Origin of the sequence: Bifidobacterium sp. B4079, from assembly GCF_026537385.1 — a bacterium.
Taxonomy (GTDB): domain Bacteria; phylum Actinomycetota; class Actinomycetes; order Actinomycetales; family Bifidobacteriaceae; genus Bombiscardovia; species Bombiscardovia asteroides_I.
The window spans coordinates 1-115,343 of the sequence record NZ_JAFNMH010000004.1 but is presented as its reverse complement, the minus strand read 5'-3'; the positions used below and the strand labels follow the sequence as shown (position 1 = coordinate 115,343).

82 protein-coding genes, 4 tRNA genes and 1 rRNA gene (1 of these 87 running past the window's edge) are annotated in these 115,343 nt (G+C 60.9%); 40 read left to right on the top strand and 47 right to left on the bottom strand.

What is annotated here, in order from left to right; genetic code table 11:
• A protein-coding gene (locus J3T95_RS08420; protein WP_267451110.1) for an alpha-galactosidase crosses the window boundary here: on the bottom strand, positions 1–1,330 show its 5' portion. The gene continues 896 nt to the left of window position 1, outside the view; only the first 1,330 of its 2,226 coding nucleotides appear in the window; its start codon is at positions 1,328–1,330; its stop codon lies beyond the left edge, outside the window.
• Between the two features lie 176 nt (positions 1,331–1,506).
• Positions 1,507–2,481 carry a ketopantoate reductase family protein gene (locus J3T95_RS08415; RefSeq protein ID WP_267400946.1) on the bottom strand — a complete coding sequence of 325 codons (975 nt, stop codon included), beginning with the start codon at positions 2,479–2,481 and terminating at the stop codon, positions 1,507–1,509.
• Between the two features lie 274 nt (positions 2,482–2,755).
• Here J3T95_RS08415 and J3T95_RS08410 point away from each other — a divergent pair, with 274 nt between their 5' ends.
• Complete coding sequence (locus J3T95_RS08410; RefSeq protein WP_324123867.1) at positions 2,756–3,553, top strand: sulfite exporter TauE/SafE family protein; 798 nt, start codon at positions 2,756–2,758, stop codon at positions 3,551–3,553.
• A gap of 8 nt (positions 3,554–3,561) precedes the next feature.
• On the opposite strand, the gene J3T95_RS08405 is transcribed toward J3T95_RS08410, so the two are convergent.
• Positions 3,562–4,014: a nucleoside deaminase gene (locus J3T95_RS08405; RefSeq protein WP_258561511.1), complete on the bottom strand. Its 453-nt coding sequence runs from the start codon at positions 4,012–4,014 to the stop codon at positions 3,562–3,564.
• Positions 4,015–4,049: 35 nt separating this feature from the next.
• Positions 4,050–6,836: a cation-translocating P-type ATPase gene (locus J3T95_RS08400; RefSeq protein WP_297301788.1), complete on the bottom strand. Its 2,787-nt coding sequence runs from the start codon at positions 6,834–6,836 to the stop codon at positions 4,050–4,052.
• A 521-nt stretch (positions 6,837–7,357) separates the two neighbouring features.
• On the opposite strand from J3T95_RS08400, the gene J3T95_RS08395 reads away from it, so the two are divergent.
• Entirely contained in the window at positions 7,358–9,589 is a 2,232-nt protein-coding gene (locus J3T95_RS08395; protein WP_267451099.1) for a cation:proton antiporter domain-containing protein, read from the top strand.
• A gap of 6 nt (positions 9,590–9,595) precedes the next feature.
• Here J3T95_RS08395 and J3T95_RS08390 read toward each other — a convergent pair whose 3' ends face one another.
• From J3T95_RS08390 to J3T95_RS08375, 4 genes are all read right to left on the bottom strand, one after another.
• Positions 9,596–10,351, bottom strand: a complete 756-nt coding sequence (locus J3T95_RS08390) for an alpha/beta hydrolase (RefSeq protein ID WP_220236654.1) — start codon at positions 10,349–10,351, stop codon at positions 9,596–9,598.
• A gap of 31 nt (positions 10,352–10,382) precedes the next feature.
• Complete coding sequence (locus J3T95_RS08385) at positions 10,383–11,192, bottom strand: hypothetical protein (protein WP_267451098.1); 810 nt, start codon at positions 11,190–11,192, stop codon at positions 10,383–10,385.
• A gap of 211 nt (positions 11,193–11,403) precedes the next feature.
• Positions 11,404–11,637 carry a DUF2188 domain-containing protein gene (locus tag J3T95_RS08380; protein ID WP_220236652.1) on the bottom strand — a complete coding sequence of 78 codons (234 nt, stop codon included), beginning with the start codon at positions 11,635–11,637 and terminating at the stop codon, positions 11,404–11,406.
• A 444-nt stretch (positions 11,638–12,081) separates the two neighbouring features.
• Positions 12,082–12,606 carry a hypothetical protein gene (locus J3T95_RS08375; RefSeq protein ID WP_267451097.1) on the bottom strand — a complete coding sequence of 175 codons (525 nt, stop codon included), beginning with the start codon at positions 12,604–12,606 and terminating at the stop codon, positions 12,082–12,084.
• A 233-nt stretch (positions 12,607–12,839) separates the two neighbouring features.
• On the opposite strand from J3T95_RS08375, the gene J3T95_RS08370 reads away from it, so the two are divergent.
• The gene (locus tag J3T95_RS08370; protein WP_267451096.1) at positions 12,840–13,010 is read left to right on the top strand and encodes a hypothetical protein; all 171 of its coding nucleotides are present in this window, start codon (positions 12,840–12,842) and stop codon (positions 13,008–13,010) included.
• Between the two features lie 172 nt (positions 13,011–13,182).
• On the opposite strand, the gene J3T95_RS08365 is transcribed toward J3T95_RS08370, so the two are convergent.
• Positions 13,183–13,253 (bottom strand) — tRNA-Gly (locus tag J3T95_RS08365).
• Positions 13,254–13,375: 122 nt separating this feature from the next.
• Positions 13,376–14,494, bottom strand: a complete 1,119-nt coding sequence (locus tag J3T95_RS08360) for an ROK family transcriptional regulator (protein WP_267444821.1) — start codon at positions 14,492–14,494, stop codon at positions 13,376–13,378.
• A 296-nt stretch (positions 14,495–14,790) separates the two neighbouring features.
• Between J3T95_RS08360 and J3T95_RS08355 the strand changes: the two genes are divergently transcribed.
• Genes J3T95_RS08355 through nagA form a run of 4 tightly spaced genes read left to right on the top strand, consistent with a single transcriptional unit; the run spans position 14,791 to position 19,338 of the window.
• Positions 14,791–16,095, top strand: coding sequence for an AGE family epimerase/isomerase (locus J3T95_RS08355; protein ID WP_416378755.1), 1,305 nt, complete (start codon positions 14,791–14,793; stop codon positions 16,093–16,095).
• A gap of 6 nt (positions 16,096–16,101) precedes the next feature.
• Entirely contained in the window at positions 16,102–17,208 is a 1,107-nt protein-coding gene (locus J3T95_RS08350; protein WP_267451095.1) for an ROK family protein, read from the top strand.
• Positions 17,205–17,993, top strand: a complete 789-nt coding sequence (gene nagB / locus J3T95_RS08345) for a glucosamine-6-phosphate deaminase (protein WP_267400982.1) — start codon at positions 17,205–17,207, stop codon at positions 17,991–17,993. The genes J3T95_RS08350 and nagB overlap by 4 nt, the downstream gene beginning before the upstream one ends.
• 37 nt (positions 17,994–18,030) lie before the next feature.
• A complete protein-coding gene (gene nagA / locus J3T95_RS08340) occupies positions 18,031–19,338 on the top strand; it encodes an N-acetylglucosamine-6-phosphate deacetylase (protein WP_267451094.1) in 1,308 nt (435 codons plus the stop codon).
• Between the two features lie 186 nt (positions 19,339–19,524).
• On the opposite strand, the gene htpX is transcribed toward nagA, so the two are convergent.
• The 5 genes from htpX to J3T95_RS08315 form a co-directional block, all read right to left on the bottom strand.
• Positions 19,525–20,460, bottom strand: coding sequence for a zinc metalloprotease HtpX (htpX, locus tag J3T95_RS08335; protein WP_267451093.1), 936 nt, complete (start codon positions 20,458–20,460; stop codon positions 19,525–19,527).
• 137 nt (positions 20,461–20,597) lie between these two features.
• Positions 20,598–21,608: a D-alanine--D-alanine ligase family protein gene (locus J3T95_RS08330; protein ID WP_267451092.1), complete on the bottom strand. Its 1,011-nt coding sequence runs from the start codon at positions 21,606–21,608 to the stop codon at positions 20,598–20,600.
• 250 nt (positions 21,609–21,858) lie between these two features.
• On the bottom strand, positions 21,859–23,325 hold the full coding sequence (locus J3T95_RS08325; protein ID WP_267451107.1) for an FAD-dependent oxidoreductase: 1,467 nt from the start codon (positions 23,323–23,325) through the stop codon (positions 21,859–21,861).
• A gap of 118 nt (positions 23,326–23,443) precedes the next feature.
• A complete protein-coding gene (locus J3T95_RS08320; protein WP_267451091.1) occupies positions 23,444–25,411 on the bottom strand; it encodes a heavy metal translocating P-type ATPase in 1,968 nt (655 codons plus the stop codon).
• 172 nt (positions 25,412–25,583) lie between these two features.
• Positions 25,584–27,437, bottom strand: a complete 1,854-nt coding sequence (locus J3T95_RS08315; RefSeq protein WP_267451090.1) for a S1C family serine protease — start codon at positions 27,435–27,437, stop codon at positions 25,584–25,586.
• 231 nt (positions 27,438–27,668) lie between these two features.
• Here J3T95_RS08315 and tgt point away from each other — a divergent pair, with 231 nt between their 5' ends.
• Together tgt and J3T95_RS08305 are read left to right on the top strand one after the other, a co-directional pair.
• Positions 27,669–28,967: a tRNA guanosine(34) transglycosylase Tgt gene (tgt, locus tag J3T95_RS08310; RefSeq protein ID WP_267451089.1), complete on the top strand. Its 1,299-nt coding sequence runs from the start codon at positions 27,669–27,671 to the stop codon at positions 28,965–28,967.
• Between the two features lie 56 nt (positions 28,968–29,023).
• Positions 29,024–29,106: transfer RNA gene (locus J3T95_RS08305), tRNA-Leu, on the top strand.
• Positions 29,107–29,180: 74 nt separating this feature from the next.
• On the opposite strand, the gene J3T95_RS08300 is transcribed toward J3T95_RS08305, so the two are convergent.
• Together J3T95_RS08300 and J3T95_RS08295 are read right to left on the bottom strand one after the other, a co-directional pair.
• Positions 29,181–29,816 carry an RpiB/LacA/LacB family sugar-phosphate isomerase gene (locus J3T95_RS08300; protein ID WP_267451088.1) on the bottom strand — a complete coding sequence of 212 codons (636 nt, stop codon included), beginning with the start codon at positions 29,814–29,816 and terminating at the stop codon, positions 29,181–29,183.
• A 98-nt stretch (positions 29,817–29,914) separates the two neighbouring features.
• Positions 29,915–30,724, bottom strand: coding sequence for a gluconate 5-dehydrogenase (locus tag J3T95_RS08295; RefSeq protein ID WP_258561509.1), 810 nt, complete (start codon positions 30,722–30,724; stop codon positions 29,915–29,917).
• A gap of 253 nt (positions 30,725–30,977) precedes the next feature.
• Between J3T95_RS08295 and J3T95_RS08290 the strand changes: the two genes are divergently transcribed.
• Entirely contained in the window at positions 30,978–32,069 is a 1,092-nt protein-coding gene (locus J3T95_RS08290; protein WP_267451087.1) for a glycoside hydrolase family 88/105 protein, read from the top strand.
• On the opposite strand, the gene J3T95_RS08285 is transcribed toward J3T95_RS08290, so the two are convergent.
• Together J3T95_RS08285 and J3T95_RS08280 are read right to left on the bottom strand one after the other, a co-directional pair.
• Positions 32,066–33,430: a dicarboxylate/amino acid:cation symporter gene (locus J3T95_RS08285; RefSeq protein ID WP_267451086.1), complete on the bottom strand. Its 1,365-nt coding sequence runs from the start codon at positions 33,428–33,430 to the stop codon at positions 32,066–32,068. The genes J3T95_RS08290 and J3T95_RS08285 overlap by 4 nt on opposite strands.
• Before the next feature lie 165 nt (positions 33,431–33,595).
• Positions 33,596–33,877, bottom strand: coding sequence for a metal-sensitive transcriptional regulator (locus tag J3T95_RS08280; RefSeq protein WP_267451085.1), 282 nt, complete (start codon positions 33,875–33,877; stop codon positions 33,596–33,598).
• Between the two features lie 119 nt (positions 33,878–33,996).
• On the opposite strand from J3T95_RS08280, the gene J3T95_RS08275 reads away from it, so the two are divergent.
• A complete protein-coding gene (locus J3T95_RS08275) occupies positions 33,997–36,849 on the top strand; it encodes a heavy metal translocating P-type ATPase (protein ID WP_267451084.1) in 2,853 nt (950 codons plus the stop codon).
• A gap of 21 nt (positions 36,850–36,870) precedes the next feature.
• On the opposite strand, the gene J3T95_RS08270 is transcribed toward J3T95_RS08275, so the two are convergent.
• From J3T95_RS08270 to J3T95_RS08250, 5 genes are all read right to left on the bottom strand, one after another.
• On the bottom strand, positions 36,871–37,962 hold the full coding sequence (locus J3T95_RS08270) for an alpha/beta fold hydrolase (RefSeq protein WP_220236632.1): 1,092 nt from the start codon (positions 37,960–37,962) through the stop codon (positions 36,871–36,873).
• A gap of 35 nt (positions 37,963–37,997) precedes the next feature.
• Complete coding sequence (locus J3T95_RS08265) at positions 37,998–40,328, bottom strand: YhgE/Pip domain-containing protein (RefSeq protein WP_267451083.1); 2,331 nt, start codon at positions 40,326–40,328, stop codon at positions 37,998–38,000.
• Complete coding sequence (locus tag J3T95_RS08260; RefSeq protein WP_267451082.1) at positions 40,325–42,961, bottom strand: YhgE/Pip domain-containing protein; 2,637 nt, start codon at positions 42,959–42,961, stop codon at positions 40,325–40,327. The genes J3T95_RS08265 and J3T95_RS08260 overlap by 4 nt, the downstream gene beginning before the upstream one ends.
• Positions 42,962–43,156: 195 nt before the next feature.
• Complete coding sequence (locus J3T95_RS08255) at positions 43,157–44,464, bottom strand: chloride channel protein (RefSeq protein ID WP_220236629.1); 1,308 nt, start codon at positions 44,462–44,464, stop codon at positions 43,157–43,159.
• Between the two features lie 57 nt (positions 44,465–44,521).
• Complete coding sequence (locus tag J3T95_RS08250) at positions 44,522–46,951, bottom strand: S9 family peptidase (RefSeq protein WP_267451081.1); 2,430 nt, start codon at positions 46,949–46,951, stop codon at positions 44,522–44,524.
• Between the two features lie 345 nt (positions 46,952–47,296).
• Here J3T95_RS08250 and J3T95_RS08245 point away from each other — a divergent pair, with 345 nt between their 5' ends.
• The 8 genes from J3T95_RS08245 to pknB all read left to right on the top strand — a co-directional run bounded on the left by J3T95_RS08245 (position 47,297) and on the right by pknB (position 57,359).
• On the top strand, positions 47,297–48,178 hold the full coding sequence (locus J3T95_RS08245; protein WP_267451080.1) for an LPXTG cell wall anchor domain-containing protein: 882 nt from the start codon (positions 47,297–47,299) through the stop codon (positions 48,176–48,178).
• A 197-nt stretch (positions 48,179–48,375) separates the two neighbouring features.
• Complete coding sequence (locus tag J3T95_RS08240; RefSeq protein WP_015021121.1) at positions 48,376–49,080, top strand: FhaA domain-containing protein; 705 nt, start codon at positions 48,376–48,378, stop codon at positions 49,078–49,080.
• Between the two features lie 36 nt (positions 49,081–49,116).
• Entirely contained in the window at positions 49,117–49,632 is a 516-nt protein-coding gene (locus J3T95_RS08235) for an FHA domain-containing protein FhaB/FipA (protein ID WP_396020000.1), read from the top strand.
• A gap of 6 nt (positions 49,633–49,638) precedes the next feature.
• Positions 49,639–51,207 carry a BofC C-terminal domain-containing protein gene (locus tag J3T95_RS08230; protein ID WP_267451079.1) on the top strand — a complete coding sequence of 523 codons (1,569 nt, stop codon included), beginning with the start codon at positions 49,639–49,641 and terminating at the stop codon, positions 51,205–51,207.
• Positions 51,208–51,209: 2 nt separating this feature from the next.
• Entirely contained in the window at positions 51,210–52,751 is a 1,542-nt protein-coding gene (locus J3T95_RS08225; RefSeq protein WP_267451078.1) for an FtsW/RodA/SpoVE family cell cycle protein, read from the top strand.
• A complete protein-coding gene (locus tag J3T95_RS08220) occupies positions 52,748–54,211 on the top strand; it encodes a peptidoglycan D,D-transpeptidase FtsI family protein (RefSeq protein ID WP_220236623.1) in 1,464 nt (487 codons plus the stop codon). Before J3T95_RS08225 ends, J3T95_RS08220 begins: the two co-directional genes overlap by 4 nt.
• On the top strand, positions 54,208–55,200 hold the full coding sequence (locus J3T95_RS08215; protein ID WP_220236622.1) for a serine/threonine-protein kinase: 993 nt from the start codon (positions 54,208–54,210) through the stop codon (positions 55,198–55,200). The genes J3T95_RS08220 and J3T95_RS08215 overlap by 4 nt, the downstream gene beginning before the upstream one ends.
• Entirely contained in the window at positions 55,197–57,359 is a 2,163-nt protein-coding gene (pknB, locus tag J3T95_RS08210) for a Stk1 family PASTA domain-containing Ser/Thr kinase (RefSeq protein ID WP_267451077.1), read from the top strand. The genes J3T95_RS08215 and pknB overlap by 4 nt, the downstream gene beginning before the upstream one ends.
• Before the next feature lie 291 nt (positions 57,360–57,650).
• On the opposite strand, the gene J3T95_RS08205 is transcribed toward pknB, so the two are convergent.
• The gene (locus J3T95_RS08205; RefSeq protein ID WP_267451076.1) at positions 57,651–58,766 is read right to left on the bottom strand and encodes a class E sortase; all 1,116 of its coding nucleotides are present in this window, start codon (positions 58,764–58,766) and stop codon (positions 57,651–57,653) included.
• Positions 58,767–59,522, bottom strand: a complete 756-nt coding sequence (locus J3T95_RS08200; protein WP_220237323.1) for a DUF881 domain-containing protein — start codon at positions 59,520–59,522, stop codon at positions 58,767–58,769.
• 90 nt (positions 59,523–59,612) lie between these two features.
• Between J3T95_RS08200 and crgA the strand changes: the two genes are divergently transcribed.
• Positions 59,613–60,032, top strand: coding sequence for a cell division protein CrgA (gene crgA, locus J3T95_RS08195; RefSeq protein ID WP_220236619.1), 420 nt, complete (start codon positions 59,613–59,615; stop codon positions 60,030–60,032).
• Between the two features lie 361 nt (positions 60,033–60,393).
• Here crgA and J3T95_RS08190 read toward each other — a convergent pair whose 3' ends face one another.
• Complete coding sequence (locus J3T95_RS08190) at positions 60,394–61,155, bottom strand: rhomboid family intramembrane serine protease (protein ID WP_267451075.1); 762 nt, start codon at positions 61,153–61,155, stop codon at positions 60,394–60,396.
• Between the two features lie 153 nt (positions 61,156–61,308).
• Here J3T95_RS08190 and J3T95_RS08185 point away from each other — a divergent pair, with 153 nt between their 5' ends.
• On the top strand, positions 61,309–61,539 hold the full coding sequence (locus J3T95_RS08185; RefSeq protein ID WP_220236618.1) for a hypothetical protein: 231 nt from the start codon (positions 61,309–61,311) through the stop codon (positions 61,537–61,539).
• Positions 61,540–61,672: 133 nt separating this feature from the next.
• Positions 61,673–62,092, top strand: coding sequence for a sterol carrier family protein (locus tag J3T95_RS08180; protein ID WP_220236617.1), 420 nt, complete (start codon positions 61,673–61,675; stop codon positions 62,090–62,092).
• A gap of 38 nt (positions 62,093–62,130) precedes the next feature.
• On the opposite strand, the gene J3T95_RS08175 is transcribed toward J3T95_RS08180, so the two are convergent.
• On the bottom strand, positions 62,131–62,514 hold the full coding sequence (locus J3T95_RS08175; RefSeq protein WP_267401022.1) for a DUF3073 domain-containing protein: 384 nt from the start codon (positions 62,512–62,514) through the stop codon (positions 62,131–62,133).
• Positions 62,515–62,667: 153 nt separating this feature from the next.
• Between J3T95_RS08175 and trpS the strand changes: the two genes are divergently transcribed.
• Positions 62,668–63,753, top strand: a complete 1,086-nt coding sequence (gene trpS / locus J3T95_RS08170; RefSeq protein WP_267451074.1) for a tryptophan--tRNA ligase — start codon at positions 62,668–62,670, stop codon at positions 63,751–63,753.
• On the opposite strand, the gene J3T95_RS08165 is transcribed toward trpS, so the two are convergent.
• Positions 63,750–65,642, bottom strand: a complete 1,893-nt coding sequence (locus tag J3T95_RS08165) for a threonine/serine ThrE exporter family protein (protein ID WP_267451106.1) — start codon at positions 65,640–65,642, stop codon at positions 63,750–63,752. The two genes, trpS and J3T95_RS08165, sit on opposite strands and share 4 nt — an antisense overlap.
• A gap of 306 nt (positions 65,643–65,948) precedes the next feature.
• Between J3T95_RS08165 and J3T95_RS08160 the strand changes: the two genes are divergently transcribed.
• On the top strand, positions 65,949–68,708 hold the full coding sequence (locus tag J3T95_RS08160) for a phosphoenolpyruvate carboxylase (protein WP_267451073.1): 2,760 nt from the start codon (positions 65,949–65,951) through the stop codon (positions 68,706–68,708).
• Between the two features lie 668 nt (positions 68,709–69,376).
• On the opposite strand, the gene J3T95_RS08155 is transcribed toward J3T95_RS08160, so the two are convergent.
• The 5 genes from J3T95_RS08155 to J3T95_RS08135 form a co-directional block, all read right to left on the bottom strand.
• Complete coding sequence (locus tag J3T95_RS08155) at positions 69,377–71,014, bottom strand: glycoside hydrolase family 36 protein (RefSeq protein WP_267451072.1); 1,638 nt, start codon at positions 71,012–71,014, stop codon at positions 69,377–69,379.
• Between the two features lie 45 nt (positions 71,015–71,059).
• The gene (locus tag J3T95_RS08150; protein ID WP_267430907.1) at positions 71,060–73,180 is read right to left on the bottom strand and encodes an alpha-galactosidase; all 2,121 of its coding nucleotides are present in this window, start codon (positions 73,178–73,180) and stop codon (positions 71,060–71,062) included.
• Between the two features lie 105 nt (positions 73,181–73,285).
• On the bottom strand, positions 73,286–74,146 hold the full coding sequence (locus J3T95_RS08145; RefSeq protein ID WP_267430908.1) for a carbohydrate ABC transporter permease: 861 nt from the start codon (positions 74,144–74,146) through the stop codon (positions 73,286–73,288).
• Position 74,147: 1 nt separating this feature from the next.
• The gene (locus J3T95_RS08140) at positions 74,148–75,134 is read right to left on the bottom strand and encodes a carbohydrate ABC transporter permease (RefSeq protein ID WP_267451071.1); all 987 of its coding nucleotides are present in this window, start codon (positions 75,132–75,134) and stop codon (positions 74,148–74,150) included.
• Between the two features lie 25 nt (positions 75,135–75,159).
• Complete coding sequence (locus tag J3T95_RS08135) at positions 75,160–76,422, bottom strand: ABC transporter substrate-binding protein (protein WP_220236608.1); 1,263 nt, start codon at positions 76,420–76,422, stop codon at positions 75,160–75,162.
• Between the two features lie 325 nt (positions 76,423–76,747).
• On the opposite strand from J3T95_RS08135, the gene J3T95_RS08130 reads away from it, so the two are divergent.
• Positions 76,748–77,761: a LacI family DNA-binding transcriptional regulator gene (locus J3T95_RS08130; protein ID WP_220236607.1), complete on the top strand. Its 1,014-nt coding sequence runs from the start codon at positions 76,748–76,750 to the stop codon at positions 77,759–77,761.
• Positions 77,762–77,909: 148 nt separating this feature from the next.
• On the opposite strand, the gene J3T95_RS08125 is transcribed toward J3T95_RS08130, so the two are convergent.
• Together J3T95_RS08125 and J3T95_RS08120 are read right to left on the bottom strand one after the other, a co-directional pair.
• Positions 77,910–79,661: an FAD-dependent oxidoreductase gene (locus J3T95_RS08125; RefSeq protein WP_267451070.1), complete on the bottom strand. Its 1,752-nt coding sequence runs from the start codon at positions 79,659–79,661 to the stop codon at positions 77,910–77,912.
• A gap of 121 nt (positions 79,662–79,782) precedes the next feature.
• Entirely contained in the window at positions 79,783–80,346 is a 564-nt protein-coding gene (locus J3T95_RS08120) for a peroxiredoxin (RefSeq protein WP_015021096.1), read from the bottom strand.
• A 157-nt stretch (positions 80,347–80,503) separates the two neighbouring features.
• Between J3T95_RS08120 and J3T95_RS08115 the strand changes: the two genes are divergently transcribed.
• The 3 genes from J3T95_RS08115 to J3T95_RS08105 all read left to right on the top strand — a co-directional run bounded on the left by J3T95_RS08115 (position 80,504) and on the right by J3T95_RS08105 (position 84,285).
• The gene (locus J3T95_RS08115) at positions 80,504–81,889 is read left to right on the top strand and encodes a hemolysin family protein (protein ID WP_267451069.1); all 1,386 of its coding nucleotides are present in this window, start codon (positions 80,504–80,506) and stop codon (positions 81,887–81,889) included.
• 233 nt (positions 81,890–82,122) lie between these two features.
• On the top strand, positions 82,123–82,602 hold the full coding sequence (locus tag J3T95_RS08110; RefSeq protein WP_220236604.1) for a Dps family protein: 480 nt from the start codon (positions 82,123–82,125) through the stop codon (positions 82,600–82,602).
• A 423-nt stretch (positions 82,603–83,025) separates the two neighbouring features.
• The gene (locus J3T95_RS08105) at positions 83,026–84,285 is read left to right on the top strand and encodes a Na+/H+ antiporter NhaA (RefSeq protein WP_267451068.1); all 1,260 of its coding nucleotides are present in this window, start codon (positions 83,026–83,028) and stop codon (positions 84,283–84,285) included.
• 110 nt (positions 84,286–84,395) lie between these two features.
• Here J3T95_RS08105 and J3T95_RS08100 read toward each other — a convergent pair whose 3' ends face one another.
• Together J3T95_RS08100 and J3T95_RS08095 are read right to left on the bottom strand one after the other, a co-directional pair.
• Complete coding sequence (locus J3T95_RS08100) at positions 84,396–85,163, bottom strand: SDR family oxidoreductase (RefSeq protein ID WP_267401042.1); 768 nt, start codon at positions 85,161–85,163, stop codon at positions 84,396–84,398.
• 478 nt (positions 85,164–85,641) lie between these two features.
• A complete protein-coding gene (locus J3T95_RS08095) occupies positions 85,642–86,250 on the bottom strand; it encodes a M48 family metallopeptidase (RefSeq protein ID WP_267401044.1) in 609 nt (202 codons plus the stop codon).
• Between the two features lie 104 nt (positions 86,251–86,354).
• On the opposite strand from J3T95_RS08095, the gene J3T95_RS08090 reads away from it, so the two are divergent.
• Together J3T95_RS08090 and J3T95_RS08085 are read left to right on the top strand one after the other, a co-directional pair.
• Positions 86,355–86,428 (top strand) — tRNA-Ile (locus J3T95_RS08090).
• A 38-nt stretch (positions 86,429–86,466) separates the two neighbouring features.
• Positions 86,467–86,539 (top strand) — tRNA-Ala (locus J3T95_RS08085).
• A 340-nt stretch (positions 86,540–86,879) separates the two neighbouring features.
• Here J3T95_RS08085 and J3T95_RS08080 read toward each other — a convergent pair.
• From J3T95_RS08080 to J3T95_RS08055, 6 genes are all read right to left on the bottom strand, one after another.
• Complete coding sequence (locus J3T95_RS08080; protein ID WP_267451067.1) at positions 86,880–87,944, bottom strand: Abi family protein; 1,065 nt, start codon at positions 87,942–87,944, stop codon at positions 86,880–86,882.
• A gap of 621 nt (positions 87,945–88,565) precedes the next feature.
• Positions 88,566–90,047, bottom strand: a complete 1,482-nt coding sequence (gene nhaC / locus J3T95_RS08075; protein ID WP_267451066.1) for a Na+/H+ antiporter NhaC — start codon at positions 90,045–90,047, stop codon at positions 88,566–88,568.
• A complete protein-coding gene (locus J3T95_RS08070) occupies positions 90,044–91,306 on the bottom strand; it encodes a MalY/PatB family protein (RefSeq protein WP_267451065.1) in 1,263 nt (420 codons plus the stop codon). Before J3T95_RS08070 ends, nhaC begins: the two co-directional genes overlap by 4 nt.
• Positions 91,307–91,328: 22 nt before the next feature.
• Complete coding sequence (locus tag J3T95_RS08065; RefSeq protein ID WP_267401051.1) at positions 91,329–92,153, bottom strand: helix-turn-helix transcriptional regulator; 825 nt, start codon at positions 92,151–92,153, stop codon at positions 91,329–91,331.
• 2,269 nt (positions 92,154–94,422) lie between these two features.
• The gene (locus J3T95_RS08060) at positions 94,423–96,198 is read right to left on the bottom strand and encodes an amino acid ABC transporter ATP-binding/permease protein (RefSeq protein ID WP_267451064.1); all 1,776 of its coding nucleotides are present in this window, start codon (positions 96,196–96,198) and stop codon (positions 94,423–94,425) included.
• The gene (locus J3T95_RS08055; protein WP_267451063.1) at positions 96,182–97,969 is read right to left on the bottom strand and encodes an ABC transporter ATP-binding protein/permease; all 1,788 of its coding nucleotides are present in this window, start codon (positions 97,967–97,969) and stop codon (positions 96,182–96,184) included. The genes J3T95_RS08060 and J3T95_RS08055 overlap by 17 nt, the downstream gene beginning before the upstream one ends.
• A 219-nt stretch (positions 97,970–98,188) precedes the next feature.
• On the opposite strand from J3T95_RS08055, the gene J3T95_RS08050 reads away from it, so the two are divergent.
• The 8 genes from J3T95_RS08050 to J3T95_RS08015 all read left to right on the top strand — a co-directional run bounded on the left by J3T95_RS08050 (position 98,189) and on the right by J3T95_RS08015 (position 109,620).
• On the top strand, positions 98,189–98,797 hold the full coding sequence (locus J3T95_RS08050; protein WP_267451062.1) for an MptD family putative ECF transporter S component: 609 nt from the start codon (positions 98,189–98,191) through the stop codon (positions 98,795–98,797).
• On the top strand, positions 98,794–99,492 hold the full coding sequence (locus tag J3T95_RS08045; RefSeq protein ID WP_267451061.1) for an energy-coupling factor transporter transmembrane component T: 699 nt from the start codon (positions 98,794–98,796) through the stop codon (positions 99,490–99,492). Before J3T95_RS08050 ends, J3T95_RS08045 begins: the two co-directional genes overlap by 4 nt.
• Positions 99,422–100,921, top strand: coding sequence for an ABC transporter ATP-binding protein (locus J3T95_RS08040; RefSeq protein ID WP_324123901.1), 1,500 nt, complete (start codon positions 99,422–99,424; stop codon positions 100,919–100,921). Before J3T95_RS08045 ends, J3T95_RS08040 begins: the two co-directional genes overlap by 71 nt.
• A 142-nt stretch (positions 100,922–101,063) precedes the next feature.
• Positions 101,064–101,765 carry an ABC transporter ATP-binding protein gene (locus J3T95_RS08035; RefSeq protein ID WP_267451105.1) on the top strand — a complete coding sequence of 234 codons (702 nt, stop codon included), beginning with the start codon at positions 101,064–101,066 and terminating at the stop codon, positions 101,763–101,765.
• A 2-nt stretch (positions 101,766–101,767) separates the two neighbouring features.
• Positions 101,768–105,226 (top strand): FtsX-like permease family protein, encoded by a 3,459-nt coding sequence (locus J3T95_RS08030; RefSeq protein ID WP_267451059.1) that lies wholly within the window; start codon positions 101,768–101,770, stop codon positions 105,224–105,226.
• Positions 105,227–105,329: 103 nt separating this feature from the next.
• On the top strand, positions 105,330–108,155 hold the full coding sequence (locus J3T95_RS08025) for an ABC transporter ATP-binding protein/permease (protein ID WP_267451058.1): 2,826 nt from the start codon (positions 105,330–105,332) through the stop codon (positions 108,153–108,155).
• A gap of 81 nt (positions 108,156–108,236) precedes the next feature.
• Positions 108,237–109,109 carry a formate/nitrite transporter family protein gene (locus J3T95_RS08020; protein ID WP_220236590.1) on the top strand — a complete coding sequence of 291 codons (873 nt, stop codon included), beginning with the start codon at positions 108,237–108,239 and terminating at the stop codon, positions 109,107–109,109.
• Between the two features lie 124 nt (positions 109,110–109,233).
• Positions 109,234–109,620 (top strand): nuclear transport factor 2 family protein, encoded by a 387-nt coding sequence (locus tag J3T95_RS08015; protein WP_267451057.1) that lies wholly within the window; start codon positions 109,234–109,236, stop codon positions 109,618–109,620.
• A gap of 117 nt (positions 109,621–109,737) precedes the next feature.
• Here the strand turns inward: J3T95_RS08015 and J3T95_RS08010 are convergent, their stop codons facing one another.
• Positions 109,738–110,439: a TetR/AcrR family transcriptional regulator gene (locus tag J3T95_RS08010; protein ID WP_267444867.1), complete on the bottom strand. Its 702-nt coding sequence runs from the start codon at positions 110,437–110,439 to the stop codon at positions 109,738–109,740.
• Positions 110,440–110,648: 209 nt separating this feature from the next.
• On the opposite strand from J3T95_RS08010, the gene J3T95_RS08005 reads away from it, so the two are divergent.
• Both J3T95_RS08005 and J3T95_RS08000 read left to right on the top strand, forming a co-directional pair.
• Complete coding sequence (locus tag J3T95_RS08005; protein WP_267451056.1) at positions 110,649–111,965, top strand: ABC transporter permease; 1,317 nt, start codon at positions 110,649–110,651, stop codon at positions 111,963–111,965.
• Entirely contained in the window at positions 111,962–113,833 is a 1,872-nt protein-coding gene (locus tag J3T95_RS08000) for an ATP-binding cassette domain-containing protein (protein ID WP_267451055.1), read from the top strand. The genes J3T95_RS08005 and J3T95_RS08000 overlap by 4 nt, the downstream gene beginning before the upstream one ends.
• A 302-nt stretch (positions 113,834–114,135) precedes the next feature.
• On the opposite strand, the gene J3T95_RS07995 is transcribed toward J3T95_RS08000, so the two are convergent.
• Together J3T95_RS07995 and rrf are read right to left on the bottom strand one after the other, a co-directional pair.
• The gene (locus J3T95_RS07995; RefSeq protein ID WP_267451054.1) at positions 114,136–114,951 is read right to left on the bottom strand and encodes a LysR family transcriptional regulator; all 816 of its coding nucleotides are present in this window, start codon (positions 114,949–114,951) and stop codon (positions 114,136–114,138) included.
• A gap of 307 nt (positions 114,952–115,258) precedes the next feature.
• Positions 115,259–115,343, bottom strand: a 5S ribosomal RNA gene (gene rrf / locus J3T95_RS09280); the annotation flags it as partial.

Here is a 115,343-nt window from a genome sequence, read left to right as displayed (position 1 = left end):
CCTGCTGGTTGCGGCCTTCGACAGGCAGCCGGGAAGGCCCCGGGGACATGACCCAGTCAGGATGTGCGCGAAAGACGTTTGAGTCTGGACTGATCATTTCGGGTTCGAACCAGAGGCCGAATTCCATTCCCAGCTGATGCACCTTGGCAGCCAGAGCCTCCAGGCTCTTAGGCCCTTCGGGCCATACCTGCCGATCGATGGACCAGTCCCCCAGTCCGGCCTCATCCGAACGCCTGCCCTGGAACCAGCCATCATCAACGACAAAACGCTCCACACCTATACGGGCGGCCTGTTCGGCCAGGGCAGCCAGCTTGTCATAGGACTGGTCGAAGTAGACCGCCTCCCAGGTGTTCAGAGTGACAGGCCTGGGATGTGAGGCCAACCCGGGATGCAGGGATCGCAGGAAAGCATGATACCTATTGGCCGCCTGGTCCAACCCTTTGCCCCGGGAACCATAGAGCCAGGGCGTGGAATACGCTGGCTGGCCGGAATGGCCATCAGCAGGAGGAAGCGCGATTTCTCCCGCCATCAGAATCTCGCCGCCGCCCAGCAATGCGGGAGCTGAAGGAATCCGCTCGGCGCTGAGCAGACCATTGCCGCTCCAACCCAAGTGGACCATGCATACCTCATCATGCTCGAATCCGAACCCGGGTCGACCCGCGCACATGACCAGGGAGGAATCAAAATCCGGCCGGCCCACCAAGCTTGAACGCTCCAGACGGCCTACGGTCAATGGCTGGCGTTGCGGGCTGCGCTCGCGCAGGTGGTGACCGGTGGTGGTCAGAATCTCGCTTGCCTCGGCCGGCAAGGGGAAAGCCAGCTCCAAGCCGTTGACATCCAGCTCTCTGACCTTATCCAGGTTGAACAGGTCCGCACGCTGCCTGACTAGACCGGACGAAAGCACTTGGCACTGCCAAGTCAGCCCCACGCCCTGGCCCCGGTCGCATACCTGAACTTTCAGCGTCGGAACGGCGGAGCCGTCAGGGCGGACCTGGGCTGTGCCCAAATCGACTGACTCCACCTGGAAGCGGCAAAAGACCTCAACACCGCTGCGGCAGATGCGCAGTCGGCGCTGTCCGGTCCAAGCCTCGGACTGGGTCGGAAGGATGCTGGGCCAGGCCGTCAGATCCAGTCCTCCTGAGACCCGCTGCGGGGCCAGAGCGTCATAGGTTCCCAGAAGGGCCTGCGGATCGGCCACTGGATCGCCCCAGTGAACTATTCGCGGCAGACCCCTCCCCGGGAAAAGGGCAGCAAGGGACAGCTCGGACTGCTCCATGTAAACCAACCTGAGGGGAACCCCCAGATTCGATTTGCTCTGATAAGACCCCATCCTCGGGCCGCCGCGATGAACCTCCATGACACCTCCGCCATAAGCCCGGCGATGCCGGTCGCCGAGGCTGATAAATCAGGCTCCATGCTAAGAACCCGCGGCTAACTTGTCTGGAAGGGCGTATTTTTCTTACTTAGGAAAGTAATTCATGGAAATCCGCTCAGCAGCTGTTTACATCAGCTCTGGCCGACCTGCTCTTCGTGGTGAACACGGAAGGCCAGCTCGGCCAGGTGGACACCGTGGGTCAGGAACTCCTGAGTCCGGCAGACATAGTCATGCTCACGGCCCAGGCGCGCCAGGTAGCCGTTGATGTAGTCCACCTCGGTCGGGCGGCCCTTGGACATGTCCTGATACATGGAGGGGTAGTGAAGCGGGTTGCTCACCCGACTGACATAGTCCACCTCGTCCAGTGTCTCCTGACGGGTCTGGATCAGCTGCTTGCCAGCCCTCTCGCAGGCGTCATAGGCCTCGTCAATCAGCTGGCGGGACATATCCTTGGCGCCCGGGTAGGAGACGAACTGGCCCATGGTGATCTGATACATGGTGCAGATGGTGTTGACCACCGAGTTGAAGATGATCTTGGCCAGGCAGGTGCCCTCGAAGTTTTCCGTCAGGATGGGGTTGAGGTTGGCGGCCTTGAAGTCCTCGGCCATCCTGCGCTCCAGGTCGGTGGTCTGCTCGGTCATGGCGCACAGGTGCAGGGAGCCGGCCCCGGACTTGCCTATGAAATCCACGTCGCCGGGCCCATTGAGGACCGTGCCGATCATGGCCGTGCCACCATAGATCCGCTCCTGGGGGAAGTACTTGAGCAGCTTGTCGAAGTGACCCCAGCCGTTCATGGCCGAGACGACCACCTGATGGTCGCGGAAGAGCGGTGCGCAGCGTTCCAGGACGGCCTCCAGCTGCATCTGCTTGAGCATGACGATCCAGACGTCGGGGTCGCCCTTGTAGTCCTCAGGGGTGTAAATATTAACGGACACCAAATGCCGATTCTCATGATCGCGGGAGACATAGACGCCTCCTTGGTCGTGAACCTTGTCAATATTGGGCATCCAGGTATCCACGAAATCCACCTGCAGGCCGGCCTGCTCCTGCAGCAGCACACCCAGACGATAGCCCATGGCTCCGGCACCGATGACCGTATATCGCATCGAAATACACCCTCTTCTTTTCCTGACTAGGCGACGCACCTTCGGGGACCGGCCCGAGGGATACCAAGCAGTATGCCGGGACGGCAGAAGGGGACCAGGACAACGTTCGCATAGTGGACATAAGGACTGGAGCATGCGTGGATTCCTGCAGCGTGGAAAGCCTCGCCACGCCTAATCGACGCCGATCGGAGCATAAGCGGACATCCAGCCATCCCGGCAAAAACACCGGCATAGGCTAGAACCCATGCAAAGAGAGCAGAGAGGAGCCGGAGGGATGGACCGGCGGACCCTGGCCATCCTGGTCCTGGTGGGCGTGATCAGCGGATTCCTGTCGGGGATGTTCGGCATCGGCGGCGGATCGATCATAGTGCCTGCCCTGGTATGGACCGGACTGCAGCAACGGCAGGCCTCTGCCACGTCGCTGGCCTCCATGATCCCCATGTCGCTGGCCGGGGTGGCCTCTTACGCCCTGAGCGGGCATGTGGACTGGCTGGCGGCTCTGTTGCTGGCCGTGGGCACGGTCATTGGGGCGCAGGTCGGCACCTGGCTGCTGGACCGGCTTCCTGAGGTGATCCTCAGATGGCTCTACGTGGGCTTCCTCATGGCAGTCATTGCCCAGCAGCTGCTGTCCACGCCCTCAAGGGAGAGCAGCATCCAGCTGAGCCCAGTGGTGGCCTTGATCATTCTGCTGGTCGGCGTCCTGATCGGAACCCTGTCAGGGTTGCTGGGTGTCGGCGGCGGAGCCATCGCGGTGCCCGCCCTGGCTCTGCTGGGCGCCAGCGACCTGATCGCCAGGGGAACCTCCCTGCTGGCCATCCTGCCCAGTTCATTGTCGGGAACGTTCACCAACCTGCGGCACCACCTGGTCCACGCCGGTCAGGGGCTGCTTCTGGGAATCGTGGCCGCTCTGACCACACCTGTGGGCACCTGGGCGGCCTCGGGGGTCAGCGCGCGAGTGGGCGCCAATCTGTTCGCCGCCTACCTCTGCCTGATCGTCCTGCGCTGCATCTGGGCGGCCCTCCAGGTTACCCCGGTCTTCCAGCAGTACATGGCCAATCACAACCACCGCTAAAAACAGGCTCAGCCCTGGCGGTGCCGTGCAAAGAAATCGGCAAGAATCCTGGCACACGCCTGTTCGCACACACCACCCAGCACCTCGGCCTTTGTTCCGGTGTGCGGGTCACGGGGCAGATCCCAGACCGACCCGCAGGCTCCCATCTTGGGATCCCAGGCTCCGAAAACCACCCTGCTGAAATGACAAGCCATCAGCGCCCCTGCACACATGGGGCAGGGCTCCAGGGTCACGATCATGGTGCACCCGGCCAGATCCCAGCCCACGTCGGATTTCCCGATGGCCTCCATCTCGGCATGAGCCAGGGGACGGCCCAGGGCCTGCCGCTGGTTGAAGCCCCGGCCGATGACGCGGTCCGAGGCATCCAAGACCAGAGCGCCCACGGGCACGTCCCCACGGTCTCCAGCCAAGCCGGCCAGCCGCAGGGCCTCCTCCATGGGCGCCTTCCACTGTTCTTGCACGGGTTCAGTCTGGCAGTCCAGCCCGACAGGTCAGTTCAGTTGATCATGCCTGCGATACGGCGACGCACATGGTGCAGATGGGCCTTGGGCCGCCCGGACGTGTCGATGCCTCGCTTGGCTAGGAAGGCACGAACCATCTTGTCCCCCTCGCTGAAGATCAGAACCGTCAGTCCAATCCCCAGGCAGATGAGCCACTGGCTTGCACTCAGTGGAGCCATGCCCAGAACGCTTGCAACCGGAGCCAGATACATGGCCCCCGCGTGGATGCCCAGGGCCACGAACGAAGCCACCAGGAGGAAGGTGTTGTCCAAGGGGTTGAGCTGGACGATCAGCCTGTTCTCAGACCTGGCCGACATGGCGACGAAGAAGTTGAAGAGGACCAATAAGGTCAGGGCCATGGTCCGGGCGTGGGCCAGATCCATCCCTGCATTGATGTTGAGGCGGAACAGGACCAGGATGCAAGTGGCCATCCAGAGCCCGCAGACGGCAAGCCGTGCCCAAAGCACTCGCGAGAGCAAGCCCTCTCCGGACGAACGCGGGGGCGACTCCAGCTCGTCCCCGTTGCCCGGCTCGAATCCCAGGGCTATGTCCTGGACGCCGTTGGTCACGAAGTTGATCCAGAGCATCTGCAGGGGCAGGAAGAGCAGGGGCTCCTCGGCAATCACATTGACCCCCACGGCGATCATGGCGGCCGCGGCCGTGGACAGGAGGAAGTAGGCGGACCCGCGGATGGCCTTGAAGATGACCCTCCCCTGACGCACAGCCTGGGTGATGGTGACGAAGTTGTCGTCGGTCAGAACCACATCGCTGGCCTCCCGGGCCACGTCGGTGCCGGAGCGGCCCATGGCGATGCCCACCGAGGCAGCCTTCAACGCTGGGGCGTCATTGACGCCGTCGCCGGTCACAGCCACCACATGGCCCTCATCCTGCAGGGCTTCCACAATGCGCAGCTTGTCCTGGGGGGAGACGCGGGCGGCGATGGAGGTCTCACGCAGACGGGCCCGGAGGACCTCGTCGCTCATCTCCAGCATCTCGCTGCCGGTCAACGCCTGGTCGGTATGCTCCAGACCCAGGCGACGACCTATGGCGGCTGCGGTCACCGGGTGGTCGCCGGTAATCATGACCACGCGGATGCCGGCCCCGGCGCATTCGGCGATGGCCTCGCGCACGCCGGGTCGGGGCGGATCGAGCATGCCTTCAAGCCCCAGGAAGGTCAGGTCGTCAGGTCGACGGCGGGAGGCGGGATCCTGGTCAGAGGAGAGGACCCTGCTGGCCACGCCGATCACCCGCAACCCCTGGGAACCCATTGCTTCGTAGGACTTGTGGACAGCCTGGGTGTCCAAGGGAACGACCTGGCCATCCGGGTCCAGCATGGTTCGGCTCATGGCCATGATCGCATCGGGGGCACCCTTGACGTATTGGGTCAGGGTGCCGTCCGGGCTGCGGCGGATGGTCATGGAGTGGAGCAGCTCCGGCTCGTAGGGGGTCTCCATGACGATAGGAGCGTCCAGGTCTTCGGTAGTCACAGCCCCGGTCTGGTCGGCCAGGCGGGCCATGGCCATATCGACCGCGTCGCCACTGTATTCGATGCCGCCTTGTTCATTCGACTGCCGGTGGGCCTCGTTGGTCAGAGCCCCAGCCCGAGCAAGGGCGGACAGACCACGCATACGGTCGTCGTCGGATACGGCCGCTGCGCCCAGGTCCATGCCCTCTACGGGGATCGGCTGGCCGCCGCCCAGGGTGAACTGTTCCACGGTCATGCGGTTCTGGGTCAGCGTGCCGGTCTTGTCCGAGCCGATGACGGTGATGGAGCCCAGGGTTTCAACGGCCGGCAATGAGCGGACGATGGCATGGTATTCGGCCATCCTAGAAACTCCCAAGGCCATGGCCACGGTCAGCACGATGGGCAGGGCCTCAGGCATGGAGGCCACCACCAGGGAGACTGCGGAAAGGAAGGCCCCAGTAGCGTCGCCATTGAGAATGGCTCCGCCGATGAAGACGAAGATAGCCACCAGAATGACGGCGACAGCGATGCCCACCTCGGTGCGGTGGATGATTCGCTGCAGGGGCGTGCGGCCCTTGGACACATGGACCAGATCGTTGATTTCGCCCAGCTCGGTGTCGGAACCGGTGGCCACCACCAGCCCTCGGCCTCGGCCGCTGGTGACCATGGTGCCCGAGAAAGCCATGCAGCGCCTGTCCCCCAGGGCTGCGTCGCGATCCACGGGGTCCGTATTCTTCTTGGCATCCTCGCTCTCGCCAGTCAGCATGGCCTCGTCGATGCGCAGGTGGAGGGCCTCAATCAACCGCAGGTCAGCGGGGATGCGGTCGCCGCTCTCCAGGAGGACCAGGTCGCCCGGGACCAGCTGGTCGGCATCAATCTGCTCCATCCGGCCCTGGCGCACGACCCGTGTAGTGGGGGTGGACAGGGTGGTCAAGGCCTCCACGGCCTTGTCGGCCTTGGACTCCTGCACATAGCCGATGATGGCGTTGAGAAAAAGAACCAGGAAAATGGCCCCGGCATCCACATAATGCTGCAGGAAAATGGTGATGATGCCGCAGACCATCAAGACGGCAATCAGGGGGCCGGCAAACTGCTCCAGGAAGAGCTTCCAACGGGGTTTGGCCTGGGCCTCGGCCAGGCTGTTGGGCCCGAAGAGCTCCAGTCGGCGTGCGCTCTCCTGCGTATCCAAACCCTGGTCCCCGGTGTGCAGGGTCTCCAGCACAGCCGAGGTCTCCAAGCTGTGCCAGTCGGTGTCGTCGAAACGCATGTCAGCCCCTGCTGCCGCAGCGTTCTGATTCTTGATATTTGTAGATGTCACGGATGATGTCATCGGTCAACCTGGCCTTTCCAAACCGGATCGGTCATTTGTCCCCGCATGCGACCCTCTGCAGTCTTTCTTGCAATCTTCCTTCTGGACCGGGGGATGTCCGGAAGCATCGGGGAAACAATAGCGTGCGCGTAAATCCCCGGGGTCAAGAGATGGGGCTCCATGGTCAGCCGCCGCAAGCAGTGCCCGCTGGGAGGTTCGGAGCCTTCCCGGTCCTTATGAGTATACCGATTGAGTCGGCCTTTCATGCGCTTAAGAGGGGTGCCCGGGCCGGATTTTCACAAATGTTCGCCTATCGCGAGCGCAGTCTGTCCACCATTCCGGCTTGAGGTGTCAACTTGGCGCACATTGTCCATTAATGCTGTTCCTGGATACCGTGATTCCGTACAATGGATTATGCGACGTCAATCCTCATGCAACCCTGTACTCGGAGATTCCTTCATTGGTCGAATGAACCCTGCTAGTCGGGCCTGCGGTAGCCCGCCCGGGATTGCGTGGCGGAAAGGAAGCCCGTGGAAACATTCATTCTCATTCTGTGCATACTTGCTGCCGTCCTCGTCTCTTCCTTTATTTCCAGATTCATTCCCCGGATCTCTACCCCTCTCGTCCAGATCGTCCTGGGCGCAGTAATGGCCCTGCTGCCCATTTTCCCGCGAATGCGGCTGGATCCTGAGCTGTTCATGGTCCTCTTCATCGCTCCCCTGCTCTATTACGAGGCCCACACCATCAACAAGATGGAACTGCTCAAGGGACTGCGATCATCCCTTTCCCTGGCAATCGGACTGGCTGCTCTGACCATGATCATGGTGGGCGTCATCCTGCATGCCGCCTGGCCCATGTTCCCCCTGGCCGCAGCCATGGCCCTGGGCGCCGCCCTGGGACCGACCGATGCCGTGGCCGTCTCCTCTTTGGGCGAGAGCGCCGACCTCACACCAGACGAACACTCGATCCTTGCCGGCGAATCGCTCTTCAACGACGCCACCGGCGTCATCGGCTTCCAGTTCGCCATCCTGGCTACCGTGACCGGCTCCTTCTCCCTGCCTCAGGCCCTGGGCGAGTTCTTTGTCGAGTTCGTGGGTGGCATCGGCTTCGGCCTGATCACAGGGTTTGTGGTCAACTGGCTCTTTGAGTCGGCCCGTCGCCTGGGCTGGGAAACCACCACCACCAGGATCCTGTTGGAGCTCTTCCTGCCCTTCCTGATATACATGGTCGGGCAGAACATCCTGCATGTGTCCGGAATCCTGGCCGTGGTATCTACCGGACTGCTGATCCGCTTCGACCACACCGGGGTGGGACCCAATACGTCCAAGGCCAACATCGTCTCATCCAGCGTCTGGAAGGTGCTCTCCTTCAGCCTCAACGGTGCGGTCTTCGTCCTTCTGGGCATGCTGCTGCCGGCAGCCATGGGCACCAGCTGGCGAGACCGGCGGGTCAGCAACTGGATGCTGGTAGCCACCATCATCCTGGTCTGCCTGATCGTTATAATGCTGCGCTTCCTCTGGACGGCCAGCGTTCTGATCTTCGCCAAGGACCATGAAACCGGCAGCAGACCACGGATCACATCCAAGCTCCTGAGGTCGGCAGCTGTCATGACCTTCGGCGGCCCCAAGGGGACCATCACCCTCTCCCTGGCCCTGACCATCCCCTATATGACCGATGACGGGTCCGCCTTCCCCATGCGCAGCGAGCTGATATTCGTGGCCGCCGGAGTCATCATCGTCACCCTGGTGCTGGCCAACTTCGCCCTGCCGCTGCTGGCTCCCTCCCAGGGCAACGAGGTGCCGGCCCAACAGGTCGAAAAATTCATCAAGGTGCTCAGGGGCACTGTCCGGGAGCTCTCCAGCAGGATCACTGATGAGAATCGGCTGGCCATCCAGCAGGTGATCAAGCAGTACAATCACCGCATCGCCAAGCTCAAGTCGCGAATCGGCCAGTATTCCCCCAAGGACTTCCAGGACCTGCAGGTGCAGACCATGGAGTGGGAGCAGGACTACATGGAGGAGCGGCTGAGCCGAATCGAGGAGGCCCAGGATCAGCTGGAGGAGCGGCTCAGAAACGAAGACGCGGGCATAGAACAGGCACCTGCATCAACGCAGCCTGCCTCCGAGAACGGGACCGAGACCGAACCCAGTACTGAGGCCGAAACCGTAGCCGACAGGGATGCCGACGCCCAGCTGATCGACCGTCGCGACGAGCGCGGCGATGACCAGGAGGAACTGCTGAATTTGCGCAGCCAGGAACAGGCCGCCCGCAGGATCCTGTCCACCATATCCGGATCCCTCTTCCACTTGGACAGGGGCGGGGAACTGCGCTGGAGGGCCTACACGGCTCGCAGACGACTCAGGGGCCTGCTGCACAGCCAGTTCCACCGCCTAAAGCACCTGACTCAGCCGATCGACAAGGACCAAGTCTTCGTGGCCGGACGCCACCTGCAGGCAGAGATGAACCACTTCCTGATCGAAAAGCTCTACTCCGAGCTGGGCAAGGGCCGCTTCAAGACCGAGGACCTGCTGAACACCATCATCAACCATCAGATGATCGAATCTTCCGCGGAGGGAAAGACCGAATACGCGGGCATGCCTGCCATCAGGGATCAGGTGGAGGAGGCCAAGCGCGAGGGATACGCCATCGAGCTGGGCCAGATCCAGGACATGGTCGAATCGGGGGAGATCTCGCGCACGACGGCCAGGAAGATGCGCCGCAACGTCTACGTCATGCAGGTCGACGCCGACTCAGCCCTTTGAGCCGATCTACATGAGGCCCGAGGTCACGTCGATCTCACCCAGCCACTGGCGAAGGTCGTTCATCTCGCGCATGTCGACGGCATGTTCCAGGTGGTCGTACTCGGTGGTGTGCAGCCATACGTGCTCGTCCAGCCAGGCGGCCAGAGCCCGGAATTCGTACTTGGGCACCGTGGTGTCATCCGAACCGAATCCCAGGAAGACCGGCTTATTCAAGCCAGCCAGGCGCTCATCGGCCGGAGCAGTGCCGGGCACCAGGCCTGGGGCCAGGAACCCAGACAGGCATATGGATGCTCGATAACGCTCAGGATTGACCCGAAGCAGATGAACAGCCAGCATGGCTCCCTGGGAGAAGCCCATGGCCACTACAGGTCGGTCTTCGGGGATATTGGCTGAAACCCAGGCGTCCACGGCCCGGGCCGCTGCATAGCCATCCCGATCCAGATCTTCCTGCTCGGGGCGCATGTCGTGAAACCAGGTATAACCCGGGCCGAACATGCCGCGCTCGCTGCCTGGCACCATCATGGGCGCCCGCAGGGATGCATAGTCGTTGTAGGGGGCCACATAACGCATCAGATCAGCCATGTCCTCCTCGTTGGAGCCCCAGCCGTGCATGAGTACAAAAATGGGCCGCGAGGGGTTGCCTGTGCCCTGCTTGCGGGACCAACGGACCTGCTCGACCTTGAGCTCCTGCCCAAAACGTCCGGGCACCACCGTGGAGGGCCGACCCACCAATCCCCCGTCATCCTTTTGTGCTTGATCCATACCTGCCACGATAGTCGACCGGTCCTGTCATTCAATGCTGACTCATGAGCGGCTCGGCCTGACCACCCCACTGGCCCTGCAGTCCGGTCACCTGGGCCTTGCTGCCCACCACCATCCAACGCTTGCCGGTCAGCAGCCATAAATCCTGGGGCTGCAACCCGCCTCCGTAGCGGGAGAGCAGGTCGGGCACGCGGGCGCGGATAGGCCCTTTAGCCAGGGATGCCGCAGAGTCGTTATCGAAGACCACGTAGGCCATGGCCGTATCCGTGCAATACCGAGCTTGGGAGATGCCCACATAACCACCCAAGCCGATGTCATGCCAACCCGAAGCGCACTGGCCGGCAGCCTTGTCGATACCGCCGGTCATGGCCTGAGGCGAGCTGATGGGCGCGTCGTCACGCGCGGGGGCCTTGATGATGCCCTTGGGATAAGAGTTGGCAATAAGCAGGCCTGCCGCCGTCAAGAGCATTCCGCAAATCAAAAGAATAATGCCCGCCGAGCCTACCGATGGCCGATTCAGGACTGGTCCGGAGTGGCGGGCTATGACGACCAGGATTATGGTCAACAGGGCAAAGGCCACAGAGACGCCCACCCAAGCCGAGATGCCCACCTGGCCTATGACCCCCAGCCTGGAGGGTGCTATGGCATGGGCCAGCAAGGCCGCGCCCGCAAGAGCTGAGACCAGTCCTGTGACTGCTGCAAACCGACTCCAGATGTTGGCATGGGCTATCTGAATAGGACGCTCATCAATATCCGGGCGAGGAGGATAGGAGACTGGCAGACCCTCGTCATACCCGCTGTCCGCCAGCCGCTGATCCAGCTGGTTGAATCCATCGGCCATCGACCTCGCCACCTTTCACGGTTGGTTTCAGTCTATGGGGGCGGACACATGCAGACCAGCGACAGCGGCCAATGCTTCACCATCCCGACATCCTGCCGAGCTGATAGATGGGCATATCAGAAGCGCATAGCTGCTTATCGCTGGGACGTTCAGCACCAGCACAGGCCCGATGACGGCGAAAAGTCCCAGAGCTCAGTTGCTCAGTTGGCGTTCAGCCCTTGATGTCTCGAGGATCCTTCTTGCCTATGGTGCGCTTGTCGCGGATTTTATTGCCGCCCTTGTTATGGATGTTGACCTCACCGCCGCCTGACCGGTCTGCAAAGACCTTGGCCTGCTTGCTGGCCTCCGCCTTAGTAGCGAAAGTGCGGGAAACGCGTGAGGCCCCGGCCCGCTTGACTGTCCAGAGATCGCGATCCTCGTCGTATTGCACGTGATAATCAGCCATGATGGCCGTCCTTTCCATACTTCCCTGTACCCCCTCATCTTCCAATGCCCGACCTAAGGCACCGTGCTTCGACACACCAGAATTTCCAGGATTATTATTCGCTAACGATGATGCTGACAAGGACCTTTCGCCACCGTTGACCACCTTGCAGCTTCTAAATCAGATGCAGAGGGGTCGATTAGGGACAAGAATATGGAAAACAATCACTATGAGGTGATTCAAGCGGGACGAAACTATGGAGGTCTGGTTACCCAGTTGGGTGGACTGGAATGGATACATAATCAGGCAAGATGGGTACATCTCAGTTAACGTTGATATTGTGCGGATGCGAGCAGGTTGCCTCTTGCGGTTATAGACGCGCTTGTTCCGCCGAGATGGAAGGCGGTGTACCCAGGATTCGCCAATGGCCGTTTCTCGCCGTTGGAGGTGCGGAGCGGAGCGGTGTCAGCTTGCTGACATGGTACGGACACCTTTGAGCGTCAAGGTGATGGCTCCGTCGGCGCTGATGGTGACTTCGAGGAGGCGCTCCATCAACTGGCCGGCAGGTGTCGCGCCGACACAGTCGCGGGCCGAGATGACACGCACCGGGTCGTAGATTTCTTCACGGGAAACCGGCCTTGGATATAGCTTCCTCGCATCGGACGCGGCAAGCAAAGACAGCGCATATGCCTCGATCAGACGCGGAGACACAAACGAAGCCACGCTATGATTCGTACTTTCTTTTGTCGTAGTCAGCCGCCTTGGGGATCGCGCAGTCGAATCTTTCACAGATAAGAAACGCTTCAGTGAAAACTGCCTTTTATGTGGAACAACAACAGCGGGAATGGAACGAAGCAGCTGCATGCGGCCTTTCATACCTAATTGATGCTGCAGCCTTGCGACTACGACAAGCGGGAACGGAAAGCGCACAAAGCAGACGAAAATATGAAGCAAACCGACCTTCGCCACATGATCCACGTACCCGTTCATACCGAGATTGCCCTATGGTTTCTAGGCTTAACTCTGTTACTGCCAATGGCTGGGTATGGTATAGCAAAATTCCTATTCAGCTCTTTACGGCATTCCCACATGCCGTTGATTTTGCGTCAGACACCTGGGTGGACAGGATAATTGCGACGACTGTTATAGCTTGTCTGCTGGCTGATAAGCGGTATCGTCCATCTTGTCGCCTTCTATAAAAGAAAGTCGCGCAAAGCTCGGAAATGGTGGAACGTCGTCGCAAAAACCTGCTTGTTTCAGTGACGTTGATCGTCTTATTGCATAGTCTGGCTGGGATGCTGTTTCTCTCGATAGACGCCAGCGATATCCTCGGTGAGCAAACGCCGATGCTGACGCTCTTGCTCACCGACTATAAGCCAATCAGCTTCATCTAACATCTAACGATATGGATTCGCAGGGAATGCAGCATATGCCCGAGCAAGGGCATATGCTGCATCCTTAGCAGGAGGCGATCAGCATTAGACGCACTCAGGAGTTTATCTTTGACAAAGTTGAAAATCTCCCAAACCCAAATGTCAATGCCAGTGGCGAATTCCTAAAAAGGAGAGCGGGCGACGGGAATCGGACCCGCCTCTGAAGCTTGGGAAGCTTCCATTCTACCAATGAACTACGCCCGCAAATTGGCTACCGGGGTCAGACCTCGGCCAACCGCATGCGAGTCACCATGGTAGCAGGTCTCGGCGATGTGCGCGAATCACCAACTCCGGGTGCGGCTGCGAAACAGGTCTTCAATCAACTTTCAGACGGTGCCGTCAGGCTCAATCAGGTCGGCCACCACTGTGGAGCAGGCCCCAAGCAAGGCGGCATCCTCACCCAGGGCCGAGCGGTCAACCACAAGGGGCCGCCGGAAATCAGTGGCCAGGGCATCGTTCATGGTTTTCTCCATAGCACTCAGGAAGATGCGGTTGACCACCCTGGAGTCGCCCAGAACAGCCACGCGAGGAATGTCCATAAGGCCGGCAGACATGGTCAGAACACGGCCCAGCAGTTCACCGGCCCGGCGCAAAATGCTGGCCAGATTGTCAGGATCCTTGTCCATTGCAGCAGTCAGCTTGGGAACGCTGATCAGCGATTCCAGGCAGCCGCGCTTGCCGCAACGGCACTGAGGACCAGTGGGATCCACCACCACATGGCCGATCTCGCCGGCCGCACGGTTGCAACCGGTCACCAGCTCGCCGGAAACCAGCAACCCCGCCCCAACTCCGTCGCCCAGATGGACCAGCAGTAGGTCAGATTGTCCTGAGCCGAACTGCTGCTCGGCCAGCACCTCGTTGTTAGCATCGTTGTTGACCGTTACCTCCAGGCCTGTCTTCTCATGCAAATAGCCGCGCAGGTCGGTCTGAACCCAGCCAAGGTTGGTAGCATCATCCACAACGCCTTCAGCACTGACGATGCCAGGACTGGATACGCCGATGCCCATGATGGGGTGGGCTGCCCGCTGCATCAATGAATCGGTCAGCTCCCCCACCAAGTCCAGGGGAACCTTGCCGTCAGCAGTCAGAGGGATCTCCTCACGCGCCACTACCTGCCCGGTCAGGTTGAGCACCGCCCCCCTGAAAACGTAGGGCGTGGAAAGGTCCAGGGCCAGGATACTGCGCCCGTCAGGATTGATGCGCAGCAGCCGTCCCCTCTTGCCCGGCCCGGTGGATTTGCTGTAACCCACCTCCATGAGCAGATGCTCGCCCAGCAGCTCGGCCACAATATCTGATATGGCGACCCTGGTCAGCCCTGAAGCACGGGCCAGATCAGCCCTGGTCATACTGACATCGGGATAGAGCAATCTGAGCAGGATTGCTCGATTGTGGTGCCGCACCGACTTGGGCAATGCCTTGGACAGGTTGCCGCTATTGCTGGTCATAATTCGCCTGACGATAGATAATGCGGGAACGGGGACCCGCCATGGGGATTGGGCCTTGAACCCCGTGACCATGCCCATCCATGCTTGCTCCTTATATTGTAAACATCCTTGCCCGGACAGATCCAGATCTCGCCATAACGGCATCAAACTGGTTCGTTTTCAAGACTACGCACTAGCATCATGGGCAAGACTACGGGATAGTCAGTAAAAAGTTCAGTTCCCTAACAATTACGTGTTAGGCTGTGAACAGATACCAGAAACAGCTGCATCCCTCGCTGAGCAAAGGAGCGATCGCCATGACCAAGACACCGAACCATCCGGGAGCCTCATCTTCCGCCATGAATCCCCGATACCTGCTGGGAAACGAAGCCAATCGCATCTTCATGGCGTCGCAGACCTACGGCTTCCTGGACTTCGGGCGCGGGTTCCCCACCGAGCAGGGCGGCGCCGGCTGGCTCAATGACGACGGCAGCATCGACCCAGACCAGGGAATCCAGACCTGGATCACCTGCAGAATGACGCACGTCTACGCCATCGGCAGCCTCCTGGGCTACCCGGGAGCATCACAACTGGTCCGCCGCGGCGTCCAGGCTCTTCAAGGAAACCTGCACGATGACGAACACGGCGGCTGGTACCCCTCGGTCTCCTGGCAGGGCCAGCCCGAGAGCGGCAAGACCTGCTACACCCACGCCTTCGTGGTCTTGGCTGCCTCTTCGGCCATGCTGGCGGGCGACTCCGATGGACAATCCCTGCTGGATCAGGCGCTGGAGATCTTCAACCGCTACTTCTGGGATGATGACAGGGGCCTGGCCGTCGACACTTGGGACAGCGACTTTACCCGGCTGGACCCCTACCGGGGGCTCAACGCCAATATGCACAGCACTGAGGCCTTCCTGGCCGTAGCCGATGCCACCGGCAAGGAGGAATACCGCGAGCGCGCCGGACGCATCATCGACCAGGTCATCGGCTGGGCCGAGAACAATCAGTGGCGCATCCCCGAGCACTTCAACAGCGATTGGCAGGCCGACCTGGACTACAACGAGGACGACAAGGCCGATCAGTTCAAGCCCTACGGGGCCACGCCGGGCCACGGAATCGAATGGGCCAGGCTGATTACTCAGTACGCATTAAGCAGGTTCGGTCAGGAGGCCGACCGCCGCCGCTACATTGAGGCAGCCGAGCACCTGTTCGCCAGGGCTGTGGAGGATGGCTGGGCCGCCGACGGGTCCGAGGGCCTGGTCTATACCACCGACTGGCAGGGCCGCCCGGTGGTCCACGACCGCATGCACTGGACCCTGGCCGAGGCCCTGAACACTTCGTCCACCCTCTACGCAGCCACCGGCAAGACCACCTACGCTGACTGGTACGCCACCTTCTGCAGCTACGTAGACCACTACCTGATCGACCACCAGGGCGGATCTTGGTGGCATCAGCTGAATGCCGACAACCACGTGATCGGCACGGTCTGGCCCGGCAAGTCCGACCTCTACCACGCCTTCCAATCCACCCTAATTCCCTACAACGACCCGGCGGTCTCCATCGCTACGGCCATCAAGCAGGCCTGCGGACAGGGATGGGCGAACCAGGCCCAGGCCCGCTAAAACCCCATGGCAGCATCGACCCCGCACCTCAGGGCGGGCACAAATAGCGTCCAGGCCGACCCGATCAGCCTAGGGATAGACATCGGCGGCACCAAGATCGAGGGTGTGGCCATGGACGGTAACGAACACCTGCTGGCCTGCCATCGGATCCCCACGCGCGAGGGCAGCCAAGCGGTTCATGACGACACAGTGATGCTTATCCGCCACCTGCTGGACCAGGTGGGTCCAAACCAGGGTCCGGTCACCGTAGGCTTAGGCATCCCGGGGCGAGTGGACGCCAATCGAGGGATGGTGGACGACGCGGTCAACTTAGGCATCCGCCACATGGCTCTGGGCCCTGCCGTCGCCAAGACGACCGGTCTGCCCGTCCGCGTCGAGAACGATGTGAACATCGCTGCTCTGGGAGCTGCCTCGCAGACTGGCGACACTCTGATGACCCCTGGAGCCACACCCCACTCCCAGGCTGCTCGGGACCAGGCCCGACGACCCGCAACTGAGCCTGGACGCGACGGCCCCAGGGCCCTGCCCGACCATGACGACCACACGGTGGCCTTCATCAACCTAGGCACTGGTCTTGCAGCGGGCATCATCAGCGGGGACCGGATCGAACACGGAGCCAGCGGGGCAATCGGCGAAATCGGCCACATCCCAGTAGATGCCCACCAGTTTCCCTGCAAGTGCGGCCAGCAGGGCTGTCTGGAGACCGTGGCCTCCGGCTCGGCCGCGCAGGCCCTCTGGCCGGGGATCGCGCACCCCTTGCCTGACCTTATCGCCCAGGCAGGCCAGGGGAATCAGCAGGCCCAGGATGTGCTGGACATCATTGGACATGGCATTGCCCTGGCCGTGCAGATCGTGGCCCTGACCATCGACCCCGCAGTCATCATCCTGGGCGGAGGCATGAGCAAAACCGGTCAGCCCCTGCTGGATCTGGTCACCGAACATCTGAATAGGAGCGCGGCCTGCAGCCACTTCATCGCCTCGCTGAGTCTGCCCGACCGGCTTCGTCTGGCCCCAGCCGACCTGCCCATCGCGGCCATCGGCGCCGCCCTGGCAGGACGCATGGCCGCCGATAGTCGCCCATCTGACTTTATTGGAAAGGAAACCGCATCATGACCGAAATCATCATCGTCAAGTCCCAGGAGGAAGCCGGCGAAATCTATGCCCGCTGCACGGCCGACCTGATCCGGCGCAAGCCCGACTGCGTGCTGGGTCTGGCCACGGGGTCCAGTCCACTGGCGGCATACCAGGCGCTTGCCAATCTGGTCCACAAGGAGGGAATCGACGTCTCCCAGGTGCGCGGGTTCGCCCTGGACGAGTATGCAGGGCTGGATCCGGCCCACCCCCAGTCCTACCGGTCCACCATCGACCGGACAGTGGTCGAGCCTCTGGGCCTGGACCCCGCCAAGGTGAGGGTACCTGATGGAAACCTGGACACCATCAAGGACGCTGGCCGCGTATACGACCAGGCAATCGAGGATGCCGGCGGCGTCGACCTGCAGATCCTGGGCATCGGCACCGACGGACACATCGGCTTCAACGAGCCCGGATCCTCCCTGGCCTCGGGCACCCGCATCAAGACCCTGACCGAGCAGACTCGCATCGACAACGCCCGCTTCTTCGACGATGACATGGACCAGGTGCCCACCCACTGCATCACCCAAGGAATAGGAACCATCCTCAAGGCACGCCAGTTGGTCCTTCTGGCCTTCGGCGCCGGGAAGGCGGAAGCCGTGGCCGAGAGCGTAGAGGGCGGCATATCGTCCTTCTGCCCAGCCTCCGCCCTCCAGATGCATCCTCATGCCACCGTGATCGTGGACGAGGCCGCCGCCTCACGCCTGCGCAACCGCGACTACTACAAGTGGGCATATGCCAACAAGCCTGACTGGCAATCCATCTGATCGTCCTGACAGGCAAAGTACAGAAGGCAAATCATATATGTCCAAGGAAGCATACGAGTCGGCAGGGCTCGCGGTCGAGTCATCTCTGAACGGACCTGCCCATCCCCTTGTCCTGACCGGCGCAAGGCTGATAGACGCCCGCGGCATCAGGGAAGCTAGCTGGATTCTGGCCCTGGATGGCAGGATTGAGCAGGTCGGGCAAGGCAGGGAGAGCCTGGAATCCGCCCTGAGAGCCGCTGGCCTGCCCAGCCTGCTCTCATTCTTTCAGCCTGGATCCGATAACCATGACGCGAATGCGAACGGTGTAGAGTTCATCGACGCGACCGGCTCCATCCTCACTCCCGGGTTCATCGACATCCACTCCCACGGCGGTTGGGTCCACTCCTTCGATGACGGAGACGAGGCCATCCGTACAGCCAGAGCCTGCCATATGGTCCATGGAACCACCAGGCAGGTGCTCAGCCTGATCACCAACCCAGTCGACACAATGTGCGTCAATCTGCGCTCGGTCAGGCGGGTCATGGACTCCAGACCCGACGTGCTGGGGGCCCACTTGGAGGGGCCCTTCATCGCCCTCTCCCGTAAAGGGGCGCACGATCCCAAGTGTCTACGCGACCCTGAACCTGCGGCCCTCGACAGTCTTCTGGAGGCTGCCGACGGTTGCATACGCCAGGTGACATTGGCCCCCGAGCGCGACCATGGCTACGAGGCCATATCCCGCCTGGCTGAGTCCGGCGTGGTTCCTGCGGTCGGCCATTGCGATGCCGACTACGACCAGACCCGCCGCGCCTTCGATGCCGGCGCCCGCATACTCACTCATGTTTTCAACGCCATGAACGGCATCCATCATCGTCAGCCAGGACCTGTTCCGGCCGCCGTGAAGGACCCCCGTGTCACGGCCGAGCTGATCAACGACGGTTTCCATGTCCAGGACCCCTGCGTCGACTTGGCCTTCAGGCTCTTTCCCCATCGGATAGCCCTGGTCACCGATGCCATGGAGGCTACCGGCTGCGAGGACGGTGCCTACAAGCTGGGCTCCCTGGATGTAACAGTAAAAGGCGGCCACGCCCGCCTGACCTCCAACGGAGCCATAGCTGGTTCAACCCTGACCCTGGATGTGGCAGTCGGCAGAGCCGTCCAGGCCATCGGTCTTCCGGCCCACCAGGCCGTGGAAGCCGCCACTCTGACACCATCCCGGGCTCTGGGGCTGGACCGTCCCAACCCGGTCACAGGTGCCCCACTGGGTCTGCTGGCACCCGGCTATGCAGCCGACCTCCTCCTCCTGAGCCCGGTCGACTGGTCCGTCAAAACCGTGGTTTGCAACGGGCGCAGAATTCAGATCTAAAGCACGGATAGCCAAAACCTCTGGTTACCAGCTACCTCTATGACGAGCTGGGTTCTTCGCAACTGAAAGCACCATTAAAAGCCTCTGCCTAGCATCTGGTCCTTCTGACCACTTCCGGAATATCGACAAGGGCAACGGGAAGGAGCCACCGCTATTGGCAGGCAGGCGCCTCAAGCCGCTGTTCTCTCAGTACCCCACCTGGGCTTCATGCCCGGAGTTCACCTGGGTCTGCCCTATCTCCTGACTCATCTGCATCAGGCGGGCTATGCGCTCCTCCGTGGGCGGATGAGTGGAGAAGAGCCTGCTGAACCCCTTGACCGAGAAGGGATTTTCGATCATCATGGCGGCGGCGCTCTGGGTGCCGGCAGTCTGAGGCATGGGCACAGCCTGAGACCCGTAGGATATTTTGTTCAACGCCGATGCCAGAGCCGCTGGGTCCCCAGTCAGCCGACTGCCGTCCTCGTCGGCGTCATACTCACGGGTGCGGGAAATGGCCATCTGGATCAAGGAAGCGCCCAGGGGGGCCAGAATCGAGCTGATCAGCACACCCAGGAGGCCGAAGACGCCGGAATCGTTATCCCTGTCCCTGCTGTCGCCGCCGAAATACATAAGAGAGTATCCCAGATAGGTGATGACCGTGGCCATGGCCGAAGCCACTGCAGAAGTCAGGATGTCATGGTTGTAGACGTGCATGAGCTCGTGGCCCAGCACCCCGCGGATCTCACGCTCGTTGAGGATTCGCAGGATTCCCTGGGTGCAGCAGACGGCGGCATGGCGCTCGTTACGGCCTGTGGCAAAAGCGTTGGGAGAGTCAGTGGGGGCGATGTATATACGGGGCATGGGCTTGCCTGCCCTCCCCGACAGTTCTCGGACGATACGGTAGAGGTCGGGAGCCTCCTGCTCGCTGACCGGCCGGGCATGCATGGAGGCGATCGCCACCTTGTCGGAGAACCAGTAGGACCCGAAAGTGGTGGCCAGGCCTATGAGGATATAGATGCCCAGAGTCCCCTGACGGCCACCCGTCAGCCACCAGATGAGCATGATAACGGCCCACATAAGGGCGAACAAAAGCGTCGTTTTCAGGCCGTTGAAATGTCCGTGAACCTTCAGCTTGCCATTCATGGACACCATGGTAGACAATGCTGCTGAATTTCTGCTGAACGAAGCCTGTACGTCCCACGGGTTTCATACACGTCAGACCCAGAAACACATACCCCGGGAGAAGCTTGACGGAGCAGTTTCATGAGCCAAAGAGCGATTTATTCCTTAGCCAGAGCCAGCTGACAGATCCGTTCGCATAGATCGCCAAAACTTATACCAGCTGCAGCTGCTGCCTTGGGCAGGAGGCTGGACCGCGTCAGACCGGGCAAAGTGTTGGCCTCCATGAACCAGATCTGTTCTTCTTCATCCACAATGAAGTCACTGCGGCTGTAACCGCTCAGTTTGAAAACCCGGTGAATAGTCTCGGCTCCCTCTTGGAGCCGTTCAGCCAAGCTTGCAGGTATTCGGGCCGGGAAGATCTCATCCACCCCGTCCTTCTGGTACTTTGAGGCATAGTCAAAGACCCGCCCATCCGGTTTGACGATTTCACCGACTGGAAGCGCAGAGTCGTCGATAACACTGACAGTGAACTCCCTGCCTGTGATGAAACGCTCTATGATGACCTGGCCATAGGCAGCCGCCTCCTGAATGGCAGCAGGCAGACCATCAGGATTGTCCACAATACTCAGGCCGATACTGGAACCTTCGGCATCCGGTTTGACTACTACTGGCCAGCCCAGACGATCCTCAACCTCAGTCGCGTCGACGGAGCCCGTCAACCATTCAGGCGTGAGGATGCCCGCACTTCCAGCCACCCTCTTCGAGAACTCCTTATCCATGGCCAGGCTACTTGCTGTGCTTCCCGACCCAGTGAACGGAATCTGAGCCAATTCTAAAAGGGCCTGGATCTGACCGTTCTCACCAGAGCCACCGTGTAGGGCCAGGAAGACCAAATCGCAGTCCAGGACAGCCGACGAAAGATTCACCTCAGAATGTGCACGTTTCAATGTCTCAAGCTGTTTGGCGCCTGGATGATTCTGGATGGAAGTCGATGCCGATGAAGAAAGGGCCAGCCTGCCTTCCTCCTCCAAACTCAATCTGCCGCGGGCACTGTCAACGGCGACGACCTCGTGGCCTCGTTCACGGAGCGCACGAATGACTTCAATAGCCGAAGCGACCGATACCTCGCGTTCGGTACTGGTCCCACCAAAGACGACAGCTATCCTCATCGTTCAGCCTCCTGGCTGTCCACTCACCTGCATGGTTCCACTTCATGGACTAGAGAATCTAGAGTGTGTTCGTCAACGCTTAACCGGCACACTCCTTAAGATAACGAATGCAAAGGGACGATTCAACCGTATAGGCGATTGAATACTCTACGAGATGCCCTCCCCGTGGTGCCGACCAAGAAAACAGGATTTGGACGAGGATTCATGAACCTCATCCAAATTCTGCCGCTGCCGACCCAGGACCGCTCGCTTACTCGCCGTGGGCAAGCTGGCGGAGCTGGTCGGGGTCGGTGACCTTGATGTGCTCACGGCCGACCTTGGCGCCCTCGGCCCGCTCATAAGCATCCACCCGCTTCCAGCCGGCGAAGTCGATAGGCTGGATGCCCTTGTCCGCCAGGAAGCGGTCAATCGAATCGTCGTCCCGGTCCTGGGCGAAGCGGCCATGATCCGGGCTGGCAGCCAGGTCATCCAGCATGTTGCCGATGGTCTCCAGGGCATCGGACTTGGTGGATCCGATCAGACCCACGGGCCCCCTCTTGGCCCAGCCCGTGGCGTAGAGACGGTCGATGGACCGGCCGCCCTGCCCCTCGGGAGCAGTGGTCACCCGGCCGTGGACGTTGGAGAGGGTGTAGCCGGAGAAATCGTATGGAATGCCAGGAACTTCGGCAGGCTTGTAGCCGATGGCGTGGTAGACGGCCTGAACCGGGTACTCCTCGTACTGGCCGGTCTCCTCCATGGTGCCCTCGGGCGTGACCCTGGTCTTCTCCACGCGAATGCCGGTCACTGTGCCATCCTGGCCGATGATTGCGGCAGGCATCCGGTAGAAGTGCATATAGAAACGGCGATCGGCAGGATTGCCCTCGAAGTCGACTCCGCCGTCCTCAGCCATGTCCTCGGCCATCTCCCTGATGGTGAAGAGCTCCTCCAGCATCTGCCGGGTCAGCTTGTCGGCACCGGCCCGATCGATTGTTTCCTGATCCAGGTCGAAGTCCTCCTCGTCGAGGACGATTTGCACCCCGGGCAGCTTCTCCAGTTCGCGCAGCTCCTGGACCGAGAACTTGGCCTGGGCCGGCCCGCGACGGATGAACATGTGCAGCTCGCGGGCCTGGTTGCCCTGAATCCCCTTGTAGACATTGTCGGGGATGTCGGTGCCCAGAAGGTCGTCGGCCCGGCGCATCAGGATTCTGGACACATCCATGGCCACGTTCCCGCCACCGATGACGGCCACCTGCTTGGCATCCAGGGGCCAATCCTGGTCAGCGTCGGGATAGCCGTCATACCACTCGACGAAGTGGGCGGCCCCGTGAACGCCATCAAGTTCATGGCCGGCGATCTCCAATGGGCGGTCGTCCACGGCGCCGGTGGCGAAGAGGACCACATCGTAGCGTTGAAGCAGATCATCCAGGTTAATGTCTCTGCCGAACTCCACATCCGCATAGAGGTGAATCTCAGGGTTGTCCAGCGTCTTCTCCAAGGCGCCTGCAATGTACTTGATGCTGGGATGGTCCGGGGCTACTCCATAACGGACCAGGCCGAAGGGAACGGGCAGCTTCTCAAACAGATCGATCCGGGCCCGGTCGCCCAGGCCCAATCCTGCACCCTTCTCCCGAAGCTGCCGCAACAGGATATCGGAGGCATAGACCCCTGCAGGCCCGGCGCCTATGACGGCTACGCGCAGCGGGGAGCCGGCTCCCTCGTCGCTGGCCGACGCAGGCATGGTGGAATCGTTGGCATTATTATCGCTCATGTTTGCCAGCCTAACGCAAAGCAACGGTCGGGAACAGAGCTGGCCGGGCTCCATCCCCGGGACTTTCACCAAGCGTCATGAAATGGCCTCAGCCCCGGTCTATCAGGGCAGTCAAGGCCCAGAGGATGGAAACCACGTCGATGGCCTCCTGCGTAAAGGCGCCGACAACCACCGGGATCAGGTCGAAGGCGGCGCAGAGCATGCCCACCGTGGCCAGGGTCAGCCCCAGCATGACCGCCTGGAGCATGACCCGCTTGGTCCTGCGGGCGATGGTGATCGACCTGGGCAGGCAGGCGATGTCGTCGTTCATGATCACGGCCTGGGCGGATTCGGAGGCGGCCGTGGTGGTCCCGTCGGTGATGGCCATGCCCACGTCGGCGGCAGCCAGGACCGGGGCATCGTTGACCCCGTCCCCCACCATCATGGTGATGGATTTAGTCACCGATTCACCTAGGAACTTGGACAGCCAGATGTCCCAGAGGGGCTGCCGGTTGGGCTCCTCCCTGGCGGCCTTGGCGATCAGATCGGCCTTGTCCTCAGGGAAAAGGCCAGCATGCACGTCGGTGATCCCCACTTGGTCGGCGATGATCCGGGCCGAGGCCTCCTTGTCTCCAGTGACCATGGATAGGCGGGTAATCCCCAGCTCCCGCAGCCGAGCGATGGTCTGAGCGGCATCCGACCTGGGCACGTCCTTCATGACGACTCGCGCGGCCAAGGCCCCGTCTATAGCGATGTAGGAGGCCATCTCGTCAGGAGCCAGGGGGCCGAATGAATCGCTTGGTTGCTCGCCAGCCACGAATTCGGCCCTGCCCACCTTGACCTGATGGCCGTCAACCAAACCCTGGACCCCATTGCCAGAGTCCTCCTGAACCTCCCGCGCATGCAGATGGACCTCACCGCTGCTCTGTGCACGCAAACGCTCCTGGACTGCGGCCCCGGCCTCGGCAATCCCGTTAGCCAGGATGTGAACCGAGTAGGACTCCACAGCGCCCGCCATAGCCAGAATCCGGTCCGTATCGACCTCCTGCCCCTCACCGTCAGGCAGATCGATTCGAACCACTTGGGGACGTCTGACGGTCAGCGTGCCGGTCTTATCGAAGAAAATGTGCGAAACCCGGCCCAGATTCTCAATCACGTCCTGGGTCTTGATCAGCAGCCCCGCCTTGGCCAGCCTTCCCGTCCCGGCCATGTAGGCCACAGGAGCGGCGATCAACAGAGGGCAGGGGGTGGCCAGGACCAGAACCTGGGCGAACCGGGTCGGCGCTCCGGAGATGATCCAGGCCACGCAGGCGATGATGAAGGCCACTACAGTGAAGGGCACCGCCATCAGATCGGCTGTTCTGACGACTGCAGCACGCGAGTTCTGGGCGGAGCGCACCAGGTTGAGGATTCGCTGGTACTGGGAATCCCGGGCCAGCTGCCGGGCCCGCATCAGGAAGGTGCCCGAACCATTGACCGCCCCGGACATGACCTGGGCATCCTGGTAGAGCCTGCGGGGCATGGGTTCGCCATTGATGGTGGACATGTCCAGGGTGGCGGCGGGACTGATCAGCTCGCCATCTACGGGCACGGTCTCGCCCGGCTTGACCACCAGGAGGTCGTTCAGACGGACCTTATCGACATCCACCGTGCTCCAGTCGCTCTCTTTGGGAAGGGTATGCTCCCCCTCCGGCAGATCTGCCTGGACCACGTGGGCCACCTGGGGGGCGGCCTGGACCAAGACGGTCATGTTGTTCTGCGCCTTGTTCCCGGCGTACTGTTCGATGGCGTCACCGGAATAGAGCATGAGGACCACAGCCCAACTGGCCCAGTATTGCCGAACGGCGAGCGTGGAGAGGATGGCTACCACGGCCAGGATGTCCACGCCCACGTGGCCCTGACGCACGTCATCGATCATCCCCTTGAGGGTGTCAACCAGCGAGACGGCCACCAGGACGGCGACCAGCCATTGGGCAGCCTGGCGATAGGGGTGCCAGAGCAGGCCCATGGCCAGTCCGCAGGCCAGAACCACCCAAAGCATGGGGACCTTCTTGGCGAAACGCAGAATTCTTGACATGACCACTTCCCCGATCCGGACTTGTCGATCCGTCGACCGCAGCCGGATTACAGCTCTCTTGTCCTCTTGCACATCAAGCCTATACCGCGCCAGAGCCAGTGATGGATGGCGGAAACGACAGGGGGCCGCACCCGCCGTGTGACGGGTGCGGCCCCCTGGGTTCAGTCCCGGATCACTGCCCGAAGAAGAAGCGGAAGGGATCCATGGAGTCATCGTCATCGCCCGAACCGCCCTGGTCGGAGCCACCGTCCTGGCCACTGCCGTCCGAGTTCTTCCTGTTGGTCCTGGGCTTGCCCTGGACGTTCTGCTCCTCGCTGTCAAGCGTGGCATTCACCTCGGCGGTCTTGCCGTCGCGCACCACGGTGATCTTGACCGAGTCACCGAAAGCGGCAGCCCTGACGAAGCCCAGCAGGGAGTAGTTGTTGTTGACGGCATGGCCATTGAAGGCCACGATGGTGTCGCCGACCTTGATGCCGGCCTTGTCCGCCGGGGAACCTGAAACCACATTGGTGACCTTGGCGCCGCCGCGGGTGACCCCGTCGGCCTGGGCTGTGCTGCTCTGGATGGTGACCCCCAGGGAGACGTGCTTGGCCTTGCCGTCCTTGATGATTTCATCGGCAATCCGCTTGACCAGGTTGGATGGGATGGCGAATCCGATGCCGATGGACCCTGCCTCAGACTTGGAGGAGGCCATGGAGGCAATGGAGGAGTTGATCCCGATGACCTCACCGGCCGCGTTGAAAGTGGGGCCGCCCGAGTTGCCGGGGTTGATGGCCGCATCCAGCTGGACCGCGTTGGTCACGATGGGGTTGTTATTGCTCTCGTCCATGACCGAGACCGGGCGGTTCAGAGCCGAGACGATGCCAGTGGTGGCCGTATTCTCGTAGCCCAGGGGGTTGCCAATGGCCATGACGTTCTCGCCCACGGCCAGCTTTTCGGAGTCGGCGAACTTCACTGGCTTCAGGTCGGAAGGCGCCTGATCCAGGCTGAGGATGGCCAGATCGGCTGTGGTGTCGGTACCGACAACCTTGGCCGTGTACATCTGCCCGTTGGAGAGGGTGACATGGATCTCCTGGGCGCCATCGACCACGTGGTTGTTGGTGACCACATGGCCCTGGGTGTCGAAGACCGCGCCCGATCCGGCCCCGACCCCGCTCTTGGTCTGCACCTGGATGGAGACCACGGACTCGGAGACCTGCTTGCTGATGCCCTGCCAGTCAGGAGCCTGCCTGCCCTCGACCTTGGCCGTGCCCTGGCCCGAGGAGTTAGAGGAGACCCCGCTGAGCGAGGAGGACGAGGGCAGGGTGATCCACCCGTTGGACAGAGCCGCCCAGCCCAGGCCCAGCATGAGGGCTGCGGCCACCAGGGCGGCCACCACGGCGGTAAAGACATACTTGCCCGTGCCGCTCATGCTGCTGCCGGCATTGTTGGCAGGACCGGGCCGACCGTTGGGGCCGCCAGTTCCGAAGGGCACGAAGGGCCCCTGGCTGGCGGGTCGGCCACCCTGGGGGTTCTGACTGGCATTCTGGCGAGGCTGGCCATTCTGACCGAACTGGCCTGGCTGTCCATATTGTCCGAAGAAGCCCTGCCGAGGACCAGAGCCATACCCCTGGTTGGACTGCTGGTTGGACTGCTGCTGACCCTGATTGTTGGCAGGTGGACGCGAGCCTGCGGGAGCATAAGCACCATACTCGGGCGCTGGCCGATAGTAAGGCTGCTGCTGCGTCTGCGCATCCTGCCCCGCAGTCGAGCCACCGGAGGCGGAGGCTGAGGTCCCGGTGCCGCTACTGTCATTCGACGCATTTTCTGTAGTCGCGGGCCGTGCATTGCCACCAGGCATGGCAATAGGTGTCGTGGGCCTCTGGTCCCCTTCTTCTGGCGCGGGGACCTGAGCAGAGCCGGTCTGGTCCGCGGAAGTTCCCGTCTCCTGCTCTTGATCGGCGGCCCCGCGCTCGATGTGGCTTGGCTGCCAGGACTGGCCGTCATCGCCGCCCTTCCAAGGGTCGGCCTTATGCTCTTCAGCCATTTCTGCTCCTTCGGATCGATGCCGCTGCCTGCTATTCGGTCACGCTTGTCAATCTACCCCGTCGCCCGCGCTTTTGCTGTTTCCGGCTAACAGGCGAAGCGGATCCTCGCATGCATTGCTTCTAAGTCTAGGGCCGAAAGGCTGAATGTTGTCTGGACATTGGATGAAAGTCACATCGACTATACACAGGGCGGCAGCGGGACGGTTGGATGTCTTGGATACAGTGGAGCCATGAGCCTGATCACCAACCCGCTGGGAGCCGCACCGGGCCGACCCGGCGACCGTGCCGCTTTCTCATTCGAGACCCTGACCCGCCTGCCTGACAGCCCGGAAGGCTTGGGACGCAATGGCCGCCGCTACGGCCGCACCGGCATCATCCACACTCCTCACGGAGACATCCACACCCCCGCATTCATCCCCGTGGCCACCCAGGCGGCCATGAAGGCCGTCTTGCCCGAGCAGATGCGGCAGCTGGGCGCCCAGGTCCTTCTGGCCAACGCCTTCCACCTGTTCGAACGCCCCGGCCCTGACATCCTGGACCAAGCTGGAGGCCTGGCCCGGTTCATGAACTGGGACGGCCCCACCTACACCGACTCGGGCGGCTTCCAAGTCCTCTCGCTGGGGGCGGGATTCAAGAAGACCCTGGCCATGGATGTGACCGGCATGAAGTCAGACCAGGTGATCGCTGAAGGCAAGGAGCGCCTGGCCTTCGTGGACGAGGACGGGGTCACCTTCAAATCCCCGCTCAACGGCGACCGGCACCGCTTCTCGGCTGAAATCTCCATGGGCATCCAGCACCGCATCGGAGCCGACATCATGTTCTCCTTTGACGAGCTGACCACCCTGATGAACACCCGCACCTACCAGGAGCAGTCGGTGGAGCGCACCTTCCGCTGGGCCAAACGCTGCGTGGACGAGCATCGCAGGCTGACCCAGACGCGGACCGGCAAGCCCTACCAGGCCCTGTTCGGCGTGGTGCAAGGGGCCAACTACGAGGATCTGCGACGGCGCGCGGCCCGCCAGATCGCCTCCCTGGACTTCGACGGCGTGGGCATCGGAGGCGCCATAGAGAAACGGCTGCTGGGGCAGACCTGCGCCTGGATCTGCGACGAAATGCCCGAACCCCGCCCCAGGCACGTGCTGGGCATCGCGGCTGTGGACGACATCTTTGCCGGCGTGGAGAACGGCGGAGACACCTTCGACTGCGTATCCCCCGCCCGTTGCGGCCGCAACGGAGCCGTCTTCACCCGTGGCGGCCGCTGGAACATCAAGCGCGCCCAGTTCAAGGCTGATTTCAGACCCATCGAGGAGGACTGCGACTGCTACACCTGCACCCACTACTCCCGGGCCTACATCGACCATCTGCTTCGAGCCCATGAGCTCAACGGCTACACGCTGGCCACCATCCACAACGAACGCTTCTTCGTGAGGCTGCTGGACGAAATCCGCCAGTCCATCGACGGCGGCTACTTCGACGAGTACAAGAAGGAGACCTTGACCAGGTTCTACGCCCACGGATCCAAGGGCTGAACCAACACGCCATTATTGCGCCGCGCAGACAACCGTGCTAACCTTTCCAGATGTCTGCGAACGTGGCGGAATGGTAGACGCGCTGTCTTCAGGTGGCAGTGAGCTGATGCTCGTGAGGGTTCAACTCCCTCCGTTCGCACGAAACAAGACGCCGTCGACAAGGAGCTTTCCCCGTCGACGGCGTCTTGTTGCATCTTGGCCGGCCAAGCGGCTTCACAGGCGGGCAGCAATCATCTCCTTGATCTTTCCATCCTCTGCATTGGCCATGAAGTACTCTGCAAAATGCTCGCCGGAAATGGTCTCTTTAAGGAAGCCCTGGTCAATCCGCTCCAGCACTTCCGGCAACGAACGGCAGATCTGATTCTTTACATCACGCAAAATTCCGGCGTTGCAACGCTCCGGCACTGCACGCTCCTTGGGGTAGCCGCCACCGGCTGGCTCGGCAAAGAGACGCTCAAAAATCAGCTTTAGGTTCAGCTCGGCTCCCCATCCAAACCCCTTGGCGAAGGGAATGGAAAGTGCATTGCCCCCATTGATCTGGCTGAACAAGTAGGCGTCAGTCGGATCCACAGCCAACCCGCAGACCACGCCAGGGAAACTGTTCAGAGCCGTCATAGCCCCCTGACCGGTTCCGCACCCGCTGATGACAAAACCAGCCGCCTTGCTGTTGAGCAGGATCGAAGCCAGCAGGCCATTCTGCACATAGGTCAGCCGGCTCTCCCCCTCCTCGCCGTACATGCCATAGTTGAAGGCCTGAAGCCCTTTCCGGTCACAGACCTCCTTCAAGGTCGCGAAAATCAGGGCGTTCTTCGAGGCCTGCGAGTTCTCGTTGATCAACGCTACTTTCATATTCCGCCTACTCTCACTCATCACTGATTGATTTCATCGCCCGTCTGAACCCCTGCATCCCCTCGGGCAGATAGCCCGGAAGCTTCTGGCTCCCGTCCTTACTGAGGCTGCTTGCCGATATAGGCCAGAATGCCGCCATCAACATACAGCACCTGCCCGTTGACGAAGTCCGAGGCCGACGAGGCCAGAAAGACTGCAGGACCCTGAAGGTCCGAGGGATCGCCCCATCGGGCTGCAGGGGTCTTCGAAACAATGAACTGATCGAAGGGTTGCCTGGACCCATCGGGCCGACGCTCACGCAGAGGCGCGGTCTGCGGGGTGGCGATGTAGCCAGGTCCGATGGCATTGCACTGAATATTGGCCCCGCCGTATTCCGCACAGATGTTGCGGGTCAACATCTTCAATCCGCCCTTGGCGGCCGCATAGGCCGAAACGGTCTCCCGCCCCAGCTCGCTCATCATCGAACAAATGTTGATGATCTTCCCCTGCCCCTGCTCGATCATCCCCGGCAGGACGGCTTTGGAAACTATGAAAGGCCCGATGAGGTCCACATCCACCACCTTGCGGAAGTCCTTGACAGTCATGTTCAGCATGGGGATCCGCTTGATGACGCCGGCATTGTTGACCAGAATATCGATGGTGCCGACCTCCCTGTCAATCCGGCCGACCATGTCAGTGACGGCATCCTCATCGGTCACGTCGCAGACATAGCCCCGGGCTGGGATACCTGCCTGCCTGTAGGCCTGGGTCCCCCTGTCCACCGATGAGCGCCTTGAAGCATTGAAAACGATAGTTGCGCCCGCTTCATGCAGGGCGGCGGCTATTGCAAACCCGATTCCGTACACGGCGCCAGTCACCAAGGCCACCTTCCCATTCAGAGAGAATCTCGACATGGAGAACCCTGCCATGATGACCTCCTTATCACCGACTGTTGCGCTCGCGGAAACTACGTAGAGTACGCCGCATCTGCAGACCTACGGCCAAACGGCACCGCCGCTGGATTGCCTTCAAAATATCAGGCGAAGAGTTTTGCAACAAGAAAGTTGCAGGCGCTTTCAACCTCGTCTTCCCCGCATTCCGGACCGAAATTCCAGGGGGGACGGCCGGACTGCACAATAGTAGGATATCCAATGAAACCAGCCCATCAACGAGGAAGGCACCATGGTTCAGACCCCGTCAACACCCCTCGAGTATGCCCAGGCAGCGGTCGACACACTCCGCCGCACGTATCCGAACCCGGCCGACCTGCCGCCGATCCGCCATTTCCACTACCATCAGGGCGTCCTCCTGTCTGGGGTGCACCAAACCTACCTGATCAACAATGACGAATCCTATCTGGAGTACATAAGGGGTTGGATCGAATCCAACATGGATGGCCAGGGCCACGTGCTCAACCACGATCCCGTATGCTTGGACGACATTCAGCCAGGCATCCTCCTCTTCCCTCTCTATGACCATTTCAGATCCCCCCGGTACAAGACCGCCCTGGACCAGTTGGCCGACGACCTTGAAGCCTATCCGAAGAACGGCGAGGGCGGATTCTGGCACAACGATGGAGCACCGCGGCAGATGTGGCTGGACGGGCTCTATATGGGCGGCCCCATCATGGTGGAATACGGCACCCGCTTCGGACGCAGGAATCTGGTGGACGAGGCCGTCAGACAGGCCCTCCTGATGCAGAAGAAAACCCGCATACCCGGAACCGGGCTCTGGCGGCACGCCTATGATCCCGATCGAAAGGAGCCCTGGGCCGACCCCGTAACAGGCCTCTCGCCCGAATACTGGGGGCGGTCTATCGGCTGGGTGCCTATGGCAGTGGTCAATGAACTCGACCAGATTCCGCAGGACCACCCGGGCCGCGAGGATCTGCGAAGCCTGGTCCACAACCTGCTGACCGCCGTCTGCCGACATCAGGGGCCGGACGGCCGTTGGTGGCAGGTTCTCGACAAGGTCGGCAGAGAGGGCAACTGGCCCGAGAACTCCTGCACATGTCTCTTCGTGGCCGCCATCTGCAAGGCCGTAGACCAAGGCATTCTGGACAAGGCCTATCTGAAAGCGGCCAACAAGGGGTATGAGGGGGTCATAAAGAGCCTTGAGTGGCAGGGAGAGGACCTCGTCATCGGTGACATCTGCGTAGGAACGGGCCCCGGCAGCTATGAGGAATACTGCCAGCGTCCCACCAGCATCAACGACATGCACGGGGTGGGCGCCTTCCTGCTGATGTGCGCAGGGATGGAACGCATCCGGGCCTAGTCGCCTGACTGTTGCGTCTCCTCGCCTGCTTCGATGTCCTGGTCGTCGAAGACCTTGCGGCCCTGGTAAAGATCGAGGTCCAGCTCATTCTCGGTCCTGGCCACGATGACTGCTGTATTGGCGGCACCAGCCACGTTTACCAGCGTGCGGCCCATATCAACCAGCTGGGAAATAGGCTGCATGATAGCGATGAAGGGTACGGGCAGGCCAGCCGCCGTGAAGAGAGAGGTGGCGGTGATTGTGGCTGTGCCGGGCACGCCCACCGTTCCCACGGAAACCACCAGAGCAAAGACGATCAGGAGGGCGAAACGCAGGGGGGAGTAAGGGATCCCCTGAGCATTGATGGCGAAGACCGCCAGAAGAACAGGCCAGAGCCCAGCGCATCCGGGCATACCCAGATTGGCTCCCAGACTGGCCACAAAGGAAGCCGTCTCTTCGGGGACACCAGCAGAGCGCAACTGACGGACTGTGACAGGAATGGTGCCGATGCTGCTCTCGGAGGTGAAGGCCACCACGCCCGCCGGCCAGAGAGAGCGAAAGAAGGGCAGAGGATTGACCCGGCCGACCAGGGCCAGGATCAGAGGTTGGACCAGGAAGAGCTGAATAGCCAGACCCAGGTAAGCCACCAAGAGGACAGCCAGCAGGGGCAGAAGGCTCTTCAGGTTGCTGCGACCGATGGCAGCGGCGATCAGCGAGAGGACCGCATAGGGGGTGAAGCCAATCACGATTTGAGTGGCCTTGGACAGGACTACATTGCCCGCTTCCACGAAAGCCTTGAAGGGGGCCACACTCTGCTCACCGCGCGGGGTCGAGGCGGCCTTGTTCAAGGAGACCGCCAGGAGGATGGCGAAGATCACAACAGGAATGACCTGGTTCTGGGCCCAGTTTTCCGCCAGATTCGATGGGAAGAGACCGACCAGAGTATCGAGTACTCCTGGCACCTCGTGGGGCTTGGCCCCCTTGGGCAGGGCCTGGTTAAACCCCTTGCCGACCTGGAAGAGCAGCCCCAGAATCAGGGCGATCACGGCTGCCGTGAAGGTGTTGACCAGGAGCAGAACGATGGTCTTCAGACTGATGTTCTTCAACCGACCAGACCCGCCGATACGGCTGATGCTGGCGATGATGCTGAAGAGCAGGAGGGGCACCACGAGGGCCGAAATGACCTCGGACCAGACGTTGCCGAACGCTCCCGCATAGGTCGTGTGACCGGAGAAGCCCACACCCACCAGGATTCCCAACACCGTCGCTATGATGACCCGCCAACTGAAGTTGACCTTGGTCTTCCTGCTCAGCAGGGCCAGCCCCGCAAAGAGAATGACGACCACTATCAGGGCCGCCCAATCCCAACTCGTTTCCGACATTGCCTCTCCCTCATCGATCTCTCCTCCCCAGGACCGGACGGCCCGGGGTTGGGGTTCAATCTAACAGGAGAGAGACGGAAATCCAGCGATTCCCGGAAGAATGCCTATACTCATTGCTTATGGACTGCTATTCCGGGGCGGATTAGGCCTGCCTGACGAGGGTCGTCAAGAGCGGACCAGGCGGGCGATGGCCTCAGAGGCTTCCTCCATCTTCTCGTCGGCCTCCTCGCCTCCCTTTTCGGCAGCCTCGCGGACACAGTGGTTCATATGGTCGTCCAGCAGGGTCAGGGCCACTGACTTCAGGGCGCTGGTCGAGGCGGCGATCTGAGTGAGGACGTCGATGCAATAGGCGTCCGACTCCACCATTTGCTCAATGGCCCTGACCTGACCCTCGACACGCCGGAGTCTGGTGATGGTCCGCTTTTTGTCGTTGGCATATCCGGGCAAGATCCACTCCATTCCTAGTCATCCCATGGTCTGCATGGCGGAGCCGGGACCGACCCGAATCCATGAAACCCGTCTCGAAATCCACTATCAGTATACCCCAGGGGGGTATAGTGGACCACATGAGCAGCATCCTGGTCCTTGTCGCAGCCCTGGTCATCACGGCGGGCATCATCTGGTACTTCTTCGCGCCCAGAAAGGCCACCCAAGCCAAGGATGAGGGCGGCATCCAGACCGTCCACATCACAGTCAAGGGCGGATACAGCCCCCAGCTGATCCAGGTTCAGGCCGGGCGACCGGTCAAGCTGGTCTTCGACCGCCAGGAGAGCGGGGAATGCTCCTCGCACGTGGTCTTCAACGATTTCAACATCGACAAGACCCTGCCCGCCTTCCAAACCTCGACTGTCCAGCTGACCCCACCCAAGGCCGGCGACTACCCCTTCGCCTGTGGGATGAACATGCTTCACGGGATGCTCCGGGCCACCGATGGACCGACGACCGTCAGTGCCGAGGCACAATCCGAACAAGCACGAAGCAGCCAGTCGCAAGACGAGCATTCACCACAGACCGAATCCGCCAAGCCCGCTCAAGCCAATGGCGGCAGCGACCAGGACGAGGCGGATAAGGAGCGTACGGCAGAAATCCGCGATCTGACCAGGCGATTCATCGTAGCCCTGGTCTTCACGCTCCCGGTCTTCATTCCGGCCATGTTCGGCATGTTCCTGCCCATGCCCCACATTCTGATGAACCCCTGGGTCCAGCTGGTCCTGATACTGCCAGTGATGTTCTATTCGGGCTGGCCCATCCACCGCACCGGATGGCTGGCGCTGGCACACCGGGCACCGGAGATGAACTCCCTGGTTGCCCTGGGCACTGCCACGGCCTTCCTGTACTCACTGGTGGTCACTGTGGCCCCGCAACTTCTGCCTGAGGGAAGCCGCGAACCCTACTACGAGGCCGTGGGCACCATAATCACGCTGATGATCCTCGGCCAGATCCTGGAGGCACGGGCCCGGCGCGGCACTGGTGATGCCATCCGCGCCCTTGTCGGACTGAGGCCCAAGACAGCCACCGTGGTGAGGACCGACCAGGACGGCAGGGAGGCCACCCAGGAGATCGCCGTCGATGATGTGGCCGTCGGAGACGTGATTCAGGTCCATCCGGGCGAGAAGCTGCCGGTGGATGGTCAGGTCATTTCGGGATCATCCTCTGTGGACGAATCCATGGTGACCGGCGAGCCCATGCCCGTGCTCAAGCAGGAGGGCGATTCCCTCGTCGGAGCCACCGTCAACAGCACAGGTTCTCTGCGCTACAGGGCCACCCAGGTAGGGCAGGACACGGTTCTGGCCCAAATCATCCGGCTGGTCAAGACGGCTCAGACCTCCAAGGCACCCATCCAGAAGCTGGCCGACCGAATATCGTCCATCTTCATCCCCGGGGTAATTCTTGTGGCGCTCTGGACCTTCGTGGCCTGGTGGGCCTTCGGCCCCATGCCACGCGGAGTATATGGAATCGTGGCGGCGGTCTCCGTCCTAGTCATCGCCTGCCCCTGTGCCCTGGGCTTGGCCACTCCGCTATCCGTGACGATCGGCACCGGACGCGGCGCCCGTGCCGGAGTGCTCTACCGATCGGCGGAAGCCTTGCAGGGAGCGCATGACATCGATACCATCGTCCTCGACAAGACCGGCACCATCACCCAAGGCAGGCCTGAACTGGCTGATGCCCTGAGCGTGCAGGGAATGGATGAGGACCTGCTAATAAGAGCGGCCGCGAGCGCCGAGAGCGATTCAGAACACCCCCTGGCCCAGGCCATCGTCCAGGCTGCCAAGGGCCGCAATCTAAAGCTGGTCCCGGTCAAGGACTTCGATTCGGTCACCGGGGCAGGCATCGATGCAACCTTCCCCTCCGGATCCTTCGAAGGATGCAAGGGCACCTCGCATGTCCTTGTCGGCAACCGCAAGCTGCTCGAGGACAAGGGAATCGAGCTGGAAAGCGAAACGTCAGACCAGGCAGGCGCGCAATCCCTCTTCGACACCGCCCGCGGCTGGGAGGGCCAGGGCCGTACGACCATCTTCGTGGCCATCGACGGCGAGCTTGCCGGAGTCCTGGCCGTGACCGACCAGGTCAAGTCCGGCTCCGAGCAGGCCATCCACGACATGAACGAGCGCGGCATCCAGACCATCATGCTGACTGGCGACAACCAGGGCACTGCCGAACAGGTCGGGGGGCAGGTGGGTGTCACCCGGGTGGTTGCGCAGATCCACCCTGAAGACAAGGCGAGCATCGTCAAGGCCCTTCAGGCTCAGGGGCACAAGGTGGCCATGATCGGCGACGGCATCAACGACGCCCCGGCCCTGGCCCAGGCCGACCTGGGCATGGCCATCGGCACCGGTACGGACGTGGCCATCGAATCCGCCGACGTGACCTTGGTCTCGGGCGACCTGAACGCGGCCGTCAAGGCCATTGACCTCTCTGCTGCGACCATGCGCAACATTCACCAGAACCTCTGGTTCGCCTTCGGATACAACGGGCTGGGCATCCCCATCGCCGCCGGGGTGCTCTACCCCTTCATCGGCCTTCTACTCAACCCTATGATCGCCGGGGCGGCCATGGCATTCTCCTCCCTGTCGGTGGTGCTCAACGCCAACAGGTTGCGGCACACGCCCCTAAAAGCCAGGCCGGTCAAGGAGGTCGAGCCAATCGACATGGATGCCCTGACCAGGGACCTCAGTATTTCCACACACCAAGAACACAACCAAGAGAAAGGAAACGAGATGGGACTCTTCCATCATCATGACGACATGCAGCAGGATCAGGCAGCGGCAGAGAAGGTCACCGACCCGGTCTGCGGCATGTCCATCGACCCCGACACAGCTGCAGCCAAGCGCGACTACCAGGGCAAGACCTACTACTTCTGCTCGCAGAACTGCGTCGATACCTTCGACGCCGATCCGCAGAAGGTGCTCAACAAGTAGGATCGTACGTTTGGCATCTGATCAGCGGTCGTCAGCGAGCTGCCAAGGCTGGTCGAAAAAGTCGAAGATGCGTTCCAAGTAAGGCCTCAGGACCTTGTCCGGCATTTGGTAGAGCTCGTGCATGCTGTCCGGGATGCGCACCAGCTTAGCCTGGCAGCCGCCCTGCTGGACCTGGTCGACAAAACGGTTCTGGGGCATCGGCAGCACAAACCGGTCGGGCTGGGCCTGGAAAAGCAGCAGAGGGGTCTCCACTCGGCTGCACCGGTTGGGGCGCAGTATGGCCCGGCTCATCTCCAGACTCTCCCTGACCCAGCCGAAGGTGGCGGCACTGGTCTGGTAGTGCAGTTCCTGGGCCCGCAACTTATGGGCCCAGGCCACCCGCGCCTGGCTGCCATTGGGGTACTTGCCCATGTCCAGCTCGGGGCGGAATGGCCCAAACCCCGGAACCATGCTGCGCGAGCGGCCCATCATGCAGGCGGCGTTTGTTGCCGTCCAGGCCACCGAAGGCATGAACCCGGTCCGCGGCGCAATCATGGGTGATGACAGGACCGCCTTGTCGATGAGGGAGGGGAAGGTTTCCAGCATCCGCGCAGCCACGCCGCCGCCCATGGAATGGGCATAGAGCACCATGGGCTCGTCTTGGGCATACTGCTGGCCCACCTGGGAGCAGAAGGCGGCCAGATCCGCCACATACCGCTGCCAATGATCCACCCAGATCAGGCTGGGATCGTTCACACCGCGGCCAGAGAAACCATGCCCCCAATGCTCGGGAACGCAGACGGAGTACCCCTGCATCAGGAAGTACCAGGCCATCTCCTGGTACTTGTCGGCGAATTCCGAAAAACCGAAGGAGATGATCGCGGCCCCGCGCACACGAGCTGAGCCGGACTCCACCGCACCCTTGCGGAACAGCGTCCTGTCATAGCAAACGTAATGCAGAAGTCGGGAGGGGTCCACGCCGCTGAGATGGGCCTTGTCCAGGAGGGTTCCCCCGTCCTCGCCGCCGTCATGGGAGATCATCCATCCGTCACTGCGACAGGAGGCCAGGTCAGGAAGGACACGATCCTTCATGATTTGGTCGTAGCGGCGTTCCTCAACCAGTTGGACGCTCATGCTCTCACCCTATACCACCTTCTGCCGGACTCGCCCTACATGAGCCGGGTGCTCTCAAGGTTTCTGACGATCCAGTCATTGAAGCGGATGACGGGCTTGCGCAGGACCAGCCCCAGCAGCAACGAGGGCACCAGGAAGAGGGCCAGGGTGGCCATCTCCCGCCAGAACTCCAGGCCGTAGGCTCCGGCAACGGCCGACTGCATGGCTCCTATAGCATGGACGAAGGGCAGGAAGGGGTAAACCCCCTGGAAGAAGCCAGGCAGGGTCTCCATGGGGAAGGTGCCGCCCGAGCCAGCCACCTGCATGACTAGGAGGATAACGGCAATAGCCTTGCCGATGTCCCCGAAGGAGACGACCAGGGTATAGATCAGATTCATGAAGACGAATGAGGCGAAGACCGCCACCAGCACGAACATCAGCGGATGGACGCACTGGACCTTCAGGTAGAAGAGGTCTCCTAGAGCGATCAGGCAGCCCTGGAGGATGGCCATCAGGGCGAAGACCGCGAATCTGCCGAAGTACTCCTGGTAGAGCTGAAGGCCGAAGCGGCGGGCGTTGCCTGGCGACTCGGGGCGGAAGTCTCCCCAGGAGCGGCGGCCCTCGGAATCCTCATCCAGGTCATCGGCCCTCTTCCATGCATCCTGCAGGGAGTCCAGGTGCAGGACGGAGGCTTTCTTCTTGTCTGACAGAGCCACTTTCATCATGGCCGCCAGAATGGTGGCACCCACCCAAATGGAGAGGATGGTGTAGAAGGGGGTCATAGCCGACCCGTAGTTCATGACTGGGAAGACCGCATGCCGATGGATGCCTACCGGTGAGGACAGAAGGGCGGCCATGGTTTCGGAATCCCCGCTCAGCAGAGTCTTGACCTCCTGCGTATCTTTGCCCTGCGAAGCCTGGGTCAGATGTCCCCCTAGGTCGGTCAGCCGCTTGGAGGCCTGCTCCAGGCGCTGGGAGATCTCACCCAGCTGGTCCTTGGCCTGGCTGATATCCCTGGTCATAGGGCCCGTCAGCCCAGAGGCGCCCTTGACGGTTCCATCCAGACCCGTCAGCAGCCGATCGGTCGAGGTGACCACGGTGTCCATGGATGAAGCCAAGTCGTCCAGGCGAGGCTTCAGGTCATTGCGGTACTGGGTGCGGACCTGATCCACCGAGGCACGGGCCTGAGCGATCCTGTTCTTCAGATCCTGACGCTGACCGCCCAGCTTGTCATTGCCCTCCTTGGCTGCCTGGGAAGCCTGGCTGATCCGGTCGGCCAGGTCACGTTGGGCCGCCTGGGCTGTGCGCATTCCGGCCTGGGCCTGATCGATGGCGGTCAGCAGGGCCTGGCGCTGGTCAGCTGTCAGATTGGCATCGGATTCCACAGTGCTGCGCAGATCCTCCAGACTGGCGATCATCCCGTCGTAGTCGGCCGCCGAGTCTCTGATCCGCTCGCTCAGATAGTTCAGCTGGCTGCTGACAGCATCGCTCTGCTGGCCCACCTTGTCGAAAGCGTCATCGATCTTAGAGCCGATGATGTCATAGGCACCCGAGGCCTGGTCAAGGGCAACGTCGACCGCCTGGGCCGACCCGGAGAGGGACTTGCCCAGATCCTTGGACCCCTTGGTTCCCTGGTTCAGAGCCTTCCTGGCATCGGCCATGGCGGAGTCAGACCGACCCAGAATCCTGCCGATGGCGTCGATCATCTTTCCGGAGGAATCCAGAAGGCCCGCATAGGCATTCACCTGACTGGAGGCAGTGGTCAGCCGCTGTGACATCTGATCGATGTGGCCGGTCGCCCTGGCCAGATAATCCTGGACCTGGGGGCTCTGGGAGTAAGTGAAAACCTGGCTGGCCAGGTCGATCCCCACCTGGCCCACGGTCTTGACGAAGGTCTTGTCGATGGTTGTGGCCACGGTGTCGGCCCCCTGCTCAGTGACATGGGGGGCGATGGCGTTTTTCTTTTCGTTCAGGTAGTACTCAAGGCTGGCATGCTTCACGTCCTGCGAGAAGAGGGTCATCATGTCCGCGCTGAAATCCTTGGGAATGACGATGGCAGCATAGTACTCGCCTGAGCGCACCCCCTCCAGGGCCTGGTCGCGGTTGACGAACCTCCAATCCAGCTGGTCGTTTGCCCGCAAGGTGCTGGTGACCGTCTCCCCCACGTTGATCCTGACCGGAATCAGGTCGGACTTGTACCCCTTGTCGGTGTTGGCCACGGCCACCTTGATGGCCTTGGTGTTCTTGTAGGGGTCCCAGCTGGCGGCGATGTTGAACCAGGCATAGAGGGCCGGGACAATAATCAGGCCCATCAGGACGATGATGGCGATGACGTTGCTGGTGGCATCGGCCAGGTCCTTGCGCAGGATCCTCCAGATGTTCCTCATCGGCGATCACCATCCTCGGGAGCGTCCTCCTCATCGCGGCTCATGACTGATTCGCGCACGGCCGTGGTCAGCCTGGTCATGGCCGAGGGACCCTGCCGACGCGGGCGAATCAGGGTGAGGAAGTCCATGCCGGGACGCTCGGTCAGGCCCAGCTGCCGAACATAGCTGTCGCAGATGTACTCGACGATGATCAGGTAGGCGTCTATCAGGACGATGGAAGCGATGCAGGCGATCAGCATGACGATCTTGGCTTCGGTGCTGAACAACAGGATGAGGAAGAGCACTGGCAGCAGAACCAGGACCAGACCACCCCGGATCAGCGTTGGATAGAGGGCCAGGAAGCGATGCGCACGCCGCCTTATGACGGCGCGGTAGTCGCCCTCGCCCAGGATGGAGCGGGCCAGGCTGCCCAGGCTCAGACGGCGGTCGGCTGAATGGTTCTGCTCGGTCAGCATCAGGTCAGTGGCACCAAGCCGCCGGTCGAAGAGGGCATTCAGGTTGAGCAGGTACCGCCGCACCACCAGTCCGATCAGGAGGGCCACCGGCAGGTACCAGAAGATGTGGAGCATGTCCTGCCAATAGTGGTTGCCGTACATGCCGCCGATGGTCTCACGCATGGCGTTGATTCCGTAGGTGAAGGGCAGCCACGGGTTCAGATTGCGGAAGAAGTCGGGCATCATCTCAATCGGGTACATGCCCGAGGACCCAGGTATCTGCAGGATGACCAGAACCACAGCCAAGGCCTTGCCGATGTGCCTGAAAGAGGCGGCCAGGGCATAGATGATATTGATGTAGACGAAGGAGGCAAAGACCCCGGCCAGGACGAACAGGGCGGGTTGGCGGCACTGGATGCCCAGCATCAGGTCGCCCACTGTAGCGATCAGCGCCTGGAAGAAGCCGACGAAGACCAGCAGAAGCCAACGACCCAGGTAAGCCTGGGTGGCGGTGCATTTGCGGATGCCCTCCTTGTCGACCTCCAGCTTGTAGATGGCTATCAGGATGAACCCACCCACCCAGAGAGCCAGATTGGTATAGAAGGGCGCCACGGATGACCCGTAGTTGCTGACCGGATAGACCGTGTGCGAGGCCAGCTCCACCGGCGAGGCCATGGCCTTTCCGAAGGATTCCGGGCTCAACCCCAGGGTCTGGGACATCCGGTTCCAAGCAGCCGAGGACCCAAGGGCTGCCACATCGGTCCGAACCCCCTCCAGGTCGGACCTGACCGAGGCCAGGGAGGCCCTGGTGGTGGACAGGGTCGACTGGGCCTGACCGATGGTGGAATCCAGTTGATCCAGCAGGGCATCGGTTTGGACGGCCGTGGTGGCCAGGTTGCTCAGGGCACCTTGGAGAGAGCCGTTGGAGGCATTGAGGGCATCCAGCCCGGTAAGGAGGTTGGGCATGGTGGTCCCAGCCAGGCTCTGGCTGGCCGCAGCCAGAGCCTTGATGCCTGTGCCGCCGGTGTCGGTCATGGCCGAGCTCAGGTCTGATGCGGCCCGCCTGCCCGAGTCCAGAGCCGTCGAGGAGTTCTTCTTGAAGGCATCAAGGGATGACTTCTGCTTCTGGTTGGTCTTTTTCAGATCGTCAATCTGCCGCTGGATGCTCTCATAGGCCGGATCCCCAGAATGTAGCCCGGACTGGTCTAGACCCGACTGGAGCCGGTCCACAGCCTCCCCATTGGCATCGACCAGCTGACCCAAGCCGGAATTGACCCGGTCCACCTTGTCCTGGGTGGCGTTCAGGTCGGCGGTGAGCCCGCCTGCCACTGTATTCACATCCGTGACCGCGCTGGACAGCCGCACTGACCCGTCCGCCAGGGCCTGGTTCAGGGCAGAAGAGAACCGAAGACTGTCGTCGCGGGTCTTGGCCATGCTGCTCTGAGCTCTGTTCAGTGTGGCCTGGGTGGCCGATATCTGACTCTGCAGGTCCTTGATGTCGCTTCTGGAGCCGGCCACGGTCTGCCGGGCCTGGCCCATGGTGGAACCGATCCGGTCAAGCTGGCCGTCCGTCCGATCCAGCTGGTCGATAATTTCCCCCAGGTCGCCCACCACCTGGCTGCGGCTCTGCTCGGCCGCGCCCTGGGCATCGCCGACGGTCTGCAGGACCTTCCCGGCCAAGGCGTCGCTGACGGCCGAGACGAAGACCGCGTTGATCTCCTGGTCGATGGTGGAGGCGCCGGTGTCGGTCACCTTGGGAGCGATGGCGTTTTTCTTCTCATTGACGTAATAGTTCAGAGCGGGCCTGTTCCCGGCCCCCTCGACGATGCCGACCAGGTCGGCGCTGAACCGTTCAGGAATGATGATGGCCGCGTAGCACTGGCCCGAGTGGACCTCTTCGATGGCCCTTTCATCATCGTCCATGAACTTCCAGCCCAGGCTTTTATTGCCGCGCAGCTCCTGGATGACCGATCTGCCGGCGTTGATCCTGCCCGTCTCTGCGGATTGCGCTCCCCGATCTATGCTGACGACGGCCACGGGAAGGTTCCTGACATTGCTATAGGGGTCCCAGAGGGCCATGATATTGAACCAGGCATAGAGGGACGGGAGCACGGCCACGCCGATGGTCACCACCAGGGCCACGGGGTTGCGCAGTATCCGCCAGAGATCTCGCCTGAAGATGGCCAACACGGTCTTCACCGCCAGGAACCTCCTTCTTGTCTGTCCAGGGGATCACAGCACTGGCCTACTCCACTCGGATCGGCTGCATCCTCCCGGGGACCTACGTCCGGCCTGAGTATAGCCACCCTTCCTTACCGGCCCAGACCAGTCAGCTGATTGTGAATGCCTATGCAAGGCCGGACCGTCAGAGCAGCAAGGGCTTCTGACGACGGTTTATGCCTTGGCCACGAACAGACGCGAGACCGCCATCGACAGGGCCACAGCCAGGCCCATGGGCATGAAGGCCATGACCGGCAGGCGGCAGACCTCCATGAGCATGGCCATGGCCATGAGCGGAGCCTGCTGGGAGGCGGCCAGCAGGGAGGCGGCGCCGATCACGGCACACTGCCAGACCGGCAGGCCGGGCACAAGGCAAGCCAGCGGCAGGCCCAAAACAGCGCCCATGGCGGATCCCAGGGCTATGGATGGCGTCAGAGTGCCGCCGAAAGCCCCAGCACGGATGGTTGCTGTGGTCAGCAGAGCCTTGGCCAGCGCAAAGAGGGCCAAGAGGGCAAGTGACCGAGCCAGCTGGAGCCCTGAGAACCCGACGGACAGCAGCTGATCCATGCCCATCTGGGCCAGAGCCCGGCCGTTGCCCATGACCTGGGGGACAGCCAGAGCGACCAGCCCGGTCAACAGAGCTACCCCCGTCAGCTGCCAGATGGCGGCAGGGCCAGTAGTTCTATGGGACTCTGCCCAGGATGTCATCCAGCGGAATCCGGCCCCCAGCAGCCCCATGACTGGTCCGATCAAGAGGACCACTGCCATAAGCCATGGCCGGAAGGGATCGGAGCCGACCTTATAGTAAGGGGTGAAACCCTTGATAGATCCGCCGACCAGGGTAGCCAAGGCCGACATAGCCAGATTGACCGTCACCACTTCGGTATCCACCCGCCGCAGCAGCACCTCGATGCCGAAGAAGGCCCCAGTCAGAGGCGCAATGTAAATGCCGGCGAACCCTGCACCTGCCGCCGAAGCCACAAGCAGCGGACCGTCCTGATCACGCAGCCCCAACCGTCGTCCCAGCCTGGTCCAGAGACCGCCCAGAAGAGCCCCCGCCTCGCGAGGGGCCACTTCCCTGCCTATGGAGCCACCAGCAGCCACAAAGAAGATCTGGGTAAGCACATGAACCACGGTCCGACCCGGGGGCATGGATGCACCCTTGACGGCCTGATCGACCGAGGGAACCAGCCTGGTCCTCGTCCGCAGCCAGGCCCAGACCAGACCGGCCATCAGCCCGGCCAAGGTCACCGAGGCCAGCCTTCTGATCGGCGGAACCACCTCAGCCGTGGGAGCCCCTGGGGTCTCAGCGAAACCCAGCAGGCCGACCTGAGACAGCTCAAAGAACCTTGCCAGCAGGCCCGAGGAAAGCCCGACCAATAGACCTAGGCAGAGCACCGAGACCGCCAAACCCCAGCTACGAGGAAGCCGGAATCCGCGTTCGGGACCTGGATCCTGGTCAGGCTTTCGTTGGATATGCACAACTCCAATCTAGCGGAAGCAACCGCCAGCAGAGCGTTAGCCCAAGCAGCCTTTCCGTCAGTCCGTCTTGTTCATGAGGGCCTCCTGTAGGAAGTCCCGCTGCACAATAAGCAGGTTTTCGGCCACAGTCTCGTCGTTGGTCATGTGGGTGATGCCGGTCAGCGGCAGGACCGTATGAGGGCGACCGGCCGCCATGAGAGCGCTGGAGAGCCTCAGGGTGTTGGCCACGGAGACGTTGTCATCCGCGAACCCGTGTATCAGCATCAGCGGGCGGCGCAGCGAAGGCGCATCGTCGATAATGCCGTTGCGGCGGTAAACGGCCGGGTCCATCCCCAGATAGCGCTCGGTGTAATGGGTGTCGTAAAGGGTCCAGTCCGTGGGCGGGGCACCTGCACAGGCTGCATGGATCCGGTCGGGAGCCCGCAGAACCGATAGGGCCGACAGGAAGCCGCCATAGGACCAGCCGATCATGGCCACATGCCCCAGGTCGGCCTCGGGAGCGAAATCAGGCAGAGCCTTCAAAGCCTCAAGCTGGTCATCCAAAGTCACCTGGGCCATATCCTCGAAGATGGCCCGATCCCAGGCAGGCCCACGACCCGGCGTACCCCGGCCATCGACGGTCAGAACCAGGAAGCCTTGATCCGCCCACCACTGGGACTCCCAGTAGTAGGACTGGTTGAAAACCACCTGCTGGGCGCCTGGACCGCCGTAAGGCTTGAGCAGGACGGGCAGGCTGTCGGCGCTGGCGTAGGGACTGGATTCAGACGGCCTGACGATGGCTGCAAACAGCTCGCGCTGGCCCATGCGTACGAAGTCCACGTTGGGGATGAATCCGGGATCACTGCTGACATCGGCCAGGACGGCGCACATGGCACCCTGGCTATTGATATGGCCGGCATCCATGGCCCGGCGATCAGGACGATCATGGTGCTCCTGCCGACCGCCAACCCGGCCTGAGGCACTGGAGCCACCAGCGGATCTTACGTTGCCGTCAGAGCGGGCTTTGCTCACCAGGCCCAGCCCTTCGGCCCCCAGGCGGTCCAGATCTCCATCAGCACCCAGATAGCAGTGGCGCACCTGCCCATGCGCCGAGGCCATAGTCCGGCCGCTGACCACGATGCCATGACCGGCCCGAGAGGCGGACCACACTCCGGGCAGCCGGTTGAGCACATGGATCGAACCGTCATAGCTCAGGCGCATCAGGTCGAAGCTGCGGGGATCAGTGGAAACCACCGCCAACACATCGCGATCCTCCACAGACAGCACCCGCCGAATCTGGCAGCCAGCCGGGGAGAATACCCTTCCATCCAAGCGCAGTCTCGTGGTGTCGGCTTCTACGTCAATGAAGGCGTCCACCAGCCCGCCCTGGGGCCGATAGGCCGGCAACCCGGGCACCAGGTCGATCCACTGGTCATTGCCATGCTCCTGCATCACCCTGGTAGCCACCTTGGGCGCTGCATCGGAATCAAGAAAGGTCATGTCCTGTCCCCGATCCAAACCCTGGCGATCATCCGGCACCTGTACCTCCAGGATCCTGTCCTCGGTCTGCCGACGGTTCTGAACCAGCAGCAGCGGCCGATGCCCTTCTTGCCAGCGGACCACAGCCAGGTATTCAAAGGCCTGATGATCCCAGTCCACCTCGCCCACCCAGGGATGGGCATCGTCCTGACCCAGGAGGACCAGGCTCAGTCCGACACGGGCATTGGACGTCAGAGCCTGGGGATACCGCCGGGCGCGCGGCCCGACCTGGGGATTGGCCGGATCGCTGATGTACCAGATCGGCTCGTCGGAGGAATCCGTGTGCTCGACCAGCAAGGCTCGGGAGTCCGGCGACCACCAGAACCCCTGATAGCGATCCATCTCCTCGCCAGCCACGAACTCGGCCAGCCCCAACAGCATCCGGTCATCGGTGCCGGGACGCAGGGCCAGGACAGCCCGTTCACGGTCCTGTCCGGCATCCTGACCGATGGCGACCACCATCAGCTGGTCACCAGTCGTATAGGCCACCATGGTGCCGTCCGGGCTGATGACTGGATTGAGCACAGCCAAATCGCTGTGTTCCAAGCTCAGGGCCCGCGTGGAGGCAGTGAGACCATCTGGGGCGATCAACGAGAGCCAGAGTCGGTCACCAAGGGCAAAGACCACCCGATCCCCGGCAGCATCCACGCTGTAGTCGACAATGCCCTCGCCGCCTTCTCGCGAACGCTCCCTCCGAGCCAGCTCGGCAGCCGGCACATGTTCCATGTCTGCATCCTCCAGCAGAGCCCTGGGGTCGGCCAGGAGCACCTCATGATGACGGCCCTCCTGATCAAAGACAGACAGCCAGAGCCCGGTCACCAGATCCTCAGGCCCGTCCGAGCGCAGAAAGACGGCACGTGAGCCATCCCCCACCGCCGAGACCGACCGTGGCGCGCCCAAGGTGAACCGCAGGGTCCGGGCCTTGACCCGCGGATATGCCTCCATTGCCCGATCCACCTCTTCGGTCATGCTCGCTCCTCGAATATCTCTGACATGATCACCATGATCTTGCGTCTGCCACGATGATAAGCGCCTAGGTGCCAAAGGGGAATTCGATCAGCCCCAACCGCAATGCGCCACCTTGGCCAGCAGCAGACGTCAATCGTTCTACATGGGAAATTTGTATCACGGATAAGGCGTACCGCCGGACTACGACCAGCCGATGGCCACTCCCTGCGATAAAATAATATCGCTTTATCGCCAATGACTGGCCGATAATCCCTGCTTCCCAGGGGATAGGGGTGTCAAGGTAGGACACCATGACTGCACATGGGGAGCAATCCACAATAGAGAAAATAGAGGTAACCAATGAACATGATGGTTCGTTTTAAACGCGCATGCGCGGTGCTCGCTGCCGGCGCCACCCTGGCCGGCGGCCTGGCATTGCTGCCTACCGTGGCCCAGGCTGTGGAGGGCAACAAGGGGGCCGAGGCCAAGTCCGCCCCCTACCAGATCACCTTCGTCGGCGATCCAGAGAACGCAGAAAGCGCTCACAAGATTCGTGTAGAGACCAACGATCAGGGCATACTGGATAAAAGCAAGATCCCCACTAACATACCAGTACCTGATTCCATGCAGGATTCGCAGTCGCCCGACAAGCCTTGGACTCTCGCCGGCTGGACCTATATACCGATGAGTCCTGACACAGTCGACTTCACGAAGCCCTTTACGGCGGACACCACTGTCTTCGCAAAATGGGACCAAGCCAATGCAATCACTTTCATCGCTCAGGACCCGACCAACCTCGACCACGAACCTGCTACGCAGACGCTGTACACTGGCGAGGGCCACAAGCTGGCGGTACAGCCGGGCGCCCCGGCCAACTACCCCGGCTACACTTTCGAAGGATGGTTTAGCGCTGACAGCAACGCAGCGTTCAATCCCGAAGCCGTCTTCTCTGAAGATGCCACTTTCGTAGCCAAGTACACCAAGGCGACCGTTCCTGCTCAGCCTGCTGAGACCAACCCGGCTGGCAGCTCCAAGGAACCTGCCAAGGCCGGCGACAAGACCGCCGACAAGACCGCCGACAAAGCAACCGGCAAGGCCGCCGCCAAGGATCCGGCTGTCAAGGCTGCCAAGACCAACAACGCTCTGGCCAAGACCGGCGCTGATGCTGTGGCCCCTCTGGCCATTGCCGCTGGCCTCTGCCTGAGCGCCGGCATCACCCTGGGTCTGCGTCGCAAGCTGACTCTGTGAGTCGGCAGGCTTCGGCCTGACCCATGAGGATCGAAGGTCAAAGGCCCCTGGCCCATTGTGGCCACGGGCCTTATTCATGCTTGAAAATCGCGTTCGTCCGAACCTGTTCATTGAAGAAATTGCAAGCATCCGACCGCCCATTACCCCCTTCCAGCAGTGTCACGTACTATGAAAGGGTTATATGGAAAGGGATGACTATGAGCGTTCTCGATCGTTTCGAGAAGAGCGTGGAAGGCGCCGTTAACGGTGTCTTCTCGAAGTTCGGCTCCAAGGACCTACAGCCCGTCGACCTGTCGAGCGCCCTCGAGCGTGAGATAGACTCACAGGCCATGCCCGTCGGTCGCGACCGCACTGTGGCGCCCAACGAGTATCGATTCAGATTATCCACTCCAGACTTCGACCGCATCGAGCAGTGGGGTTCGGAGGCTCTGGCCAACGAACTGGCAGACAACCTGACCAAGTATGCCGAAAGCCAGCACTATGCTTTCGTCGGCCCGGTCGTGGTCATTTTCGAGGAGGACCTCAACCTGAACAAGGGCGACTTCCACCTGTCTGCCGAGTCGGTCCAGGGCAACGCGGCACCCGTCACCACCCCCGAAGAGTCCAAGGACTGCCCGGTTCTGGAGATCAACGGCCGCCAGTACCTGTTGACCGCCCCCATCACCACCATCGGCCGTGGATCCTCCTGCGACATCGTCATCGACGACGCAGGCATCTCCCGCCGACACCTGCAGATCGAGATCACCGACAAGGGCGTGGTAGCCCGTGATCTGGGGTCCACCAACGGCACCTATGTGGAGGGACATCAGGTTCCCGCAGCCACCCTGCTGGACGGCAATACCATCACCATCGGCCGTACCCGCATCCTCTACTGGGCATCGTCGCAGGAACAGGATTCGTAAGTCGCCCAGGCCTTGAAGTAAGGTCGAATCATTATGCTGACTGAACTGACATTCGCCATCCTCAAATACGGGTTCCTGGCTCTGCTATGGGTATTCGTCTGGCTGGCCATCCGTTCACTCCGCAAAGACATCGAAACTTTCAGCCCCAAAACTTCGCACTCCCGTAGACGCAGCGAACGCGCAGCCCAGCGCAAGCTGCCGGCAAGCGCCAGATCCGTGCCTATCGCCCCGGTCAGCAAGACAGAGCCCGCAAGGGACGAGCCCTCCCTGCTCGTGGTCATCGACGGACCCCTGGCCGGCTCCTCCACGCCACTGTCAGGACGGCCCATCACCCTGGGCCGTTCCTCCTCGAACACCTTGGTGCTGGACGACGAATTTGTCTCTGGTCATCACGCGCGGGTCTACCAGGATCCCGCATCGGGCCGATGGGCCATCGAAGATCTGGGATCCACCAATGGCACCGTCGTCTCGGGTCAGAAAATCACGGCGCCGACAATCCTACCGGCGGAGGTTCCCGTGCGCATCGGAGCCACCACCTTCGAATTGAGGTAGCCGCCCATGACCAGGAACGAAGCGAGCCAAAAGCTGTTCCTCTACTCCACGGCGGTTTCCGACGTAGGGTACGTGCGCAGCAACAACCAGGATTCAGCGTTCGCCGGCGAACGCCTGGTGGCCATGTGCGACGGCATGGGCGGCCACGCAGGGGGGGACACGGCATCAACCATAGCCATCCGATCCCTGGCCCACATCGAACGCGACGACCGGAAGCAGGACGTGCAGTCCCTGGCCCGGATGATGGAGACCTCGGTCATCGCGGCTCATGACGCCATCGTGGGCAAGGCCAAGCGCGAACACCGCCTGTCAGGAATGGGTACAACGGTCACGGCCCTGGCTCTGGCCGACGACTCCTGGGTGCTGGCCCATATCGGGGACTCCCGGGGTTACCTCCTGCGGGAGGGCAAGCTGATCCGGATGACCCAGGACCACTCCTACGTGCAGCATCTGATCGACACCGGCCGCATCTCCCCGGCTGAGGCCCGCAACCACCCTCAGCGCAACGTGGTCATGCGGGTCCTGGGTGACTTCGACATCGACCCTCGCCCGGACATCTCCATCTCCAAGGCCCTGCCTGCAGACCGCTGGATGATCTGCTCGGACGGTCTCTGCGGCGTTTTGGAGGACTCGACCATCGCCGAGGTGCTGTCCTCCGTCTCGGACCAAGCGGAGTGCGCCCAGCAGCTGGTCACCTTCGCCCTGAAGGCCGGCAGCACCGACAACGTGACCGTGGTCATCGCCGATGCCACTCTGGCCCTGGATGCCGATGCCTTCGACCTGCCCCATCAGACCCCTCTGGTCGGCGGCGCAGCCAGCTCCAACCTGGAGGCCCTGGCCGACATTCTGGATGAGCCCGTAGCGGCCGCACCGCACCTGCGTGACGAGTCCCGGGAATCGCCCGCCAAGCGGGCCGCCGATCTGACCCAGGACCGGGATGCCGCCAAGCAGGAGGGCGAGGAGGACGATGGCCGCACCGCCCAGCCCTCGGCTGCCCGCGAGGAGAGCGGCGAACGGCATGTGCCCGACACCAGCGAGATCCCCGTCGTCCACAAGAAGGACGGTTCGGACTCAGCCGACCCCTACGACCCAGATGTGGCCAACGCCATCCACAAGGAGCATCTGGAGCAGCGCAAGCGCCAGCGTTCGCGGCATCGGCGGATTCGGCTGATCCTGGCCGGCATCATCACCCTGGTAATCCTGGCACTGGCCGGAGGCACGGCGGCTGCCTACCGTTGGAGCCAGGAACAGTATTACCTGGGCGCGGACCAGGGCCGTGTAGTCATCTACCAGGGCGTGCCTACCAAGGCCTTCGCCCTCTCGCTGTCCCACCCGGTGCAGACCACGGACATCGCCGTCAAGGGGCTTCCCCAATCCTGGCGCGACCAATTGGAAGAGGGCATCACCGTCTCCAGCATGGATGATGCCCAAGAGCACGCCCGTCTTATCCGCAAGGAGGCCGGCGACCTCAAGCGCGAGCGCGCAAAGGAGGGCAAGGACGAGTCCGACCAGACAGCGGCTTCCCCGTCAACCTCGCCCTCACCGTCGGAAACCGACCAGAGCAGGCGGCAGTAGTCATGATCACCACCCGTCTGCGCCGCATAGGCCTTCTGCTCTTCTCCCTGCTTGTGGGGTTCATCGGCTTCTTCCAGATGTTCGCCCGGGCTGCGGGCCGCTTCCCAGGGGACTACGCCGCCCTGCTGGCAGTCACTGCCGCCCTCTTCATCGCCCTCTGGGTCCTGTTGGAGATTTTCCAGCCTTACGGCAGCCAGGCCATCCTGCCCAGCATCGTCATCCTGAGCTCCCTAGGCATCACTTTGATCATCCGCATGGATCTGCGCAACGCCCGGATCGGTCAGCCCACACGAGTGGGCTTCACCCAGCTTATCTGGCTGTGTCTGGCTCTGGTCCTGTGCGGGCTGCTGGTGGTGCTGCTTCGGGACTACAGACTGCTGCGACGCTTCTCCTATGTGAGCATGGTGGTGGGCCTGGTCCTGCTCCTGTCGCCCATGCTGCCCGGAATCGGCCGCGAAATCGGCGGCGCCCGCATCTGGATCGGCGTAGGGTCGCACACCCTGCAACCCGGCGAATTCGCCAAGCTCTTCCTGGCCTTCTTCTTTGCTGCCTATCTGTTCGACCACCGAGACCAGCTGGCTGTGGGCGGCAAGAAGGTCCTGGGCATGCGGATGCCCCGAATCAAGGACCTGGGCCCCATCATCATCGTCTGGCTTATTTCGCTGGCCGTCCTGGTCATCCAGCATGATCTGGGCACCTCGCTGATGTACTTCGCCATGTTCGTCTCCATGCTCTACGTGGCCACGGGCCGCACCAGCTGGATCGCCATCGGCGCCGTCTTCTTCGTCATCGGGGCGGTGGCCGCCTCCATGGTCTTCGCCCACGTAGGCGCCCGCGTGGATGCCTGGCTGCACCCCTTCAGCGATGCTGAGTTCGGCAAGGCCTTCGGCGGGTCAGGCCAACTGGTACGCGGCATTTTCGGCCTGGCTGCCGGCGGGCTGACCGGCACCGGCCTGGGCCAGGGACGCCCTTGGATCACCCCTCTGGCCAACTCCGACTTCATCTATACATCGGTGGGCGAAGAGCTGGGGCTGAGCGGCCTGCTGGTGGTTCTGGCCCTCTACCTGGTCATCGTGGCTTCGGGCATGATCACGGCTATGAAGATCAAGGACGGCTTCGGCAAGCTCCTGGCCTCCGGTCTGGTCTTCACCATGGCTTTCCAGGTCTTCACTGTGGTGGGCGGCATCACTCTGGTCATCCCCCTGACTGGCCTGACCATGCCCTACATGGCGGCGGGCGGCTCCAGTCTGGTGGCCAACTGCATCCTGGCTGTCCTGCTGATCATCATTTCCAACGCGGCCAACAAGCCTGCGCCGGAGGTCAGCTCGGACACCTTCAAGTACGAGGCCCTGGCCGTCCTGCGCCAGCAGGAGACCAGCAAGCGCAGCGGGCAGGACGACTCGGACTCTGATTCGAACTCCGACGATCAAGAAGCCCACGGTCGTCATGCCGAGCCGGACGAGCCGACCGATCAGGATGAGGAGACCGACCTGCCGGCCACCGGCCGCATCCCCGTCCGCCAGGTGCGAGGAGGCGGACAGTGAACAAAGCCCTGCGTCAACTCTTCAACGCCGTCATCGTCCTCTTCGTCATCCTGGGGCTTTCCAGCTCTGTCATCATGGTGATCAGGGCAGGGAGCCTTAACTCGGACCCCCGCAATCTGCGCGCCCTCTACCATGAGTACGCAGCACCCAGGGGGGCCATCCTGACCTCGGACGGCGCCGTCATGGCCCAGTCCGATCCCATCAACGACTCCTTCCAATACCAGCGGCGCTACCACAAGGGTGCCGCCTACTCGCCTATCACCGGCTACTATTCCATCACCAGCCCGGCAGACCGGGGAATCGAGGCCTCACGCGACCGTCTGCTGAGCGGCCAGTCAGACAGTCTGTGGATGGATCGACTCAAATCCCTCTTCACTGGAACCCAGAACAAGGGTGCCTCCATCGAAACCTCCATCAATCCCAAGATGCAAGAAGCCGCCTACAACATGCTGGGCAACCTGTCCGGATCGGTGGTGGCTATCGAACCCTCCACCGGCCGTGTGCTGACCATGGTCAGCACACCAAGCTACAACCCCGACGACCTGACCGCCCACGACAGCGCCGACGCCTCCCAGGCCTACCAGAAGTTGGCCTCCCGTTCTGACAATCCCATGCTCAACCGGGCCACCTCGCAGCTGTATCCGCCCGGGTCCACCTTCAAGGTGGTCGTGGCCGCAGCCGCCCTGGAGTCCGGCCAGTACCACCCCGACAGCCAGCTGCCGGCCGGGGCCTCATACACCCTGCCCGGCACCAACTACAACCTGACCAACGCCACAGCCACGGGCAACGGGGTCAACGGCAAGATCAGCATGGAGAACGCACTGGCATACTCCTCCAACACCGCCTTCGCCCAGCTGGGTGTCAGCCTGGGGGATAAAACGCTGGCCGAGCAGGCCCGCAAGTTCGGTTACGGGTCCACCATCACCCTGGACGGGACCAACTCCACAGGACGGCCCATGAAGGCCGTGGCCTCCAAATTCCCCGAGGACCAGTCCCAGGACCGGCTCGCCCTGGCCTCCATCGGCCAGGGAGACACCTTGTCCACTCCCCTGCAGGCAGCCTTGACTGCCGCCGCAGTGGCCAACGGCGGCAAGCTCATGCAGCCGACCCTGGTGGACCGGGTGCGCTCCAGCGACCTGAGCGTCATCAGCGAGACGACACCTTCGGTCTACTCGCAGGCCTTCTCGTCGGATACCGCCAAGGCCCTGACCACCATGATGGAGGCAGTGACCACCAAGAGCTACCCCAGTCTGGCCATCCCCGGCATGCAGGTGGCCGCCAAGTCCGGCACGGCACAGATCGGCGCGGACAATACGGCAAATGACGGGTGGATGATAGGATTCGCCCCGGCCGACAAACCCAAGGTAGCCGTAGCCGTCGTGGTTCATGGAGTCTCCTCCTATGGCATAGATGTCGCCGGGCCGATCATGAAACGCGTCATGCAGGAGGCTGCCAAGTGAAACTGGTGCAGGGACAGCTCATCCATCGACGGTACCGTCTGGACCGCCGCTTGGCCCAAGGGGGCATGGGCGAGGTCTGGAAGGGCTATGACATCGAACTGGGCCGCGTTGTAGCCATCAAGGCCTTGCGCGGAGACCTGACCAACGAGGAGTCCAGGCTGCTGAGGCTGCGGGCCGAGGCGCACAATTCCGCCAACCTGGCCCACCCCAACATCGCCGCCCTCTTCGAGTACTACGAGCACGACGGCATCGGATTCCTGATCATGGAATATGTGCCCAGCCAATCCCTGGCAGACATCTACCGGGACCGGGGCGCGCTGGACCCCATCGAGCTGCTGCCCATCCTGATCCAGACGGCCCGAGGGCTCTATGTGGCCCACTCCCATGGGGTCATCCACCGGGATGTCAAGCCGGCCAACATCATGGTCTCCGACACCGGCGAGGTCAAGATCACCGACTTCGGGGTCTCCTACTCCACCAACCAGGGGCAGATCACCCAGGACGGCATGGTGGTGGGCACGGCCCAGTACATCTCGCCTGAGCAGGCCCAGGGCCTCCAGGCCACCCCCCAGTCCGACATCTACTCCCTGGGCATAGTGGCCTACGAGGGGCTCTGCGGTCATCGACCCTTCACTGGCGCCACCCCTGTGGACATCGCCGCAGCACACGTCAACGACCCTGTGCCGCCGCTGCCCGACTCGGTGGACAACCAACTCATGAACTTCGTCATGTCCATGCTGGCCAAGGACCCGCGGGACCGTCCGGCGAATGCTCTGGTGGTCTCGCACACGCTGGCCAGGATCGAACAGCGACTGCTGGACCAGCAGCTGGGCGAGACTGAGGTCATCGACCCGCGCGCACCCATGCCTCGACGCATTATGAGCAGGCCGCACGCGGCAAAAGACATCTTCAGGCCCTTCTGGGGGCACCATGGAGGAGGAAGCGCACAGCGCGGCCTTGAAGCGACGAACGGAGGGGATACCCTATGAGCATCACACTGCCGCCGTCCCTAGCGGACGGACGCTACCGTCTGGGACAGCTGATCGGACGCGGTGGCATGGCCGAGGTCCACAAGGCTGTGGATACGCGTCTGGGAAGGACTGTCGCGGTCAAGATCATGCGGTCCGATCTGGCCAACGACGAGGTCTTCCTATCGCGCTTCCGGCGGGAGGCCCACTCGGTCGCCCTGCTCAACAACCCCAACATCGTCTCCATCTACGACTCGGGCGAGGAGATACTGACCGACGACCAGGGCAACCATGAGCGGGTACCCTACCTTGTCATGGAGTACGTCAAGGGCCAGACCCTGCGGTCCATCCTCAAGGAGAACGGCGCCCTGAGCCAGCGCGACAGCGAGCAGGTCATGCTGGGCGTGCTGAGCGCCCTGGACTACTCCCACCATATGGGCGTCATCCACCGGGACATCAAGCCCGGCAACATCATGATCTCGGAGCAGGGCATCGTCAAAGTCATGGACTTCGGCATCGCTCGGGCCATGGACGACTCTGCCGCCACTATGACCCAGTCCCAGGGCGTGGTGGGCACAGCTCAGTACCTGAGCCCCGAACAGGCCCGCGGCGAGAGTGTGGACATGCGCTCCGACCTCTATTCGGCCGGCTGCGTCCTTTACGAGATGCTGACCGGGCGACCGCCCTTCAACGGGGATTCGGCCGTGGCCATCGCCTACCAGCACGTCACCGAGGTGGCCACCCCGCCCAGCACCATCGTGCCCGGTCTGCCGAAGATGTGGGATTCCATCTGTGCCAAGGCCATGGCCAAGGACCGCCAGAACCGATACGCCACGGCATCTGCCTTCAAGAGCGACATCCTGGCCTTCATGAATGGCGGGACCCCGGTGGCTGCCGCCTTCAACCCGCTGACCGACCTGGCCAACGTCAAGGCCCGCAAGGATGCCGAGCAGGGGACCGAAACGGCCACCATGCCGTTGACTGAAGAGGAGACGGCCGCCACCCAGGCCTTCAACCCCGTCCAGGACCCACTCAACCCGGCTGCTGCCACCGGCGTAACCACAGCTGAGCGCACGGCCGCCAGGGCCGACCAGCAGAAGTCCAAACGGCGCAAGAAAATCATCATCGGCTCCATTGTGGCGGCTTTGGTCCTGGTGCTCGCCGGCCTGGGCGCATGGAATGTCTTAAGCCGAAACCGTCATCCGATGGCTGAGGTACCCACCATCAACGCGCAAATGTCGCGGATTCTTGCCCGTGAGAAGATCACCGCCGCAGGCTTCCGCTACCAGGAGAAGGAAGACAACGACTCGGCCGAGCCCAAGGGGACTTTCACCAAGCAGAGCCCCAAGGGCGGGAGCATGGCTCCCAAGGGCTCCACAGTGACCGTCTGGTTCTCCTCCGGGCCCAAGGACACCGCCATCCCCGACGTCAAGGGCATGACCCAGCAGGAGGCCCGCAGGGCCCTGGAGAAGGCCGGATTCAAAGTCTCCCCCGCCGCCTCTGTGGAAGACAGCCAGGATGTGCCCAAGGACCATGTGACCCGCACGGATCCCGCCGCAGGTCAGAGCGTGGCCAAGGGAACCAGCATCCTGATCTACATCTCCTCGGGCATGACCAAGGTGCCCGATCTGTCTGGCAAGACCAAGGACGACGCGACCAATATCCTGCAGAGTCTGCACTTCAACATCACCATCCGCGAGCAGGCCTCCAACACTGTGGCCAAGGATATGGTCATCAGCACCGATCCGGCTGCCGGATCGTCCATCCAGCAGGGAGCCATGATCACGGTCACCGTCAGCGACGGCATGCAGCTGGGCAACTACGTCGGCATGACCCTGGGCGAGGCCAAGCGCACCCTGGGACAGGGGGTCAATATCACGGTCAACGGCCCCAACAACGACAACGCCGAGGTCACCGGCCAGGACCCCACATCAGGTTCCTCCTTCGACAAGTCCAAGGACAACATCACCCTGACCACAGCCATCCGCATCCCGCCCTTCTCCCAGGGCGAGACCTTGGGCAGCTACCGGCAGAAACTGACCAACAGCGGCGTCAGCGCCGACAGGATCACCTCCATCGGCAAGGACACGGACACGGTGACCGCAGTCAGCCCCGGAGCCGGCAGCAGAGTGGACGACAACACCCCCATCACGGTGACCACCGTCAGCTCCACCAACTAACGATATGGCCCGGCGGTCACAGCCCTGCCGCCGGGCCATATCGTTAGTCTTATAACTGGGCAGAGCAAATATGGGATGAGCATAACTGCACCTATCAGACTGTGCCGTCAGGACTATGACCACAGAACATGGCTGCTAGGCGGTGGCCATCGGACCATGGCCACCGGAGTGTCTTAGATGAACCTTGGACAGCCGCTTCCGGCAGTCGGCAAAGTTATGGCATCAATAAGCGGCGGGGCCGCAGGATCACATTGGATTCTGCGGCCCCGCCGCCCTTCTATGCCGCCTGGGTCAGAAGGTGGAGTAGTTGGACATCTGTCTGAGCATGGGCACGTTGCTGGCCAGCCACGGGAAGCCCCATTCCATCAGGGCGCAGGCCAGAGCCAGCAAGAGCAGAATCAGCAGAAGCCACCGAATCGGAGCTATGCCGGACTGGTGCCGCAGGAGCCAGCCGTAGAGGCTGATCATGGGCTGAGGCTTCTCGCCCTTGCGAATCTGCCGTAGCAGGGGGTAACGCCAGGCAGCCAGGGCCGCCAGGTAGATGATCAGATAGGCTGCTGCCAAAACCAGGAAGACCGGCTGCAGAGAACCCAGCTTGGCCATGACCGAACCCTTGTCGTCTGCAAAGGCCACATTGCTGCCGCGATCGCCCAGCAGTTCCTTGGGCACTCCGTCGGACACCTTGGCCCAGTAGTCGAATTCGCCCCAACTGATCCAGCGGTGGGTGGCCGTTGTGTACTTGGGCTCGCAGGTGGTCAGCGTAATCATGCGCCGATCAGGAGCCTCTTTGGGCGAATAGGGGTTGGGAGCGATAACGCTGACTTCGCTGGCTGCGACGATCTTATAGCGGGTGTAGTGGTAGACGTACCAGTAATCCTTGGTGCGCAGGACGATGGCATCGCCCACTCGCAGCTCATCCACATGGCCCAACGGTTCACCATAACCGGCGCGGTGCCCGGCAATGGCCACGTTGCCCATCTCGCCCGGCATCTGCGTATTGGGGTAATGCCCCAGTCCCGCGTAGGCCAGCTCTCGGGGCGACGTGCCCTGAACCACGTTGCGCTCCCAATGCTGCCCAAAACGAGGAATGTAGGCCTGGGCTATCAGTTCACCCTCGGAGGCCTGCTTGGGCTGCACAGGCGGATTCCCCTTCTGAGGCTTGGCCACCTTGCGGGTGTCGCCCAATCCCGGGTTGCTCCAGGAGGTCGAGGCCCGGGTCTCCAACTGCTGATGCTCGGACTGCACGCCGGTCCACCAGAGCTGCCAGACCACGTAGAGTGCGCAGACCACGGCCAGAGTGATCAGCAGCTCTCCTACGATTTCCGCAATGCCCACCAGCCAGGTTCGTCGCTTATTCTCCGGTTTGTCAACCGACGTTTTGTTGTTCTCCGAGTCCTCTGTCGTCATTTACCGTGCCTTCTCATCTAGCGATGCGTACTGGAGTGGCTGCAGGACAGCCGTCGTCTCAGGGAATCTCAGATTATCCGAAGATTCGACATTCCAACCCAGACCTACCGTATTTACGTACTCCTTGTAAATCCGGATGGATGGCGAAGCATTCAGGGACTTGGTCATCCTGTCGACTGGCCCTATGGCTGAAATCTTATATGGCGGCGAGTACTTTCGGCCGTGCAGCAGCAGCACATTGCCCACGCACCGCACGGCTGTGGTGGGCAAAACCCGCTGATCCTGGATCCTCATCGACTCAGCTCCTCCGGCCCAGAGCGCGTTGACCACGCTCTCCACATCCTGTTGGTGGATGACGTAATCGTTGATGTTGGCCGTCGACCCGTCAGAGCCCACCTTCTGCTGCCAGAGCGGGGAATCATTGAGGGTCACCGTCAGTCCCGGCCCCTGGACGGCCTTGAGCACCGTGCCCGAGCCGGGGTCCTCGCGGGCCTGGTCCGAGCTGCCCTTGTCATCGTCAGTCAGGGTCTTCAGCGCGTTGATCTGCGAGCTCATGTCATTGATGTCCTTGCGCAACTCAGCAGCCTTGTTCTCGCGCTCCTCCACCAGCCCGGCCGTGTCCGAGGTGACCGTGACCGTCTTGTTGACTCGGATGTTGGTGGTCAGCATGAACCCGACCAGGGCCAGCACCACAGCCACAGACACTGTGCCGACCAGGGACCTGCGCGCACCGTGCCGTCCCGTCCGTCTGGTCATAGGCATACCCTCATCCTCGTCTGCGATAGTATTACGTTCGAGTCTAACCGCTACTATGGCTTAGTAGATCTACTGAAGGAGAATAACCTCATGGCAGAGCATCAACTCCATGATGACGAGGACCAAGCGGTGGACGAGGCCAAGACCGCCGACACTGGCGAGGACGCCAAGGACGAGGAGTATGGCCTGTCCATGGACAAGGTAGAGGCCGTGCTCAACCAGAGCGTTGACAAAAAGCACATGACTCCGCAAATGCGACGCATCGTGCAGCGTCAGGAAGAGAACACCCGCCGCGTAGAGGACACCATCAAGAGCACCAAGGCCAATCCGCGCTGGTTCGTGCCCCTCTTCGTCACACTGATGCTGGTGGGCTTGATCTGGATCGTGGTCTACTACATCTCCTCCGTCAGAGGCAGCGTCTTCCCCATCCCCGGCATCGGCAACTGGAACCTTGCCGTGGGCTTCGGCATTCTGCTGATCGGCTTCCTTATGACCATGTGGTGGCACTGATTTAGCAGCATTACTCTTCAGGAACCCTGCAACCGTCCAAGCACGGCTGTGGGGTTCTTTGCATGCCCATCCACACCTGAGCGTCAGACATGTGTGGATCCACTACCTCGCTCCACCGATTTCACCCATCGTTTCCAGGCTCAATCCAGAGTTATCCACAATCGCCCGGATTTGTCGTGGGCAGTCTAGGGTACTCGTCCACAACCCTACTGCTGATTGGGTTCTAAGTTCACTTATCCACTTTTTACAAGCATATATACACCAGTTCTGAATACTTATTCCCAGGTTATCCACACGATTGTCAACAAATGTGGATAGATGACATCCATGTCATTTGACCAGAACAGGCAGATGCTGATTTTCAGCGCATGGGGTTGACCATGTTGCAGCCCAGAGCCAGCAGGGTCAGGGCCGCCAGGAAGATCAGCGTGGGCAGCAGCCAGGAGAGCAGACCATGCACCCGGGAGCCGGGCCGGCCCATGTGCAGCAGGGCCAGCATGAAGAGGCCGCCGACTATGAACCCGCCGACGTGGTCCTGCCAGGCGATGCCGGGCACGAACAGGGGCATGCAGAAGTTGATGCCCATCCAGACCACCATGGAAAGGATGTCAATCCCCAGACGGCGGTAGACCACCAAAATGGCGGCAAAGAGCCCGAAGAGCGCGCCTGAGGCCCCGATGGCTGACGTGCCCCAGCCATTGGGCGCCAGGACGGCATAGACCATCAGCCCCAGGTCTCCGCCCAGCCCGCTGATCATGTAGAGGGCCAGGAAACGCTCATGCCCTATCAGATTTTCCAGCACCGGCCCCACAACCCAGAGGGTGATCATGTTGAAGAGGATGTGCGAGACATTGGTGGCGTGCAGAAATATGTTGGTCACAAACATCCAGGGCTCATGAATGGCCGTAATCGGCACGAAAGCCCAGTATCCCAGCAAAAGCCGCTGATAGCGAAGCGGAGCCAACAGATACAAGGCCATCTGGATGACCCAGGCCGCCAGGCAGATCAGGGTGATGGCTATGGTCACGACCGGAGCATGGTCACCCCAGCGCCGCCGGATCCATCCCAGCGGCCCCCGACCATTCCCTCCGCCTGTGAAACTGGTGCCCATGCCATTGACCATGAACCATACATTACCTGACCGTCCGGCCGGGGTGTGCGGTTTCCGTGCCGCAATGGCATCGATGCATCCCACAATTCGTCGCGTTCTACTAGGATGTTGACTAGGTCGGTCGAAGTGGGCAGGACCGACGAAAGTCGTCGAAAGGAGCCAAACATGGAGAATTCATCTTCAAACGGCTGGAAGTTCTTTGCACTGCTCTTCGGCACGCTGCTGGCCGGCGTTGTCGCTCTGTTCGTATACAAGCAGCAGAACCCGGATTATGATCCCTGGGAGGAGCCCTGGGAGAACAGCTCATCGCCAGTCGACCTGGGCCTGGCCAAGGATGAGGAGGACAAGGGGCCCGAGGATCCCGAGACCCCTCTGCAAGCGGGCGCACAGGCCTGACCGTTCCGGTCGGGAAGGAATCCGACCCAGCGTCAAGAACGTGAGGGCAACGGATTCCTTTTTTCATGCCTGATTTTGGCTCGACCGCAACCTGTTGGACACGCCTGTTGGGGCGGCGCGTCACAATGGAGCCATGAGTGCCATACGGGAAGCAGACATGGAAGAAGGCCGCCGGGATTTTCTGGCCTGGCGCGATGCGGCCAAGGAGGCCGCGAATAATCTGGGCCCTGGAGACGACCGCCTGTCAGTGGCCCCGCAAATCGATAGACGCAGCAAGGCCATGGCCGTCCGCTACTCCCTGCACATGCTTGAGATCAAGGCCCCCGGCCCCGGCGTGGAGGTCAGGGTGGCCCCCTGGGGAGCCGTCAAGATTCTGGACGGACCGGCATCCGACCCGCATAACCTGACCCCGCCCGACGTAATCGAACTGGACCCGGATGTCTGGCTACGGCTGGCCGCCGGCATCACCAGCTGGACCGAAGAAGCCGCAGCCGGGCATATCAGCGCCGTGGGCGAGCGCGACGATCTACACGAGCTGCTGCCCCTGGTATGACCAATTAGTCGACTACCTCTGGCTGCTGACTGCTGGGGCTACTTGCTTGATGACCCCTTGGCTGCGGTCTTCTGCTCCTTGTGATGTTTGAGCGCGCTGGGCACGGGAATTGGTATGCGTTTGTGCGGCTTGGGCGTGGTCGGCATCTCCCCAGATGTGGCCTTGGCAGCAGCTTCGGCGGCCCACCGGGCGTAATCATCCAGATCATCGTCCGGGGAATCCTCGGGGTCCTGGCTCCCCGATTTGCGAGAATCCGGTTTGGAGTACTCCTCTTCAACCATTTTGAAGGGATCTTTGCCCCTGGTTCCGGGTTCCTTGCTGCTGAGCTCTTTGGCCAGCTCGTCGTAATCCGTGTCCGTTGTCAGATATTTGAGCTTCCGGGCTATTTTCGTCTGCTTAGCCTTCTGACGTCCGCGGCCCATCCGACCCCCTTCGCCAGGTAAAGTGCGCTTAGGCAACTTGAATGTGAATTTGCATCATTTATGAGAATACCACCTGAGTATCTTGTCGGCTCGGACTTTTACCATAAAAGCAATTCCCAGAAGGACATTCGGCACGACGACGAGGGTGGGACCATGCAGGAAGAAGTCACAGCGGCAGGCAACGAGATCAGCGACAGCTTCAGAGCCGCCAAGCATCGGTCCGACCAGGTGCTGGCCGAGCTGGGCAAGAATCCGAGCCACTACACCATGCTGACCGGCGACCGCCCGACCGGCAGGCTCCATCTGGGCCATTACTTCGGCTCCATCCGCGAGCGCGTCCAGATGCAGAATCGCGGCGTACACACCAACATCGTCATCGCCGACTACCAGGTCATCACCGACCGGGACACCACCGAGCACATCCGCGACAACGTGCTCAACCTGGTGCTAGACTATCTGGCCGCAGGCATCGACCCCAAGAGGACCATGATCTTCACCCATTCGTCCACCCCTGCAGAGAACCAGCTGCTGCTGCCCTTCCTCTCCCTGGTGACCGAGGCCGAGCTTCACCGCAATCCCACCGTCAAGGCCGAGATGGAGGCCAGTGGCCACGCCCTTACCGGCCTGCTGCTGACCTACCCGGTCCACCAGGCCTGCGACATACTCTTCTGTAAGGCCAACGTAGTGCCCATCGGCAAGGACAACCTGCCGCATGTGGAGCTGACTCGGACCATCGCCCGCCGCTTCGATGAGCGCTACCCCGGCCAGGCTCCGGTCTTCCCCGAGCCTGAGGCCATCCTGTCTGACACCCCTGAGATTCCAGGTCTGGACGGCCGCAAGATGAGCAAGTCCTACGGCAACTCCATCATGCTGGGCGCCACCGCGGAGGAGACAGCCAGGCTGATCCGCAAGTCCCCCACCGACTCCGAGCGCAGGATTACCTTCGACCCTGTCAACCGCCCCCAAGTCTCGGCCCTGCTGACCACGGCCGGCCTGGTGACCGACCGGAAGCCCGAGGATATCGCCGAGGAGATCGGCAATGCCGGCTCGGGCGCCCTCAAGGCCTATGTGACCAAGTCGGTCAACGAATTCCTGGCACCCCACCGCGAGCGCCGCGCCGAGCTGGCCAAGGACATGGACACCGTGCGCGACATCCTGGTTGAAGGCAACAAGCGTGCCAACCAGGTAGCCGAGGAGACCCTTGATCAGGTCCGCTCGGCCATGGGCATGCGCTACTAGACGTCGTACCGCCAGGAGCGGTCGGTCAGCACCCGAGCCGTAACCAGGCCGATAGGCAGGCAGATGATGACCATGAAGGCCCGGAAGGCCCAGTCCAGGGCGTTGAGCGTATTGAACTGCCCCAGGTAGAACATGGCCCGGTACATATACAGGCCGGGCACCATGATGACGATTGAGGGCACGGTCAGGCTGATTCTTGGATAGCCCAGATCGGGCGGCAGCAGGCCGTGGCGGACTGAGGAACGCCAGACCGTGGCCAGCATGCCAGCCAGAAAGGCGCCCAAAAAGGCGGCCATCTCAGGAGGAACGTGGAGCAGATCCTGCATCTCCAAGCGCATGGTGTCGGTCAGGGCGCCGATGACGGCGGCCACCAGGGCCATGCGCTGGGGTGAGTTGAAGAGGACCGAGAAGCCCCAGACCCCGCAGAAGGCTGCTACCAAGCGCAGGCCAGCCATCAGCCAGGGGCTCAGGTTCATGGGTTCAAAGCCCTGGGGGTTGAGCATGACCATCCTTGCTACGGCCCAGCCGCCCAGTGTGGCCACCAGGATGATCGAGAAGGCGTAGGTGATGCGCTGCACTCCCGAGGGGAAGTCCAGCTTGGCGATGTCCAGGCCGCCAGTGACCAGGGGGAAGCCGGGAATGACGAAGAGGATGGCGCCAATGTAAGCCGTGTCGTGCCTGAGAGCCACAGGGTCGAAGATACCCGCCAACCTCAGCGTGCCGACACAGGCCAGGGCGGCGATGATGACCGCCACTCCGGTGGCGAAGAACTGGTTGATCCGCCTGCCCAGCATCTGACGACGCACCCACTGTCCTATGCCAGCGCCGACGAAAGCTCCGGCCATGTCGTAGGGGCCGCCGCCCAGCAGGAAGACGAAGGCCGCGCAGGCCACGGCCGAGGCGAAGCCCGAGAAAAGGGGCGAGTAGAGGGGTCTGCGTCGCTCGATCAGGTCCAGGCGTTCATGCGCCTGTCGGACTGTGATGCCATCCGTAGCCCGCGTCTGCGAGGGTGCGGACTCGTGAGAGGAAACAGGCCCATCGGAAGATACAGCCTCTTTGAAAGACGCGGACCAGACGGAAGACACCGACTGTTCGGAGGACGCGGCGCCCTCGGAAGTCCTGGCCTTCTCACGCGCTCCGCCTTGAGTTGACGCAGATTGTCCGGAAGCGGGCCGCCCAGCCCCCGAATCGCGTCCTTGACTGGTTGCAGAAGATTCAGCGGCTGCAGAGCTGGCGGCACTCGAATCTGAATTCTCAACCACGTCAGCAGCAGAAGCGGAAGCGGCTTTGGGATCGTTGGAATCCTCGGGCCGAGGCGTGGAGCCTACAGTGCCCAGACCGGCGGCCGTCCTGGTGTCCATGGCCGCCGCATCGATTCGGCTCTGGCTGATCTCGTCCTCGTTGTGCACAGCGGTGGCCACCGCATCCTTGAGCGCCTTGGCCGCATCCTGGTCCTGGGCCAGTACCTCCTTGACCGCCTTGCGGGCCGCCGCGTAGATGTTCGGCTCGTCCAGGTTGTCCACCAATTCCCGGGAGACCACCGACATGGCGTGGTACGTCCCCGCCTGCCCGCACTTGACGCTGAGCCAGTCCGCGAAGTGCTCCAGCAGCCAGATCCGCTCGGTATTGACCCCAGTAGTGGGCAGGTCCACCACCTCGGTAATCCGAGACACGCCATCCGTGCAGGTGGCCTCGATGTCGGTCAGGTTCACGTCGGCCCGCACGTGCACGCCCATGGGGTAGGCAATCCTGTGCATCATCTCGCGCACGCGGAAGCTTCCCGTGCCGGCCCCCAGCTCCAGCATGCCCACCCGCACAATCAGACTGGTTTTGGCCGCGATGCAAGCCTCGACAATGGGCTTGTCGTAATCGCGTTCAATATCCTCCATGTCCAGCGGAATGGAGTGGGTGTGGTACTTGCTGACCCGTCTGACCTCGGCTGCGGTCCTGCCGCGATAGCCATCCTTGGAACTTCTGCTCTTGAATTTCACACCCACATTCATACTCCACCCGGGTCACGTGCCCCTGCACCGCCGCATGGGACCATGAAACGTATTCGACCCGAAAACGTCCTAGAATGGGCCGCGAGCCATCGAATCGGAGGCTGTGGGCCTGCAACGCCGACCACCAATAACCGCGGAGGAGCCGTGGAATGGCCGAAGACCGGGCAACCTGCGATTCGACAAGGAGGACTGATGACAGATAGTAATCAGCAAATCACGGCTGCCGATGCGACCCTGGTCACATCCGGCACCGGGACCAAGGGGCCGGAGGAACGCAAGCTGCCTCAATCGTTGGACGAGGACATGGCCTTGTGCCTGCGGCTGCTCAGGGATGTGTTGGGGGAGTTCGATCAACAGCTGCTCAAGCGGTTCGATTCCCTGCGCGAGGACGTAATGACGGCCAGCGCCGAGCACTTCAACCGCCACCCCTCGGACCCCGTGCCTGACGAGGACGGCCTGTCCAAGGCCGTGGCCCTGATCGACGACACCTCAGTCAAGGATTCCCAGCTGCTGGCCCGCGCCCTGACCACCTACTTCCACCTGGCCAACCTCTGCGAAGAGAACTACCGGGTGAAGGTCCTGCATGAGCGTGAGGGCAAGGTGAACCTTGAGGTCAAGGGCACCGATCCCATCAACGAGATGACCAGCGCCTACAGCCAGCTCCTTCAGGAGATGGGCCCGGCCAAGGCCTCGGAGCTGCTGGAGAAGCTGGAGTTCCACCCCGTCTTCACCGCCCACCCCACCGAGGCGCGGCGCAAGGCCGTGGAGGGCAAGATCCGGCGCATCGCCAACCTGCTGGCCGTTCGCCGTGGTCTGGGCGGTTCCGAACTGGAGGAGAACGAGCGTCTGCTGCATAACGAGATCGACGCCCTCTTCCGGACTTCGCCCATCGCAGCCAAGAAGCCGACGCCCGTCGAAGAAGCCAACACCATCCTGGATATCTTCGACTCCACGCTCTTCGAGACCATTCCCAGGGTCTACCGCCGCTTCGATGACTGGATGCTGGGCAAGAAGGCCGGCATGGTCAAGCCGGTCTGCCCTGCTTTCTTCCACCCGGGCAGCTGGATCGGCTCCGACCGTGACGGCAACCCCAATGTGACTGCCAAGGTCTCGCGCAAAGTAGCCCGCAAGTTCTCGGACCACATGCTCAAGGCCTTGGTCAAGGCCACCACCACCGTGGGCCGCAACATGACCATGGAGGTGACCACCACACCCCCCAGCCCCGAGCTGAGGAGCCTGTGGAGCCACCAGAAGGAGATGAGCGAACGCCTGACCGATCGGGCCGCCACCATCTCTCACAACGAACTGCACCGTGCCGTAGTCCTGGTCATCGCAGACCGCCTGCAGGCCACCATCCAGCGTGACGCCGACCTCATGTATGCCGACTGTGACGACTTCATCGCAGACCTGCGCGTGGTCCAGGACTCCCTGGCCAAGGCGGGCGCGGTCCGTCAGGCCTACGGCCCCTTGCAGGATCTGATCTGGCAGGCCCAGACCTTCGGCTTCCACATGGTGGAGATGGAGTTCCGCCAGCACTCCCTGGTCCACGCCCGCGCCCTGGAGGATATCCGTGAGCATGGCCTGCATGGCGAGCGCGGCGAGCTGCAGCCCATGACCCACGAGGTGCTCGACACCTTCCGGGCCCTGGGAGCCATCCAGAAGCGCAACGGCCAGAAGGCCGCCCGCCGCTACATCATCTCCTTCACCAAGTCGGCGCAGAACGTCAAGGACGTCTACGAGCTCAACCGGCTGGCCTTCGAACATGCCGAGGACGTGCCGGTCATCGACGTGATCCCCCTGTTCGAACAGCTGGAGGATTTGCAGAACTCGGTGGACGTGCTGGAGGAGATCATCAAGATCCCCGAGGTCCAGGCCCGGCTCAAGGAGACCGGCAACAAGATGGAGGTCATGCTGGGCTATTCCGACTCCTCCAAGGATGCCGGCCCTGTCTCGGCGACCCTGGCCCTGCACTCCGCCCAGGAGCGCATCGCCAAGTGGGCTGAGAGCCATGACATTGACCTGACCCTCTTCCACGGACGCGGCGGCGCCGTAGGCCGTGGAGGCGGCCCTGCCAACCGGGCCGTGCTGGCCCAGCCTGTGGGTTCGGTGAACTGCCGGTTCAAGCTGACCGAACAGGGCGAGGTCATCTTCGCCCGCTACGGCAACCCGGTCCTGGCCATCCGCCACATCGAGTCCGTGGCTGCGGCCACCCTGCTCCAATCCGCGCCCAGCGTGGAGGAGCGCAACACCACCATGACCGAGAAGTACGCGGATATGGCCGACGAACTGGACCAGGCCGCACACGAGCGCTTCCTGGACCTGCTGCATACGCCGGACTTCGCACCTTGGTTCTCCATCGTGACGCCCCTGAACGAGATCGGCCTGCTGCCCATCGGATCCCGGCCTGCCAAGCGTGGTCTGGGCGCCAAGTCCCTGGACGATCTGCGGACCATACCCTGGGTCTTCTCCTGGGCACAGGCCCGAATCAACCTGGCCGCCTGGTACGGCCTGGGCACCGCCTGCGAGAAGTTCGGCGACCTGGAGACCCTGCGTCAGGCCTACGAGGAGTGGCCGCTCTTCAGCACCTTCATCGACAACATCGAGATGAGCCTGGCCAAGACCGACGAGCGTATCGCCAAGATGTACCTCTCCCTGGGCGACCGGGACGACCTGAGCCAGAAGGTCCTCTCGGAGATGGAGCTGACCCGCAAGTGGGTTCTGCAGATCGTGGGCGACGAGTGGCCCCTGCAGCACCGCCACGTGCTGGGCCAGGCCATCCGGATCCGCTCTCCATATGTGGACGCCCTGTCAGTGACCCAGGTGCGCGCCCTGCGTGCCCTGCGTCGTCGCAACGACAAGGAGGAACTCAGCAAGAGCCAACAGGCCGACTTCATCTACCTGATCCTCTGCACCGTTTCGGGAGTCGCCGCTGGCCTGCAGAACACCGGCTGATCCCCGCCCGGCAGTTAAGCACGGGCCCCGTTCTCCCGCAGTTGCAGGAGGCGGGGCCTGCTTATTCAAGTGCCCCTGACGTGACCATATGTGTTGTTTATTAGCTGGATGGTAGCGGGGGGGGGGGGGGGACGCCGGGAAGACGGCTGGATTCCGCCATGGCTCGAGCGAAGTGATGCAAGGCCCGCGTTGACGGCAGGACTGCTTTTCGACAGACGAGACATTGCAAGGCGAACGGCGTTGGCAAGGGGTTCCGGCTTCGCATATCTAGCCGGCCGTCTGCGTTCGTCCTGCTGAGACTGCTGACCGGCATGGGCGCAGCGTCCAAGCCGACGGATGCTCCTTGCCCACGAGGGAGGGAGCACAGCCCCAGCTGGTCCGACCACTGTTCGTCCATCATGCCAGCCATGGATCTCGCTGATAACAGGTTAGGCTGCCATAGTCATAGCAGAATGATAAAGTTGCATCAGCCGTACAAAGACGCAGGAGTAAATGACACGCACCGGCTGTTAGGGAGACAGTCGGCAAAGTTCTTGGGAAACTCCGCAAATGGCGTTACCGAATGTTCTCCACTGTGCTTCTTGCGAGTAAGGCCGGATCCTCAACACTGCGATCCGGCGAATCTGGCGGCTGTGCCCATCCCAACCGAGCACGGCCGCCAACTTCCTCTAAATGGCTGAAAGGTACCCATCGTAGCGCTCAGGCATGTCAGCGAATTCCAGGCCAGCCGGCTGATACCAGGAGTATCGGCGGGTGCCGCCGTCGTCAGTCCAAATCTCAGGGCAGTCATTGACCAGCCAGTCCGAGGGAAGGGCATGGGCGCCTCCGGTCGAGGCCATGGCCAAGGCCTGCCTGAGCTGGCCCTCCTGTTCAGCGGTCAGGCTGCCTGGGCGGGCCGAGAAGAAGAGTGGGGTGCCAGTCCGCGCCAAGAGGTCCATCCACTGACGGTTGAACCCCCAGTCGATTGAGTCGGATATGCCCACGCAGTCGGCGTCGGTGGCGTAAAAGCTCCCGTTCTGGGGCAGACGGAAGGCCAAGGTGTTGACCCCGATTTGCCTGGTCCGCTCCCACTGCAGGCCGCTGGTGTCGTCGCCGGTCCGGTTGATCTGCATAAAGCCGACGCCCAGGTGACCGACCACGTTGCATCCCTGGACCAGCATCCCGGTCTTAGTGGCCTGCTCGAAGATGGCCCGGTAGAGCTGTTTGGCCACCTGAGCGCTGGTCAGGCTCCGGTTGTAGAAGTGCCAGCCGTCCGGGCTGGGCCAGGGGTTCATCTGGAAGCCCCACCTGCCCAGCAGGTCGAAGGTGCTGAAATCATGCTTGACCAGCTGGTAGCCCCACTCCCCCAGCTGGGCGATGTCCTGGCGGATGTAGTCCAGGACCTGCGGGTTTGAGGGGTCCAGGCATCCGTTGTGCGGGAGCCTCCACTGGTCTGCAATGGTCTCGTCCTCGTTGAGGAGCGGGCGGTACCAAATGCCGGGCTTGATGCCCATGGCCTTGATCCGGTCGGCCAAAGCGCCCATGTCGCCGAACTTCTCGTTGCCACGCCGCCAGGGACCGCCGTTGTAGTCCTCAAGCCGGTGGTGGTCCTGCCACCCGTCGTCCACGACCATGGTGGGGCGGTTGGCGCTGCCCTGGGTCAGAGAGGCCAAATACTCGGCATCGGCAAGAATCCGGGAGCGGCTGGAGTCTCCGTAGGCGTAGTACCAGTTGTTGCTCCCGTAGACCGGCTCGGTGGGTATGAGGCCCTTGCGGCTGATCCGGGAGCAGAAGTCAGTGGCCACAGCAAAGACCGGACCACCAGCCCGCTCCTGAAGCGGATATTGCAGGCAAACGATGGTGGCCGCTTCAAGCTCTCTGCCGTCCAGGACCAGGCCTGTGCCTCCATTGCGCAGATCAAGGAAGAGGGTGACACCGGCCGTATCGACCTGCCAGAAGCAGAAGGCGTTGGCTCCGGTGACCACCCCGTACCCCTCGGCCTGCTCCTGACCCACCGCCAAGAAGTACCAGGGCATGAACCGGTTGGCACGCATGGTCTGGAAACCCATGCGGCCGTAGCCGCGCTCCCAGGCGTCGCCCAGGTAGAAGTCATCGGAGGGCATGGGCCTGGTCCAGCGCAGCGCCAGGGACCGGATGGGGGTTGAACCGGCGGTCAGGCTGACTGTCAGAGCGGACCCGCCCTTAAGGCTGGCCCTCACGTCGGGGGCTGTGTGAAAGCGTCTTCCCGCAGGCACAGTCTCCCTGTCGGCATCGGTGGTCAGCGTGATCCAATCCAGCTCTCCAAGGCTAAGGCTGGTTGGGTTCATGACTCAGTGCTCCTTCATCCCTGTGGTGTGGCAGACGGCGGCGGGTCAGACCCGGACCAGGTCGATCAGGCGGATGGTCTCGGGCTGGCAACGGGGTATGCGGATACCCACACGCTCCAGATAGGTGCCGGTGACCTCGGCGGTGCCCAGCGGACCTGTTGGATCCAAATGCTCCAGCGAGGCCTTGGGCTTGGCGGGGCCGGTCCAGGCGAGCCGATACAGCGCCTTGGGATCCAGGCCGGGAATACGTAGACAAACACCACGATTATGCAGGGATTCATCCAACTGGACATGGGCCAGGATGGCGCGGCTGCGGTCGGGGGCCACCACGCCATGGGCCAGCGCCGAGGGGTCAGCCAGGTCCAGGCGAACCACGCGGCCGGAGTGGAGGAAGCCGCGGTTGACCTTGTACCAGGTGATCCATTCCTTGAGCCGCTCCAGGTCCTCCTCGCTGGCCTGGCGGATGTCCCACTCGATGCCCATGGACCCGAAGACAGCCGTGGCGGCCCGGAAATCCAGGCTGTAGGTTCTGCCGGTCTGCTGGGAGGAGGGCTGGGAGATGTGGGCGCCGATGTACTCGGGGGCCACGGTCTGCTCGGTCCAGCGCTGGATCAGCTGCCTGCTCAGGGCATCGGTCATGTCGGAGTTCCAGAAGCGGCGGATCTTTTCGATCACGCCCAGGTCGATGCGGCCGCCGCCCGAGGCGCAGGACTCCCACTCCACCTCAGGGAAGCGAGCGCGGAGGGCGTCCAGAAGGTGGTAGTAAGCCAGGGTCTGCTCGTGGATGGCCGGCGCGCCCCCATGGGCCTGTGAGCCGGCCTCAAGAAGGTCGCGGTTGTGGTCCCACTTGACGTAGTCGATTTGGCAGGACCCCAGAACCTCGGTCATGGCCTCCAGCACATGGTTGAAGGCCTGGGGGTTGGTCAGGTCTAGGACCAGCTGGTTGCGCTGCAGCTCCGGGTTTCTGGAGGATGCCCTCATGACCCACTCAGGATGGTCGCGGAAGGCATCCGAATCAGGATTGATCATCTCCGGCTCGAACCAGAGGCCGAACTGCATCCCTAGCTTGTGGACATAATCAACTAAAGGCTCCAGACCCTGGGGCCAGACAGCAGGATCCACCCACCAGTCGCCTAGACCGGCCTTGTCGTCCCGGCGCAGGTGGAACCAGCCGTCGTCCAGAACAAGGCGCTCCACTCCGATGCGGGCGGCCCGGTCGGCCAGGTCGCGCAGGGTATTGAAGTCGTGGTTGAAGGCGATGGCCTCCCAGACGTTCAGGATGACCGGCTGCTCGCGCGGATGCTCGGTTAGAGTGCGCTCCCAGGCGTGCAGGCTGTTCATGATCGGATCCATGCCATGGTCGGAGGCGGTGACCACGATCCAGGGCGTGCTGTACTCCTGGCCCTGGTCCAAGACCACCTCGCCGGGCAGGAGGAGCTCGCCAGCGCTGACGCCGGCCGGGGTGGCGCTGTTCCGGTCCACCCGGAGCACGGTGTTGCCGCTCCAGGCCGGCTGGACGCAGAGCACCCTGCCATGGTGGAAGTTGAACCCGGGGGTGCCCACCATGATTACGGGCCCTTCGAAGCCGGTGCGGCCCCAACGAAACTCACGCACCCAGGCCCCGTCGGCCATATCATGACGCTGGGGGCTGCGCTCACGCTCGTGCCTACCGGCGAAGTCCAGAATCTGGGTCTGCTGGTCGTCCAGGGGCAGGCGGATCTCCAGACCCTCCAGCAGGAAGGGATCGGCGCCCAGGTTGCGCAGGGTGTGACGAATCCGCAGGGAGCCGCCGGCCATGGCCTCCACCCTGGTCTTCAAGCCAAGCTGGGCACCCTCGTCGCGAGCCTTGATGATCAGCGAGTCGGCGGTCTGCTCGGGCCGGCCCTCGACCAGGAATCGTGGCGACCAGGAACGACCGGCCTGGAAGCCCTCGGGGCCCTGCGTGATCCGATGCCCGGTCAGGCCCGGATGCAGGTAGGTGTTCTGCGCATGCTCCAGCAGCAGGGGCGAATGGGTTGAGGCCCAGACGGGGCTCTGTTCCAAGCCATCCAGGTCGGGGCCTGCATACAGCCCTCTGATGTCAGGAATATCGGCACCCGGTGTAACGGGCCCCAGGGCCATATAGGTGAGTGGCTGATCCGAATGGACCGACTGTGGAAAGAGCATGAAAAATCCTTTGGTGACTACGGCACAAATGTGCAAAAACAACGATGCTTGATGAGCCAGTGAGCCGCCCGCTCAACTGCAGTTGGGCGGCTCCTGACTAAAAGACTACTTGACTGCTCCGGCCACCATCCCTGCAATGAAGTACTTCTGCAGGAACATGTAGGCGACCACCATGGGTGCTGCCGCAATCAGGGATGCCGCTGCGGCGACGCCCAGATTGTTGGTATTGGCCGAGAAGAAGGAGGCCACACGAGGGGCAATGGTCTGGGCCGAGGGATCGGTCAGGATGTAGCTGGACAGGGCGTAGTCGTTCCATACTGTCGAGCCGGTCATGATGACCACGGTCGCCGTCACCGGCTTGAGCATGGGCAGGACCAGGCGCATGAAGACTTGGAGCCGGTTGGCCCCGTCCAGCTCGCCGGCCTCATCAATCGCCGGGGGTATGGCCTTGATGAAGGCCGTGTAGAGGAAGACCGACAGAGGCAGGTTGGTGGCCGTCAGCACCACGATGATGCCCCAGTAGTTGTTCACCCCGCCGATTCTGACCAGGAAGGAGTAGAGGGGGACCAGGATGCTCAGCGGCGGAATCATCATCATGGAGAGGATGAAGGCCGATACCAGCTTGTTGAATCGGGTCAGGCGACGAGCCAGGGGGTAGGCCGCAGCTGCTCCCAGGATGCAGACCAGGGCCGTCGCCCCAACAGTCACCACCACGCTGTTGAGAACGGATTTGAGGATGCCACCCTCGTTGACGGCCTCGGACCAGTTGGACCATGCCAGGTCGTGGGTGCGCATGCTCAGGGCCGAGCTCAGATCGTCCGAAGGCTTGAGCGAGGTGGTGATCGCCAGGTAGAAGGGCAGGAGCTGGCAGAGGCAGACGATGACCAGAAAGAGGTAGATGGCCCAACGCCCACGCTGGTATGACCGCTCGGCAGGGGTCATCGCATTCTTGTTCTTGCTAGCCATGTCAGGCCTCCCAATCCAGCTTGGTCAGCCCCTTGTTGACCAGCCAGGTCACGATGGCAATCAGGACAAAGAGGAAGACTCCGATGGCCGAGGCATACCCGGCCGCCTGGTTGTCGAAGTAGATCGTGCCGATATAGGTCGAGATGGAGTTGGTGGCATACCCGGGGCCGCCGCCTGTCAGCACCTTGACCATGTCGTAGAGCTTCAACCCTCCGATCAGGTTCAGAACCACGCTGGTCGTGAAGGCGGGCGACAGGAGCGGCAGGGTGATGTTCCAGAACTTCTTCCAGCCGGATGCCCCATCGACCTCGGCGGCCTCGACCACCTCCTGGTCCATGGTCTGCAGACCGGCCAGGTAGATGATCATGGAGACGCCGACGAACTGGATGGAATTCACCAGCACGATGATGCAGACCGAGAACCCCGCATTGTTGAACCAGGCCACCTTGTGCAGACCCAGCGCCGTCATGACGGCGTTCAGGGCGCCCTGCTGGTACTGGAAGACGAAGTAGTACATGATGCCCATGATGACCGGGGCCACCAGAGCGGGCAGGTAGATGATGGCCCTGATCAGGGTGCGCCCCTTGATCCTGGCGTTCAGCAGCAGTGCCAGAGCCAGGCCCAGGATCTGCTGAAGCACTGTGCTGCCAATGCCGTAGATAAAGGTGTTGATGACCACCTGCTTGAAGTTGGCGTCAGTCAGCATCTGCTTGTAGTTGGCCAGCCCCACGAAGGACTTGGCCTCGTTGTACCCGTCCCAGTTGGTCAGGGAAAGTCCGATCCCCGACAAGAGCGGATAGATGATGAAGATCACCAGGAGGATGACGGCAGGAAGATAGAAGAGATTGATCGAGGCACCCTTGAAACGGCGACGACGCGGGGCGGGACCCCTGACATGGTCAACGGATGTATCCCTGCTATCCCCATGTAACGGTGATCCGGATTGGGTGTCCTGCGAAGGAATCGTCCCTGAGCGGCTATCTGTCATGACTCGGCTCCTCTTGGTTCACTGCTCAGGAAGACTTCTGGCCATACAGGCTGTTGAAGGAGGTCTTGACCTGATCGGCAGCGGCCTGTGCAGTCAGCTGACCGGTCAGCAGACCGTCGGTCGACTTGGCCAGAGTGTTGTACATGCCGTTGGGCAGGTACTTGCGGTCGAAGAAGGGGACTAACTTGGTCTTCTTCTTGTTGACCCAGTAGTCGTATGTTGGCTCAAACTGCCCCAGCGCGGACTTGACGCCGGTCAGGGCCGAATCGTTCATGCTCACGTCTACCAGCTTCTGCAGGTTTTCAGGCTCGGCCATGAAGTCGATGAACTTCAATGCCGCGTCCTTGTTTTTGCTGGTCTTGGAGACGCCGAAGGTCAGGGTGTCCTCGCCTGTAGAGAAGTAGGGTCTGCCGACTTCTGCAGGAACCGGCATCATGCCCAGCTTGACCTTGGGATTGTAGGACTGGATCAGCTGTGAGCTGCCGTTGGCGCGGAAGGAGAAGCCGACCTTGTCCTGGGCCATCAGCCTGGATATGTCATCCTGGGAGGCGGAAGTGTAATCCACATTGAACCAGCCGTCCTTGGCCCACTTGGCCACCCTGGAGGTGTACTTCTCGTAGACTGCGGTATCGAACTTGCCGGCAGAAAGGTCCTTGAGCTGGCTGTCGTCGTACATGCCCGGAAGCATATAGTCGGCGATGTCGCCATTAGGACCCGCATCCTTGTTGGAGGAGATGAGCGGGGTGTACCCGGCGGCCTTGAGCTTGGTGCAGGCCTGCTCAAAGGCGTCCCAGGTGTCGATGGACTTGGGATCGATGCCGACCGCATCCAGAACCGTTTGGTTGTACATGATGCCAGACACTTGAATATCAGCAGGAAGGGCGTAGAACCTGCCGTCCTTGGTCTTGAAGACATCGTTGCCTATCGGCTTGAGCCGCTTGGCCCAGGGCCTGTTCTGCAGAGGCTCAAGAAAGTTGCCGTACCGGTCGCGCGACCAGCCGTGGGTGTTCCATATGTCCGGAGGGTTGTGGCCCGCTAGGCGAACCTTGATGTCGTTCTCGTTGTTGTTGGTGCCAGGAACCATCTTGATGGCGATGTCTGGATTCTTTGCCTCGAACTTCTTGCCCAGGCCCTGAAGAGCCTTGAGCTGGGGGGTCCCCGTCGACTGCATGGTCATGAATTCCACGGTCTTCTTGCCCCCGGAGGAGGAAGAGCCGCAGGCAGCCAATGAGGTTATTGCCATAGCGCAGCAGATGCCGACCGCCGCCACCGTCTTGATCTTGTTCATCAACCACTCCTTCGTAGGTTGCTTCTTCGCCGAACACGTTCCGAGAGAACCTGAACTCATTCGTGATTCTTAATATACACGAGTAGATTCGTCTGTCAAATATCTGACGCTGGTTGCCTAAACAGTTGCTTTTGAGGAAAAACGCACCCGCAATGGCTGGTTTTTTGGTGCTATTTACCTTGATTTTTCAGCCTTAGCAAGACATGTGCAGACAGATCAATAATGGTGCTCAACCGGGTTTGACGGCAATATCAATTCGAGTAGATTCCCTATTCCGGGTAGCATAAATTGAGACTGGTGAATAGGCAGATGGGAACGAACTCTGATGGCTGCAAACAACAAGGATCACCGACAACGCAAAAGGGCCACGCGCACGGATGTGGCCAAGCTGGCTAATGTCTCCACAGCCGTGGTCAGCTACGTATTCAACAATGGGCCCAGGGCTGTGGCTCCGAACACATCCAAGCGGGTGCGCGAGGCGGCGAAGCTGCTGAACTACCACCCCAACCCCACGGCGCGCGCCCTGCGCACCGGCTATTCCAAGATGCTGGGGGTCATTGTGCCGGATTCTTCCAACCCATTCAGCGCCGGCATCTACGACGAGCTGCAGACGGTGGCCATGCGGCGGGGATACTCGGTTCTCTTCATGAACGTGCGCAGCGACCCCGAATTGGAGGAGCAGGCCATCAGACAGCTGCTGGAGCGCAACGTCGATGCCATTTTCCTCTCATCCTCACGCAGCTACGCACAGCTGAGCATGGCTCATCTTGAGGAGAGTCGCTTCGTCTTCATGGACCAGCCCAACCGGGTGAGCAATGCCAAGAGCGTGTCGACCGATTTCTTCCACTCTGGCCTGACCGCCACCCAACACCTGATCGAGCACCGGCACTGCAGCGTCGACATGCTCTTCGGCGGCTCCCCCGACGACCGGGGCGACGCCCGCATCCAGGGCTGGTATGCGGCCCATCAGAACGCCAACCTTCCCGCCGGCAGGATTCGCCAGGCCTTCTTCACACGCGAGGGCGGCTACCGCGCCACCTTGGACCTGATTGACAGCGGCAGACCACCCCAGGCCATCTTCGCCGGATCGGACCTGGAGGCCATGGGTGCTTTGCGAGCCCTGCATGAACGCGGGCTGCGCATTCCCGAGGATGTAGCCATCGTCTCCTTTGACGGCACCATCGACTCCCTCTACACCTGGCCTCAGCTGACCACCATGCAGCAGGACACTGCGAAAATTGCCGCCTGCGCCATCAATGCGGCCTTGGAGCCGGACCAGGTCCCCGACGTGCAGATCATCAAGGCGGATCTAGCCATCCGCCACTCCTGTGGCTGCTGATACAACAAACTATCCAAACCATGGATAATATCCAGAGCTTTTCATCAATGCAGACCTGCAACATATACCAAAAAGACGCTGGCATCATCACCGCAAAGGCAATAGACGCCAGCGCCTTCTCAGACTCTGTTCAGGTTCAGACCCAGGGTCAGGCCCCAATCAGATCCAGCATTTCAGGTACGGACTTCTTGCCGAACTCCACGGTCTCCTGTCCGTCCTTGCGGATCACAATGCAGGGGACGCTCATGACCTGGTATTGATCCTTCAGCTCAGGGAAGCGGGCCAGGTCGTAAGCCTCGGCGCGCACCTTGCCGTTCTGGGCCGCCACCCGCTGGGCGGACAGGACCGTAGTCGGGCACATGGTGCAGGTCAGGGAGACCAGCATCATCACGTCCACCCGGTCCTTGATGGCATCGATCCGGTCCGAGGTGGGCTGATCAACCTGCTGCCCGGGGCCCGCCGCATTGTAGAGGGCCAGGACGAAGGAGTTGAACTCGTGGCCGCTGGGCACGCCATGGAAGGCCAATCCGGTCGGCTGGGAGACGCCCTGGTCGTCCAGCCGGCAGATGCGCACGCTGGGACGTGCATCAGGCAGGTCGCTGGAGGGATCGTAGTCCTTGCTGTCCTCGTCCGTGCGGGAGTCGACCCTGACGGTCAGCTTGCCGTCGGAGAGCCCGACCAGCTCATCCACGAAGGCCTCCAGCTCCTTGGAGACCTGGCTGCCGTCCAGATCCAGGGCCAGCTCCAGCTTTCCTGTCATCTTGCCGAAGACCATGTCCAGCTGTTTGCGGATGTCCGGCCCGAAGAAGCCGGAGGTCTTGGCCAGGGCCTGGCCGTCCTCCTGGGCCACAGGCGCGGGCGAGGTGCCCGAGGCCAGGGCGGAGTTCTCGGCCTGCCGCTCGGAACGGGCGTAGGGGGAGTCCTCGGGCCGCGGCGGCACCAGGCCGGTCTTGTCCGACATGTTGGAGGCGTAGCGCTCCAGCTCCACGGCGGCCACAGCCCCATCGGAGGCGGCGGTGATGACCTGCCGCAGGTTCTTGACCCGCAGATCCCCGGCGGCGTAGATGCCTGGCACCGAGGTCTCCAGGTAGTCGTGGGTCAGCACGTACCCGTGGTCATCCAGATCCACCACGCCCTTGAGTATGCCGGTCTGGGGCACGTAGCCAGCGAAGACGAAGACGCCAAAGGTGCCGCCATCCTGGGGCTTCCAAGTGGTGGTCTGCCCGCTCTTGCGGTCCAGGATAGCGGCCTCGACCAGCCCGCCGGGGCCAGCGGAGACTCCCTTGAGCTCGGTGGAGTAATGAATCTCGATCTTGTCGTTCTTCCGGGCCTCGTCAGCCACGGCAGCATCGCAGGTGAAGTCCTCCTCGCGCACCAGCAGGGTCACTTTGGTGGCGTACTTGGTCAGGAAGACCGACTCCTCAGCGGCTGCGAACCCGCCGCCGACCACCAGGACCTCGCGCCCGGTGAAGAACTCGCCATCGCAGGTGGCGCAGTAGGCCACACCGCGGCCCGCATACTCCTGCTCGCCCTGGAAGCCTATCTTGCGGGGGCTGGCGCCGGTGGCGATCAGGATGCCGAAGGTGCGCAGGTCGCCCCGAGAGGTGTGGACCACCTTGATGTCGCCCTGGGCCTCGATACCTGTGGCCTCGGCGCTCATGAACTCGGCTCCAAAGTTCTGGGCCTGCTGGCGCATGGTATCGGTCAGCCTGCGGCCATCAGTGCTGGCCACGCCCGGGTAGTTGACCACGTCGGCCGTGATGGTGATCTGGCCGCCAAAGTCGTCCTTCTCCAGGATCAGGGTGCGATACCGCGCCCGGGCCAGATAGAGGCCTGCGCTCAGGCCTGCAGGTCCACCGCCGATGACGACCACGTCATAGAGATTCTTGTCTTCCGTCATGAATGCCTCTTCCGAAGGAATGCACGGATGTGCTGGTGTTGGATACTGGTCGTGAATACAGAAAAGGGAACCCGCCCTGGTCGCTTCCGATCGGCGAGTTCCCGATATTGGCAGCTGCAGATCAGAGCTGACCGACCAGATCCAGGCTGGGCTCGATGGTGTCCTCGCCGGGCTCCCACTTGGCAGGGCAGACCTGATCGCCGTGCTCGTAGACGAACTGGGAGGCCTGGACGCGGCGCAGCAGCTCGTCGGCGTTGCGGCCCACGTTGGAGGAGATGACCTCGTAGGCCACGACCTTGCCTTCAGGGGTCAGAATGAAGTCGCCGCGCTCGGCCTTGCCCTCGGCCTCGTTGTAGGTCTGCAGGTCCTTGGCCAGGGTTGCGGTCGGATCGGCCAGCATGGGGTACTGGACCTTGGCGATCTTCTCGTTGGCCTCGTGCCAGGCCTTGTGGACGAACTCAGTGTCGCAGGAGACGGAGTAGATCTCGCAGCCGATCTTCTTGAAGTCCTCGTACTTGCTGGCCAGATCCTCCAGTTCGGTGGGGCAGACGAAGCTGAAGTCCGCAGGGTAGAAGAAGAGCAGGGACCAGTGTCCCAGCAGATCCTTCTTGGAGACCGGGAAGGTCTTGTTATCCTGGTAGGCCTGCGTGGTGAACTCAGTCAATTCGTGCTGAAGCTGTGACATGGGAAAATCCTTTCGGGAGCGTTGGGAACGTCGGCCTGAAGCCGAACCTGTCTCCGTATTTCATGCTAGTCAGGAAGCACTGCATGGGGAAGACAGAGGTTCGCCGCTGGGGTGTGACATAGGGCACATGGGGCGTCCATACCCTAGCATTGAGGGTATGGCATTATGGCTGAACATCCTGCTCATTCTCTTCTTCCTCCTGATCGGATCCGTCTTCTCGGGGACCGAGCTGGCGCTGGTCTCCCTGCGCGGATCGCAACTGGAACAGATGGAGCAGCAGGACGCACGCGGCGCCCGGGTGGCCCGCATCGCCCGCGACCCCAATACCTTTCTTTCCGCTGTGCAGATCGGCGTGACGCTGACAGGCTTTCTCTCGGCCTCCTTCGGCGCATCATCCATCGCCCCCTACGTAGTGCCCGTCCTGACCGGGTGGGGAGTGCACGAGAGCCTGGCCGGCACCCTGACCACGGTGATCCTGACCCTGATCATCTCCTACTGCTCCATCGTCATCTCCGAGCTGGTGCCCAAGCGGATCGCCATGCAGCGCACCGAGGCCATCGCCAGGGCCGTCGTCCCGGCCATCGACGTCTTCACCACCCTGTGCAGGCCGCTGATCTGGCTGATCGGCAAAAACACCAACCTCATCGTGCGCATCCTGGGCTTCGACCCCCAGCAGACCGACACCGAGGTCAGCGATGACGAGCTGCGGATGCTGGTCTCCTCCAACACCAACCTGAGCAAGGACGAGCGGATGATCCTGGGCGACGTCTTCGATGCCTCAGAGACCAGCGTGGCCGAGGTCATGCGCCCCCGGGCCGACGTGGTCTTCATCGCCGGAGACATGCCACTGCAGGAGGCGGTCGAATTCGTGCACGACGAGCCCTACTCGCGCTACCCGGTGACCGGACGCGACTTCGACGACGTGCTGGGCTTCGTCCACGTGCGCGACCTGATGGACGTGCGCAATCCCCAGGCCAAGACCGTGGCCGACGTAACCAGGCCCGGCATCGCCCTGCCCGGCACCTCCAAGCTCCTGCCCAGCCTGGAGAAGCTGCGCAAGAAAGGCATCCACCTGGCTGTGGTCATCGACGAGTACGGGGGCACCGACGGCATCGTCACCCTGGAGGACATGACCGAGGAGCTGGTAGGCGACATCCGCGACGAGTACGACCTGCCTGAGGAACAGAACCCGGCCCATCCCCAGGCAACCGCCTTCGTCAACGGCGTGGCCACGGTTGACGGCGGCATGACCATCGAGGACTTCGCGGACCTGACCGGAATCGAGCTGGAGGACGGACCCTACGAGACCCTGGCCGGCTACTTCCTAGCCCAGACCGGGCGGATGGGGCAGGTGGGCGACGTGGTCCACTCCGACGACGGATATGACATGGTGGTGACCAAGGTGGACGGGCGGCGCATCGAGACCATTGAGGTCAGGCGCCGGCAGGAGGCTGAGGGCCAGTCTGGCGATAATCACGAAGCCGGAGAAGACGGAGCGGATGAAGACAAGTCGAATCCCGAAGCAGGAGCAGGCCGGGAATAACCAGAGCGGTTCTAATCTGACTGAGATTGATTTGACCGAGGCTGGCCGTCAGCCTACGAGCATCCCACGCTAGTCAAGGAAAAATGACTGTCAGCGTAGCCGATGGTCCGTGAATGATTTCACTGGTTGATTCCCGCAAAATCCAAGCGTTTCCTTGCCTTTTCATCTAGTCTGGAGATACAAGGTCGGGGCTGACCCGACCGCAGGCATAATTTCATATTTAAGGAGCGATTATGGCATTGAACTTTACCGTACCGGGACTCGACGAAGCGACCAGCGAGAAGGTCATCTCCATCCTGCAGAGCCGTCTGAGCCAGGAACAGGAGACTGCCCTGATTCTCAAGCACGCCCATTGGAACATGAAGGGCAAGGAATTCATCGGCATCCACGAGATGATGGATCCCGAGGTCGATTCGGTGCTGAACATGGCCGACGAAACCGCAGAGCGCATCGCCACCTTGGGCGGTTCCCCCGCCGGACGGCCTGACGACATCATGAAGAACCGCGACTGGGATGGCATCACCATGACCGGCCGCCAGGATGCCCTGGACTATCTGAAGGCCCTGGACACCTACTACACCACTTTCATCAAGCGCGACCGCGAGGCCATTGAGAAGCTGGACGACCTGGACATCGTCAGCTCCAACATCCTGCAGGACCACGTGCAGGAGCTGGAGCACTTCCAGTGGTTCATGCGCAGCCATCTGTTCTGAGTTGCTGAGTTACTCGATTTCTGAGCTCTGAGAGCTCATCGCCGCCTCCGATAGGCGGTATGCCAGCGGCCCTGCATCGTAAAAGGTGCAGGGCCGCTGGCATAACTCTTTGAACAAGATAGAATTGACATTTGGGAGACAGCCGGGCGCCGCCTCATGCCGGGAAGACTGGTCGGCCACGGAAGACCGAACCCTATCCGCCCGACCAGGAGCATCATGCCGCCCACGCCCACATTCCCAACATCTCAAATCAATCCACGTCGTCAGGATCCCGAACCATCAGACCCCCGACTTTCGAATTCTCAGCAGAATTCCAAGCCATCGAATGCCCAACCATCAAATCCACAGCGTGGGCAGGGCGGATCTGACAGGGACCAGCACAACAGACATCATCGTTCAAATTGTTTCGCAACCCTATCATCCTTGGCTGAAAACGATCGGATCACCGGGCCATTCATGATGGTCTGCGCAGTAGCCGGACTGATCCTGGCCAATCTGCCGAAGGCCGGGCCAGGCCTGAATGCGCTTGCCGCCTGGGTACCTCTGGATCTGCCGAGCGGGCTGAACCTGTCCTTGAAGGACTGGATACAGGACGGGCTGCTGACCATATTCTTCCTGACCATGGGTCTTGACCTGCGCCAGGAAGCTGCCACGGGCACTCTGCGCGACCACAGGCAGGCCCTACTGCCCATGCTGGCCGCTCTAGGCGGTGTGGCCGTTCCGATCCTGATCTACTGCCTGCTCAACCTGGGCTCCCCCGCTGGTTTGCGTGGCTGGGCTGTCCCAACGGCCACCGATGTGGCCTTCTCCCTGGCGGCGCTGCAACTGCTTCTGCCCAAGGCCGGGCCCGCCCTGCAGGCCTTTTTGATGACCCTGGCCATCTTCGACGATCTGATTGGCGTCCTGCTGATAGCCCTGGGCTACTCCAGTTTGGGACAACAGAGCTGGCTGCTTGTCTGCCTAGCCGGCCTTGTGGTCTGGGCCCTGCTGGTCCGAGCGGTGAGCCGTTCCTCCCAACTCTGGAGACCGTTGATGCTGCTGTTCCTGTTGGGCGCCTTAGCGGGCGGACTTCTGGCCTGGTACGGCCTCTTCAAGGCTGGAATCCACCCAGTGTTGGCGGGAGTGGCGATGGGCCTATTGACCCCTGTGGCCAGGTCACGCGAGGCTGAACCATCCGGAGCAGAATCTACCGGGGCCAATCCAGCTGAGACCAAGACAATAGGAATTGAGCAGAGTTACTCCCGGGCACCATCGCCTGCCGAACAGTTGGATCGCCTGCTGACGCCTTTGAGCGCCCTGGTTGTCCTGCCCGTGTTTGCTTTCTTCTCGCTATCCATCTCCCTAGATCAGCTGGGGCCCGGACTGCTGACTGACCGCGTCTTTTGGGGCACCACGCTGGGACTGGCCTTGGGCAAACCCTTAGGAATCATGACCGTGGTGATCCTGGCAGGTCATTTGGGGCTACGGCGGCCTGCTGGCTCCACGACCGGGAACATGATCGGCCTCTGCCAGCTCTGTGGAATCGGCTTCACCATGTCTTTCTTGATCGCCAACCTGGCGTTCGCCGGATCCCCGCGCCTGGAGCCAGCACTGCTGGGCGTGCTGGCGGGATCGGTCCTGTCCGTGCTCATCGTGGCCGTCGGCACTATCCCCGGTCGACTGCGTTCCGCTAGGCACACATAGGCTTAGCTGCCAAGACTCAACCTCTGCCAGACCCGGTTCCTGCCAGAATCAACCTGTCAAACTGGGTTTTTGGCAGAATCAGTTTTGCCAGAATCGGTCCCTTACCAGGCTCAGCTGCGACGGTAAAGCTTGGTGTATGAGCCCTCGGCACGAGGACGAACCACAATCTGGTCGATGTCCACAGTGTCGGGCTGCTCCAAGGCCCAGGTGACGCATCCTGCGATGTCGTCGGCGGTCAGCGGGTCGGGCACACCGGCGTAGACCGCGTCAGCCCGGTCGCTATCACCGCCGAACCGCTTCAGGGAGAACTCATCGGTGTGGACCAGACCAGGGGCGATATCGACCACGCGCACTGGCTCGCCAATCAGTTCCAGCCGCAGAATGCGGGCCATGACCCGTTCCGCCGCCTTGGAAGCACAGTATCCACCGCCGCCCTCGTAGGGCTCGATGCCTGCCGTCGAGGAGATGACGAGAACCGTGCCCTCCGACTCTTTCAGGGCCGGGAGCAGCTTCTGGATGACCCGCAGGGTGCCGATGACGTTCAGCTCGTACATGCCGCGCCAATCGTCCAGGCTGGAGGTAGCCACCGGGTCCTTGCCAAATGCCGCACCGGCACAGTTGACCAGAGCCTTGACCGGTCCACCCTTGAGTACAGCATCGACGGCCACCTGAGTGGAGTCCTCGTCGGTCACATCGCATACCTCATAGGTGAAGTTCTGACCCAGCTGGTCGGCGAGGGCCTTGAGATTGTCCTCGCGCCGAGCCAGTCCGACCACCTTCCAGCCTTTGTCCACCAAGGCTCGCACACTGGCCTGACCGATGCCGCTCGAAGCGCCGGTCACCACAGCACGCTTGATTGTCTTCTTGGATTCCGTCATCTCATCTGCTCCTTCATGATCGATTGCCCCGGATCGGCTCCACACTAGCCTCCGGGCCGCAGGGAGCCTGCCTAGCTGCTGCAGGATCGCCCCTCTTCCTCAACGCTAGCGCACCAGCATGGGCTGCGGCAGTCTCCTGTCGGCTTTGGAGGACAAATGTGGCGCATTAAACCAGCCTCGGGTAGAGTCAGCACGAATCAAATGCAGATCAGCTGAGTCAGAACAGCTCACAGTCAGTTCAGTCTGAATCAGACCGCATAGGCAGGTTAGATCTGCACAGACAGAACGCATCAAAAACCAATCCGACTTCGCTCCAAAAGACACAGCAGAGGTTCGGACGCGAAATCATCAGCACGTATGATGCCACAGATTCGTAATTTACAAGCTCACATTGCACAAATTCTGAAATCACGTGGAGCTGATGGCTCCGGAATTCATGGCTCTCGAAGTCATATCTTCATATGTCTAGCTTCTGTAGTCACAAAGCCAAATAGCGGTTGAGTCGACGACGGCGCTCAGTCCAGTCGGGCATATAGCGATCCATCCGCGCGCGGAAGCCGGGGCCGTGACCGTGCTCGTAGAGGTGAGTCAGCTCGTGAACCAACACATACTCCAACAGATCGGAATCCAGCCAAGCCAGGTCGGTGTTGAGCCGGATACTGGCAGTGGCGGGGGTGCAGGAGCCCCAGCGCGTTTTCATCTTCCGCAGACTGATGCGCTCGGGCCGACGACCCACTACGGGGACCCACCGATCAAGCAGAGTCGGCAGCCTCTCTTGGAGAATTCTCTTGGCTTCGTCCTCGGATCGTCCTGGCTGTAGCTGACCATCGGCTCCGGATTGGGCGTAGACATCGCGTGAGTGGGCCAGACGTTCTCTAGTGGTTGCAATCCAGCGGTGCTTGCCGTCGATAAAGGCACGAATCTGGTCGTCGCCCAGCTTTAGAGGCGCCGTCACTTCCAGATGGCCGTCAGGCGGCTTGACCCGCAGATAGACGTTGGCGATCCGCTTCCTGATAACCAGAACAGTCTCACCACCGACCTCCAGCTGCTCCGACCGGACTGGTTCCGCACGCCGTTTCCGCCTCATGACCCCCATTCTTCCGCCAAGACGCGACGCGACGCCGCCGAGATTGACTTGAGGGGACACTATGGTAAGCTAACCATTTGTGTGATTCTTCGGTCACACGGCATGGGCCTGTAGCTCAGCTGGTTAGAGCGCATCCCTGATAAGGATGAGGTCGGAGGTTCAAGTCCTCCCAGGCCCACGCATTTCTTGCGCGGTTGAAGTTCTTTTCACATTCACGGGGCTATGGCGCAGCTGGTAGCGCATCTGCTTTGCAAGCAGAGGGTCGCCGGTTCGAATCCGGCTAGCTCCACAGATAGTATTTCCGAGGCTTTCGAGGCTTTTTTACATCATCTTTGGCAAATATCGACTATCCAACTACGACTACTACAGCGTGGATAACACTGATCCAGTGGGGTTGACACTCTAGCAGCTGAAGCTCATACAACCGAATGTATGACCACACCCCGCCGAATCATTCTATGTAAAGAGAACTTTCAACAATACTGCAAGCAGGAACAGAGAAATCAATTATAAAAGCCTGCAATCACTATTGAGTTACACAGTCGGTTTCAACACTGATGAAGAAGGAAATGGTCAGAACTCTTGCTCTCCGATAAAATGACCACCTTAAACCGGTGACTGAGCAGGATTCACTTAACTGAAAAAGGCTGAGGGATAAAATGCAATCTTCCGCTTTGATGCGGCTGGTCACTTTCAGCTTTAATGTATTCCGAGAACGCTCGCGAAATACGAATAATGCATGCAAGAGTATTCCTTAAGTGGATGCACTCCGAATTCCCCTGATAATACTGCTCGTAATTCTTGCATATTCTTTGTTCTAGATCTGACATCAATTTTGCTGCTATGCGTCGTATGGGCATACTGTTACAGACTATAAGAAACATGCACAAGAAACTTGAATAGTCATAGACAAGTTGCGACTTCTTAATCATACTCGGAATAGGCGCCGGGGGGTTATCCATTTGGAATAAATCGCACAAACATCCATCAACAAACTCAGTCTGAGGCACATGGCCATGCTTGTTTGTCCTATCCACATCCAACAGTAACGGGGCACTATGCGATACCGCATTTCGCAACCTACGGAAGTTGCCAAAAAATTTTGTAGCATTGTCTCTCAGATGCAATGACTCCAGATACTTCATATATGAATCAATCAAATCACCCAGATTGAAGCATTCCCATAAGTTCCATATTTCTGGGTCAGGGAAATATTTGCGAACCATAGCATCTGAATAAGGAGAATATTTAAGCTTAATTCCTGTCTTGCCAGGCCTGCCATCGTGCTGATTTCGATAGCCAGTCTTTTCATCAAATACAAAGCGATCATATGGATCAACCAGCTTTGCAATTCGTCTGCCGTCAAGCTCAGAATTTGACATCAATAAATTATTGAATCGCACTTTCAAATCATGTTCCGCGTTTGCTACCAAATATTCCAGTGCCATCCTGAGTTCATAGTCAATGACCGCCAAATCTTTGAGTACAGCGAAATCGAGATTCTTGTACTTCCCGTCTTCGTGCTTGTTGAAATTAGAAGCATATCGCTTAATCCGAAATAGGTAGGTGTTCGCAGATAGATATGCTTTAGCGGATTCCTCATTACAGATATCGAATACGATGCCGTCGTTTTGCAAATTAGCAATTTGAAAATCGAGGCTTTTAGCCAGACACATGCGCTTTGAACTGTCCACATTGGCCCCCGCAGCTAAACTAATGGGGCATCCGCTTCGAAAAGCGCTGCCCCATTAGTGAAGAGCTGGCCAATGTGACCAACTCCCTTTTGACTTTGTACCTACAATGCTAATTACATATAAGCATCTGTCAATTTATTTCGCGCGTGTTGAAAATATGGTTTTGACGCAAACCAAGGATAGATTTTTCTGTTTTTTCAAGGACTTATCAGGTGCTGCTGAGTATGTTTTCTGAAGTTATGAATACCGAGCAAATTTCATAATATTTAAAACTGATCTGTTGTCGATTCAACATAACAGCGCCAACAAAGTGCTCGATCTAAAGATAAAATTACTAAACATTTGATCTTTGCTGTTCACTGAGATCAGACTAGTTATATAAGTGCTGCTTTCATAGTCAAACTTACTGATTCTGCACTCGAGAGAAACATAGAAACCTGCATTAACGCCATTAAGTTCAGCGCTGGTCGTTGAAGCCAGGACGACTAATTTGCTGCTTTCCGAACAATGAAAAGAGACCGAACCCATGCAGATCCATATTCGTTTTCCGACTGACAAGAAAAGCGCCACAACAGGTACTGCCCAGTGGTGGCGCTAATTAGCCATAACAGAGAAAAGGCTCTACGCTTCCTTCTCCTTATCCAGCTCAGCGAGCATGGTCTTCTGCTCATCCGGCGTTAGCTTCCTGATGCCAATTCCTGTGTATCCCCAGATGGTGGCAAAAATCACGCCGGTCCAGCAGAGAGTTGCCCAAGGCATATAGGAGAGCGTGGGCACCCCCAGCGTGGCCGCCATATAGGCGCCAGCGGCTGTCCAGGGCAGGATCGGCTCGAATATGGTGCCGGAGTCCTCTATGCTTCGCCCGAGATTGCAAGGATGCAGACCTCGGCGAATGTAGGCAGGCCTCAGCAGCTCGCCAGGCAGCAGAAGGGAGACCTGCCCGTTGCAGGTGGTGGATATGGTCAGGATGCCGGTCAGCAGGGTAACGACAATCAACGAGCCAGTGCTCTTGCTGATCTTGAGCAGAGACTCCACGATCTTGTTCAAAGCCCCGGAGGCCGAAAGCACTCCTGCGAAAGAGAGGGCGCAGAACGCAATCAGAAGGGTGCTCATCATGCTCTCCATGCCACCCCGGTTCAGCAGACTCGTGATGTCCTTGGCTGCAGGACCCAAGTTGAAGCCCTTGGGGAGCATAGAGGTGTCGAATCCGTTGACAATGGCGTTGAACGCGTTGGTGATGGGGAAGCGCTGGATGACGACGGCATTGAACATAGCAACCGCCGACGAAAGCAGCATGACCGGAATGGTCGGTTTCTTCCACGCAGACCCGATCAGGATGATTAGGAGAGGTATAAGCAGCATAGGCACGTTCCAGGTGAAGGCCTGCGAAAGTGTGTTGTTCATCTCGGCGACCTTGTCAAAGCCACGGCCACCTGCGGACTGGACACCACGGCCCGCCACGAACATGACTATCGCTGCCACCAGCAAAGAGGGGAAGGTGGTCCACAACAGGTGCTTCATATGCGTGAATACATTCACATGGGTGATGGCCGCAGCCAGGTTGGTGTCTCCGGACAGAGGGGAAAGTTTATCTCCGAAATAGGCACCACTGACCACTGCACCGGCAACGATGGCGGGATTGATACCTTCCATGCCCAGTGCCACCCCCATGAAAGCCACGCCAATGGTACCTGCGGAACCCCAGGAGGTTCCCGTACAGACCGAAGTTATGGCCGTGACCAGCAGAGCCGTCAGATAGAGGTACTTGGGCGATACGATCTTGAGGCCGAAGTAGACCATCATCGGAATGGTTCCGCCGATCATCCAGGATCCGATAAGCATGCCCACCACTATCAGAATCAGCATGGCAGGCATGATCCCAGCGATCTTCTCGGCTATAGTGCTGAGCATCTCATCGTATCCGTGGCCGAGCATGTAGGCGATGATCGCTGCCACCACGGCAGCCAGGATAAGCATCGGCTCAGCAGGAAGTTCCAGCCAGATGGCTCCAACCCCCATAAACACCGCCATGGCGATAATTGGAGTCAGTGCCAAGAGCAGGGTGGGGGAACGCTGCTCTCTTTGTTTCCTTTCCTTCGTCATTGCAGGGTTGCCTTTCCCGTTGGAGTACCAAGCGCACGATTCATGCGCGACAGTGCCTCGATCAGAATTGGCCTAGTTGTCGCCAGGTTTATGCGCACAAAGCCGCTGCCGCCCAGACCGAAGTCAGTCCCCGGATCCAGCATCAGACCCTGTTCAGCCAGCCGCTTTTCGATCTCCTCATCCTGAAGTCCCAGCCCTCTCATATCCATCCAGGCCAGGTAGGTACCTTCAGGTTCGATCAGCGTCACGCCATCCATTCCGGCAACGCAGTCGCGCAAAAGATCGGTGTGTATCTCGAGCTCGGCAAGAAGCTCGTCCAGCCATTCTGCGCAATGGTCATATCCCGCCTGAGTCGCAACTTGTGCAAAATAGCGGGGATTATGGCAGCCGGCATCATCGATGGCCTTCTCCACCTTGTGCCGCAGATCAGCATCAGGAACGACGATGTTGGCAGTTTCCAACCCAGCGATGTTGAAGGTCTTCCCCGGGGAGGTAAAGGAGATGCCTCCAGATGCTTCGGGCGACGAGGTCAGATAAGGCTGGAATCGATATCCTGAATGGATTAGATCAGCATGGAACTCATCTGAGATGACCAGAACATCATGCTTGGCAGCAGCCTTGGCAACCTTAGCCAGTTCGTCACGGGTCCATACACGGCCGGTGGGGTTATGCGGATTGGTGATTACCATCGCACTGGCCTGGTCAAGCAGGTCTTCAAGCGCATCAAAATCGAACCGGTATTTTCCCTGGTCGTCTATCTTCAGCATCCATGGAAGGACCTTGCACCCTGCGGCCTTGATCGCTGTTGGGGTGGGCGAATATGCAGGATAGGGAACGATTACCGAGCAGGCGGGCGACAGAGCTTCCCTGAGTATGGCTGGCAAGGATTCCACCATTCTTCCTACCGGCACCAGACTGGCCGGACTGATCTGCCAGCCGTGGCGTCTTTTGAACCAGTCGCACACTGACTGTCTATATGAGGGGTCCAAGTAGGTGTAGCAGAAATCACCCACCTGAGCACGCTCGACCACAGCCTGGACCAACGGGTCCGGGGCTTTGAAATCCATGTCTGCCACCGACAGGGATATGGCACCGTCACCGCAGATACGATGTGCATCATCCCAGCGAATACTGTGTATTTTCCCCAGATCCTGGGTTGAAACGGGATGTAGAAGACCCATGATTACGTCTGTTCCCTTCTTTACAACTATGCCGGATACCTTGCCTTCATTAGCAATGCAATCCTCTGAGGCCACCATGGCCTCGGTACCACTCCCCCGCTTATTGCTTTTTCTTATCTTTAACGGAGGTCGTCTCGTCTATTTCTTTGAGATAGTTGTAGACGGTGAACCGTGAAATCTGCAAACGGTCGGCTAAGGTCTCGGCCGCGTCTCGCAGGAAGAAAAAGCCCTGTTCTTTGGCTTGTCGTATCACCTCCTTTTTATGGCTTTTCGTCATCAGCTCGACCGGTACACCCTGGCTGGCAACAGCACGGTCAAGCACGATATTTGCCAAGTCGTCAAGGTTGTGGACGAAGGCTTCACCCGCGGAGCTGGCTTCGGCCGATCCTGTTCCCTGATCTATCTGCCCTGTCTCAGATCCGGCTTTCTCGGCGCCACGCTGTTGGTTCTGATCCAAGTCTTCATCAAGTTCAGCTTCCGACTTTGGTTCAGAGCTTGCGTCTACACTGCCGTAGAGCATTTGCTGGCATATTTTCAGAAGCCCCGACCAGATCTCGACACTGCTGTTGATGCACAATGCAGCGACCGGATTCCCTCGGCTATCTTTGACGGCGATAGTGGCACAACGAATCCGACGCCCGTCAGGCAGAACAGAGCTGTAGTTGACCATGGTGCGAACCCGACCCTCAGCCATCTGCTTGAGCAGCACATCGGTCGCCGGATCACCGACCTTGCGACCGGTCAAGCCTCCTGCGATGGCGACAATGGTGGTGGGCACCTGTGAAAGGTCATGCACCACAACCTCGCAATCCGCCATAAGCGATGCCAGCGGCTCCACCAGCTGGGCCAAGGATTGGATTATCAGGGCACGCTCTACGCTGTCCTGCGCCTTAAGGTCGCGTGCCGATTGTGCATCGTTGCTCATACGTCATCTCTTTCATGAAGTAGCTAAAGATAGTATAACCATTTAATAAACATTTTGTTGAGCGTTTCTATTAATTGTTTATTTTTTCCTGTCGCTCTTCCGAATTCACGATCTTCATAGGGGATATTCATCCGTTCAAATCGTTGAAAATCCGGCTGTTTAACCACGAAACACATAATGTTGAACGCAAGGCTGCAGACATCCATAATCTGCAGATATGGAATTAAAGTAGCCAGCTAGACCCTTGACAGGGGCTTCAAGATATCGAAAAGGCTACGCCCTAGCGGGAATCGTGTTTGCCCAAGTAAGTTGCTTGAAACCGTACCTTTGACGACTAACAACTGCCGGACTGACCAGATGGGCTGGCATCCGCTTATTAATTAGTAAAGCAAATCAGTAAAGCGATAACCTTGCTGATGGACTTAATTACCTCAACTCTGCCGAAAGAAATCCTCCACTTTTCAACTCTCTTAAGACGGCTAGGCTCCATGAACCACGCTTGCGCAGGAACCTTATCGAGATATCGCCACCCCGAGTGAGAGCTGACACCTGTTTTACTGAATCACTTTTCTCCGAACTGACTTCAATTGAACTTGCCATGTGCGAAAGACAGCAGATGGTTAACTCGGGCACAGACCGAGGAACGAGGGAGACGATTAGACAAGTGCGGCCACCCCTCTGTTCAATCAGCATGGTTTGAACTCCTCTCCAAAGTGAGCATCCATTCGCCAGGTCTAAGAGAAAAATCCAAACCTTTTAGAACAGCGACTTGGCCGCCGTGTTTACCCGGATCATTCCTGCCCGCGTCTGAGAAGGAAACCGTCCTGGACTCCTCTCCTATAAATTCCGTTAGCGAATTGTCGAAGTTTAGCTCAACCTCGCTCGCAGGTGGCCCCTTATCTAAAAGCGATTTGGCCCACACCTTCCATAGTGTCGGGCTGTGCCCCCACGCCACCGCTAGATTGGTTTATCCACAGCACTGACCCAACCCGCAGTGCGGAGCAGACTGGACACTATGGCAGAAAAGCAGGAAAATCAGCCAAGAATCGACTGGGCATGTGGCCAAAACGCCGGGGACCACGCTCATCATCGAAAACGGAAGCACCTGGCAAGTGGGTATTCGACATGAGCCTTCCCAGAACGCGCATATGCAGCGGACCTTAATAAGACTGGTCTGTTACACAACCAGTGTTGTATTTAATTGCCTGGTAAGAGCCAGGCAGGAATGGCTGGACCTTTCGCGTTCACGGAAGAGAGCAGCCCACCCTGTTGGACGGGCTGCCTGGACATCACCGCTTCCTGTGCCACACGTCATACAGGACTGCACACGCCATCATGACCAGACACATCAGCCAAGCAGCGTACGAATCCATCCTGCCCGCGAGCGCTGGGACACCCACGAGAGCAGCAGCCATGAAGTACGATCCGCGACCGTCCTTGTTTGGATTACCATTAGGCATCCAAACCACCTCGGTATATTGATAGAACAGCCAACCCGGATGAGCTGGCGGCCGCCATCTCCGCATCACCGGCATGGCGACTATCTGATTTTATCCCATGATGAACTTCTTCGGTCGTCGACGGCGATATGATGGGGTTTGTCGGGAGACGGCAGCATCACCCGGTAGATATAAGAGGTAAGGATAAATTCTTTTAGCATCTGCTGGTGCCGTACCCGATTGGGCCGTTTGGGGTCCATTGATAGAACGAAGGCCGATAGCTATTGCGCTGTCGGCCTTTTCCTATACAGATAGGCTATCTTCGGATGACCCTGCTCAGCTAATATCTTTACCTGGCGGTCAGTCCAAAAAAGATGGCCACAACTCCAACAACTAATCGGCGATGTTACCCATCCATTCGAGGTGTGTAATGGAGACGATGGCAATCTTCTACTCTATGAGGAAAGCCACTGTCAGCTATGAAGATATGAACCCTGAGGCGGCTCTTCCGGTTATGGCATACACAACAAATTGAGCAGTTCCCCTTCTGGCATCTAGTAACTTTTGCGACTCGCTGGCATCATCTTTTAAAGAGTTATCGCATTCTAGCGTTCCTATGCAGTCTACAGACAGACTGTCGGTTGACCACTGTTACATACGTTTGGCATAGCATATAGACCTATCCCGCTAGATTTCCTAACTCGATACAGCTAAAAGTCAGCAAATTATAACGAAATCATGTGTTGCCATACCTCTCAATCAGCTATTCACCTGACAAGGCTAGAGATTCTTCAGAAGCAATAGCAGCAGAACACGAACTTCTCTCATCTCTATCCTACCGCGCACGACATGGCATCTTTCTCCTCAACTAGTTTGCCGTCTCGCAGCGTCAGCAACCGGTCAACCCTGGCAAGGACCGAGGGACGATGAGAGACGATCAGACAGGTACGGTCGCCCTTCCGCTCGATCAGCCTGGTCAAGACCCGGCCCTCGAGGAGAGCATCCATATTGCTGGTGGGCTCATCCAGAAGCATGAATGGCGCCGAGCTCAAAAAGGCGCGAGCCAGAGCCACCCTTTGCCGCTGTCCATCGGACAGGTCCGAGCCGTTGTCAGCAAGCAGATGATCCAAGCCGTCAGGCAGCTGGTCGATCAGATCATCCAGGCAGGCATCATGAGCTGCCTTCTCAATATCTTCTCTGCTGGCATCGGGCCGGGCCAGAGCGATGTTATCCGCCAAAGTAAGGCTAAATATATAGGTATCTTGACTCACCAAAGCCTGCTGGGCACGCAGGTCGACAGTGTGAATCGTCTCGATAGGCAGACCGGAAACCGTCAGATCCCCACCACTGCGCTCCTGGAACCGCATCAGCAGATCGATCAAGGTAGACTTGCCAGCTCCGTTGGCGCCTTGGATGCCGATCAGCTCGCCAGGCTTGATGGAAAGATCCAGACCGTCCAAAACCGAGATTCGGCCACCATGTTCACCTGAGTCAGTCTTGCCCGTGTCAGTCTTGCCAGCGTAGGAGAAGGAGACGGCCTTGGCCTCCTCTCCAGTGAACTCCGCCAGGGGATCCCCATGACCGGATTCCACCTCACGTACAGGCGGCTCCTTATCCAGAAGCGAGAAGACCCGTCGAGCCGCGGCCAAGGTGGGCTGCAGGCCGGCGCCTAGCCGGGCCACAGGTATCAAGGGAGCGAAGGAAGAGAGGAAGCCGACCAGTCCGATCATTCCCCGTGCAGCATTCACCAACCCTGCCGAACCTAGGTGGCAGGCCATCAATGTGAAGACTCCAGCGCAGATCAGAGTGACCACGTTGGTGACCAGATCGTTGGCAATAGTCCGCCCAGAGGTGCGGCCCCGCGCATCCAACATCTGGCCCGTAGCGGCTCCCACCCGGCGACGGGTATTCCCCAGAGCGCCCAACCCCGCCAGCTCTGTGCGGCCCTGCAGAGTCTCCAGAAGAAGGGAATGCAAATTGGCTTGGGCCGTCCGCTCCTGCATGGCTACCTTGAAGGTGGGTCTTGCGCTCAGGATGGGGATGAGCAGACCGACGATGAGGTAGGAGATCACGGCGGCCAGGCCCATCCAAGGCGAGAGCCAGGTGAGCAGGGCCAGGTTGGCCAAGGAAGTCACCAGAGCGATGGCGATGGGTGAAAGGGTGTGGGCGTAGAAAATCTCCAGCAACTCGATGTCATTGGTGATCACCGTCACCATGTCTCCGCGCGCCTGGTCGCGCAGACCGGCCGGGGCCAGGGACCGCATCTTGTCGAAGACCGTCGTGCGGATGTCGCGGAGCATGCTGAAGGCCATCTCATGGTTGCAGTACTGCTCCCCATAGGCCATGACCCCCCGGCTGAGGGCGGTCAGGACCGCCGCCAAGGCCCAGAGGACCCACTGTCCATTCAGCGGAGGCCAGTCCGCGACTAGGCCGATCAGGGCCGCAGCGGCTGCCATCATGCTCCAGACCGCGAAGAGGTGGCCCAGGCTGCCGCAGAGGATGGCCTTGCCCTCCGTGCCGGCCAGAGGCTTCATCAGCCGGGCCATGCGGCGCATCATCACCAAGTTGCCGGTCGTCTGCTGCATGCTGTCACTCCCCGTCCTCATACTGGGCCTGCTCCTTCCACTGGGCCGCGAATCCGCCCCCGGCATCCATCAGCTCACGGAAACCGCCGCTCTCCGCCAGACGGCCCCCCCCCCGCAAGAAAAGGATGGAATCGGCATTGCGGACCCCGGCCAGGCGGTGGGTGATGGTCAGGACCAGGGACTCCTTGCCCAGCGCGTCCATCAGAGCAGCCAAGGTAACGTCATGCTCGCGGTCAACGGCGCTGGTGGCCTCATCGAAGATGTAAACAGAGGAACGCCGCAGAAGCCCGCGTGCAATGGACAGCCGCTGGCGCTGCCCTCCGGAGAGGTTGCCTCCCTCAGGGTCGATGGGAGCGTCCAGCCCGCCCTTGCCTTGGACAAGACCGGTCAGACCGACCTTGTCCAACGCGTCCAGCAGCTCACCATCCGAGTAGCCCAGTCCGGCCGGATCGAGATTCGACCTGACGGTTCCGGTGAAGAGGTGGTCGGTTCCCCGAACCACGGTCTGCAGGCCAACCAGGTCCTCACGTGACAGGTCGCTGATCTTGCGTCCTCCAATAGACAGTTCTCCGGTATACCCCTGAAGGCGCCCGGACAGCAGGCCCGCCAGGGTGCTCTTGCCGGAGCCCGAAGCGCCGACCAGGCCCGCATGCCCCTTGGCCGGGAGATCGAAGTTCAGATTGGTCAGAGCCTGGAAGCCGTCAGGATAGGTGTAGGTCAGATTGCGAGCGCGGATGCCCAGTGCACCGGCAGATCCCGATGCGGGCCCTGGGACAGCGTCCGAGGCGTATTGCGGAGCCGCCGACTCCCTGTCACCCACCTGCCGCGCCTGGAGAATGTTGTCGATGGCCTTGCCCTGCTTGATGGCGACCATGCCGGAATGCATCATGTAGACCAGCTGCCGCTCGGGCGCAAAGAGCCGAACCCCGGCCAGGGCGACGACCAGGCAGGATAGCACTCGAGAGGACCCTCCTTGCCCAATCAGGACTGTGGCTGCAACCGCCAGAATGAGGCTGGCGTAGATGACCGCGTCAGCCTTGATCAGCGAGCGCAGCTGCCCGCCCAGGACCCCCATGGTTATCCGGCGGAACCCCTCGGACTCCTCGGCCAGATCATCAGCCTGCCGCTGGTCCGCTCCAAAGATCTTCAAGGTGCTGAGCCCCCTCAGGGCATGCTCGAAGTGGACGCCGACCTTGTCGTACTTGCGCAGCTGGCCCAGCTGCACTTTGATGTTCTCGCCCATGGTCGGCTTGGAGGCCAGGGGCAGGGCCACCATGCCGATCACGACGATCCCTGCAGCCAACGGGCTGACGGGCAGGAGGACGGCCAGGGTCACGACCAGCATCAGGGCAGTCTGGACCAGGGCCGGAATGTAGGCCGTAAAGTAGGAGACGACCGACTTGACCCCCTCGGTCGAAAGCCTGGCCAGGGTCTGCGCCGGAACGCCCAGGTCGTTCTCCTGACCATTGGGGTCGAACACGGATAAGTACAGGGCCTGGGAGAGCGCCTGGCCCATCCCATCGGCCAGCCTGGCGCTGACGGATCTGGCGACCGCCTGAGTCAGGAACCGAACCAGAATCAGCCCGCCTATCAAGACCGCCAGAAGCCCAGGCCGACCGGGCACCCAGGCAAGGGCATGAGGGACAGGCAGGCCAAGGGAACGGCCTACGGCCGCGATGGCCACCGGCAGGAGGAGGACCTCCGCCAGCGTGCCGATCGTCTGCAGGAGGGCCAGCAGGAAGCTGGCGCCCATCCTGGCTCCCGGTAGATGAAGTAGTCGCTTGCTGATCATGCCTGTCCTTTGTGCCGCCTTTCTGATACGCCCTTCTCGGTGAACCCTAACAAAATCCCTGTGCGCCAGGCAATACCCTTATTGTGAAGCCGGCAAGAGAAATAAAAGAATATCATTTACTTTTCCTCCCAGCTCCCCTAGAATGGACGGCACAACCCGACTTCGGCGGATATATGGCCTAGAGCCGAGCGGCCGCCACCCGCACGGGAGTGATCCTTTATGAAAGCACTCAAGACAAAAGACCTGGTCAACGTCGGTATTTTCACCGCCCTCTACTTCGTCAGCATGGCTGTGGGCAACTTCATCACCATCTTCGTGGCGGGCCTGGTTATGCCCGGCCTCTCCTCCCTCTTCATACCAGCCATGGTTGGACTGGTCTCCGGCCCGGTCTACATGCTGATGATCCGTCAGGTGCCTAGATTCGGGGCCGTCACCATCGTCGGCGTCATCATGGGCCTCTTCCTGCTGGTCTTCGGCCACTTCGCCCTCTCCTTCATCCCTTACGCCTTCTGTGGCCTGCTGGCTGATCTGGTTCAGTCCTCGCTCAGGGAGAACCGTCCCAATCTGGCCCGTTACCTGAGCTATGCCATCCTCACCTTTGGCTGCACCGGTCCCGTCCTTCCCCTCTGGTTCATGAAGGACGCCTACGTGGCAAGCCTGGTCCGCCGTGGCAAAAGCCAGGAGTACATCAACGGGGTCTTCGCGCCCATCACCGGAGCGACCTTCCTGGTCTGCATTCTGGCCACCCTGGTCGGCGCCCTGCTCGGGGCATGGATAGGCGCCAGGATCGTCGACAGGCATTTCAACCGGATACCCGCCAAGCAATGAGGCCTATCTCCATCTACACCAGATTCCTGCTGGTCATCTTCGCCAACGCCCTTATTTTCATCACCTTGCCCACCCCACTGGTTCTGGCCATAAACGTCTACTTCTGCAGCTTTCAGGTCATCGTGGGCAGGGTGAGGAAGGGCCAGGCCTGGCTTCTGGTCTGCCTGGTCTTCGCCCTGGGCGCCTCCCTGGCCATGGTCTTTCCTGAAAACCTGCCGGGGCATTACCTGCTCTTCCTCTTCGTCGGCGTAGGCAGGGTCCTCCCCCTGGTGCTGGTGGCGGCCTTCATGATGGGTACCACCAAGGTCTCGGAGCTGGTCTACCTGATGCGCAAGATTCACGCCCCCCAGTGGCTGGTCATCCCCGTAAGCGTGCTCTTCCGCTTCTTTCCGACCGTCAGGCACGACTATGCCCAGATCAGACGGGCCATGAAGTTCAGGGGGATTGCCGTCACCACGGGCGACATGATCTGTCACCCACTGCGGACCATGGAGTACATTTACGTGCCCCTCCTCAACAACGCCACCAATGTGGCCACCGACCTGACCTCGGCCGCCCTGACCAGGGGGATCGGCGACCCCGGGCCCAAGGCCTCCATCCAACGGATTGCCTTCACTGGACTGGATGCGATCATGTGCGCCCTGGGCCTGGTCCTTATGGGATGTGGAGCCTATGTTGCAATGTTCCAGGCTTAGCTTCACCTACGAGGGCGCCAGCAGGCCATCCCTCGAAGAGGTATCCTGCCAAATGGACCGAGGCCGGGTGACCGTGGTCACTGGGCCGAGTGGGTGCGGCAAGACCACCCTGTCCAGGATCATCAACGGCCTGATTCCCGAGCTCTACGAGGGCAAGCTGGGGGGAGAGTGCCTCATCGGAGGCCAACCCACCACGGCCCGGCCCATCTACCGGCTTTCGGAGCGGGTGGGATCGGTCTTCCAGAATCCCAAGACCCAGTTCTTCACCACCGACGTCCGCAGCGAGCTGGCCTTCCCCCTGGAGAACACCGGGGTACAGCCGGAGGCCATCCAGGAACGTATGGACCAGGTGGCCGACCTCTTCGGCATCGCCCCGCTCATGGACCGGGACATCTTTTCCCTGTCCGGAGGCGAGAAGCAGGTGATCGCCATCGCCTCCTCCTGCATGATGGATCCGCAGATTCTGATCCTGGACGAGCCCTCCGGCAACCTGGACGTCGAAGCAGTGGCCGTCCTGGCGCAGATTTTGGGCCGCTTGAAGGACCGGGGCCTGACCATGGTCCTGATCGAGCACCGCCTCTACTACCTGAACGGCCTGGCTGACGACTTCCTGGTCATGAAGGACGGCAGGCTGACGGAGCATATGACGCCGGCCGCCATGAGAGGGCTGGATGATCCAAGCCGCCAGGTCATGGGGCTGCGGGCCCTCAAGCTGGATGCGGCCCAGAAGGCGAGCGCCCCTGCCAGGGTCATCGCCAAGAAGACCCCCGATCTGCTGCGGGTCAGGAATCTGACCTATGCCTATCACCGCGACCAGGCTCCCGCCCTGGATGTGGACGACTTGACCCTGTCCAGCGACGACATCACCGGCATCATCGGCCGCAACGGTGCTGGCAAGAGCACTTTCGCCTCGGTCCTTACCGGCCTGCTCAAGCCTGGCAACAAGTCGGAAATCAGCCTGAATGGGGCCAGGCAGACCAGCAGGGAGCGTGTCGAGGACTCCTATATGGTCTTTCAGGATGTCAACTACCAGCTCTTCAGCGAGACCGTCGAAGGCGAAATGCTCCTTGGGGCCAGACGAACCGACCTCTTCAGGGAAGTGGCACGAAAACTTGACCTGGAGCGGCTCCTGGGCCGGCACCCCAACACCCTTTCCGGCGGAGAGAAACAGCGAGTGGCCATCGCGGCCGCCATACTGTCGGGCAAACGCCTGGCGGTTCTGGACGAGCCAACCAGCGGCCTGGACCTGCTCCACATGAACCAGGTGACCGGGATGATCCGCTATATGCGCTCCCTGGGAGTCATGGTGATCGTCATCTCGCATGATCAGGAGTTCCTGGCACAGACCTGCCAGCGGTTCATCACCTTCCGCCAGGGCAGGCCGGTCAGGGACAGTCGCAAACTGGGCAACCTCCTGCAAGCCCTCTGAGCCCTTGCCTGGCCTGTGGACATGTTGCCGCCCGGCAGGCGGTTCTCCTGTGCCCCAGGCCCTACGAACGTATACAGTAGTGGGGAGCAGAGCATCGGGGGGCGTCCCTTGCGTCGGACGGCCAGGGTTACGAGAGGGCATGATGGGCTATATCGACGTCATTGGAGAAACGAAGCGGTATGCGACCGGCGAGACGACCATTGTGGCCAACAACGACGTCACCTTCTCCATCGAAAGAGGCGAGCTGGTGGTCATCCTCGGAGCCTCGGGGGCGGGCAAGTCGACTGTGCTGAACATCTTGGGCGGCATGGACACCTGCGACGAGGGCCAGGTGATCGTTGACGGGAAGGACATCGCCGGCTATGACGCCCGGCAGCTGACCACCTACCGCCGCTATGACGTGGGCTTCGTCTTCCAGTTCTACAATCTGGTGGCCAACCTGACCGCCAGGGAGAATGTGGAGCTGGCTTCGGAGATCGTAGACAACGCTGCCGACCCGGTCCAGACCCTGATCGACGTAGGCCTGGGCGACCGGATCGACAACTTCCCTGCCCAGCTTTCCGGCGGCGAGCAACAGCGGGTGGCCATTGCACGGGCCGTAGCCAAGAACCCCAAGATCCTGCTCTGTGACGAACCCACCGGAGCCCTGGACTACCGGACCGGCAAGCAGGTGCTGCGCATCCTGCAGGACCAGTGCCGCAAGAAGGGCGCCACCGTGGTCATCGTCACCCACAACGCGGCCATCGCCCCCATCGCCGACAGGGTCATCCGCATGCACGACGCACGGGTCCAGGCCGTGCAGACCAACGACAGCCCCGAAGACATCGAAAACGTGGAGTGGTGAGGATGCAGCCCGTCAGAAAGGTGCTCTGGCACGACATCCGGGTCTCCCTGCGCAAGTCCTTGGGACGGTTCATCTCCGTCGTCTGCCTGGTGGCGCTGGGCTCCTTCGCCCTGGTCGGGCTGAGTGTGACCGGACCAGACATGCGGCAGGCCGGCAACGTCTACCTGTCCAGCCACCATCTGGCTGATCTGATGGTCATCAGCAGCTATGGCCTGGACCAGGAGGACCGGGATGCCATCGACACCGCCCCCGGCAGCTCGGGAATCGAATACGGGTATCTGAAAGATGTGGTGCTCAAGGGGACCGATAAGAGCCTGCGCATCTACTCCGCCCCCGACCGGATCTCCACCTATGAGCTGGTCGACGGATCCATGCCCAGCAGACCGGATCAGGTGGCGGTCGACACGGCCCTAGCCGGAAGCCACCCCATCGGCAGCAGCATCAAGGTGGACGAGAAAGCCGACCAGCTGGGCAGGAAGGTCTTGAGGCATCACAGGCTTCGTGTCGTAGGCACGGTCAGGTCGACCGAAATTCTGAGCAAGGTCAACATGGGACCCTCTACAGCCGGATCCGGTTCCTTGGACTCCTACGCTGTGACCACGCCCGGGGCCTTCGATTCGACCGAGTATATGATCGCCCGCCTGACTTTCAAGGACCTGGACCGGATCAGGGACCACTATTCCGACCAATACACCCAGGCCCTGCAGACCCACAAGGACGACCTGAACAGGATTCTGTCAGGACGTCCCACCGCCAGGCTGAATGACATCAAGACCCCCCTGAAGAAGAAGCTGGACCAGGGGCAGGACCAGGTGAACCAGTTCAGAGATGAACTCGAGGGGAACCGGCAGCAACTGGACCAGGCCAAAAAAGATCTGGACCAGGGCGCCCAGAGCATCCAGGCTGCCAAGAACCAACTGGCCGCCAAGACGGTGCAGGCCCAGGCAGCTATCGACCAAGGACAGCAGGAGGTGGACCTGAGCTCGGCCGAACTGGCTCGGAAGCAGAGGCAGTACCAGTCCTCCGCCAGCCAGGTGGCCCAGGGCAGGCAACAGGCCGATCAAGGTCAGCAGGCCATCGACCAGGGACAGGCCAGGCTTGATGATTCCCGCCAGCAGCTGAAAGGCGGAAAAGCCCAGGCCGACCAGGCCGTAGCCCAGGCCCAGGAAGCGCAAAAGCAATGCAGACAGGGCATCGCACAGGTCACCGGCCTCATTCAGGCCATTGATGCTCAACTGGCCACACCCGGGCTGACCCCCCAGCAGCAGGACAAACTCAACCGCAGAAAGGCCGGGCTTCAGGCCCAGCTGGCCGAGCTCAACCGGCAGTCGCCGCAGATCGACGCCCTGGTGGCCAAGGCCAAAGCGGGCCACGATGCCTTCATGGCCAATCAGTACACACCCGGCATGGCACAGGTTGCAGCCGGCCAGCAGACCCTGGATGCGAAGCGGCAAGAACTGACCCAAGCGAGGGCCAAGGTGGAGGAGGGCGAGCGCCAGCTGGCCCAGGGCAAGGCCCAACTTGATCAGGGTTCGGCACAACTGGCCCAGGGCAGGGCCAAACTAGCCCAGGCCCGGCAGCAGCTGGCCAGCAGCCATGCTTCAGCCCAAGGGCAGATCGACCAGGCCCAGGCCACCCTGGATCAGAAAAATGCGGAATACCAGACCAAACTGGACAAGTTCAACAGGGAGAGCCCTGACGCCCAGAAGAAGATCGACGACGCCCAGAAGAAGCTGAACAAGGCGGCCGACCAGCTGAGCCGGCTGGAGAAGCCGGTCTACGCCCTGGATTCGCGCCGTGAAGCGCCCGGCTCAGAGGGCTACAAGGTCTACGCCTCAGTCTCCTTCATCGTGGACTCGCTGGCCAAGGTCTTCCCCTACTTCATGTATCTGGTGGCCGCCCTGGTCACCTTCACCACCATGACGCGCTTCGTGGACGAGGAGCGGATCAATGCCGGAACACTGAAGGCCCTGGGCTACAGGGACCAGGATGTCATGGCCAAGTTCCTGGTCTACGGCGGAGCAGCCTCGGCCCTGGGCGCGCTTCTGGGCATCGTCGCCGGCCACACCCTCTTGCCCTGGATTGTCTACCAGGCTTACGCCCATGCCTTCGACATGCCGACTATCCACTATGGCTTCCACCTGCCCATCACCCTGCTGGCCTGCCTGCTGGCCTTCCTGAGCGCCGTGGTCCCGGCCTTCCTGAGCGCCTGGCGGGAGCTGCGCGAGAAGCCGTCGGCCCTCCTCCTGCCCAAGCCGCCCAGCGCCGGTTCGAAGATCTTCCTGGAACATATCCCGCTAATTTGGAACAGGCTCAGCTTCACTCACAAAGTCACTGCCAGGAACATCTTCCGTTACAAGCAGCGGATGCTGATGACCATCTTCGGGGTCTGCGGGTCAGTGGCCCTGCTGATGGCCGGGTTCGGCGTGCAGGGATCCATCTCGGCCATCAACGAGCACCAATTCGGCCAAGTCATTCGCTATGACCTGATCGCTGCCGAGAACAGCCAGGCCACCACCGACCAGCGCCAATCCATCAAAAAACGGCTGGAAAAGCCCGATGTGAGCCGTTCCCTGAATGTGCGCTACGAGGAGATGAGCAAGACAGCCGGCCACAATGCCGACAAGCAGTCCATCACTATGATCGCGCCGGCCAGCTCCGAGCGCCTGGACGACTTCATCCGCTTGGACACCCGGTCCAGGCACAAGCCCCTGAGCCTCAAGGGCGACGGCGTGATCCTCTCCGAACGGATCGCCCAGCTGACAGGGACAAAGACCGGCGACAAGATCACCCTGCAGGATTCAGGCGGCAAGGACAGAACCATGCGGGTGGACGGCATCTGCGAGATGTACTTAGGGCATTTCGTCTTCATGAGCCCATCGGCCTACAGGACCGTCTTCCACCAGGACTTCTCGCCTAACGCCCATCTAGTCACCTTCAAGGACTCCAGCGCAGATAACACCAGAAGGCAGGCCGCCTCCTTCATGCGGATAGACGGCATCCAAGGGGTGGTGCAGAACACGACTCTGATGAGCCAGATCGACACCGTAGTCAGGTCCCTGAACATAATCATGCAGGTGCTGATCATCGTAGCCACCCTGCTGGCCCTGGTCATCCTCTACAACCTGACCAACCTGAACGTGGAGGAACGGATCCGCGAGCTGAGCACCATCAAAGTGCTGGGCTTCTACGACCGCGAGGTGACCATGTACATCTACCGGGAGACCATCCTCCTGTCGGCCATCGGCGTCCTTGCCGGGTACGGGTTCGGGGCCTGGCTGCACCACTACATCATCACCACAGTCCCGCCGGACGACGTCCTCTTTGACCCCTCCATCAGCTGGGTGGCCTTCGTTGTGCCCCTGATCATGATCACGGTCATCACGGCCGGCCTGGGCTGGATGGTCAACAACAAGCTCAAGCATGTGGACATGCTGGAGGCTCTCAAGTCGGTGGACTAGGCCATATCGGCATTTACCCATTCTGATGGCGTAAGCTGGCACTCCAAGAGTCCATAAGCCCATGCCATTGAGCCATTGAGAATCCAGAAAGCGGAGGACTACGGTGCTGCAGATCGAACACATCTCCAAACAATACAAAACAGGGGACTTCGTCCAGCAGGCCTTGAATGATGTCAGCGTCAACCTGCGCGACAACGAGTTCGTGGCCATCCTGGGCCCCTCCGGTTCCGGCAAGACCACTCTGCTCAACATCATCGGCGGGCTGGACCGCTACGACCAGGGCGACCTGATCATCAACGGCACCTCCACTAAAAAGTACAAGGACCGGGACTGGGACTCCTACCGCAACCACACTGTGGGATTCGTCTTCCAGAGCTACAACCTGATCCCTCACCAGAGCATACTGTCCAACGTGGAGCTGGCCCTGACCATCTCCGGCGTGCACCGGCAGGAGCGGCGGGAGCGGGCCAGGCAGGCCCTGGAGCAGGTGGGGCTGGGCCAGCACGTGAACAAGCGACCCAACCAGCTCTCGGGCGGGCAGATGCAGCGGGTGGCCATCGCCAGGGCCCTGGTCAACAACCCCCGCATCCTCCTGGCCGACGAACCCACCGGAGCTCTGGACTCCGAGACTTCCATCCAGATTATGGACCTGCTCAAGGAGGTGGCCCAGGACCGGCTTGTGGTCATGGTCACCCACAACCCCGAGTTGGCCCACCAGTACGCCACCAGGATCGTGGAGCTGCACGACGGCTCTGTGATCAGCGACTCCGACCCCCTGCCCGACGACCAGGTGCCCATCCGCCGGGCCCGCCACCGCACCTTCGGCAAGGCCTCCATGGGACTGCTGACCTCCCTGTCGTTGAGCTTCAACAATCTTCGAACCAAAAAGGCCCGAACTGCACTCACAGCCTTCGCTGGATCCATCGGCATCATCGGCATCGCCCTAATCTTGTCGGTGTCCACCGGAGTCAACCGCTACATCGACAGGGTGCAGCGGGAGACCATGACCTCCTACCCCATCACTATTCAGGAGCAGTCCTTCGACCTGAACAAGATAGCGGACTCTGCCCAGGAATCCCAGAAGGAGGCCGAAGCCCACAAGGATCTCAAGGCCATCCAGCCGGACGACTCCAGCATCAAGGGGGCCTCCAGCCTGACCAGCAGCATCACCCAGAACAATCTGACCAACTTCAAAAAATACTTGGATAATCCCAGGAGCGAAATCCACCAGTACGTGGGGTCCGTGGGCATCCAGTACTCCTATGCCACCAAGTTCTCGGTCTTCGAGCACGACCCGGACGGCAAGCTGGTCTCTGCGGACAAGGTGACCATGAATGGGCAGGATGCCGCCAGCTCTACCGCCAGCCAGATGGCCACGGCCAACACCGACAGCGACATGGGCGACATCCAGTCCAAGCAGATGTCCTACCTGACCGGCAAGACCGAGAAGAACAAGGCCCCGGAGATCTTCGGTGAGATCATGCCAGGGGCCGATGCCAAGACCGCCATCAGCAAGGTGGTGACCGACAACTACCAGGTGGTGAACGGCACCTGGCCTAAGGCCAAGGACCAGGTGGTCCTGGTGCTGGACAAGAACAACCAAATGCCCGTCACCAGCCTCTACAAGCTGGGCATCCTCCCCTCCAGCCAGTACACCGACATGATGAACAAGCTCAACAGCGGCCAGGAGGTCAAGGTCGACACCAAGCCCATCGAATACGCCAAGGCCATGGACCAGAAGCTCTCCCTGGTGCCCGCCGCGGACCAGTATGCCAAGGGGACCGACGGCCACTACCACTACATCGGCGACAGCACAGACCAGATGACCAAGGCCGCCGACCAGGGCCTGCAGCTGCGGATCGTCGGCATCGTCCGCCCCAACCAAGGGGCCAAGGCCACGCCCCTCAAAGTGGGCGTCGGGTATACCCGCCAGCTGACTGACTACCTGATCGACCAGGCCAAGACCAGCCCCATCGTCACCGACCAGGAGGCCGATCAGGGCCACAGCGTCCTCAATGGAATGGCCTTCGCCCCTGCCGACGATGCCGCCAAGGCCAACGATGCCAAGGCCTATATCGCATCTCTGGGCGTTAGCCAGAAAGCCAGCATGGCCCAGGAGATCATGAAAAGCCCAGCGGCCATGGCCGGCCAGGAGGCCCAGGGCCGGGCCGGAGCCGCTGCAAGAGCCCAAAGTTCTGCGGGCATCCCCACGGGGGCCTCTGCCGAACAGCAGACAGCCCAGGCCTTCGACCAGTACATCGCCACCGCCCCGCAGGATGCCCTGGTCGCCATATACAACCAGTACGTCTCCACTGGCACCTACGCCGACAACCTGAGCGACTTCGGCCTGATCTCCCGGGATGCCCCCTCCCGCATCAGCATCTACACAGACAGCTTCGAGAACAAGAATTCCGTGGGTGACTCCATCAAGCATTACAACGACAAGGCCGCGAAGAAGAACAGGATCGTCTATACCGACTACGTGGGCCTGATGATGAATTCGGTCACCACCATCATCAACGTCATCACTTACGTGCTGATAGCCTTCGTCGGGGTCTCGCTGGTGGTCTCCTCCATCATGATCGGCATCATCACCTACATATCGGTTCTGGAACGGACCAAGGAGATCGGCATCCTGCGCGCCATGGGCGCCTCCAAACGGAACGTCTCCAACGTCTTCAACGCCGAGACCGGCCTCATCGGACTTCTGGCGGGCCTGCTGGGAGTGGGCATCACCCTGCTGCTGATCATTCCGGCCAACAGCATCATGCACCACTTCATGGGGACCACCGAAGTCAACGCCGCCCTGCCTGCCTCAGGCGGTATAGCCTTGGTCATTCTGAGTGTGGTTCTGACCCTGATCGGCGGCCTGATCCCCTCACGAAAGGCAGCCAAGCAGGATCCTGCCACCGCCCTGCGCACCGAGTGAGGCTGAGTGACACTGGCAAAGAAGTGAATTCCCGCACAGTCTGGCCTTAAGGGCGGTCCCTCTTTACTTGGGGATGCCATAATGAACCCCGTGAATGAGCAGCCCAATCAGATGACAGACCAGCAGAACAGGCAGCCCCTCTTCCCCGGGCGGGCCTTCATCAGCACCGTCCTGGACGTGGTTGAGAGCAAGAAGACCATGAGCGGCGCCCTGACCGGCAAGTACATGCAGCGAGCCACCATGGCCGGCCTCTTCGTGGGTATCTTCTTCACGGCCTTCTTCGTTATCATGGGTCAGGCCGGGCAAAACCCCGCCGACCACGGCTTGATCCTGGCAGGCCGTGTTCTGGCGGCGACCACCTTCGGCTGGGCCCTGGTCCTGATCTACTACACCAACTCCGAACTGCTGACCTCCAACATGATGGTGGTCACCATAGGCGCCTATCACAAGCGCCTGGGCTGGCTGGCCTCCCTGCGGATCCTGGTCCTCTGCCTTCTGGGCAACCTGGCAGGAGCCCTGGTCGTGGCCGTGATCCTCCGTTTTTCATCTATCGTTAGCGGGCCGACCCTGGACCAGATGCTGACAGCCGCGGCGACCAAGACCGGCTACATCTCCGGCGGCCCTATGGGGTTCGCCGACCTGTTCGTACGTGGCATCCTGTGCAACTTCTGCATCAACATCGCCATGCTCATGGTCTACAACGGCAAGCTTTCCAACGACTTCACCAAGTGCATCATCATGGTCGTGGCCGTCTTCGTCTTCGCCTTCTGCGGGTTCGAGCACTCGATAGCGGATTCGGCCCTCTTCCTTATCCTGGGCGTCTTCGGGCAGGTCAATGCCTGGAAGGCGATCCTGGTGGTCCTGGTGGCCATGCTGGGCAACTACGTAGGCGGCGGCATCCTGATCGGCCTGAACTTCGCCACCATGAACGATGAGCGCCGGTTCAAGGCCTGAAACCACTTCCCGTCAGCCACTACCTACCTGCTCAACGTGATTTCGGATGTGCTTACTAGCCTGGACGAAAACACCTATCATGAAGAAACTCGAAAGCCTATGTACAGGCAGAAAGCGGAGGTTCATGATGACCGAAAGCGAGACGGCAGCCAACAAATCCCTGGTGCAGGAATTTTACGACCAGGTCTTCAGCCGGGGAGATACCAGCAACATTGACAGGTTCATGCGGGACGACTATATCCAGCACAACCCCACCTGCGCCGACGGGAAGGCAGGCTTCCTGGAATTCATCAAGGGCTTCCTGTCCTTGGGCCCGCAAATCGAGATCATCAGGCTGAACGGCGAGGACGACATGGTGTACGTCTTCTTCAAGTGCACGCTGAAGAACGGCCATGTCAACAAGGTCTGCGACATCTACCGGCTGCAGGACGGCCAGCTGGCTGAGCACTGGGACGTCATCGAGCACAATGTAGAAGGCATACAATCCCGGAACGGAAACGGCCTGTTCTGACAGATACGTTGATCGGCCTGCATCCTCCCGGCAATCAGGCGCCTTCAACCGAAGATGTCCCGGAGGTTCCGCCGCCATCTGGCCGCGAGACCTGCGGACCTGTTCCTTGGCGCGACCTCACCAGCACAGGTCGGCGTAGAGATATCGATCCAGCGTGGGACCGATGATACGAGCCAGCGCACCAGGCGACATCGAAGCCAGGGGCTCCACCCGGAAAACATCGCGGGCCATTATCAAACCAAGCATCTGCGACCCCACCAGCACCATGCGTTTTTCGATCCTGTCGGTTTTGATGGCTTTGAGCCGGTCACTGGTCAGCTCCCCTCGTACCAGGGCGACCATCAGGTCTCGGGCGTGGTCGTCCCGGCCCGCATTGCGCACGAGTGAAAGGTAGGCCTCGCCAGGTTCGGTCGTTTCCATGAACTTCAGAAAGGCCCTTATCAAGGTAACGCCCAAGGAGCCATCTACGCAGGACGCACGCTTGGCGTCCTGCTGAATGAACAGGTCGAGGAGATGGCTATCCCCGATGATCTGCTGTGCCGCCTTGGTGAAGAGCTCGTCCTTACCGCCGAAATAGTAGTGGATGAGCTTGGGGTCGCAACCTGCACGGCGGGCAATGGCCCGCAGGGTTACCTTGTCGAAGCCCTGACGCGAAAACTCATATCTCGCCGCCGAGAGGATATCATCATAGGTTGTTGACGCCCTCTTTCCTCCGGGTCGGCCACGTCGGTGACGCAGAGATGTTGCGGAAACCTCAACCTCATGAGATTCCGAAGCTTCTTTCCGGCTGATTCCCTCACGAGCTGATTTCTCTGCCATTCCGATCGCTTCTCCTTATTGGGTATCACCGCACCCGGCCAGTCTATCAAGAGAAAACAATATTCATCGCTTGATGAATATAGTGCTATGATTTTATTCGCCAACCAAGGAATTAATGGCTTCGTCATGATTTCCTGTGCAACGGTCAGACCGGGGTCGGCTTCCCGGCGTATGGCCGCTCGCTTGATTCACCAATAAGGAGGTGCGCCGTGAAGGCGCTGATCATCAAGGAATTCAGAGAGCTGATGCGCGACAAGCGCACGGTTGCCATGCTGATAGCCATGCCCATCCTGCTCCTGTTCATCTTCGGATACGCCGCCAATTTCTCAGTCGACAGGATCTCCGTTGCCGTCATCGGCGACGGGGCCCAATCCGTGTCCGAGAAGGTCAAGGGTTTTGACGCCGCCAAGGACGGCATGGATATCGTCACCGTGGATCCGACGCAGCACGGCGAAAAGGATGCCACAAGCCTGCTCAGAGACAGGAAGGTCGATGCCGTCATCGTCGTCAGGGAGGACCAGCAGGACCAGGGCAAGGATCTGCTTTCCAACCGGACCAAGGTGTATCTTGATGGTTCCGGCCTCTTCGCCGCCCAGTCCGCCAAACGAACTTTCCTCCAGCTGAACGCCGAGGAGGCCAAGGACCAGATAGCCACCACCAGATCGCAGGCCATGGAATCCCGCAAGGCTGCGGCCCAGCAGGAGAAGCAGGGCCTGCAGGACTATCTGAGACAGATGCAGAATTACCAGAGCCAGGCACAGGCCGCTGCGACTCAGGGCCAACCCGCCCCGCCCATGCCTGCCCCACCGCAGTTGAATCCGGTTCAGGTACCGGAAGCCGACCTGCCCGACCAGGCAAGTGCAACCGAGATGGGAAAGGACAACGTGACCGTCCTCTTCAACCCGGACCTGAAGACCTCCTTCGTTATGATTCCCGGACTGATTGGCCTGATCATGACCCTGATCGGCACCATGATCACCAGCATCGGCCTGGTCCGCGAGCGCGAGCAGGGCACCTTGGAACAGCTGGCGGTCATGCCTCTGAAGCCCGGAGCGGTCATCATCGGCAAGATCGCCCCCTACCTGCTTCTGGCCCTGATCGACATGGCCATCATCACGCTGATTGGCATGGCCGTTTTCGACCTGCCCTTCCGAGGTGATGTCTGGGTCTTCCTGCTAGGGACCTTACTCTTCCTTTTTGTGGTCCTGGGACTGGGCATCTTCATCTCAACCGTGTCACAGAACTCAGGTCAGGCCGTACAGATGGCCATGATGCTGGTCATGCCGCAGATGCTGCTGAGTGGCATCATCTTCCCCCTGGAGTCCATGGCCGTCTCGGTGCGCTGGATCGGCTACCTCCTGCCACTCACCTGGTTCAACGAACTGGCCCAGGGCACCATGCTGCGTGGTGCCTCCTGGGGATCCCTCTGGCTTCCACTGGTCATCCTGGCTGGTGAGGCCGCCGTCATCTTCTCAGCCGCCACTCTGCGGCTACGCAATGTACTGACCCATGGGGGTGCACGATGAACCGTGAGCCTGTAACCCTTGACAAGGCCAGGGTCTCCTACGGGGTCATCCATGCCCTCCAGGGATTCTCCGGGAGCTTCCTCCCCGGCCAGGTAACGGCATTGACCGGTGGGGACGGGGCAGGCAAATCCACCCTGCTCAAGCTGCTGGCCGGACGGGCCCCTTTGCAATCAGGAAGCGTCCACGGCCTGCCCGACAAGAAGGACATAGGGTATCAGCTTGCGGATTCGGGCGTCTGGCGCGACATGTCGGTCATCGAGAACATGCGTTTCATCGCCTCGGCCTATCGGATGGATTCCAGCCTGGCTCGGAACAGAATAGAAGGCCTCCTGGCCGACGCCGGCCTCACCTATGCCCGAGATACGACGGGACGGAACCTGTCTGGAGGAATGCGTCAGAAGCTCGGCTTCATCATGGCCGCCCTGCATGAGCCCGACCTCCTGCTCCTGGATGAGCCGACGACCGGGGTCGACCCCGCCAGTCGCGAAGGAATCTGGACCCTGATCTCGGCCCAGGCGGCGGATGGAAAGACGGTGGTCTTCGCCACCACCTATCTGGACGAGGCCGAACGGTGCGCCAGCCTTTATCTGATGAACGACGGCAAGGTTCTTGCCCAAGGCAGGGCCGAGGACATCTGCGCCAAGGCCCCCGGCAGACTCTGGCAGGCCCCGGCTTCGGTCGGGAAGCAAATGACCCGGGATTCGTTCTTCGGATCCAGTCTCCAGGACAGGCCCGCCCCCTCGGCCTTCCACAACTGGCGCAGGGCCGATACGGCTCTGGCCTGGACCGCAGCAGGTGATGAGAGGACCCCGGAAGGGTTCACTAGGACCGGTTTCGACTTGGAAAACGCCAGCATCGCCTATCTGCTCCAGGATGACCAGGGCGGACTGCCGATCAAACCCCGGGCCGCGGCACCGAATGTGGACACCGCCAATCACCCCCAGCCAGGCGGGGAACCCGGCGAACCTGGTGGAGAAGGTCCAGGAAACACCGCGGATCGGGTACTGATCCAGGCCACGGACGTGGTCAAGCAGTTCGGATCCTTCACAGCCCTGAACGATGTCTCCCTCCAAGTCAAGCCCGGTCAGATCATCGGTCTGATCGGTGGGAATGGTGCAGGCAAAACCACGTTCATGCGCATTCTCCTGGGGCTGGAACAGGCCAACCAGGGATCCGCCCTCCTGCTTGGCGGGCCCCCTTCCTTGGAATCACGCAGACGAATCGGCTACGTTCCCCAAGGCATGGGGCTCTACCCCACCCTCACGGCATGGCAGAACGCACAGTTCACAGCCGACGTTTACGGTACAAGCCCACAGGGATGGACCGCCAAGTACGCCCGCTCCCTGGGCCGGACGCCGGTGGGCAATCTGCCCCTGGGTGCCCAACGGCTGCTTGCCTACACCCTGGCCGCCGGCCATGACACGGATCTGCTCATCCTGGACGAGCCAACCTCAGGGATGGATCCCGTCTCCCGCATGAGGCTCTGGCGTGAACTCCACCGGAAGGCCGATCAGGGCGTAGGTGTCCTGGTCACCACCCATTACATGGCCGAAGCCAGCCAATGCGACCAATGCGTGGTCTTGGCACATGGCCAGGTCCAGGCGAGGGGCGACGTGGAGCAGAATGTCGGCAGCCACCACTCCCTGGTCATCAAGACGGAGGAATGGGAGCAGGCGCTGAAGCTTCTGACCGCAGCAGGCCTGCCTGTCTCCATGGACGGACGCACTGTCCGCGCCATCGACGCTGACGAAAACAGAGTGAAGGAGGTCCTGAAACCTCTCGGGACCGCCTATGAACTGACCAGGTCGCCGGCCCGGCTGGATGAGATCCTCACACTCACCTCCCAGCCGGCACAGGACAAGCACTGAGCGCCCTTCGCGGAACCGCAGCCTTCAGCGGAGCCGCGATTTGGTCTCCCTGATGCCGAAAACGGATCAGGGAGACCGGGCTCTCACCTAATTGCCCTGGGTAGATCTCGATGACCTTCGCATTCACGCCCAGGGACCCATCCTCATTTCAGAGCTCACAATTCAATACCCTAGCCGCACGAATCAGATTAGTGGACGCGCCAGGGCCGGCAACGGTCAGGCCAGAAATCACCTTTCATCCTGAGACAGCTGAACGGAAGTACTCGATGAATTCCTCCGCTGCAGGACTCAGCATCCGTTCCTTACGCCATGCAAAGAGACAGGAGTGGTCTTGGCCGGTTCGAGGGCCAGGAACCGCGTTCCTGACGGGTTGCGATTGACTGTTGACCCTCAAGGGTAAGAGCAGCGCCCATCCCGTCCCTGACCAGGGGCAGTACGTTGAAGATGAGGTTAAAGCTCCCGACGATATGAAGTCCATGAATCGGGGTCTGCGCCCACTCTGCCAGCATTTCGGGAATCCCATCCCTGCCGGGAACCAGTAAGGGACTTGAAAGAATGTCGGCTCTGGTCAATGCGGACTTTTCCGCAAGAGGGGAACGATCAGACACCTGGAATCCCCAGTTCTCCACTTCCGGCATCGGGAGTGAGGCATATCGACCAATATCCACCGGTTCCAGGAGAATGGCCATATCCAAGAGGCCCTTGTCAAGCTGATCAATGATTATGTCGCTCGACCCACTGATGATATTGAAGGAGACCAAGGGATGACGTCTGAAGAATCCTTCGACGACCCTTGCCAAGGTATCCGAACCCATGGCCTCGACCGCCCCGATTGATATCCGACCGGTGAACAGTCGACTTTGATTTGATTCAAACTCAGTGACGGTGTCGTGCGTCAGTTGCAGTATCTCGTCCGCCCTGTTCTGCAAGAATCGGCCTGCTGGGGTCAGCGTGAGTTGACGCTGGTCACGAATCACGAGCTTGGCCCCCAGCTCATCTTCCAAGGACTTCAGTTGACGACTCAGCGTGGGTTGCGTAATGTGCAAACGCTCAGCAGCCGCCGTGATGCTTTCCTCTTGGGCAATCACCGAGAAGTACCGGAGAAGTCGTAATTCCACGGGTTCCTCCTTATCCCTGCTGCCCACAGCTCCGCTGTATAAGGAAATATTGCACCAACCATAATAATCAGAGCACCATAGGAAGGCACTTTGTGCAAGCGACTGAACTTACCTCGAAGCATAAGGTGACTGACTTCCGATCGGTCATCGGCTAGAAACTCATGTGGTTATGAAAAAGGAGGAAGGCTCGTGTGTGGGGGGTTCGGGCTGGCCTGTGGGGGATTCTGGTCGTCTGTGGTGGTGGCCGGATATGAGAAGAGGACCATCAGGGTGTTGCCCTGGTGGTCCTCTTATGTTTTACGTGTAGTGGCGGCGGTGTGCTACTCTCCCACACTCTTCCGGGTGCAGTACCATTGCCGTGCTGGGTCTTAGCTTCCGGGTTCGGAATGGGA

Coding starts and splice junctions, on each gene's coding strand:
- J3T95_RS08055 (WP_267451063.1), bottom strand. CDS start 97,969: ATGATCAGCAAGCGACTACTTCATCTACCGGGAGCCAGGATGGGCGCC.
- tgt (WP_267451089.1), top strand. CDS start 27,669: ATGAGCCTGATCACCAACCCGCTGGGAGCCGCACCGGGCCGACCCGGC.
- J3T95_RS08285 (WP_267451086.1), bottom strand. CDS start 33,430: ATGTCGGAAACGAGTTGGGATTGGGCGGCCCTGATAGTGGTCGTCATT.
- J3T95_RS08190 (WP_267451075.1), bottom strand. CDS start 61,155: ATGGTCAATGGCATGGGCACCAGTTTCACAGGCGGAGGGAATGGTCGG.
- J3T95_RS08155 (WP_267451072.1), bottom strand. CDS start 71,014: ATGAACCCAACCAGCCTTAGCCTTGGAGAGCTGGATTGGATCACGCTG.
- pknB (WP_267451077.1), top strand. CDS start 55,197: ATGAGCATCACACTGCCGCCGTCCCTAGCGGACGGACGCTACCGTCTG.
- nhaC (WP_267451066.1), bottom strand. CDS start 90,047: ATGACGAAGGAAAGGAAACAAAGAGAGCAGCGTTCCCCCACCCTGCTC.
- J3T95_RS08250 (WP_267451081.1), bottom strand. CDS start 46,951: ATGACCGAAGAGGTGGATCGGGCAATGGAGGCATATCCGCGGGTCAAG.
- J3T95_RS08290 (WP_267451087.1), top strand. CDS start 30,978: ATGGTTCAGACCCCGTCAACACCCCTCGAGTATGCCCAGGCAGCGGTC.
- J3T95_RS08110 (WP_220236604.1), top strand. CDS start 82,123: ATGGCATTGAACTTTACCGTACCGGGACTCGACGAAGCGACCAGCGAG.
- J3T95_RS08145 (WP_267430908.1), bottom strand. CDS start 74,146: ATGGCTAGCAAGAACAAGAATGCGATGACCCCTGCCGAGCGGTCATAC.
- J3T95_RS08330 (WP_267451092.1), bottom strand. CDS start 21,608: ATGAGGATAGCTGTCGTCTTTGGTGGGACCAGTACCGAACGCGAGGTA.
- J3T95_RS08120 (WP_015021096.1), bottom strand. CDS start 80,346: ATGTCACAGCTTCAGCACGAATTGACTGAGTTCACCACGCAGGCCTAC.
- J3T95_RS08045 (WP_267451061.1), top strand. CDS start 98,794: ATGAGGCCTATCTCCATCTACACCAGATTCCTGCTGGTCATCTTCGCC.
- J3T95_RS08040 (WP_324123901.1), top strand. CDS start 99,422: ATGCGATCATGTGCGCCCTGGGCCTGGTCCTTATGGGATGTGGAGCCT.
- J3T95_RS08100 (WP_267401042.1), bottom strand. CDS start 85,163: ATGACGGAATCCAAGAAGACAATCAAGCGTGCTGTGGTGACCGGCGCT.
- J3T95_RS08270 (WP_220236632.1), bottom strand. CDS start 37,962: ATGAGCGTCCAACTGGTTGAGGAACGCCGCTACGACCAAATCATGAAG.
- crgA (WP_220236619.1), top strand. CDS start 59,613: ATGGCAGAGCATCAACTCCATGATGACGAGGACCAAGCGGTGGACGAG.
- J3T95_RS08180 (WP_220236617.1), top strand. CDS start 61,673: ATGAGTGCCATACGGGAAGCAGACATGGAAGAAGGCCGCCGGGATTTT.
- J3T95_RS08010 (WP_267444867.1), bottom strand. CDS start 110,439: ATGGCAGAGAAATCAGCTCGTGAGGGAATCAGCCGGAAAGAAGCTTCG.
- J3T95_RS08410 (WP_324123867.1), top strand. CDS start 2,756: ATGGACCGGCGGACCCTGGCCATCCTGGTCCTGGTGGGCGTGATCAGC.
- J3T95_RS08300 (WP_267451088.1), bottom strand. CDS start 29,816: ATGAAAGTAGCGTTGATCAACGAGAACTCGCAGGCCTCGAAGAACGCC.
- J3T95_RS08140 (WP_267451071.1), bottom strand. CDS start 75,134: ATGACAGATAGCCGCTCAGGGACGATTCCTTCGCAGGACACCCAATCC.
- J3T95_RS08385 (WP_267451098.1), bottom strand. CDS start 11,192: ATGGCCGATGGATTCAACCAGCTGGATCAGCGGCTGGCGGACAGCGGG.
- J3T95_RS08050 (WP_267451062.1), top strand. CDS start 98,189: ATGAAAGCACTCAAGACAAAAGACCTGGTCAACGTCGGTATTTTCACC.
- J3T95_RS08095 (WP_267401044.1), bottom strand. CDS start 86,250: ATGAGGCGGAAACGGCGTGCGGAACCAGTCCGGTCGGAGCAGCTGGAG.
- J3T95_RS08315 (WP_267451090.1), bottom strand. CDS start 27,437: ATGGCTGAAGAGCATAAGGCCGACCCTTGGAAGGGCGGCGATGACGGC.
- nagA (WP_267451094.1), top strand. CDS start 18,031: ATGTCCAAGGAAGCATACGAGTCGGCAGGGCTCGCGGTCGAGTCATCT.
- J3T95_RS08165 (WP_267451106.1), bottom strand. CDS start 65,642: ATGGAGGATATTGAACGCGATTACGACAAGCCCATTGTCGAGGCTTGC.
- J3T95_RS08065 (WP_267401051.1), bottom strand. CDS start 92,153: ATGAGCAACGATGCACAATCGGCACGCGACCTTAAGGCGCAGGACAGC.
- J3T95_RS08355 (WP_416378755.1), top strand. CDS start 14,791: ATGACCAAGACACCGAACCATCCGGGAGCCTCATCTTCCGCCATGAAT.
- nagB (WP_267400982.1), top strand. CDS start 17,205: ATGACCGAAATCATCATCGTCAAGTCCCAGGAGGAAGCCGGCGAAATC.
- J3T95_RS08370 (WP_267451096.1), top strand. CDS start 12,840: ATGGTGGAACGTCGTCGCAAAAACCTGCTTGTTTCAGTGACGTTGATC.
- J3T95_RS08295 (WP_258561509.1), bottom strand. CDS start 30,724: ATGGCAGGGTTCTCCATGTCGAGATTCTCTCTGAATGGGAAGGTGGCC.
- J3T95_RS08070 (WP_267451065.1), bottom strand. CDS start 91,306: ATGGTGGCCTCAGAGGATTGCATTGCTAATGAAGGCAAGGTATCCGGC.
- J3T95_RS08150 (WP_267430907.1), bottom strand. CDS start 73,180: ATGCTCTTTCCACAGTCGGTCCATTCGGATCAGCCACTCACCTATATG.
- J3T95_RS08000 (WP_267451055.1), top strand. CDS start 111,962: ATGAACCGTGAGCCTGTAACCCTTGACAAGGCCAGGGTCTCCTACGGG.
- J3T95_RS08360 (WP_267444821.1), bottom strand. CDS start 14,494: ATGACCAGCAATAGCGGCAACCTGTCCAAGGCATTGCCCAAGTCGGTG.
- J3T95_RS08415 (WP_267400946.1), bottom strand. CDS start 2,481: ATGCGATATACGGTCATCGGTGCCGGAGCCATGGGCTATCGTCTGGGT.
- J3T95_RS08060 (WP_267451064.1), bottom strand. CDS start 96,198: ATGAGGACGGGGAGTGACAGCATGCAGCAGACGACCGGCAACTTGGTG.
- J3T95_RS08185 (WP_220236618.1), top strand. CDS start 61,309: ATGGAGAATTCATCTTCAAACGGCTGGAAGTTCTTTGCACTGCTCTTC.
- J3T95_RS08390 (WP_220236654.1), bottom strand. CDS start 10,351: ATGGATCAAGCACAAAAGGATGACGGGGGATTGGTGGGTCGGCCCTCC.
- J3T95_RS08020 (WP_220236590.1), top strand. CDS start 108,237: ATGAACCCCGTGAATGAGCAGCCCAATCAGATGACAGACCAGCAGAAC.
- J3T95_RS08320 (WP_267451091.1), bottom strand. CDS start 25,411: ATGTCAAGAATTCTGCGTTTCGCCAAGAAGGTCCCCATGCTTTGGGTG.
- J3T95_RS08205 (WP_267451076.1), bottom strand. CDS start 58,766: ATGACGACAGAGGACTCGGAGAACAACAAAACGTCGGTTGACAAACCG.
- J3T95_RS08115 (WP_267451069.1), top strand. CDS start 80,504: ATGGCATTATGGCTGAACATCCTGCTCATTCTCTTCTTCCTCCTGATC.
- J3T95_RS08275 (WP_267451084.1), top strand. CDS start 33,997: ATGAGCAGCATCCTGGTCCTTGTCGCAGCCCTGGTCATCACGGCGGGC.
- htpX (WP_267451093.1), bottom strand. CDS start 20,460: ATGAATGGCAAGCTGAAGGTTCACGGACATTTCAACGGCCTGAAAACG.
- J3T95_RS08350 (WP_267451095.1), top strand. CDS start 16,102: ATGGCAGCATCGACCCCGCACCTCAGGGCGGGCACAAATAGCGTCCAG.
- J3T95_RS08030 (WP_267451059.1), top strand. CDS start 101,768: ATGCAGCCCGTCAGAAAGGTGCTCTGGCACGACATCCGGGTCTCCCTG.
- J3T95_RS08175 (WP_267401022.1), bottom strand. CDS start 62,514: ATGGGCCGCGGACGTCAGAAGGCTAAGCAGACGAAAATAGCCCGGAAG.
- J3T95_RS08135 (WP_220236608.1), bottom strand. CDS start 76,422: ATGAACAAGATCAAGACGGTGGCGGCGGTCGGCATCTGCTGCGCTATG.
- J3T95_RS08160 (WP_267451073.1), top strand. CDS start 65,949: ATGACAGATAGTAATCAGCAAATCACGGCTGCCGATGCGACCCTGGTC.
- J3T95_RS08015 (WP_267451057.1), top strand. CDS start 109,234: ATGATGACCGAAAGCGAGACGGCAGCCAACAAATCCCTGGTGCAGGAA.
- J3T95_RS08265 (WP_267451083.1), bottom strand. CDS start 40,328: ATGAGGAACATCTGGAGGATCCTGCGCAAGGACCTGGCCGATGCCACC.
- J3T95_RS08325 (WP_267451107.1), bottom strand. CDS start 23,325: ATGCCTGCGTCGGCCAGCGACGAGGGAGCCGGCTCCCCGCTGCGCGTA.
- J3T95_RS08240 (WP_015021121.1), top strand. CDS start 48,376: ATGAGCGTTCTCGATCGTTTCGAGAAGAGCGTGGAAGGCGCCGTTAAC.
- trpS (WP_267451074.1), top strand. CDS start 62,668: ATGCAGGAAGAAGTCACAGCGGCAGGCAACGAGATCAGCGACAGCTTC.
- J3T95_RS08035 (WP_267451105.1), top strand. CDS start 101,064: ATGGGCTATATCGACGTCATTGGAGAAACGAAGCGGTATGCGACCGGC.
- J3T95_RS08230 (WP_267451079.1), top strand. CDS start 49,639: ATGACCAGGAACGAAGCGAGCCAAAAGCTGTTCCTCTACTCCACGGCG.
- J3T95_RS08225 (WP_267451078.1), top strand. CDS start 51,210: ATGATCACCACCCGTCTGCGCCGCATAGGCCTTCTGCTCTTCTCCCTG.
- J3T95_RS08130 (WP_220236607.1), top strand. CDS start 76,748: ATGGCTGCAAACAACAAGGATCACCGACAACGCAAAAGGGCCACGCGC.
- J3T95_RS08375 (WP_267451097.1), bottom strand. CDS start 12,606: ATGAACGGGTACGTGGATCATGTGGCGAAGGTCGGTTTGCTTCATATT.
- J3T95_RS08125 (WP_267451070.1), bottom strand. CDS start 79,661: ATGACGGAAGACAAGAATCTCTATGACGTGGTCGTCATCGGCGGTGGA.
- J3T95_RS08380 (WP_220236652.1), bottom strand. CDS start 11,637: ATGGCTGATTATCACGTGCAATACGACGAGGATCGCGATCTCTGGACA.
- J3T95_RS08245 (WP_267451080.1), top strand. CDS start 47,297: ATGATGGTTCGTTTTAAACGCGCATGCGCGGTGCTCGCTGCCGGCGCC.
- J3T95_RS08200 (WP_220237323.1), bottom strand. CDS start 59,522: ATGACCAGACGGACGGGACGGCACGGTGCGCGCAGGTCCCTGGTCGGC.